The organism is Salinibacterium sp. GXW1014 (assembly GCF_044769865.1).
Classification (GTDB): domain Bacteria; phylum Actinomycetota; class Actinomycetes; order Actinomycetales; family Microbacteriaceae; genus Homoserinimonas.
On sequence record NZ_JBIZWA010000001.1, the window covers coordinates 1,568,450 to 1,682,263 of the forward strand.

Annotated in this window: 104 protein-coding genes, 3 tRNA genes, 1 other RNA gene and 1 pseudogene (2 of these 109 only partly in view); 71 read left to right on the top strand and 38 right to left on the bottom strand. The window is 67.9% G+C overall.

What is annotated here, in order from left to right:
- The 7 genes from alr to ACIQK7_RS07805 all read left to right on the top strand — a co-directional run.
- Positions 1-1,028 carry the 3' portion of an alanine racemase gene (alr, locus tag ACIQK7_RS07775; protein ID WP_403022960.1) on the top strand. It extends 76 nt beyond the left edge of the window, so 1,028 of the gene's 1,104 nt are visible here — the last part of the coding sequence; its start codon lies off the left edge, out of view; its stop codon occupies positions 1,026-1,028.
- Positions 1,016-1,504 (top strand): tRNA (adenosine(37)-N6)-threonylcarbamoyltransferase complex ATPase subunit type 1 TsaE, encoded by a 489-nt coding sequence (tsaE, locus tag ACIQK7_RS07780; protein WP_403022962.1) that lies wholly within the window; start codon positions 1,016-1,018, stop codon positions 1,502-1,504. Before alr ends, tsaE begins: the two co-directional genes overlap by 13 nt.
- On the top strand, positions 1,504-2,127 hold the full coding sequence (tsaB, locus tag ACIQK7_RS07785) for a tRNA (adenosine(37)-N6)-threonylcarbamoyltransferase complex dimerization subunit type 1 TsaB (RefSeq protein WP_403022965.1): 624 nt from the start codon (positions 1,504-1,506) through the stop codon (positions 2,125-2,127). Before tsaE ends, tsaB begins: the two co-directional genes overlap by 1 nt.
- A complete protein-coding gene (rimI, locus tag ACIQK7_RS07790) occupies positions 2,124-2,618 on the top strand; it encodes a ribosomal protein S18-alanine N-acetyltransferase (protein WP_403022968.1) in 495 nt (164 codons plus the stop codon). The genes tsaB and rimI overlap by 4 nt, the downstream gene beginning before the upstream one ends.
- Positions 2,615-3,661, top strand: coding sequence for a tRNA (adenosine(37)-N6)-threonylcarbamoyltransferase complex transferase subunit TsaD (gene tsaD, locus ACIQK7_RS07795; protein ID WP_325210764.1), 1,047 nt, complete (start codon positions 2,615-2,617; stop codon positions 3,659-3,661). Before rimI ends, tsaD begins: the two co-directional genes overlap by 4 nt.
- A gap of 94 nt (positions 3,662-3,755) precedes the next feature.
- Entirely contained in the window at positions 3,756-4,154 is a 399-nt protein-coding gene (locus ACIQK7_RS07800) for a DUF4190 domain-containing protein (RefSeq protein ID WP_325210763.1), read from the top strand.
- An 80-nt stretch (positions 4,155-4,234) separates the two neighbouring features.
- Entirely contained in the window at positions 4,235-4,852 is a 618-nt protein-coding gene (locus ACIQK7_RS07805; protein ID WP_403022972.1) for a DUF4190 domain-containing protein, read from the top strand.
- Here the strand turns inward: ACIQK7_RS07805 and ACIQK7_RS07810 are convergent.
- Positions 4,846-6,027 (bottom strand): SAM-dependent methyltransferase, encoded by a 1,182-nt coding sequence (locus tag ACIQK7_RS07810; protein ID WP_403022975.1) that lies wholly within the window; start codon positions 6,025-6,027, stop codon positions 4,846-4,848. The two genes, ACIQK7_RS07805 and ACIQK7_RS07810, sit on opposite strands and share 7 nt — an antisense overlap.
- 140 nt (positions 6,028-6,167) lie before the next feature.
- Here ACIQK7_RS07810 and groES point away from each other — a divergent pair, with 140 nt between their 5' ends.
- From groES to ACIQK7_RS07830, 4 genes are all read left to right on the top strand, one after another.
- Entirely contained in the window at positions 6,168-6,464 is a 297-nt protein-coding gene (gene groES / locus ACIQK7_RS07815; RefSeq protein ID WP_108517758.1) for a co-chaperone GroES, read from the top strand.
- A gap of 74 nt (positions 6,465-6,538) precedes the next feature.
- Positions 6,539-7,480 (top strand): EamA family transporter RarD, encoded by a 942-nt coding sequence (gene rarD / locus ACIQK7_RS07820; protein WP_325210760.1) that lies wholly within the window; start codon positions 6,539-6,541, stop codon positions 7,478-7,480.
- A 60-nt stretch (positions 7,481-7,540) separates the two neighbouring features.
- Positions 7,541-8,791 carry an ABC transporter substrate-binding protein gene (locus ACIQK7_RS07825; protein WP_403022979.1) on the top strand — a complete coding sequence of 417 codons (1,251 nt, stop codon included), beginning with the start codon at positions 7,541-7,543 and terminating at the stop codon, positions 8,789-8,791.
- A 130-nt stretch (positions 8,792-8,921) separates the two neighbouring features.
- Positions 8,922-10,190 (top strand): ABC transporter substrate-binding protein, encoded by a 1,269-nt coding sequence (locus tag ACIQK7_RS07830; RefSeq protein ID WP_403022981.1) that lies wholly within the window; start codon positions 8,922-8,924, stop codon positions 10,188-10,190.
- A 116-nt stretch (positions 10,191-10,306) separates the two neighbouring features.
- Here the strand turns inward: ACIQK7_RS07830 and ACIQK7_RS07835 are convergent, their stop codons facing one another.
- From ACIQK7_RS07835 to ACIQK7_RS07850, 4 genes are read right to left on the bottom strand one after another with little or no spacing between them, the layout of a single operon-like run.
- Positions 10,307-11,077 (bottom strand): ABC transporter ATP-binding protein, encoded by a 771-nt coding sequence (locus ACIQK7_RS07835; protein WP_325210757.1) that lies wholly within the window; start codon positions 11,075-11,077, stop codon positions 10,307-10,309.
- Complete coding sequence (locus ACIQK7_RS07840; RefSeq protein WP_403022983.1) at positions 11,074-12,072, bottom strand: ABC transporter ATP-binding protein; 999 nt, start codon at positions 12,070-12,072, stop codon at positions 11,074-11,076. The genes ACIQK7_RS07835 and ACIQK7_RS07840 overlap by 4 nt, the downstream gene beginning before the upstream one ends.
- On the bottom strand, positions 12,062-13,042 hold the full coding sequence (locus tag ACIQK7_RS07845) for a branched-chain amino acid ABC transporter permease (RefSeq protein WP_403022985.1): 981 nt from the start codon (positions 13,040-13,042) through the stop codon (positions 12,062-12,064). The genes ACIQK7_RS07840 and ACIQK7_RS07845 overlap by 11 nt, the downstream gene beginning before the upstream one ends.
- A 10-nt stretch (positions 13,043-13,052) precedes the next feature.
- Complete coding sequence (locus ACIQK7_RS07850; RefSeq protein WP_403022987.1) at positions 13,053-14,369, bottom strand: branched-chain amino acid ABC transporter permease; 1,317 nt, start codon at positions 14,367-14,369, stop codon at positions 13,053-13,055.
- A 248-nt stretch (positions 14,370-14,617) separates the two neighbouring features.
- Here ACIQK7_RS07850 and guaB point away from each other — a divergent pair, with 248 nt between their 5' ends.
- Complete coding sequence (gene guaB / locus ACIQK7_RS07855) at positions 14,618-16,120, top strand: IMP dehydrogenase (RefSeq protein ID WP_325210755.1); 1,503 nt, start codon at positions 14,618-14,620, stop codon at positions 16,118-16,120.
- Positions 16,121-16,127: 7 nt separating this feature from the next.
- Here guaB and ACIQK7_RS07860 read toward each other — a convergent pair whose 3' ends face one another.
- Entirely contained in the window at positions 16,128-16,427 is a 300-nt protein-coding gene (locus tag ACIQK7_RS07860) for a hypothetical protein (RefSeq protein WP_403022989.1), read from the bottom strand.
- The gene (locus ACIQK7_RS07865; protein ID WP_403022991.1) at positions 16,427-17,899 is read right to left on the bottom strand and encodes a PspC domain-containing protein; all 1,473 of its coding nucleotides are present in this window, start codon (positions 17,897-17,899) and stop codon (positions 16,427-16,429) included. Before ACIQK7_RS07865 ends, ACIQK7_RS07860 begins: the two co-directional genes overlap by 1 nt.
- Before the next feature lie 114 nt (positions 17,900-18,013).
- Here ACIQK7_RS07865 and ACIQK7_RS07870 point away from each other — a divergent pair, with 114 nt between their 5' ends.
- Together ACIQK7_RS07870 and ACIQK7_RS07875 are read left to right on the top strand one after the other, a co-directional pair.
- Positions 18,014-19,174, top strand: coding sequence for a PspC domain-containing protein (locus tag ACIQK7_RS07870; protein WP_403022993.1), 1,161 nt, complete (start codon positions 18,014-18,016; stop codon positions 19,172-19,174).
- Positions 19,175-19,200: 26 nt separating this feature from the next.
- Positions 19,201-19,848: a LuxR C-terminal-related transcriptional regulator gene (locus ACIQK7_RS07875; RefSeq protein WP_403022995.1), complete on the top strand. Its 648-nt coding sequence runs from the start codon at positions 19,201-19,203 to the stop codon at positions 19,846-19,848.
- On the opposite strand, the gene ACIQK7_RS07880 is transcribed toward ACIQK7_RS07875, so the two are convergent.
- Positions 19,845-20,588 carry a LysE/ArgO family amino acid transporter gene (locus ACIQK7_RS07880; protein ID WP_403022997.1) on the bottom strand — a complete coding sequence of 248 codons (744 nt, stop codon included), beginning with the start codon at positions 20,586-20,588 and terminating at the stop codon, positions 19,845-19,847. The two genes, ACIQK7_RS07875 and ACIQK7_RS07880, sit on opposite strands and share 4 nt — an antisense overlap.
- Positions 20,589-20,658: 70 nt before the next feature.
- On the opposite strand from ACIQK7_RS07880, the gene ACIQK7_RS07885 reads away from it, so the two are divergent.
- Positions 20,659-21,537: a LysR family transcriptional regulator ArgP gene (locus tag ACIQK7_RS07885; protein ID WP_403022999.1), complete on the top strand. Its 879-nt coding sequence runs from the start codon at positions 20,659-20,661 to the stop codon at positions 21,535-21,537.
- Here ACIQK7_RS07885 and ACIQK7_RS07890 read toward each other — a convergent pair.
- On the bottom strand, positions 21,534-22,736 hold the full coding sequence (locus tag ACIQK7_RS07890; protein WP_403023001.1) for a pyridoxal phosphate-dependent aminotransferase: 1,203 nt from the start codon (positions 22,734-22,736) through the stop codon (positions 21,534-21,536). The genes ACIQK7_RS07885 and ACIQK7_RS07890 overlap by 4 nt on opposite strands.
- Before the next feature lie 206 nt (positions 22,737-22,942).
- Between ACIQK7_RS07890 and ACIQK7_RS07895 the strand changes: the two genes are divergently transcribed.
- From ACIQK7_RS07895 to ACIQK7_RS07920, 6 genes are all read left to right on the top strand, one after another.
- Positions 22,943-23,015 (top strand) — tRNA-Trp (locus tag ACIQK7_RS07895).
- A gap of 87 nt (positions 23,016-23,102) precedes the next feature.
- Entirely contained in the window at positions 23,103-23,381 is a 279-nt protein-coding gene (secE, locus tag ACIQK7_RS07900; protein ID WP_403023003.1) for a preprotein translocase subunit SecE, read from the top strand.
- Positions 23,382-23,483: 102 nt separating this feature from the next.
- On the top strand, positions 23,484-24,263 hold the full coding sequence (gene nusG / locus ACIQK7_RS07905) for a transcription termination/antitermination protein NusG (protein ID WP_325210779.1): 780 nt from the start codon (positions 23,484-23,486) through the stop codon (positions 24,261-24,263).
- Between the two features lie 87 nt (positions 24,264-24,350).
- Positions 24,351-24,782 carry a 50S ribosomal protein L11 gene (gene rplK, locus ACIQK7_RS07910; protein ID WP_325210746.1) on the top strand — a complete coding sequence of 144 codons (432 nt, stop codon included), beginning with the start codon at positions 24,351-24,353 and terminating at the stop codon, positions 24,780-24,782.
- Positions 24,783-24,871: 89 nt separating this feature from the next.
- Positions 24,872-25,561, top strand: coding sequence for a 50S ribosomal protein L1 (gene rplA, locus ACIQK7_RS07915; protein WP_325210745.1), 690 nt, complete (start codon positions 24,872-24,874; stop codon positions 25,559-25,561).
- 90 nt (positions 25,562-25,651) lie between these two features.
- On the top strand, positions 25,652-26,530 hold the full coding sequence (locus ACIQK7_RS07920; RefSeq protein ID WP_403023007.1) for an EamA family transporter: 879 nt from the start codon (positions 25,652-25,654) through the stop codon (positions 26,528-26,530).
- Here ACIQK7_RS07920 and ACIQK7_RS07925 read toward each other — a convergent pair.
- Positions 26,511-27,257: an alpha/beta fold hydrolase gene (locus ACIQK7_RS07925; RefSeq protein WP_403023010.1), complete on the bottom strand. Its 747-nt coding sequence runs from the start codon at positions 27,255-27,257 to the stop codon at positions 26,511-26,513. The genes ACIQK7_RS07920 and ACIQK7_RS07925 overlap by 20 nt on opposite strands.
- Before the next feature lie 2 nt (positions 27,258-27,259).
- Positions 27,260-27,868, bottom strand: a complete 609-nt coding sequence (locus ACIQK7_RS07930; RefSeq protein ID WP_403024009.1) for a YqaJ viral recombinase family protein — start codon at positions 27,866-27,868, stop codon at positions 27,260-27,262.
- A 133-nt stretch (positions 27,869-28,001) separates the two neighbouring features.
- Here ACIQK7_RS07930 and ACIQK7_RS07935 point away from each other — a divergent pair, with 133 nt between their 5' ends.
- The 5 genes from ACIQK7_RS07935 (at position 28,002) to rplL (ending at position 32,215) form a co-directional block, all read left to right on the top strand.
- Positions 28,002-28,730 (top strand): response regulator transcription factor, encoded by a 729-nt coding sequence (locus ACIQK7_RS07935; protein ID WP_403023013.1) that lies wholly within the window; start codon positions 28,002-28,004, stop codon positions 28,728-28,730.
- On the top strand, positions 28,727-30,181 hold the full coding sequence (locus ACIQK7_RS07940; RefSeq protein WP_403023015.1) for an ATP-binding protein: 1,455 nt from the start codon (positions 28,727-28,729) through the stop codon (positions 30,179-30,181). Before ACIQK7_RS07935 ends, ACIQK7_RS07940 begins: the two co-directional genes overlap by 4 nt.
- A gap of 54 nt (positions 30,182-30,235) precedes the next feature.
- Positions 30,236-30,955, top strand: coding sequence for a hypothetical protein (locus ACIQK7_RS07945; RefSeq protein ID WP_403023018.1), 720 nt, complete (start codon positions 30,236-30,238; stop codon positions 30,953-30,955).
- A gap of 297 nt (positions 30,956-31,252) precedes the next feature.
- The gene (gene rplJ, locus ACIQK7_RS07950; RefSeq protein ID WP_403023021.1) at positions 31,253-31,768 is read left to right on the top strand and encodes a 50S ribosomal protein L10; all 516 of its coding nucleotides are present in this window, start codon (positions 31,253-31,255) and stop codon (positions 31,766-31,768) included.
- 57 nt (positions 31,769-31,825) lie between these two features.
- Positions 31,826-32,215 (top strand): 50S ribosomal protein L7/L12, encoded by a 390-nt coding sequence (gene rplL, locus ACIQK7_RS07955; protein WP_403023024.1) that lies wholly within the window; start codon positions 31,826-31,828, stop codon positions 32,213-32,215.
- A gap of 80 nt (positions 32,216-32,295) precedes the next feature.
- On the opposite strand, the gene ACIQK7_RS07960 is transcribed toward rplL, so the two are convergent.
- Positions 32,296-33,435 carry a hypothetical protein gene (locus tag ACIQK7_RS07960; RefSeq protein WP_403023027.1) on the bottom strand — a complete coding sequence of 380 codons (1,140 nt, stop codon included), beginning with the start codon at positions 33,433-33,435 and terminating at the stop codon, positions 32,296-32,298.
- Between the two features lie 432 nt (positions 33,436-33,867).
- Here ACIQK7_RS07960 and ACIQK7_RS07965 point away from each other — a divergent pair, with 432 nt between their 5' ends.
- The 5 genes from ACIQK7_RS07965 (at position 33,868) to ACIQK7_RS07985 (ending at position 39,710) form a co-directional block, all read left to right on the top strand.
- Complete coding sequence (locus tag ACIQK7_RS07965) at positions 33,868-35,220, top strand: ABC transporter substrate-binding protein (RefSeq protein WP_403023030.1); 1,353 nt, start codon at positions 33,868-33,870, stop codon at positions 35,218-35,220.
- Between the two features lie 118 nt (positions 35,221-35,338).
- Positions 35,339-36,382, top strand: a complete 1,044-nt coding sequence (locus ACIQK7_RS07970; RefSeq protein WP_403023033.1) for a carbohydrate ABC transporter permease — start codon at positions 35,339-35,341, stop codon at positions 36,380-36,382.
- Positions 36,379-37,332 (top strand): carbohydrate ABC transporter permease, encoded by a 954-nt coding sequence (locus tag ACIQK7_RS07975; RefSeq protein ID WP_403023036.1) that lies wholly within the window; start codon positions 36,379-36,381, stop codon positions 37,330-37,332. Before ACIQK7_RS07970 ends, ACIQK7_RS07975 begins: the two co-directional genes overlap by 4 nt.
- A 61-nt stretch (positions 37,333-37,393) precedes the next feature.
- Positions 37,394-39,259, top strand: a complete 1,866-nt coding sequence (locus ACIQK7_RS07980; RefSeq protein WP_403023039.1) for an ABC transporter ATP-binding protein — start codon at positions 37,394-37,396, stop codon at positions 39,257-39,259.
- A 187-nt stretch (positions 39,260-39,446) separates the two neighbouring features.
- Positions 39,447-39,710 carry a hypothetical protein gene (locus tag ACIQK7_RS07985; protein WP_403023040.1) on the top strand — a complete coding sequence of 88 codons (264 nt, stop codon included), beginning with the start codon at positions 39,447-39,449 and terminating at the stop codon, positions 39,708-39,710.
- Positions 39,711-39,732: 22 nt separating this feature from the next.
- Here the strand turns inward: ACIQK7_RS07985 and ACIQK7_RS07990 are convergent, their stop codons facing one another.
- Together ACIQK7_RS07990 and ACIQK7_RS07995 are read right to left on the bottom strand one after the other, a co-directional pair.
- A complete protein-coding gene (locus tag ACIQK7_RS07990; RefSeq protein WP_403023043.1) occupies positions 39,733-40,398 on the bottom strand; it encodes a DUF305 domain-containing protein in 666 nt (221 codons plus the stop codon).
- Positions 40,399-40,403: 5 nt separating this feature from the next.
- Positions 40,404-41,114 carry a DUF3105 domain-containing protein gene (locus ACIQK7_RS07995; protein WP_403023045.1) on the bottom strand — a complete coding sequence of 237 codons (711 nt, stop codon included), beginning with the start codon at positions 41,112-41,114 and terminating at the stop codon, positions 40,404-40,406.
- Positions 41,115-41,268: 154 nt separating this feature from the next.
- Here ACIQK7_RS07995 and ACIQK7_RS08000 point away from each other — a divergent pair, with 154 nt between their 5' ends.
- The 12 genes from ACIQK7_RS08000 (at position 41,269) to ACIQK7_RS08055 (ending at position 57,068) form a co-directional block, all read left to right on the top strand.
- On the top strand, positions 41,269-42,630 hold the full coding sequence (locus tag ACIQK7_RS08000) for a cystathionine beta-synthase (RefSeq protein WP_403023047.1): 1,362 nt from the start codon (positions 41,269-41,271) through the stop codon (positions 42,628-42,630).
- Between the two features lie 8 nt (positions 42,631-42,638).
- The gene (locus ACIQK7_RS08005; protein WP_403023050.1) at positions 42,639-43,784 is read left to right on the top strand and encodes a cystathionine gamma-synthase; all 1,146 of its coding nucleotides are present in this window, start codon (positions 42,639-42,641) and stop codon (positions 43,782-43,784) included.
- A 41-nt stretch (positions 43,785-43,825) separates the two neighbouring features.
- Positions 43,826-45,187: an MFS transporter gene (locus ACIQK7_RS08010; RefSeq protein ID WP_403023053.1), complete on the top strand. Its 1,362-nt coding sequence runs from the start codon at positions 43,826-43,828 to the stop codon at positions 45,185-45,187.
- 90 nt (positions 45,188-45,277) lie between these two features.
- Positions 45,278-46,285, top strand: coding sequence for a LacI family DNA-binding transcriptional regulator (locus tag ACIQK7_RS08015; RefSeq protein WP_403023055.1), 1,008 nt, complete (start codon positions 45,278-45,280; stop codon positions 46,283-46,285).
- 153 nt (positions 46,286-46,438) lie between these two features.
- Positions 46,439-48,172: a ribulokinase gene (gene araB, locus ACIQK7_RS08020; RefSeq protein WP_403023058.1), complete on the top strand. Its 1,734-nt coding sequence runs from the start codon at positions 46,439-46,441 to the stop codon at positions 48,170-48,172.
- Positions 48,169-48,876, top strand: a complete 708-nt coding sequence (locus ACIQK7_RS08025) for an L-ribulose-5-phosphate 4-epimerase (protein ID WP_403023061.1) — start codon at positions 48,169-48,171, stop codon at positions 48,874-48,876. The genes araB and ACIQK7_RS08025 overlap by 4 nt, the downstream gene beginning before the upstream one ends.
- A gap of 2 nt (positions 48,877-48,878) precedes the next feature.
- Positions 48,879-50,396: an L-arabinose isomerase gene (gene araA, locus ACIQK7_RS08030; RefSeq protein WP_403023064.1), complete on the top strand. Its 1,518-nt coding sequence runs from the start codon at positions 48,879-48,881 to the stop codon at positions 50,394-50,396.
- Positions 50,397-50,478: 82 nt separating this feature from the next.
- A complete protein-coding gene (gene chvE / locus ACIQK7_RS08035) occupies positions 50,479-51,585 on the top strand; it encodes a multiple monosaccharide ABC transporter substrate-binding protein (RefSeq protein ID WP_403023067.1) in 1,107 nt (368 codons plus the stop codon).
- Positions 51,586-51,661: 76 nt separating this feature from the next.
- Complete coding sequence (chvE, locus tag ACIQK7_RS08040; RefSeq protein WP_403023069.1) at positions 51,662-52,771, top strand: multiple monosaccharide ABC transporter substrate-binding protein; 1,110 nt, start codon at positions 51,662-51,664, stop codon at positions 52,769-52,771.
- Between the two features lie 76 nt (positions 52,772-52,847).
- Positions 52,848-54,380: a multiple monosaccharide ABC transporter ATP-binding protein gene (mmsA, locus tag ACIQK7_RS08045; protein WP_403023072.1), complete on the top strand. Its 1,533-nt coding sequence runs from the start codon at positions 52,848-52,850 to the stop codon at positions 54,378-54,380.
- Complete coding sequence (gene mmsB, locus ACIQK7_RS08050; RefSeq protein WP_403023074.1) at positions 54,381-55,691, top strand: multiple monosaccharide ABC transporter permease; 1,311 nt, start codon at positions 54,381-54,383, stop codon at positions 55,689-55,691. It abuts the gene before it with no gap.
- A 96-nt stretch (positions 55,692-55,787) separates the two neighbouring features.
- Positions 55,788-57,068, top strand: coding sequence for a multidrug effflux MFS transporter (locus tag ACIQK7_RS08055; protein WP_403023077.1), 1,281 nt, complete (start codon positions 55,788-55,790; stop codon positions 57,066-57,068).
- A 15-nt stretch (positions 57,069-57,083) separates the two neighbouring features.
- On the opposite strand, the gene ACIQK7_RS08060 is transcribed toward ACIQK7_RS08055, so the two are convergent.
- The 5 genes from ACIQK7_RS08060 to ACIQK7_RS08080 form a co-directional block, all read right to left on the bottom strand.
- Positions 57,084-58,103 carry a LacI family DNA-binding transcriptional regulator gene (locus ACIQK7_RS08060; RefSeq protein ID WP_403023080.1) on the bottom strand — a complete coding sequence of 340 codons (1,020 nt, stop codon included), beginning with the start codon at positions 58,101-58,103 and terminating at the stop codon, positions 57,084-57,086.
- A gap of 64 nt (positions 58,104-58,167) precedes the next feature.
- Positions 58,168-59,178 carry a galactofuranose ABC transporter, permease protein YjfF gene (gene yjfF, locus ACIQK7_RS08065; RefSeq protein ID WP_403023081.1) on the bottom strand — a complete coding sequence of 337 codons (1,011 nt, stop codon included), beginning with the start codon at positions 59,176-59,178 and terminating at the stop codon, positions 58,168-58,170.
- Positions 59,175-60,239: an ABC transporter permease gene (locus ACIQK7_RS08070; protein ID WP_403023083.1), complete on the bottom strand. Its 1,065-nt coding sequence runs from the start codon at positions 60,237-60,239 to the stop codon at positions 59,175-59,177. The genes yjfF and ACIQK7_RS08070 overlap by 4 nt, the downstream gene beginning before the upstream one ends.
- Positions 60,236-61,807, bottom strand: coding sequence for a sugar ABC transporter ATP-binding protein (locus ACIQK7_RS08075; RefSeq protein WP_403023085.1), 1,572 nt, complete (start codon positions 61,805-61,807; stop codon positions 60,236-60,238). The genes ACIQK7_RS08070 and ACIQK7_RS08075 overlap by 4 nt, the downstream gene beginning before the upstream one ends.
- Before the next feature lie 80 nt (positions 61,808-61,887).
- Complete coding sequence (locus tag ACIQK7_RS08080) at positions 61,888-62,865, bottom strand: ABC transporter substrate-binding protein (RefSeq protein ID WP_403024012.1); 978 nt, start codon at positions 62,863-62,865, stop codon at positions 61,888-61,890.
- 362 nt (positions 62,866-63,227) lie between these two features.
- On the opposite strand from ACIQK7_RS08080, the gene ACIQK7_RS08085 reads away from it, so the two are divergent.
- The 4 genes from ACIQK7_RS08085 (at position 63,228) to ACIQK7_RS08100 (ending at position 67,479) form a co-directional block, all read left to right on the top strand.
- Positions 63,228-63,947, top strand: a complete 720-nt coding sequence (locus tag ACIQK7_RS08085; RefSeq protein WP_403023087.1) for a hypothetical protein — start codon at positions 63,228-63,230, stop codon at positions 63,945-63,947.
- A gap of 223 nt (positions 63,948-64,170) precedes the next feature.
- Entirely contained in the window at positions 64,171-65,676 is a 1,506-nt protein-coding gene (locus tag ACIQK7_RS08090; RefSeq protein WP_403023090.1) for an alpha-N-arabinofuranosidase, read from the top strand.
- A gap of 79 nt (positions 65,677-65,755) precedes the next feature.
- A complete protein-coding gene (locus ACIQK7_RS08095; protein WP_403023093.1) occupies positions 65,756-66,244 on the top strand; it encodes a CinA family protein in 489 nt (162 codons plus the stop codon).
- Positions 66,241-67,479 carry a D-arabinono-1,4-lactone oxidase gene (locus ACIQK7_RS08100; RefSeq protein ID WP_403023096.1) on the top strand — a complete coding sequence of 413 codons (1,239 nt, stop codon included), beginning with the start codon at positions 66,241-66,243 and terminating at the stop codon, positions 67,477-67,479. Before ACIQK7_RS08095 ends, ACIQK7_RS08100 begins: the two co-directional genes overlap by 4 nt.
- Before the next feature lie 91 nt (positions 67,480-67,570).
- On the opposite strand, the gene ACIQK7_RS08105 is transcribed toward ACIQK7_RS08100, so the two are convergent.
- A complete protein-coding gene (locus tag ACIQK7_RS08105; RefSeq protein ID WP_403023099.1) occupies positions 67,571-68,995 on the bottom strand; it encodes a xylulokinase in 1,425 nt (474 codons plus the stop codon).
- A 110-nt stretch (positions 68,996-69,105) separates the two neighbouring features.
- A complete protein-coding gene (xylA, locus tag ACIQK7_RS08110; protein WP_403023102.1) occupies positions 69,106-70,296 on the bottom strand; it encodes a xylose isomerase in 1,191 nt (396 codons plus the stop codon).
- Positions 70,297-70,409: 113 nt separating this feature from the next.
- Here xylA and ACIQK7_RS08115 point away from each other — a divergent pair, with 113 nt between their 5' ends.
- Positions 70,410-71,429, top strand: a complete 1,020-nt coding sequence (locus ACIQK7_RS08115; protein WP_403023104.1) for a LacI family DNA-binding transcriptional regulator — start codon at positions 70,410-70,412, stop codon at positions 71,427-71,429.
- An 80-nt stretch (positions 71,430-71,509) separates the two neighbouring features.
- Here ACIQK7_RS08115 and ACIQK7_RS08120 read toward each other — a convergent pair whose 3' ends face one another.
- The 4 genes from ACIQK7_RS08120 to ACIQK7_RS08135 form a co-directional block, all read right to left on the bottom strand.
- Positions 71,510-73,864, bottom strand: a complete 2,355-nt coding sequence (locus ACIQK7_RS08120) for a beta-glucosidase (RefSeq protein WP_403023106.1) — start codon at positions 73,862-73,864, stop codon at positions 71,510-71,512.
- A 13-nt stretch (positions 73,865-73,877) separates the two neighbouring features.
- A complete protein-coding gene (locus ACIQK7_RS08125; RefSeq protein ID WP_403023109.1) occupies positions 73,878-74,780 on the bottom strand; it encodes a carbohydrate ABC transporter permease in 903 nt (300 codons plus the stop codon).
- A gap of 1 nt (position 74,781) precedes the next feature.
- Positions 74,782-75,765, bottom strand: a complete 984-nt coding sequence (locus tag ACIQK7_RS08130) for a carbohydrate ABC transporter permease (RefSeq protein ID WP_403023111.1) — start codon at positions 75,763-75,765, stop codon at positions 74,782-74,784.
- A gap of 103 nt (positions 75,766-75,868) precedes the next feature.
- Complete coding sequence (locus tag ACIQK7_RS08135; RefSeq protein WP_325210387.1) at positions 75,869-77,164, bottom strand: extracellular solute-binding protein; 1,296 nt, start codon at positions 77,162-77,164, stop codon at positions 75,869-75,871.
- Positions 77,165-77,298: 134 nt separating this feature from the next.
- On the opposite strand from ACIQK7_RS08135, the gene ACIQK7_RS08140 reads away from it, so the two are divergent.
- The 7 genes from ACIQK7_RS08140 (at position 77,299) to ACIQK7_RS08170 (ending at position 83,392) form a co-directional block, all read left to right on the top strand.
- Complete coding sequence (locus tag ACIQK7_RS08140) at positions 77,299-78,465, top strand: ROK family protein (RefSeq protein ID WP_403023114.1); 1,167 nt, start codon at positions 77,299-77,301, stop codon at positions 78,463-78,465.
- 54 nt (positions 78,466-78,519) lie between these two features.
- Positions 78,520-79,959: a GH1 family beta-glucosidase gene (locus ACIQK7_RS08145; protein ID WP_403023117.1), complete on the top strand. Its 1,440-nt coding sequence runs from the start codon at positions 78,520-78,522 to the stop codon at positions 79,957-79,959.
- A gap of 91 nt (positions 79,960-80,050) precedes the next feature.
- On the top strand, positions 80,051-80,725 hold the full coding sequence (locus ACIQK7_RS08150; protein WP_403023120.1) for a phosphatase PAP2 family protein: 675 nt from the start codon (positions 80,051-80,053) through the stop codon (positions 80,723-80,725).
- Positions 80,726-80,734: 9 nt separating this feature from the next.
- Positions 80,735-81,304, top strand: coding sequence for a TetR/AcrR family transcriptional regulator (locus ACIQK7_RS08155; RefSeq protein WP_403023122.1), 570 nt, complete (start codon positions 80,735-80,737; stop codon positions 81,302-81,304).
- A gap of 32 nt (positions 81,305-81,336) precedes the next feature.
- The gene (locus ACIQK7_RS08160) at positions 81,337-82,536 is read left to right on the top strand and encodes a macrolide family glycosyltransferase (protein ID WP_403023125.1); all 1,200 of its coding nucleotides are present in this window, start codon (positions 81,337-81,339) and stop codon (positions 82,534-82,536) included.
- 77 nt (positions 82,537-82,613) lie between these two features.
- The gene (locus ACIQK7_RS08165; protein WP_403023128.1) at positions 82,614-82,781 is read left to right on the top strand and encodes a hypothetical protein; all 168 of its coding nucleotides are present in this window, start codon (positions 82,614-82,616) and stop codon (positions 82,779-82,781) included.
- A gap of 26 nt (positions 82,782-82,807) precedes the next feature.
- The gene (locus ACIQK7_RS08170) at positions 82,808-83,392 is read left to right on the top strand and encodes a nitroreductase family protein (RefSeq protein ID WP_403023131.1); all 585 of its coding nucleotides are present in this window, start codon (positions 82,808-82,810) and stop codon (positions 83,390-83,392) included.
- A gap of 650 nt (positions 83,393-84,042) precedes the next feature.
- On the opposite strand, the gene ACIQK7_RS08175 is transcribed toward ACIQK7_RS08170, so the two are convergent.
- The 7 genes from ACIQK7_RS08175 to ACIQK7_RS08205 form a co-directional block, all read right to left on the bottom strand.
- Entirely contained in the window at positions 84,043-85,185 is a 1,143-nt protein-coding gene (locus ACIQK7_RS08175; protein ID WP_403023134.1) for a hypothetical protein, read from the bottom strand.
- An 89-nt stretch (positions 85,186-85,274) separates the two neighbouring features.
- Complete coding sequence (locus tag ACIQK7_RS08180; protein ID WP_403023137.1) at positions 85,275-85,949, bottom strand: hypothetical protein; 675 nt, start codon at positions 85,947-85,949, stop codon at positions 85,275-85,277.
- A gap of 4 nt (positions 85,950-85,953) precedes the next feature.
- Complete coding sequence (locus ACIQK7_RS08185) at positions 85,954-86,238, bottom strand: hypothetical protein (protein WP_403023140.1); 285 nt, start codon at positions 86,236-86,238, stop codon at positions 85,954-85,956.
- Entirely contained in the window at positions 86,235-87,368 is a 1,134-nt protein-coding gene (locus ACIQK7_RS08190; RefSeq protein ID WP_403023141.1) for a tyrosine-type recombinase/integrase, read from the bottom strand. Before ACIQK7_RS08190 ends, ACIQK7_RS08185 begins: the two co-directional genes overlap by 4 nt.
- Positions 87,368-88,951: a hypothetical protein gene (locus ACIQK7_RS08195; RefSeq protein ID WP_403023144.1), complete on the bottom strand. Its 1,584-nt coding sequence runs from the start codon at positions 88,949-88,951 to the stop codon at positions 87,368-87,370. The genes ACIQK7_RS08190 and ACIQK7_RS08195 overlap by 1 nt, the downstream gene beginning before the upstream one ends.
- 300 nt (positions 88,952-89,251) lie before the next feature.
- On the bottom strand, positions 89,252-89,590 hold the full coding sequence (locus ACIQK7_RS08200) for a hypothetical protein (RefSeq protein WP_403023146.1): 339 nt from the start codon (positions 89,588-89,590) through the stop codon (positions 89,252-89,254).
- Entirely contained in the window at positions 89,587-89,817 is a 231-nt protein-coding gene (locus tag ACIQK7_RS08205) for a helix-turn-helix domain-containing protein (protein WP_403023149.1), read from the bottom strand. The genes ACIQK7_RS08200 and ACIQK7_RS08205 overlap by 4 nt, the downstream gene beginning before the upstream one ends.
- Before the next feature lie 132 nt (positions 89,818-89,949).
- Here ACIQK7_RS08205 and ACIQK7_RS08210 point away from each other — a divergent pair, with 132 nt between their 5' ends.
- The 3 genes from ACIQK7_RS08210 to ACIQK7_RS08220 all read left to right on the top strand — a co-directional run bounded on the left by ACIQK7_RS08210 (position 89,950) and on the right by ACIQK7_RS08220 (position 92,706).
- Positions 89,950-90,699 carry a helix-turn-helix domain-containing protein gene (locus ACIQK7_RS08210; RefSeq protein WP_403023152.1) on the top strand — a complete coding sequence of 250 codons (750 nt, stop codon included), beginning with the start codon at positions 89,950-89,952 and terminating at the stop codon, positions 90,697-90,699.
- Positions 90,692-91,912, top strand: coding sequence for a tyrosine-type recombinase/integrase (locus ACIQK7_RS08215; RefSeq protein WP_403023155.1), 1,221 nt, complete (start codon positions 90,692-90,694; stop codon positions 91,910-91,912). Before ACIQK7_RS08210 ends, ACIQK7_RS08215 begins: the two co-directional genes overlap by 8 nt.
- Before the next feature lie 344 nt (positions 91,913-92,256).
- Positions 92,257-92,706, top strand: a complete 450-nt coding sequence (locus ACIQK7_RS08220) for a hypothetical protein (protein ID WP_403023158.1) — start codon at positions 92,257-92,259, stop codon at positions 92,704-92,706.
- A 92-nt stretch (positions 92,707-92,798) separates the two neighbouring features.
- On the opposite strand, the gene ACIQK7_RS08225 is transcribed toward ACIQK7_RS08220, so the two are convergent.
- A tRNA-Ser gene (locus ACIQK7_RS08225) sits at positions 92,799-92,886 on the bottom strand.
- A gap of 135 nt (positions 92,887-93,021) precedes the next feature.
- On the opposite strand from ACIQK7_RS08225, the gene ACIQK7_RS08230 reads away from it, so the two are divergent.
- The 4 genes from ACIQK7_RS08230 (at position 93,022) to ACIQK7_RS08245 (ending at position 98,098) form a co-directional block, all read left to right on the top strand.
- Positions 93,022-94,479: a benzaldehyde dehydrogenase gene (locus tag ACIQK7_RS08230; RefSeq protein ID WP_403023161.1), complete on the top strand. Its 1,458-nt coding sequence runs from the start codon at positions 93,022-93,024 to the stop codon at positions 94,477-94,479.
- Between the two features lie 199 nt (positions 94,480-94,678).
- Positions 94,679-94,775: signal recognition particle sRNA small type (gene ffs / locus ACIQK7_RS08235), an RNA gene on the top strand.
- 93 nt (positions 94,776-94,868) lie between these two features.
- A complete protein-coding gene (gene pta, locus ACIQK7_RS08240; protein WP_403023163.1) occupies positions 94,869-96,974 on the top strand; it encodes a phosphate acetyltransferase in 2,106 nt (701 codons plus the stop codon).
- Complete coding sequence (locus ACIQK7_RS08245; protein WP_403023166.1) at positions 96,971-98,098, top strand: acetate/propionate family kinase; 1,128 nt, start codon at positions 96,971-96,973, stop codon at positions 98,096-98,098. The genes pta and ACIQK7_RS08245 overlap by 4 nt, the downstream gene beginning before the upstream one ends.
- A 60-nt stretch (positions 98,099-98,158) precedes the next feature.
- Here the strand turns inward: ACIQK7_RS08245 and ACIQK7_RS08250 are convergent, their stop codons facing one another.
- Both ACIQK7_RS08250 and ACIQK7_RS08255 read right to left on the bottom strand, forming a co-directional pair.
- Positions 98,159-98,788, bottom strand: a complete 630-nt coding sequence (locus tag ACIQK7_RS08250) for a hypothetical protein (protein WP_403024049.1) — start codon at positions 98,786-98,788, stop codon at positions 98,159-98,161.
- A gap of 198 nt (positions 98,789-98,986) precedes the next feature.
- Positions 98,987-99,109, bottom strand: a pseudogene (locus ACIQK7_RS08255) (type IV toxin-antitoxin system AbiEi family antitoxin domain-containing protein); the annotation flags it as partial.
- A 322-nt stretch (positions 99,110-99,431) separates the two neighbouring features.
- Here ACIQK7_RS08255 and ACIQK7_RS08260 point away from each other — a divergent pair.
- From ACIQK7_RS08260 to ACIQK7_RS08300, 9 genes are all read left to right on the top strand, one after another.
- The gene (locus tag ACIQK7_RS08260; protein WP_403023169.1) at positions 99,432-101,831 is read left to right on the top strand and encodes a DNA polymerase III subunit gamma and tau; all 2,400 of its coding nucleotides are present in this window, start codon (positions 99,432-99,434) and stop codon (positions 101,829-101,831) included.
- A 1-nt stretch (position 101,832) separates the two neighbouring features.
- Positions 101,833-102,432: a recombination mediator RecR gene (gene recR / locus ACIQK7_RS08265; protein ID WP_403023172.1), complete on the top strand. Its 600-nt coding sequence runs from the start codon at positions 101,833-101,835 to the stop codon at positions 102,430-102,432.
- A gap of 84 nt (positions 102,433-102,516) precedes the next feature.
- Positions 102,517-103,782, top strand: a complete 1,266-nt coding sequence (locus ACIQK7_RS08270) for an aspartate kinase (RefSeq protein ID WP_403023175.1) — start codon at positions 102,517-102,519, stop codon at positions 103,780-103,782.
- On the top strand, positions 103,779-104,840 hold the full coding sequence (locus ACIQK7_RS08275; RefSeq protein WP_403023177.1) for an aspartate-semialdehyde dehydrogenase: 1,062 nt from the start codon (positions 103,779-103,781) through the stop codon (positions 104,838-104,840). The genes ACIQK7_RS08270 and ACIQK7_RS08275 overlap by 4 nt, the downstream gene beginning before the upstream one ends.
- 53 nt (positions 104,841-104,893) lie before the next feature.
- Positions 104,894-106,384, top strand: a complete 1,491-nt coding sequence (locus ACIQK7_RS08280; protein ID WP_403023183.1) for a malate:quinone oxidoreductase — start codon at positions 104,894-104,896, stop codon at positions 106,382-106,384.
- Between the two features lie 183 nt (positions 106,385-106,567).
- The gene (locus tag ACIQK7_RS08285; protein ID WP_403023186.1) at positions 106,568-107,818 is read left to right on the top strand and encodes a sensor histidine kinase; all 1,251 of its coding nucleotides are present in this window, start codon (positions 106,568-106,570) and stop codon (positions 107,816-107,818) included.
- Complete coding sequence (locus tag ACIQK7_RS08290) at positions 107,815-108,987, top strand: hypothetical protein (RefSeq protein ID WP_403023189.1); 1,173 nt, start codon at positions 107,815-107,817, stop codon at positions 108,985-108,987. The genes ACIQK7_RS08285 and ACIQK7_RS08290 overlap by 4 nt, the downstream gene beginning before the upstream one ends.
- Positions 108,974-109,681 (top strand): response regulator, encoded by a 708-nt coding sequence (locus ACIQK7_RS08295; RefSeq protein ID WP_403023192.1) that lies wholly within the window; start codon positions 108,974-108,976, stop codon positions 109,679-109,681. Before ACIQK7_RS08290 ends, ACIQK7_RS08295 begins: the two co-directional genes overlap by 14 nt.
- Positions 109,681-110,400, top strand: a complete 720-nt coding sequence (locus ACIQK7_RS08300; RefSeq protein WP_403023193.1) for a thymidine kinase — start codon at positions 109,681-109,683, stop codon at positions 110,398-110,400. Before ACIQK7_RS08295 ends, ACIQK7_RS08300 begins: the two co-directional genes overlap by 1 nt.
- Positions 110,401-110,456: 56 nt before the next feature.
- On the opposite strand, the gene ACIQK7_RS08305 is transcribed toward ACIQK7_RS08300, so the two are convergent.
- From ACIQK7_RS08305 to ACIQK7_RS08315, 3 genes are all read right to left on the bottom strand, one after another.
- A tRNA-Pro gene (locus tag ACIQK7_RS08305) sits at positions 110,457-110,530 on the bottom strand.
- A gap of 36 nt (positions 110,531-110,566) precedes the next feature.
- Positions 110,567-111,535, bottom strand: coding sequence for a metallophosphoesterase (locus ACIQK7_RS08310; protein ID WP_403023195.1), 969 nt, complete (start codon positions 111,533-111,535; stop codon positions 110,567-110,569).
- A protein-coding gene (locus tag ACIQK7_RS08315; protein ID WP_403023198.1) for a transglycosylase domain-containing protein crosses the window boundary here: on the bottom strand, positions 111,535-113,814 show its 3' portion. 252 nt of this gene lie beyond the right edge of the window; the window shows 2,280 of its 2,532 coding nt (coding positions 253-2,532); its start codon lies beyond the right edge, outside the window — the gene reads right to left on this strand; the stop codon is at positions 111,535-111,537. Before ACIQK7_RS08315 ends, ACIQK7_RS08310 begins: the two co-directional genes overlap by 1 nt.

Consider the following 113,814-nt stretch of genomic DNA (forward strand, 5'->3'; position numbering starts at 1 on the left):
CGGGCGGCACACCGGCCATGGCGGTCGTCAAGGCCGACGGCTACGGGCACGGAACCGCCGAGGTGGCGCGCGCCGCGCTCGAGGGCGGCGCGGAGCGGCTGGGGGTCGCCGACATCGGCGAGGCACTCGTGCTGCGCAAGTCCGGCATCTCGGCGTCGATCCTCGCGTGGTTGCACGCACCGGACGAGGACTTCGTGGCTGCGGCGGCTGCCGGCATCGAGCTCGGGCTGAGCCGCGTCGAACAGCTGGAGCGGGCAGCGGCGACGGATGCCACGCCCACTGTGCACCTCAAGGTCGACACGGGTCTCGGTCGCAACGGCGCCGAGCGTTCCTCCTGGCCCGCCTTCTTCGAGCGTGCCGCGACGTTGGAACAGCAGGGGCGCATCCGCGTCGAGGGGATCTTCTCGCACCTCGCGAACGCGGGCCGTGAGGAGGACCTTGCGCAGGTCGCAGCCTTCGAGGCGGCGACGGTAGCGGCTCACGACGCCGGCCTGCGCCCGCGATGGCGGCACCTGGCGGCCACGGCCGGCGCGATCGATGTGCCCGAGGCGCGCTTCGACCTCGTGCGGCTCGGCATCGGCATGTATGGGCTCTCTCCCTTCGACGACCGGGATTCTCGATCACTCGGGCTGCGGCCGGCGATGCGGCTCTCCGCGGAGGTGGCCTCCGTCAAGCGGGTGCCGGCCGGCTCGGGGGTCTCCTACGGGCTCACCTATCGCGCCCAGCGCGAGACGACGCTCGCCCTCGTGCCGCTCGGATACGCGGACGGCATTCCCCGCCAAGCCTCCGGCCTCGGCCCCGTCGCGATCAACGGCGGCACCTTCCGGGTCGCGGGTCGCATCGCCATGGACCAGTTCGTGGTCGACGTGGGCGACACGGAGGTCGCCGTCGGCGACCGCGCCGTGCTCTTCGGCGACCCAAGCGATGGTGCGCCCACGGTCGACGAGTGGGCGACGGCGGCGGGCACGATCAACTATGAGGTCGTGACACGGATCGGTCCGCGGGTGGAGAGGGCGTGGCATCCGTGATCGAGCGCATGATCGAGACGCCCGAGGCGATGGGCGAGCTGGGGGCGCGGATCGCGCGTCAGCTGCGCGCGGGCGACGTCGTCGCGCTCAACGGTGAGCTCGGGGCGGGCAAGACCACCTTCACACGCGGGCTCGGTGACGCGTTGGGCGTTCGCGGCCCCGTGACGAGTCCGACCTTCGTGCTGGCCCGCACGCATCCGAACCTGGGCGACGGCCCGCCTCTCGTGCACGTCGACGCCTACCGGCTCTCGCACCCCGCCGAGCTGGACGACCTCGACATCGACTTCGAGGCATCCGTCGTCGTCGTGGAGTGGGCGGCAGGCATGCTCGACGCGGTCGTCGATGAATGGCTCGAGATCGCGATCCATCGGCCCAAGGGCGCCGACACGGCGGTCGAGGGCGAGGAGCCGGTCGAACCCCGGCGGGTGACGATCGAGGGCCATGGCCCCCGCTGGCGCGAGATTAGGCTGGACTGATGCTCCTCTCCATCGACACCTCGGCGGGCACCTCGGTCGCCGTCGTCGACCGCGATCGGGGCATCATCGCCGAGCTGGCTGAGAGTGACACGCGTCGCCACGCCGAGGTCGTCGGCGAGCTCATCGCGCGCTGCCTCGAGCAGGCGGGGGTCAAGGTCGCCGATCTCTCCGGCGTCGCGGTCGGCATGGGGCCGGGCCCGTTCACGGGGCTTCGCGTCGGCATCGCGGCTGCGCAGGCCTTCGCGCTCGGCGCGGCCAAGCCGCTCGTGCGGGTCGTGAGCCACGACGCCATCGCCTTTCAGCACTACGCGGCGGGAAGTGCCGGGCCGCTTCTGGTGGTGACGGATGCCCGCCGCCGCGAGGTCTACTGGTCCGCCTACTCGGGCGTCGATGCTGAGGGGCTCCCTGTGCGTTCGGGCGAGCCGGCCCTCGCGGCTCCCGCGGAGTTGCCCACTGACGCAGGGGTGACCCGCATCGACGCCGCTGAGGTGTCGGCCGGTGCCGCCGGGATGCTCGCCGAGCTGCTGTACTTCCACGGGCGCGACTTCGCGGGCGCAGAGCCGCTCTACCTGCGGTCGCCTGACGTGACCCTCTCCGCTGGCCCGAAGCGTGTGACGGGATGACCTGGTTCCTCCGCCGCGCGGGCCTCGGCGACCTCGCCGACATCATGCGCATCGAGACGGCGACCTTCGCGAACGACGCCTGGTCGGAGAAGGCCATGGCGGGTGAGCTCGGCAGCGAGCACACCTACTATCTGGTGGCCGAGCGGAACGACACTGGCGAGGTGCAGGGCTACGCCGGCCTGCTTGCCCCCGCGGGGTCGCGACAGGGTGATATCCAGACGATCGCGGTCGATGAGGCCGCCCGCCGCGGAGGTCTCGGACGCGCCCTCATGCTGCAACTCATGGGGGAGGCGAGGCAGCGGGGAGCGCGTGAAATGTTCCTCGAGGTGCGGGCCGACAACCCGGGGGCGAAGCGACTCTACGAGGAGCTCGGATTCGAGATCCTCGGGGTGCGTCCCCGCTACTACCAGCCCGACGGGGTCGACGCCATCGTCATGAGGGCGACCCTGGAGCATCCGATCGCCGGCGTTGCCGAGGAGGGAGCATCATGACCCGCGAGCCACTCGTGCTGGGTATCGAGACCAGCTGCGATGAGACGGGCGTCGGCATCGTGCGCGGCACCGAGCTCCTCGCCAACGTCATCGCCTCCTCCATGGACGAGCACGCCCGCTACGGCGGCGTCGTGCCCGAGATCGCCGCGCGCGCCCACCTCGAGGCCATGAACCCGACGCTCGAAGAGGCACTGAAGCGGGCGGATGTCTCGCTCGCCGAGCTCGACGCCATCGCCGTCACGAGCGGCCCCGGACTCTCGGGCGCCCTCATGGTCGGGGTCGGCGCTGCCAAAGCGCTCGCCGTGGCGACAGGCAAGCCCCTCTACGCCGTCAACCATCTCGTGGGACACGTGGGGGCCGACGTGCTGACGGGTGAGGACGTCGAGTACCCGACGGTCGCGCTGCTCGTCTCCGGCGGCCACACCTCGCTGCTGCTCGTGCGCGACCTCGTGAGCGATGTCGAGATGCTGGGCGAGACGATCGACGATGCGGCGGGGGAGGCCTTCGACAAGGTCGCGCGACTGCTCGGCTTGCCCTACCCGGGCGGTCCCGAGATCGACAGGGCTGCGGCATCCGGTGATCCCAAGGCCATTCGTTTCCCGCGCGGGCTGAGTCTGCCCAAGGACATGGCGAAGCACCGCTACGACTTCTCGTTCTCGGGCCTCAAGACGGCCGTCGCGCGCTGGGTCGAGCAGAAGCGCGATGCCGGCGAGGAGGTGCCGGTGGCGGATGTCGCGGCGAGCTTCCGCGAGGCCGTCGCCGACGTGCTCATCACGAAGGCCGTCGCCGCCTGCCGCGACCTCGGTGTGCCGCGCCTGCTGCTCGGTGGCGGCGTCGTCGCGAACGCTCGCGTGCGTGCCCTCGCGGAGGAGCGGTGCGCGGAGGCCGGGATCGCGCTTCGCATTCCGCCCTTCTCGCTCTGCACCGACAATGGGGCCATGATCGCGGCCCTCGGGGCGCAGCTCGTCGCGGCGGGGCGGGAGCCCTCCGGGCTCGGCTTCGGCGCCGACTCGACCCTCCCCGTGACGAGCATCCAGGCGTAACGTCGAAGAAAGCGGGTGTCGTTCGTTGACACCCGTTCGGGGTGCTGTCACCATAGGCACCGCATCAATCCGACGTTTCATCAAGGAGACTCCCGTGTCTGAATCCATGCCGGCTGCCGCCCCGGAGCCCACCCCCTACTCCGCCGCACCCGCCGGTGGCGCGCCCAAGAAGGCGCCCGTGCTGAGCATCATCGCGCTCATCGCCGGAATCCTGGGCCTCCTCGGGTCGTGGATCGGCCTCTTCTCGCTCTTCGGCCTCATCGGCGTCATTCTGCCGATCGCCGCGATCATCCTCGGCTTCCTCGGCAAGTCGAAGGAGCCGCAGGCGTCGAAGGGCCTCTGGCTGACGGGCATCATCACGGGCTTCGTCGGCCTCGCGATCACGGTGCTCCTCGTCATCGTGAGCACCGCCTTCATCGGTGCGATCAGCGAGCAGTACAGCGACATGACGCCGTACGAGCTCGAGCAGCAGCTCGAGGAGCTCAACAACTAGTTGCAGTCACCGAAGGGCCCGAGTCGAACGACTCGGGCCCTTCGCTGTTGCCGGGGGCGGGCATCCGACAGAATGGCTGCATGAGCACTCACAACCCCGACGAGGTTCCGCCGGTCCCCACGCCCCCTGCCGAGCAGGTGCCCGCGCCCGAGCCGATGCCAGAGGTCGCCGCCTCCGAGGCGCCCTCACCCGGCGCGCCCGCGGCGGATGCTGCCCCGGCCGCCTCGCCCTATGGCCCCGCGGCCACGGCGAGCGACGCGACGGCGGCAGCGCAGCCCGAGCAGCCCTACGGGGTTCCGCAGCAGCCGCAGGGCTCGGCCCAGCAGCCCTACGGCGCCACCCAACAGCCTTACGGGGGAGCGCAGCAGCCCTACGGTGCAACACAGCAGCCCTACGGCGGAGCGCCCTACCAGTCGGCGCCGGCGGGTCCGCCCAAGGGGCTCAGCCTCACCTCGATGATCACGGGCATCGCGGGCGTCTTCCTGAGCCTCTTCGGCGGCCTCGGGTTCCTCCCCGCCCTCGCGGGTGTCATCTTCGGCCACATCGCGCAGCGCCGCGAGCCCCACGGCAAGCCCTTCTGGCTCACGGGCATCATCACGGGGTACTCAGGCCTGGCGATCAGCCTGCTCTGGGGCCTCATCTGGATCATCCCGGCCTTCTTCTTCCTCGTGGCGGGAGCCTCGGGCGGCTACTACTGAGTCGCCCGCTCTGCCAGTAGCGCAACGCGTCGGCCCGCCACCCTCGTCAACACGAGGGTGGCGGTGCCGTCTCCGCGGGGTGCGAGGCGGCGGCGGAACGCGGCGGGGTCGATGTCGACGCCGCGCTTCTTGATCTCTACCCGGCCGATGCCGCGCACCTGCAGTTCGCGCTTGAGGCGGCGCTCGTCGAGTGGGAGCTGCTCGATGATGCGGAACCGCGACGCGAAGGGCGTGTCGACGGCACGGTCACTCGTGATGTAGGCGATGTCCTGGCTCACCATTCGCCCGCCAAGTTGGCGCGCGAGGTCGCCGATGAGCCGTGCCCGGATCACCGCGCCGTCGGGCTCGTAGAGGTACTCGCCGAGCTCGCCCGCCTCCGCGTCCTCGCTGTCGGCCGCCGAGGTGAGTTCAGCGGCGCCCCGTTCCGTGATGACGAGGGCGGAGCGACGGATGCCCGGCCTCGCGACAGCGCCCAGCCAGACTCCCAGCTCCACCACGTCGTGGTCGACCGAGACCCACTGGGCCTCGGCGTCAGCGGGGATCACGTCGCGGTCGACGCCCGGTCCGAGCTTGACGCCCACGGGCATCTGCTCGGCCAGGCCGAAGGCGAAGTCGAGGCTGGGGGACCAGTCGGCGGGGTCGTGGAGCCGCCCGCGCTCGTTGCGTCGCGCGGGGTCGAGCCACGCGGCATCCGTCCCGGCCAGGTCAACGTCCTGCGCCGAGGCGTGCTCGACCGTGACGGACGCCCAGGGGGAGAGGTTGTACGCGGCGATCGCGGCGGTCACCTCATCGCGCTCGACCGCGAGCACGCCGAGGTCGAGCGCGGCCATCGCGAGTGAGTCGGCGCCGATGCCGCAGCCGAGGTCGGCGACGCGCGTAACGCCAGCGGTGCGAAAGCGCTCCGCATGCCTTGCCGCGACGCTCAGCCGGGTGGCCTGCTCGAGCCCCGCCTCGGTGAAGAGCATCCGCTCGGCGAAGGGGCCGAACTTGGCAAGCGCGCGATGCCGCAGCCTTGCCTGCGTGAGCACCGCGGCGACGAGGGCGGGCGGATGACCGGCACCCCGGAGCTCGCTCACCATGCGTACGACATCGCCCTTGCTGTCGTAGGGCGGCAGGGAGTCGAGAAGCCGCAAGCCCTCGGGCGTCAGCAGGTGGGTGAGCTCGGCGGAATCCATCCGGCCCATTATGGCTGCACGCGCCGTGATTGGCACTCGGATTGCGAGAGTGCCAATCACCCCGCTACAGTTGTTCTGGCACTCTCCCCGTGAGGGTGCTAACCCCAAGTTTCTTCACGCACTTCAGAAAGAGGTCAACCGTGTCGGTGTCCATCAAGCCGCTCGAAGATCGCATTGTCATCAAGCAGGTCGAGGCCGAGCAGACGACTGCATCCGGTCTTGTCATCCCTGACACTGCCAAGGAGAAGCCCCAGGAGGGCGAGGTCGTGGCGGTGGGCCCCGGCCGCATCGACGACAACGGCAACCGTATCCCGCTCGACGTTGCTGTCGGCGACAAGGTGATCTACTCCAAGTACGGCGGCACCGAGGTCAAGTACGGCGGCGACGACCTGCTCGTGCTCTCGGCCCGCGACGTGCTCGCGGTGGTCGTGCGCTAGTCGCATCCATTTCTCGAAGGCCCGTCCTGCTCCGGCAGGGCGGGCTTTTCGTTTCTCGGTTGTAGCATTCTCGAGTGAGCCGCCCAGCACCCGTACTCGAAGACGTGCGGATGCACCGGCGGGCCGGTCTCCTCTACGCGGTCGGTGCCTACGGCCTCTGGGGCTTCCTCCCCGGCTACTTCCTGCTCCTCGCGCCCTCGGGCCCCTTCGAGGTCGTCGCGGGACGCGTCATCCTGTCGCTCGCCTTCTGCGCCCTCCTCCTCACGATCACGCGCGGCTGGCGTTCGGTCGCCGATGTTCTGAGGTCGCCCAGGCTCGCGCTCATCATGGGGGTCGCCGCGGCCCTGATCTCGGTCAACTGGCTCGTCTTCGTCTTCGCGGCGCTCAACGGCCAGGTGCTTGCGTCATCCCTCGGGTACTTCATCAACCCGCTCTTCACGGTGCTGCTTGGTGTCGTGGTGCTGCGCGAATCCCTGCGGCCGCTCCAGTGGCTCGCAATGGGCTTCGGCGCCGTCGCGATCATCGTGCTGGCGATCGGCCTCGGTGAGATCCCCTGGATCTCACTCGCGCTCGCCGGCAGCTTCGGCCTCTACGGCCTCATCAAGAAGCAGGCGGGCCCGCGGGTGGGTGCCGTCTCGGGGCTCACGGTCGAGACGATGTGGCTGACGGTCCCCGCGGTCGTCGTGCTCCTTGTCCTCGCGTCGGGCCCGGGCATCGCGGCCGGGGCGAACGGGCCCGTGCACCTCGCGCTCTTCCTCATGTCCGGCGTGGCGACCGCCGTGCCCCTGCTGCTGTTCGCCGCGGGCGCCCGCCGCCTGCCGCTCGTGACTATCGGCCTCGTGCAGTACCTCGCGCCCATCCTGCAGTTCATCCTCGGCGCCTTCGTCTTGCATGAGGCCATGCCGCCGGAGCGCTGGGTGGGCTTCGGGCTCGTCTGGGTCGCCCTCGTCGTGCTCACGATCGACATGCTCGTCGAGGGGCGGATGTCGCGCCGCGCCTTGCCGGAACCGCTCTGATCTCTCGGTAGGGTTCCTGAGGCGTCGCCCGTCGGCGCCTCCCCGAATGAGAGGAACGCCATGGTGCGCCGTGCTCCCGTCACTGCCGTCGCGATCGCTGCAGCGCTTGTGCTGTCGGGCTGCACAGCCGAGGTGGAGGTCACTCCTTCCGCCTCACCGCGCCCCAGCGCTCCCGCCGCATCCGGGGACGGAGTCCTGCGCATCGGCACGCTGTTGCCGACCTCGGGGGAGACGGCCTTCCTCTCGCCGGCGCAGGTCGCGGGCGTCGAGCTTGCGGTGCGTGAGATCAACGAGGCCGGCGGCGTGCTCGGTGCCCCCGTCGAGGTGTTCCACCGCAATTCGGGCGACGCCTCGACTGAGACGCTCGAGGCCTCCTATGCCCAGCTCGTCGAGCACGGCGTCGACGTGATCGTCGGGCCCTCCTCATCCGTGCTCGCCGAGCGACTCCTCCCGCTCGCCGTCGCCGACGGTATCGCTGTCATCTCGCCGTCCGCGACGGCATCCGCCCTCTCCGACCTCGATGACTCCGGACTCCTGCTGCGCACCTCGCCGCCCGTGAGCCTGCAGGGTCGCGCCCTCGCCCAGCTGCTAGCCGATGACGACGCCGAGACGGTCGCCACCGTGACCTTCGACGACGCCGAATCGGCGGCCGTGACATCCGTGCTCTCCGAGGCGATGGGGGATGGCGCCGTCACCCTCGCCGAGACCTTCGCCGCCGACACGGATGCCGCTGCCCTCGCTGCCCAGATCGCCGACTCGGGCGTGGACGCCATCGTGCTGTCGAGCCCCTTCGCGCCCGAGGTGCCGACTGCCGCGCTGCTCGACGGCCTTGTGACATCGGGAGTCCCCGCCACCTCCCTCTGGGTGACCGCTGCCGGCCTCGCGGACTACTCGCAGGCGCTCCCGGCTGGCGCGCTCGAAGGCGTGCGCGGGGTGCTCGACGGGCGGGAGCCCTCGGAGGAGTTCGCGGCCAGGGTCAAGTCGATGGACCCGGGGATCACTGATGCGCGATATGCGGCCGAAGCCTACGACGCGACCGTGCTCGCGGCGCTCGCCGCGACCGTGGCGGAGGATGACGGCGGTCCGTCACTCGCCTACTCGGCCATCGACGTGTCCGGCGCCGGCATCAAGTGCATGAGCTTCGGGGAGTGCCTCGATGTGCTCGAGAGTCGCCCCGACATCGACTACGACGGCGTCTCGGGTCCGCTTGCGCTCGACAATTCGGGCGACCCGACGGTCGCCGTGTTCCGCGTGTTCACCTACGGTGCCGACAACCGGGCGGTGCCCGGGGGAGACGTACTCGTCGAGTAGACAGGGCCGTCGCGCATGTTACCGCCCCGTAACACGGAGGTATTGTGCGCGGGCGTGCCGGGCAATACCGTTGCAAGACGGCAGTGTCCTGCCGTGGTTTTTATCACATTTCATGAACGCAAGGAGCAACATGAGCGTATTCGCGAAGGCCAATGCCGGATCGCGCGGGCGCAAGGCCCTTTACGCAGGTGTCGCAGGTCTCGGAGCCGTCGCACTCGTGCTGAGCGGCTGCGCGGCGGACGACGGTGGCAATGGCGGCAATGGTGGCAACACGGGGGAGGACCTGACGCTCAAGATCGGTTCGCTGCTGCCGGCAACCGGCAACCTCGCCTTCCTCGGCCCGCCCGAGTTCGCGGGTGTCGACTACGCGATCTCCCAGATCAACGAGGCCGACCTGGGCATCACGGTCGAGCACGTGCGCGGTGACTCGGGTGACACCGACAACAAGGCCTACGAGACTGAGGTTCCCCGCGTGCTCGGTGAGGGCGTCTCCGCCATCATCGGTGCGGCGTCGTCCGGTGTCTCGCTGCAGTTCATCGACCAGGTCATCGCTGCCGACACGATCCTGTTCTCGCCGGCCAACACGTCCGACGCGTTCACGACCTACGACGACAACGGCCTCTACTTCCGTACGGCACCGTCCGACGTGCTGCAGGGCGAGGTGCTCGGCAACCTCATCGCAGAAGACGGCCACCAGACGCTCGGCATGATCGTGCTGAACGACTCCTACGGCACCGGCCTGCAGAAGTACGTCACGGAGGCCTTCGAGGCCGCTGGTGGCGAGGTTGTCGCTACGTCGTCGTACAACACGGGTGACACGAGCTTCAGTGCCCAGATCAGCGAGGTCCTCGCTGCCGCTCCCGACGCGATCGCCCTGATCACGTTCGAAGAGGTTAAGACGATGCTTCCGGACATCGTCTCGTCGTTCCCCGCCGAGAACCTCTACTTCGTTGATGGCAACCTTGCCAACTTCGGTGACGACGTTCCGCCGATCGAGGGCGCCAAGGGCACCTTCCCCGGCACCAACGTCGATGACCTCGCGGCATTCACCGAGGAACTCAACGAGTTCTGGGTCGGCGAGGGCGAGCCCGAGCTCACCGAGTTCACCTACGGTGCGGAGTCGTACGACGCCGTCATGCTGCTCGCACTGGCCGCACTCAAGGCCGGGTCGACGGATGCGGCGGACATCGCCGCTGCGCTGCAGGAAGTCTCGGGTGGTTCGGGTGACGGCGAGAAGTGCTCGACCTTCGCCGACTGCGCCGAGATCATCAACAACGGAGACGTCGCCGACTACGACGGCATCTCCGGCCCGATCACCTTCGACGAGGTCGGCGACCCGACCGAGGCCGTGATCGGCACCTACATCTTCGGCCCGGACAACACTTACTCCGCGTACTAAGCCGAACGACTGAGGGAGGGGCCCGGATGCCACGGCATCCGGGCCCCTTCGCGTCCCTCAATCCACAACAAAGGGGCTCGGCATCCGCGTGGATGCCGAGCCCCTTTGTTGGGCTTCTAGTCCTGCCCGAGCGTGCCCAGGTAGAGGCCGATGACCTTGGGGTCGTTGAGCAGCTCGCGGCCCGTGCCGGTGTAGGCATCGCGACCCTGGTCGAGCACGTAACCGCGGTCGCAGATCTGCAGGCAGCGGCGTGCGTTCTGCTCGACCATGATGGTCGTGACGCCCGCCTTGTTGATCTCGGAGACGCGGATGAAGGCCTCGTCCTGCCGCACGGGGGAGAGGCCAGCAGACGGCTCGTCGAGCAGCATGACGTGCGGGTCCATCATGAGGGCACGCGACATGGCGACCATTTGGCGCTCACCGCCCGAGAGTGAGCCAGCACGCTGCTTGAGGCGCTTGCCGAGTTCACCGAAGATGCCGACGACGAACTCGAGGCGCTCGTCGTAGATCTTGGGGTTTTGGAAGAGCCCCATCTTCAGGTTGTCCTCGATCGTCAGGCTCGGGAACACGTTGTTGTTCTGCGGCACGAAGCCGACGCCCTTGGCGACGAGCTTGTTGGCCTTGAGCCCCGTGATGTCCTCGCCGTTGAGCGAGATCGAGCCGCCACGGATCTTCACCTGTCCGAAGATGGCCTTGAGCAGGGTCGACTTGCCGGCGCCGTTGGGGCCGATGATACCGATCAGCTCGCCCTGTCGGGCCACGAGGTTGGCGTTGTTGAGGATGTTGACGCCGGGAAGGTATCCGGCGGTCAGGTCCTTGACCTCGACGACCGGCGTGCCCGTCGCGGCAGGCGTGGGACTGGACTGCTGTGTCGTGGGGGTGCTCATTCGCCGGCCTTTCGGTTCTCGAAGGCCGCGGCATCCGCTGCCTGTTCCTGCTCGATATCGGCGGCAAGGGCCTCGGCAGCCTCTGACGGCACCTCGCCAGCGATGCGTCCCGTGACGACACCGAGGTCGACGTCCTGGTGCGCGCCAAGGTAGGCGTCGATCACGGCGGGGTCCTTCATGACCGAGTCCGGCGGGCCCTCGGCGACGACCTTGCCCTCCGCCATCACGACGACCCAGTCGGCGATGTGCCGCACCATGTGCATGTCGTGCTCGACGAAGAGCACCGTCATGCCCTGGTCCTTGAGGTCGAGGATGTGCTCGAGGAGCGATTGCGTCAGCGCGGGGTTCACGCCGGCCATCGGCTCGTCGAGCATGACGAGGGTCGGGTCGCTCATGAGTGCCCGGGCCATCTCGAGGAGCTTGCGCTGGCCGCCCGAGAGGCTCGCCGCGAAGTCGTCCTTCTTCGTGTCGAGCTTGAAGCGGGCGAGCAACTCAAGTGCCTTGGCCTCGAACTCCTCCTCCTGCTTGCGCCAGAGGAAGGGGAAGAGGCCGGCCCAGAAGCTCTCACCGCGCTGGTGCTTGGCGCCGAGCTTCATGTTCTCGAGCACCGTGAGCAGGCCGAGCGACTTGGTCAGCTGGAAGGTGCGCACCTGCCCGCGCTGCGAGACCTTGAAGGCGGGGATGCCCGAGAGTGACTTGCCCTCGAAGGTCCAGGAGCCCTTGTCGGGCTTGTCGAAGCCCGTCAGGAGGTTGAAGAGGGTCGTCTTGCCGGCACCGTTCGGGCCGATGAGGGCCGTGATGGCGTTGCGCGGGATCTCGAGGTGATCCACGTCGACGGCCGTGAGCCCGCCGAAGGTGCGCGTGACCCCGTCGGCGATAACGATGGGGTCTACCTTCTCGACGCCGGGACGGATGTCGCCCTTGTGCAGGCCGGTCGACTTCTGTCGGGGCACGGGAGCGGATGTCGCTGCTGGCGTTGCTGCGTCACTTGACAAAGGTCAGCTCCTTCTTGTTTCCGAGGATGCCCTGCGGTCTGAAGATGACGAGGAGCATCAGGGCGACACCGACGAGGATGAATCGAAGCGTCTGGGCCTGGCTCGTCGACATGAAGGGCAGGATGCCCGCCGTCACGAGCGCGGGCAGGATATTGCTGAGGAGTGTCTGCACGACCCAGTAGAGCACCGCGCCGAGCACGGGACCGAAGATGGTCGCGGCACCACCCAGGAGGAGCGCCGTCCAGACGAAGAATGTGAGCGAGGTCACGTAGACGCCTGGGTTGACCGAGGACGGCAGCGCGTAGACGATGCCGCCGAGGGAGCCGAAGACACCACCGAGAATGAGCGCCTGCATCTTGTAGGAGAAGACGTTCTTGCCGAGCGAGCGCACGGCATCCTCGTCTTCGCGGATGCCGCGGAGCACGCGGCCCCACGGGCTGCGCATGATGGCCCACACGATCAGCAGCGCGAGGGCGACGAGCAGGATGCCGACGATGCGCACCCACCAGCCATTCGCGGTGTACTCCCACGGGCCGAAGCCGTAGGTGCCCTCGGGCAGCGGGTTCGACTCACGGAAGCTCGCGTGGTAGCCGCTGAGGCCATCCGCGGAGCCCGTGTACTCGTCGAAGGTCGTCGACAGGAAGAGCAGTCGCACGATTTCGGCTGCGGCGATCGTCACGATTGCGAGATAGTCACCGCGTAGACGCAGCGTCGGGATGCCCAGCACGAGTGAGAACAGCACGGAGCAGACCATGGCGATGAGCACGCCGGCCCACCAGGGCAGCCCAAAGGTGAGGATCGAGATGGCATAGCCGTAGGCGCCGATGGCCATGTAGGCGGCGATACCCATGTTGAGCAGGCCGGCGAAGCCGAAGTGCACGGCGAGGCCGATCGCCGCGAGAGCGTAGCCGAGGGTCGCCGGGGAGATGAGCGAGGAGGCAGTGTTGCCGAAGATAGTCAGCCAGTCCATGAGGGGCCCCTTAACCTATTCTCTCTCTGCGACCGAGGATGCCCTGTGGTCGGAAGAGCAGCACCAGGATCAGAATTCCGAGCGCGCCCACGTACTTGAGGTCCGAGGGAATCCAGAGTCCCGAAATCTCGACCATGACGCCCACGATGATCGCGCCGATGAGGGCGCCGAAGGCGGTGCCGAGGCCACCGAGCGTGACGGCGGCGAAGACGAGCAGCAGGATCTGGGCGCCCATGTCCCACTTGATGCCGGGACGGAAGTAGGCGTAAAGCACGCCGGAGAGGCCGGCCATTGCGGCAGCGACGATCCAGACGATGCGCACGACGCGGTCGACATCGATTCCGGATGCCGCGGCGAGCGAGGCGTTGTCGGAGACGGCGCGTGTGGCCTTGCCGATCTTGCTGAGCATGAGCCACGCGGCGAAGCCGATGATGACGAGGATGCTGATGCCCATGCTCGCGAGGTCGATCCACGACAACTGCACGCTGCCGAAGAGCTGGATCTGTGCCGCGTTGGAGCCCGGCAATTGCAGGGTGCCGCCGCCGATGAAGAACTGGAACACGTACCGCAGCGCGAGGGAGAGGCCGATGCTCACGATCATGAGCTGCACGATGCCGAGCCCGCGTCTTCGCAAGGGTTTCCAGAGGCCCGCATCAAGCGCCCAGCCGAAGGCCGCACTCACGACGACCGTGAGCGGGATGGCGATCCACATCGGCAGCGACATCGTCACCCCTAGGAGGAGTGCGATCACCGCGCCGAAGGTCACCATCTCGGCGTGGGCGAAGTTGGAGAGCCCGGTCGTGCCGAAGACCAGGGAGATGCCGACGGCGGCGAGGCCGAGCATGAGGCCGAAGTTGACGCCGTCGATCGAGCGCGAGACGAGCTGGTCGACGAAGCTGACGGTGTTGCGCTCGCCCTCGCCGATGAAGAAGTTCATCGTGACGCGGCCACCGGGCCCGATCTCGACCTCCTTCTCATTGGGGGTCTCATCCTCGCCCGTCTCGTCGACGACCGCGATGCCCTCGGGGAGGGTCTCCTCGTCGAGCGTGACGGTGTAGGTGTCTCGTTCGGGCACGCCAGCGCGCCACTGGCCAGCAGCATCCGTTTCGACCTCGAGGTCGACGCCGTTGCCGGTGACCGTGAGGCGCACATCCTCGAGAGCTTCGCCATCGAGTTTGACATTGCCACTGATCTTGAAGGGCTCGTCCTCCCCGACTTCATCGGCCATGGCGGGGGAGCCGAGCATCAGGAATGCACCGACCATCGCGACGAAGGTGACGGCGCGCCATCGGGATCGGCGCTGTCGAAGCCTGCTGGTGTTACTCATTGAACCTCCAAGGCAGTGCCCTCGGGGGATCGGGTCAATCCCCCCGCACGTACCGTCGACGCTGACGTTACTGGCCGATTGTGTCGCCGGTGTTACTCGGGTAAGCGATCGGTGTTGGGTAATTATGGTCGCGGAATAGCAGTCAGCGCCAACCGGTTAGCATGGAGCACCGGGAATCATCGCAGCTTCACCGGCACCCCTCGCCCGGATTTCCGGGCATTTTCGCCGACTCTCACAAAAGGGGAACAATGACCCAGCCGGATCCCTTCGGTTTCATCGGACTCACCTACGACGACGTGATGTTGCTGCCCGGGCACACGGATGTCATCCCGAGCGAGGTGGATACGTCGTCTCGTCTGACCCGCAACATCCGGGTCAACACCCCCCTCATCTCTGCCGCGATGGATACCGTCACCGAGGCGCGCATGGCGATCTCGATGGCGCGCCAGGGCGGTCTCGGCGTGCTGCACCGCAATCTCGCGATCGACGAGCAGGCCGCGTATGTCGACAAGGTCAAGCGCTCCGAGTCGGGCATGATCACGAACCCCGTGACGACGACTCCGGATGCCACGGTCGCTGAGGTCGACGCCGTCTGCGGGCAGTTCCGGGTCTCGGGCCTCCCCGTCATCGAGGCTGACGGAAAGCTCGTCGGCATCATCACCAACCGCGACATGCGCTTCGTCTCGCCCTTTGAGAAGGCGACGACGCTCGTGCGCGACGTCATGACCCGCATGCCGCTCATCACGGCGCCCGAGGGAATTGACCCCGACGGTGCGATCGCGATCTTCGCGGAGCACAAGATCGAGAAGCTCCCGCTCATCGATGCGAACGGTCGACTGACCGGCCTCATCACGGTCAAGGACTTCGACAAGACCGAGCAGTACCCCTACGCGACGAAGGATGAGGAGGGTCGTCTGCGGGTCGGCGCCGCAGTCGGATTCTTCGGCGACGCGTGGGAGCGGGCCGGTGCGCTCGCCGATGCGGGCGTCGATGTCATCGTCGTCGACACCGCGAACGGCGACTCGCGGGGCGAGATCGAGATCATCCGCCGGCTCAAGGGCGACAGCGCCTTCGCGGGCATCGACATCATCGGCGGCAACGTCGCGACCCGTTCGGGCGCCCAGGCGCTCGTGGACGCGGGAGCGGATGCCATCAAGGTCGGCGTCGGGCCGGGCTCGATCTGCACGACGCGCGTCGTCGCCGGCGTCGGCGTTCCCCAGGTCACGGCGGTCTACGAGGCATCCCTCGCGGCGCGCGAGGCGGGCGTTCCCGTCATCGCCGACGGCGGGCTGCAGTACTCGGGCGACATCGCCAAGGCGCTCGTTGCGGGAGCCGAGACGGTCATGCTCGGCTCGCTCCTCGCGGGCACCGACGAGAGCCCCGGCGACATGATCTTCGTCAACGGCAAGCAGTTCAAGACCTATCGCGGCATGGGTTCCCTCGGGGCCATGCAGACCCGCGGCAAGAAGACCTCCTACTCGCGCGACCGCTACTTCCAGGCGGATGTGCCGAGCGACGAGCAGCTCATCGCCGAGGGCATCGAGGGCAAGGTGGCCTACCGCGGCCCCGTCGCATCCGTCACCTACCAGCTGCTGGGCGGACTGCGGCAGTCGATGTTCTACGTCGGTGCTCGCACGATCGACGAGCTGCGCGAGAAGGGCAAGTTCGTTCGCATCACGGCGGCCGGGCTCAAGGAGTCGCACCCCCACGACATCCAGATGGTCGTGGAGGCGCCGAACTACCGCGGCTGACCCCGCCTCAGCGGCGGCGCGTGAGCGCTGCGGCCAGGCCGCCCACGACGAGGAGCCCGCCGAGGCCGAGCACGATCCAGGCGGGTGAGATGTCGATCCCGCCGATCGCGCCCAGATCGACCGCGACCTGCACGGCGTAGAGCGCCGCGATGATCACGAGGATGGTGCCCCAGACGATGGGGCCGCTGAGCGCCCGGCGCTCGGTGTCCTCGGTCGCGGGGCTGTCTCCGTGAAGCTGTTCGGTGTCGTTCGTTGCGTGCATCCGGTCCTCCTGGGGAACGTCGTGGTGCTTGTCTGTTGCGGCCATCAGTCGGCCTGCCGTACCGTCACGTCGCCCGCGATGACGAAGACGTCGACGATGACGCGGCTGTCGCTCGGCGAGTCGTATCGGGCGACCGAGGATGCGAAGCCACCAGAGTCGACGATGTCACCATCGACCTCAATGCGTCCGCTGATGGAGTCGACCTCGACCCGACCGTCAGCGTCGCCCGGCATGATGACCTCGACGTCGCCATTGACGACGAAGAGGTCGACGGTGCCGATGCGCGCGTTGCCAGTGGCGAAGTAGTCCTCCAGGTCGACGACCATGTTGCCGCGGACGACCATGCGGGAGTCACTGCGGTCACTCGCGCTCGGCTCCCAGCGGGTCGTGCCGTCAGAGATGAGCGGGCGAGGAAACCATCCGAGCACGCCCGTGAAGAGCAGGGCGATGATGACGAGTATCGCCAGCCCGCTCGAGCCGCCGCTGCGGCGCCCGCGGATGCCGTTGACGATAATCGCGAGGCCCAGGACGGCGAGTGTCACGGCGAGGGATGCTGCGGCGAGCGATGCGAATGACAGGTCGGTGTCGCTCAGGAGCAACGCCGTCGCAGCACCGGCCACGAGGGAGAGCCCAACCGCGACAAGGGTGAACGCCGTGTTGGGGCGCGTGCGGAGCTCCTTCTCGCGAGCGATGCGGGCACGTTCCGCCGCCTCCTCCTGGCGCTGGCGACGCGCCTCTGCCTGGCGGTGCTCGCGGGCGGCCCTCTCCGAAGCGGACTGCTGGGCGCGCCAGTTGTCGTGCTCGCGCTTCCACTCGGCCTGTCCCTCGCGCCAGGCGGCGAGCTCCGCATCGCCCGCGGTCGCCGGGGGTGCGGGCGGCGCGGTCGGCTCGGAGACGAGAGGCAGGGTCGGGGAGGTTGCGGCGGCCGGGGCATCCGTCGTGGTCGTGGCCGGGGCATCCGTCGTCGGTGCAGGTGCGTTGGTGGCCGGCATGGAAATCGCCGAGGGCGTGGTGCTCTGGCGGTTGGCAAGCCAGACGACGAACCAGATGACCGCGCCTGTCAGGATGACGGTCCAGATGAGGGCGCCAAGACCCGGGCCGGCCCAGCCGCCGCCCCACCAGTCGCCATCCCACCAGCCACCCGTGAACCACCAGCCGGTGCCGCCGCCGACCGGCAGCATTGCGAGCAGCAGGAGGACCGCGATGCCCGCGAGGGCACGATCGAAGGTGCCGCGGAAGAGCTCCTGCAGGTGGATGCGACCCGTCGTGTCGGGGAGGAGCAGCCAGGCTGCCGCGTAGAGGAAGAGCACGGGCGCGCCCAGGATGCCGATCACGACGAGGATGCCGCGCACGATCAGCGGGTCGATGCCGAGCCGCAGCGCGATGCCCGCGGCGACACCACCCAGCCACCCCGGCTCACGGGTGAGGCCGAGGCTGCGCAGCCACGGGAAGAAGCCCGAGTCGGCCGCCGTGCCGCCGCGCGGCGGAGTTGGTGAGGAAGGGGTGTCGTTGTCCATGGCATCCATGGTGGCGGGACGCGCTGACCACGGCCATTGGGGACGTCCCTGAGCGGACCCTGATTCGTGGCATCCGGGTCGCTCCGGGCCCCGCACCTCTGCTTGGATTCAAGAGTGAGCCAGACCGAGACCAGCGCCAGGCCGCCACTCGTGCGCCCTCGTCGCGCCGTCATCGGGGGTGTCTGCGCCGGGCTCAGCGAGCACCTCGGCTGGCCCGTACGGCGGGTGCGCCTGCTCCTCGTCGTGGCCTCGCTGCTCGGCGGGGCGGGCATCCTCTTCTACGGCTGGCTGTGGGCGCTCGTTCCCCTCGCCCCGGGGGAAACGGGGGATGCGGAGGAGACCCCGCGCAGGCGCGCACCAATTGCCGCCATCCTCCTTGTGCTGGGCGCCGTCGCGGCGATCGCCGCCATCGTGCAGGCCAACGTCGAGGGGTCCGCATCGACCGCCGTCAGCCTGAGCCTCGTGCTCACGGGCGGTGCCGTTGTGTGGAGCCTTGCCCTCGATGAGCACGACCCTGACCGCTCGCCGCGCTACCGCCTCGTGATCCGCAGCGCGGGCGCGACCGTGCTGCTCGCGACCGGGCTCCTGCTCCTCGCCTCGAACGACTGGCGCCCCGAGGCCATGACGGCCGTCGTCGCGGTCGGCATGATGGTGCTCGGCCTCGCGGTCGCGGTCGCGCCCTTCATCGTGCGCCTGTGGAACGAACTCATGCGGGAACGGTCGGGCCGCATCCGCGAGGAGCAGCGTGCCGAGATCGCGGCGCACCTCCACGACTCGGTGCTGCAGACCCTCGCACTGATCCAGAACCGCGCGGGTGCCTCGAGCGACGTCGCCCGCATCGCGAGGGCGCAGGAGCGCGAGCTGCGCGAATGGCTCTTCGCGGGCGACGGCGCGCCCGGCGCCGACCTCGTGAGCGAACTGAGCGAGGATGCCGCCACGATCGAGGTCGAATATCCCGCGCGCATCGACGTCGTCACGGTGGGGGAGTCGGTGCCCGCGCATCCCTCTGTCGTCGCGGCAGCGCGGGAGGCGATGCTGAACGCCGCACGGCACGGGGGCGGCGAGGTTTCCGTCTACGTCGAGGCCGCGGCATCCGCCGTCGACGTCTTCGTGCGCGACCGCGGACCCGGCATCGACCTGGACGCCCTGCCCGCCGACCGCCTCGGCGTGAGAGAGTCAATCATCGGCAGGATGCAGCGCGCCGGCGGCACCGCGACGGTGCAGCGCGGCGCGGGCGGTGTCGGCACCGAGGTGCACCTGCACCTCGACCTGTAAGCCCTCGAAGCCTCAGTGGAGAAACCATGACAAGCGTCGTGATCGTCGACGATCATTCGATCTTCCGGTCGGGCCTCAAGGCCTCGCTCGATGCTGCGGTCGAGGTGCTCGCTGAGGCTGCCGATGTCGATGCGGCCGTGGCGGCCGTCACGGAGCATCGGCCCGAGGTCGTGCTGCTCGACGTGCACCTGCCAGGCGGCGCGGGTGGTGGCGGGGCGGAGGTCATCCGGCGCTGTGCGGGGCTGCTCGACTCGGTGCGCTTCCTCGCCCTCAGCGTCTCCGACTCGGCCGAGGATGTCGTCGGCGTGATTCGTGCGGGTGCCCGCGGCTACATCACGAAGGGCAGCTCCGCCGACGACGTGAACTCGGCCATCCGCACGGTCGCGAGTGGTGACGCGGTCTTCTCGCCGCGCCTCGCGGGCTTCGTGCTCGACGCGTTCGGAGCGGCCGCGGGCGAGCAGGCGGTGGCCGACGACGAGCTCGACCGGCTGTCGGCTCGCGAGCGTGAGGTCATGCGGCTCATCGCGCGCGGCTACGCGTACAAGGAGGTCGCGACCGAGCTGTTCATCTCCATCAAGACCGTCGAGACGCACGTTTCGGCAGTGCTGAGAAAGCTGCAGCTGTCGTCCCGCCACGAGCTCACCGCCTGGGCGCTCGAGCGCAAGCTCCTCTAGTGGGAGAAGGCGAGGGATGCCGCGAGCGTCAGCATGATGACGGCGATCGAGGCGTCGAGGATGCGCCAGGCCTTGGGTGACGCGAGCTTCTTCGACAGAAGCTTGGCCCCGAAGCCGATGAGCGTGAACCAGGCGAAGCTCGCGAGGATCGCGCCCGTGCCGAAGATCCAGCGTGCCGGGTCGCCGTGCGTGTTCGCGACCGAGCCGAGCACGACGACGGCGTCGAGGTAGGCGTGCGGGTTCAGCCAGGTGAAGGCGAGCGCAGTCAGCACGGCCGTCGCGAGGGTGCTGCGCGTCGCCGTCTGCGTCTCGACGACGGGCACGGTGAGGGTCGCGGTGCCGCCGCCGCTCGGCGCTGGGGGAGCGTCGGATGCCTCAACGCTGCTCCATTCGCTCGGCGCCGGCTCCTCGATCGTGAGTCCCTGCCCTGACGGTCGCCACGCGCGCTTGGCAGCAAGCAGCCCGTAGGTCGTCAGGAACGCGACGCCGAACCAGCGCACCAGCGTGATGACCCAGGGGGCGTTCTCGAGCACGGCGCCCACCCCGGCGATGCCGCCGAAGATGAGCACGAGGTCGGATGCCGCGCACACGAGCACGACGGCGAGCAGGTGCTGCCCGCGCACGCCCTGGCGAAGGATGAAGGCGTTCTGGGCGCCGATCGCGGCGATCAGGCCGAAACCCAGCACGAAGCCGGAGAGAGCGATCGCAAGGGTCGGGTCGAAGGAGGCGGAGAACGTCACCCGTCCACGCTAGGGGAGGCCCGTATATTCACGGAAGCTAATGTTCCTTAGTCAGCATTAGCATTGCTTCATGCAGATCCCGCTCGACCTCGCGAAGACGGTTGCCGCCGTCGTCGATGAGGGAACCCTCGAGGGCGCCGCCCGCGCGCTCCACATCACGCCCTCCGCCGTGAGCCAACGCATCAAGGCGCTTGAGCAGCGGCTCGGGCGCGTGCTGCTCGTGCGGTCCAAGCCCGTGCAGGCAACGGATGCCGGCGCCGCGATCGTGCGCCTCGCCCGCCAGGCGACGCTACTCGAGCATGAGGCGCTCGCCGAGGTCGGGCTCGATGATGACGGGGAGCGGCTCACCTCCATCGGCATCGCCGTCAACGCCGACTCGCTTGCCACCTGGCTGCTGCCGGCGCTCGCCGAGGTCGCGCGCGAGCATCCGATCGTCTTCGAGCTGCACCGGGAAGACGAGGAGTACACGACGCGCCTACTCGAGTCCGGGCAGGTGATGGCGGCCGTGACCTCGCAGGCGACGAGCGTGCCCGGCTGCGTCGTGACCCCGCTCGGCACGGTGCGCTACCGGGCGGTCGCGAGCGCCGAGTACATCGAGCGCTGGATGCCAGAGGGTGTGACCGCGGGAGCCCTGGGTCGCTCCCCCCGCATCGATTTCGACCGTCGCGACGACATGCAGGCCGCGTTCCTCAGGTCGTTGCGCGTGCGGTCGACCCCGCCCATCCACTACGTGCCCGCGTCGACCGAGTTCGCGGCGGCCGTGCGGCTCGGCCTCGGCTGGGCCATGCTCCCCGCGGAGCAGACGCGCGGCACCGAACTGGTGGAGCTCATGCCCGAGCGCCCGCTCGACGTGCCGCTCTACTGGCAGCAGTGGAACCTGAGGTCGCCCCTGCTGCAGGCGGTGTCGGATGCGGTGGCCCGCGCAGCACGCACGGTCGCGCTCACCTAGCTGAAGAGGCGCTGGAGGCGCTGCACGCCCTCGAGGAGCGGCTCGTCGCCGAGCGCGTAGGAGAGGCGCACGTAGCCGCTCGGGCCGAAGGCCTCGCCGGGCACGACCGCGACCTCGGCCTGCTCGAGGATGAGATCGGCGAGCTCGAGCGAGGTGGTGGGGGTCACGCCGCCCCATTCGCGGTTCAGCAGCCCCGTGACATCCGGGTACACGTAGAAGGCGCCCTGCGGGGTCGGCGTGACGACGCCGGGGATCTTGTTGAGCTCGGCGACGATGAGCTGGCGGCGACGGTCGAAGGCGTCGCGCATCGCGAGCACGTCGTCCTGCGGGCCGGTGAGGGCCGCGATGGCGGCGTGCTGCGAGATGTTCGACACGTTCGACGAGAGGTGCGACTGCAGGTTGCCTGCCGCCTTGATCGCGCGCGCGGGGCCGACCATCCAGCCGAGGCGCCATCCGGTCATGGCGTAGCTCTTGGCGACGCCGTTGACGAGGATCGTCTGTTCGGCGAGCTCGGGCACGACCTCGACGATGGAGGGGGCGTGGGCCGAGCCGTCGTAGACGAGGTTCTGGTAGATCTCGTCGGTGATGACCCAGAGGCCATGCTCGAGGGCCCACTCGCCGATCGCCTTCGTCTCCTCGCGCGTGTAGACGGCGCCAGTCGGGTTGGAGGGCGAGACGAAGAGGAGCACCTTGGTGCGTTCGGTGCGGGCGGCCTCAAGCTGCTCGACTGTGACCTTGTACTCCTGCTCCGAACCGGCGAAGACCTCGACGGGCACGCCGCCGGCAAGCTTCGTCACCTCGGGGTAGGTCGTCCAGTAGGGCGCGGGCAGGATCACCTCGTCGCCCTCGCTGATGACGGTCGCGAAGGCTTGGTAGACGCCCTGCTTGCCGCCGTTCGTGACGATGACCTGGCTGGGGGCGACCTCGAGCCCGCTGTCGCGGCGGGTCTTCTCGGCGATCGCCTCACGCAGCGCCGGCAGGCCGGCGGCGGGCGTGTAGCGGTAGTTCTTGGGGTCGAGCACGGCGGCGGATGCTGCCTCCACGACGTGCTTTGGAGTGCTGAAGTCGGGCTCACCCGCCGCGTAGCTGATGACGGGTCTGCCCTCGGCTTGCAGCGCTTTGGCCTTGGTGTCGACCTTGAGCGTTGCGGACTCTGCGATGGCGGCGATTCGGCGGGAGATGCTGGGGAGTTCAGTCACCCTCTCAGGCTAGTGGAAGGTGTTTCGGGCAGGCTGGTTATTTCACCGGCACCACGATGGCCGCCGTGGGGCGCTCAACTTTACAGCCCTGTGGGCGTGACCTACACTGGAGCGTGGTGGTTGAAATCCGCCAAGCTTTTCTATGCCCATTTGAGGCGCTCATCCCGATCGGATCCGCAGGAGAGCTTGGTGTGTTCACACACCGAAGGGCGGTGGCTCAATTGGTAGAGCAGCGGTCTCCAAAACCGCAGGTTGCAGGTTCGAGTCCTGTCCGCCCTGCAGCGTGACCAGTGCACATGTGTGCGCTGGCAGGCACCTGCCGACGGCCCGATGGTCGTTCGGTCCATGTCCGGAAGGTAATCAGCTGTGGCGAGAAACGTGACCGACGACCCGAGTGAGGATGTCGTCGCCAGCGCCAAGGCGGAGCGCGCGACCCGTCGCGGCCCGTTCGGTCGCCTTGCGCTGTTCCTGCGCCAGGTGATCGCGGAGCTCAAGAAGGTCGTCACCCCGACCCGCAAGGAGCTCATCAGCTACACGGCTGTCGTGCTGGTCTTCGTCGTCATCATGATGGCGCTCGTCTCCGGCCTCGACTTCCTCTTCGGATTCGTCGTCGCGTATGTCTTCGGCAACGGACCCGTCGGCTGACGCCATCGCCCTCCTCGCCGGCACGTGCTGCCGGATCGCCTGAGAACAACGGAATGAGAATCAGTGTCTGACACAGAACGCGACGAGATCGAGCACTCCTCCATGAGGGAGTTCGCTGTCGACGAGTCCGACGCCGCGTCGGCCCTCGAGGCCGCGCTCGACGCGCAGGCCCCTGCCGCCGAGAACGAGACCCCCGGCGACGAGGCTGCAGCCGACGAGGCTCCCGCCGACGCCGCTGAAGAGACCGAAGAAGCTGAAGAGGCCGAGGTCGACCCCTACGAGGAGTTCCGTGCCGAGCTGCGCTCCCTCCCGGGCAAGTGGTACGTCGTGCACTCCTACGCGGGCTTCGAGAAGCGCGTCAAGCAGAACATCGAGAACCGTCGCGTGTCGATGACCATGGAGGACTACATCTTCCAGGTCGAGGTGCCGATGGAAGACGTAGTCGAGATCAAGAACGGCCAGCGCAAGCTCGTCACTCGCGTGCGCATCCCCAGCTACGTGCTCGTGCGCATGGACCTCAACGAGGACAGCTGGTCGGTCGTTCGCCACACCCCCGGCGTGACGGGCTTCGTGGGCAACGCCCACAACCCGACGCCGCTGCGCTTCGAGGAAGCCTTCAACATGTTGAAGAGCCTCGTGCAGGTCGTCGAGGCCCCCGCGAAGGCTGGTGCGAAGGGCGGCAAGGCCGTGCAGCGCAGCATCCCGCAGGAGGTCGACTTCGAGATCGGCGAGACCATCACGATCAAGGAGGGCTCGTTCGCGGGCCTGCCCGGTTCGATCAGCGAGATCAAGCCCGAGAGCGGCAAGCTCACGGTGCTCGTGTCGCTCTTCGAGCGCGAGACCCCCGTCGAGCTCAGCTTCGACCAGGTCACCAAGCTCTAACACTCCACAGTCCACCGCGGCTCGGATAGGCCGAGCAGGCGGAAGAACATCCGGTTCACGGATGCTCGAACACGAAAGAAGGAAACAATGGCACCGAAGAAGAAGGTCACGGGTCTGATCAAGCTGCAGATCCAGGCCGGCGCCGCCAACCCCGCCCCGCCCATCGGCCCGGCGCTCGGTCAGCACGGCGTCAACATCATGGAGTTCTGCAAGGCGTACAACGCCGCGACGGAGTCGCAGCGCGGCAACGTCATCCCCGTCGAGATCACGGTGTACGAGGACCGCTCGTTCACGTTCATCCTGAAGACTCCGCCCGCCGCCGAGCTCATCAAGAAGGCTGCTGGCGTTGGCAAGGGTTCGGGCACGCCCCACACCTCCAAGGTGGGCAAGCTCAGCAAGGACCAGGTTCGTGCGATCGCCGAGCAGAAGATGGCTGACCTCAACGCGAACGACATCGACGCCGCATCGAAGATCATCGAGGGCACCGCGCGCTCGATGGGCATCACGATCGACGCGTAAGTCACCCCAGTCTTTTGGCGACCACGGTCGCCGCAGTGGAAGAGCCCGCCTGGCTCGCTACCCACGAACTCATTCCTAGGAGAACAAGCATGGCAACCAAGTCCAAGGCCTACCGGGCCGCAGCAGAGAAGATCGAAGAGGGCAAGTTCTACGCGCCGGCCGACGCCGTCGCCCTTGCCCGCGAGACCGGCTCGAAGAAGTTCGACTCGACCGTTGAGGTCGCGCTCAAACTCAACGTCGACCCGCGTAAGGCCGACCAGATGGTTCGTGGCACCGTGAACCTGCCCCACGGCACCGGCAAGACGGCCCGCGTGGTCGTCTTCGCGACGGGCCCCGCGGCTGAGGCGGCCATCGCCGCTGGCGCCGACGAGGTCGGTGGCGACGAGCTCATCGAGCGCGTGGCAGGCGGATGGACTGACTTCGACTCGGCCGTCTCGACCCCCGAGTTCATGGGTAAGGTCGGTCGCCTCGGTAAGGTCCTCGGACCCCGTGGCCTCATGCCGAACCCCAAGACCGGCACGGTCACGCCCGACACGGCGAAGGCTGTCACCGAGATCAAGGGCGGCAAGATCGAGTTCCGCGTCGACAAGCACGCCAATGTGCACTTCATCGTGGGCAAGGCGTCGTTCGACACCGAGAAGCTGCAGGAGAACCTGCGCTCCGCCCTCGACGAGGTTGTGCGCCTCAAGCCGAGCTCGGCAAAGGGCCGCTACATCACCAAGGCCACGGTCACGACCACGTTCGGCCCCGGCATCCCCGTGGACGTCAACGCGATCTGACATCTGTCTCTTTGAGAAGGGGGTCCGCTTCGGCGGGCCCCCTTCTTGTATGTGTGCGCCGTGGGCGCTCGCGTGCGGCAGGATGGGCTGGTGAAGCCCCGCGATCGCCTCCTTGCAGCGCTCGTCGCGCTCATCTTGGGTCTCAACTTCGTCGTCATCGACTGGGGCATGGAGGACGTGCCGCCCCTGCTGTTCGTCGCCATCCGCTTCGTGGTGGTGCTGCTGCCCGCGATCTTCTTCGTGCGGCGGCCCCACGTGCCCTGGCGTTTCATCGTCGGGGTGGGGCTGTTCATGTCGCTCGGCCAGTTCGCCCTGCTCTACTCCTCGATGCACCTGGGGATGCCGCCGGGCCTCGCCGCGCTCGTGCTGCAGGCGCAGGTGGTCTTCACGATGCTCATCGCCGCGGGGGCGCTCCGCGAGATTCCGCGGCCGGCCCAGCTCGCGGGCGCGCTGATCGGTTCGCTCGGGCTCGCCGTCGTGGCGTTCGGGCGTGACGCGCAGGTGCCGCTCCTCGCGTTCCTGCTCTGCATTGGTGCGGCCCTCTCGTGGGGTGTCGGCAATGTCATCTCGCGGGCATCCGGCGCCAAGGGCGGTTTGTCGTTGACGGTGTGGTCGGCGGTGGTCGTGCCCGTGCCGCTCTTCGCGCTCTCGCTCCTGATCGAGGGACCACAGGAGGTCGCGACGGCGCTGTCAGGGCTCGGCATCGAGGCCATCCTCGCGACCCTCTACACGGCCGTCATCGCGAGCCTCGTCGCCTACGGCATCTTCAACTCGCTATTGTCGCGGCAACCGGCGGCGTCGGTCGTCCCGTGGATCCTGCTCGTGCCCGTCGTCGGCATCGTTGCGGCGTGGTTGTTGCTCGGGGAGGTTCCCAACACGGCGGAACTGCTCGGCGGCGCACTCATGCTCGCGGGGCTGCTGGTGGCGCAGCGCGCCGGTGCCGGGCCGTTCAGGCGAGTGCGGAGCTGACCGCCGCCCGCAGCGCGGCCAGGTGCGCGGCCATTCCGTCGTCGCGGGCGGGCAGCATGGTGAGCGTCGAACCGCGGATGCCCGCGTGCCACTGCTCCGCAATGGAGACCGGATGCACGGGGTCGCGGGGTGCCGCGATGATCGTTGCCGGCGCATCCAGGGTCGCGAGTTCCTTGACGTCGCGGAAGGCCCGGTTGCGCGGGACTTCGACGAGGCGGATGGCGCGAGCTGCGGCATCCGGGGCCCGGAACTGCTGCAGGGCGGCGTTCGCACCCGCATGCGTCACGAGGGTCATGGAGTGGTAGAGGCTCGAGGCCTTGAAGCGCTGCTCGGCCGCGGCGGCGCCGTGCCGCATGAGCAGTTCGCCCATGACGGGGAAGGCCCGCAGGTTGTGGGGGAGCGGCCGATCGGTGAAGGAGGGGCGGATGAACACGAGTCGGTCGATCTCGAACTCGCCCGTGAGTGCGAGGCGGAGGCCGAGCGCCGCCCCCATCGACACCCCGACGATCGAGAGCGCCTCCGACGTCGCGGAGGCGCGCACGGCGTCGGCGACCTCTGCCGTGAGCGCGGCGAAGGAGTAGTCAGCGGCGTCGCCGATGAGCGTCGATTCGCCGTGCGCGCGGATGTCGGGTGCGACGACCTCTGCGCCCTCAGGCAGTGCGGGCCCGAGCTGCTTGAGCAGGTGTGCGGCGCTCGTGCCGAGCCCGTGGAGCAGCAGCACGGCCACGGTCAGCCCCGGCTTCGCTCGGCGAGGGCGGCGACGACGCGGTCGGCGAGCTGCACGAGGATGTGGATCTCGTTCTCGTCGCGGTCGATCCAGCGGTGCTGCGGTTCGGCGTCGACGGGAACGAACTCGCTGTGCTGTTCCCAGACGAGGAGGGTGCGCTCGGCGCCGAGCACGTACTGCTGCCACCACACCTGGCGCAGGTAGCTGCGGGGGATCGAGCGCCACGGCGAGCTCGTCGTCTTGATCTCCGCGAGCTCGACGACACCGGACTTCGCGGCGATGCCATCTGGCGTCGCGAGGTGCAGACGATTGGCAGCGGCGTGGAAGAGCGCGTCGCTCGGCGCGATGCCGAAGTGCTGCTGCACCCAGGCGGCGATCTCGGGTTCCCGCCGGCGACCGTGGTCCGTGAAGGCGTTGCCCGAGAAGCGGCTGCCGTGCCACTTCTCGTCGACGACGGCCTGCACCGATCGCTCGGTCGCGAGCTTCGCGACATCCGTTGCCGTGATGCCGCGGCTGCGGGCGCGGAGCCAGGCGATGCGGTCGGATGACCGGGCCAGGATGCGTGAGGTGTGATCGGGTCGCGTCGGCGGCTCGTCCCAGAGGGGGAGCATGGGTTGGGCGATCGTCACCTGACCATTCTCGCCGATCGATGCGGCGAGCGGTTCCCGTGGGGCGGCGGGTCGCTTCGCCGCGCTCCCAGCCGCCTCATAGGCAATGCATAGGCTGCTGGGCAAGATGGTGTCTATGCCAGATGCTGCTGCGCCCCTCACCCATGCCGACGGTTCGCCCGTGCGGGCGGTCGTCGTCGACGACGAGGCCACCCTTGCCGAGCTCGTGACGATGGCGCTGCGCTATGAGGGCTGGGATGTGCGCTCGGCGGGCGACGGCCAGTCGGCGGTCAAGTTGATCCGCGAGTTCGACCCCGACGTGGTCGTGCTCGACATCATGCTGCCCGACATCGACGGCCTCGAGGTGCTGCGGCGGGCCCGCGCGGGCGGCAACGACGTGCCCATCCTGTTCCTGACGGCGAAGGATGCCCTCGACGAGCGCATCGCCGGCCTCACGGCGGGCGGGGATGACTATGTCACCAAGCCGTTCAGCCTCGAGGAGGTCATCGCGAGGCTTCGTGGGCTCATCCGTCGCTCGGCCCGTCTCGTCCCGAGTGCGGCCGACCCCATCGTGCGCGTCGGTGACCTCACGCTCAACGAGCTCAGTTATGAAGTGCACCGCGGAGACCGCGCGATCGACCTGACGGCCACGGAGTTCGAGCTCCTGCGCTATCTCATGCGCAACCCGCGCACCGTCATGAGCAAGGCGCAGATTCTCGACCGCGTCTGGAGCTACGACTTCGGGGGTCGCGCCAGCATCGTCGAGATCTACATCTCCTACCTTCGCAAGAAGATCGACGCGGGCGAGAAGCCGATGATCCATACGGTGCGCGGCGTCGGCTACATGATCAAGGCACCCGAGTGACCACGCCGGGTGGCTGGACGCTGCGACGACGCCTCATCCTCGGCATCGTCGCGCTCCTCGCCGCGGCGAGCATCATCATCGGCACCGTGAGTGTGCTCGCCCTGCGCGGATTCCTGCTCGACCGTGTGGATGCGCAACTCGCCTCCGCGACGGGCCGCACGCAGCTCGCCGCGAGCGGGCAGCTGGGCGACGCCCCCGTGCCGGAGCAGCCGGGCAGCGGCTTCACGACGCTCCGCTTCGGGGTGCAGGGGCCGCTCACGGTCACGGGCGTGGTCGTGGGGGACTCGGCGCGGGCCGGCATCGTGACGGAACACGGTCGCATCCGATTCCTCGACGCCGAGGCATCCGAAGCACTCCTGGAGGTGCCCGCGACGGGCGAGCCGGTCACGGTGAATCTGGGCGGTGACCTGGGCGACTACCGCGCCTCGGGTGACGAGTTCGCGGCCGGTGTCGTCGTCGTCACGGCACTGCCCCTCGCCGATGTCAACCAGACGGTCGGCCAACTGGTCGCCGTGATCGTGCTGGTCGCCCTGTTCGCCCTCACGGCGGCGGCGATCGCGGGCCGGACTGTCGTGCGGTTCGCCCTTCGTCCGCTCGAACGGGTTGCCGCGACCGCATCCGCCGTGGCCGACCTGCCCCTCGACCGCGGCGACGTGGACCTCGTCGAGCGGGTCGCGCTCGCCGACGCCGACCCGCAGACGGAGGTCGGCCGCGTCGGTGCTGCGTTCAACCGGATGCTTGACCACGTCGCCGCGGCATTCACGGCCCGGCAGGAGAGCGAGAACAAGGTGCGGCGCTTCGTGGCCGATGCGAGCCACGAACTCCGCACCCCGCTCGCGTCGATCCGCGGCTATGCGGAACTGACACGGCGCAGCGGGCACGAGCTGCCGCACGACGTCGTCCATTCGCTTGGCAGGGTCGAGTCAGAGGCGGTGCGCATGACCTCCCTCGTGGAGGACCTGCTGCTGCTCGCCCGACTCGACGAGGGTCGCGACCTCGAGCGCCGGCCGGTCGACCTCTCCCGCCTGCTCGCGGATGCCGTTGGCGACGCGGCCGTGACGGCGAGCGACCACGAATGGGCGCTCGAGATGCCCGACGAACCCATCACGGTGTCGGGGGACGACAGCCGCCTGCGCCAGGTCGTCGCGAACCTCCTGGCGAACGCCCGTGTGCACACGCCCGCGGGCACCGAGGTCGTGGCCCGCCTCGCGGTCGATGACGACGCCGTCGTGCTCACGGTCTCCGACAATGGGCCCGGCATCCCTCCCGAGCTCCTGCCCCGTCTCTTCGAGCGCTTCGCACGCGGCGACGGCTCGCGTTCACGGACGGCCGGCAGCACCGGCCTCGGTCTCGCCATCGTGCGCGCCGTCGTGGAGGGTCACGGCGGGCACGTCTCGGTGCGAAGTTCTGAGGACTCCACGACGTTCACGGTGCGCCTGCCCGCCGTGTGAGGGTTTCGGCTGCGACAATTGCCGCACCCGAAACACGAAGGACCGTTTGTGGTCATGGCACCATGGCGCCGACTCACCCGACTTGTCTGCGCACTCCTCCTGCTCGCCGTCGCGAGTGGTCTTGTCGTGTCCACGAGTCAGGCCACGTATGCCCTCGAGTCGGACGAGCGGATGCCCGACCAGGTCGCCCACTACTTCGAACACCGCCTGCTGCCCCGCCTCACGGAGCTGTATGCGCCGGGCGAGGATGCGACATCCGGAATCGACTTCGACGAGTCGGCCCGCGTGGGCACGGTCGTGCGACTGCGCGCATGGACGGCCGAGTTCGTGGCGGGGGCTGAGACCGAACCGCCAGCCGAGGTCGCGAACGAGTGGCTCGCCCCCGTGCTTGTGCGCGGGCTGGTCGTCGGCGCCGCCCTCGTGTGGATCAACCCGGGCTCGGGTCACGCCGAGCTCGCGGAGTTCTATCCCGGCTCGGCCTTCGCGACCGCGGTGCAGTCGCTCCCCGAGGGCGGGGTGCTCGTGCGCGACCAGCCCACCGGCTCCTGGTTCGTGCTCGCCGACGACACAGCGACCCCCATCGTGACGGGGACGACGGGGGTCTCCGGCTCCGTGTCGGTCGACGCCATGCCACCGGTACTCGAGCGGCCGAGCCAGGACGAACCGGATGCGGGCGTGACGCCCGTCCCCGCCGTGCTGCTGCTCGTCGCCTTCGCCGCTGCGGCAGGCCTGCTCCTGCGCTCGGCGCGAGTCAGGGCATCCGCCAACGCCTGACGGTGTTTGGCGGCCGGGTGCGCATTTGCCACAGTGGGGCGCGTGGCATATTCTTGTCGAAGCCAAAGACCGCTGGTTATCGGCGTGCGCGTGTTCACACGTGCGTGACGATCGAAGTCTTGCTCTCGAGCAGGTGCCCGCGCAGGTGTGTGAAGTTTGACATCCGGAACTCTTCTGGATTCTCCAGCTCCGTGCGCTTGCGCCGGGGCTTTTTTCGTGAGCGGGGTCGGGTCTCGACCCGGAGGTCTGGTGCGGTGCACATCGCACCGCAACGCATCAACGAAATTGAGGAGCCACATGGCGAACAAGGAAGCTTCGGTCGCCGAGCTTACGGAACTGTTCCGTAACTCGACCGCCGTACTGCTCACCGAGTACCGCGGCCTCACGGTGGCACAGCTCAAGGAGCTGCGCACCTCCATCCGTGAAGACGCGTCTTACGCCGTGGTGAAGAACACGCTGACCAAGATTGCAGCCAACGAGGCAGGCATCTCGTCGTTCGACGACGAGCTCGCCGGTCCGTCTGCCATCGCCTTCGTGCACGGTGACCCTGTCGCCGTCGCAAAGGGTCTGCGCGACTTCTCCAAGGCAAACCCTCAGCTGGTCATCAAGGGGGGTTACTTCGACGGTAACCCGCTGACCGCCGCCGAGGTCACCAAGCTGGCCGAACTCGAGTCGCGGGAGGTGCTGCTTGGCAAGCTTGCCGGCGCCTTCAAGGCTTCGCTGTTCGGTGCCGCCTACATGTTCAACGCGCCGCTCGCGCAGGCGGTTCGCACCGTCGACGCTCTGCGCGACAAGCAGGAGTCCGCGAGCTAGTCACCCTCACGGGTCCTGGCGAAACGGCATTCAGAAGTACACACAAGGAGAAAAACAATGGCAAAGCTTTCCAGCGACGAGCTGATCGAGGCGTTCAAGGAGCTCACGCTCATCGAGCTCAGCGACTTCGTCAAGAAGTTTGAAGAGGTCTTCGAGGTCACGGCTGCTGCCCCCGTCGCGGTTGCCGCGGCCGGTGCCGCCGGTGGCGGCGCAGCCGCCGAAGAGGCCGAGGAGAAGGACTCCTTCGACGTCGTCCTCACGGCTGCTGGTGACAAGAAGATCCAGGTCATCAAGGAGGTCCGTGCCCTCACGAGCCTCGGCCTCGGCGAGGCCAAGGCCGTCGTCGACGGTGCTCCCGCGAACGTCCTTGAGGGCGTCAACAAGGAGACCGCCGAGAAGGCAAAGGCTCAGCTCGAAGAGGCTGGCGCCACCGTCGAGCTCAAGTAGTCGCACGCGCGGGATTCCCGCGCAGGCTGCGTGAAGAAGCCCCCGGTCATTCGACCGGGGGCTTCTTTCATGCCTGCGGTTTAGGCGTCCTGCGCGAGCGCGGCGCGACGGCGCAGGCGCGTCGTCACGACGAATCCGCCAGCGGTCAGGAGCAGGGCCGCGAATGCTGCGAGTGCGGCAAACTCACCGGGACCGGTCACGGGGAGGGTCGGCAGCTGCTGGCTGGGCGTGGCCTCGGGCAGCGGCAGGGTCGGCAGGGTCACCGTCTCCGCAATGCAGGGCACGACGTTGGCGAGATCGACTGTCTCGCCGACGACCGAACCGCCCGGCTGCAGCTGCAGCACGGCCGCGTAGCTGGCGGGAGCCTCGAGGCCCTGGAAGATGACCTCGTCATTCGAGACGCCCGTGACGACCTGACTGGCGACGGATGCGCCAGCCTCGTCGAGCAGCACGACCTCATACTCCTCCGCGGCGTCGAGGCCCGTGACGGAGACCGACACCGTGGGGGTCGTCACGTCGCTCGAGCAGTCGACGGGCGTGATGACGAGGCGCGGGGTCGAGACCGGCGGGAGCGGCTCCTCGGGATCGATCGGCGGGGCCTGGGGCGCGCAGTCGACGGCCGTGACGGTCGAGGACGTTGCCGAGCTGCTGCCCGTGGCCTCGACCTCGGCGCGGTAGTCGCCGGGTGCGAGACCCGTGAAGGTCGCCGTCACCGTGCCGGGGCCGGCGGTGCCCGTTGCCGAGTCAACAACGGTGGGGCCGGAGAAGAGGCGGATGGTGTAGCTGGCACCGTTCGGGAGGCCGCTCACGGAGGCCGTGACATCCGTCGTCGAGGTGCCCGCATAGACACAGGGCTGCGCGCTCAGCGCGATCTCGGGCGTGACAGGGGGCGTCACTGGCGGCTGCGGGTCGACCGGGGGGTCGACCGGCGGGTAAACGGGCGGCTGTGCACACGTTCCCCGGAAGTCATTGGGCGTGATCGTCGCGGATCGCGGCTTGTCGGTGACCTTGCCCTTCGGCCAGTGGCCGACGACCGTGAGGGTCTTATAGGTCGGCCCCTCTACCGTCTCTGTGGCGACGAAGGTCTCGGCGGCGCCGATCTTCGTGCCGACGGGCACGATCGCCTGGTTGGACTTGATGATCGTCTCGCTCTTGTATCGCTCCGAGTTCGTGATCTTCCAGGTGATGGTCCAGGTGTTGTCGACACAGGCAGCAGACACCGACACGGTGTTGTGATGGGCAAGAGCTGCCCCCGCCGGGGAAAGAAGGGCGAGGCCAGCTGCGGACAGGAGAGTTGCGAGGGCAAGTGCAAGGGCACGCCGGAGTCGCATGAATTCGGGTTTCATGGTCGTTCCTATTCGGGGTAATCGCGTCACGCTCGCGGCATGGGGGATGCCGGCATATCGGGGTAGGCGAGACGCGTCTCAAATACTGCCACCCAAAAGGGGGGTGCGCAATGTATTGGCGAATTTCCCTCGTAACCGGCGTGTCGCCCTGCAGCGGTAACGGCTCGGTCGCATCGAGCGCAAACGCTTGCACAAGGACTGTTCCCTGACGTACGGTCAACATCGAGAGCGCTCCCGGACCGGGGGCGCAGCGGTCTGCGCGTGCCGCACTGCAAGGCGCGAGCGACCTCAACGAGGAGGATTCGAATGCACACAGCACATCGACGCCGCGGACTCACTGCCGTGGCACTGGCCGGCGCGGCCGGACTGGTTCTCGCCGGCTGTACGGGTGGTGGCGGAGGGGACGGCGGCGGAGACGCCGACTGCTCCGACTACGAGCAGTACGGCACCTTCGACAACGCGTCGGTCGAGGTCTATGCGACCATCATCGACGTCGAGGCCGACCAGCTTGTCGAGTCCTGGGCGGACTTCGAGGAGTGCACCGGCATCACGATCGACTACGTCGGCACACAGGAGGCTGAGACGCAGATCAACGTGCGCGTCGCTGCGGGTGACGCGCCCGACATCATGATTGTTCCGCAGCCGGGTCTGCTGCAGCGCCTCATCGGTGACGGTGCGGTCGTGCCGGCATCCGCCGAGGTTGAGGCGAACGTCGACGAGTTCTGGTCGGAGTCCTGGAAGGGCTACGGCTCGGTCGATGGCACCTTCTACGCCGCGCCGCTCATGGCGAGCGTCAAGGGCTACATCTGGTACTCCCCGGCGGACTTCGAGGAGAACGGATACGAGGTTCCCGAGACGTGGGACGACCTCGTCGCCCTCACCGAGGAGATGGCCGACAACAACGACTCGCAGACCTACCGCCCCTGGTGTGTCGGCTTCGGTTCCGGTGACGCGACCGGTTGGCCGGGCACCGACTGGATCGAGGACCTCGTGTTGCGCATGCACGGCCCGGAGGCCTACGACCAGTGGGTCGCGGGCGAGCTGCCCTTCTCCTCGCCGGAGATCCAGGAGGCATTCGATGCCGCCGGTGAGATCCTCCTCAACCCCGACTTCGTCAACGGTGGTTTCGGCGGCGTCGAGTCGATCAACTCGACGACCTTCCAGGACGCAGGCCTTGCGATCCTCGACGGCAACTGCTCGCTCCACCACCAGGCCTCGTTCTACGAGGCTCAGTGGGGCGAGGACGTCGAGGTCGCAGAAGACGGTGACGTCTGGGCCTTCATCACCCCCAAGGTCGACGCTGACGCTGGCGACTCGGTCACGGGTGGTGGCGAGTTCGTCGCTGCCTTCACTGACAGCGAAGAGACGGATGCTGTGCAGCAGTACCTCTCGAGCGACACCTGGGCAAACATCCGCGTCGGTCTCGGTGGCGTGATCAGCGCCAACAACGGCGTCGACCCCTCGGTCGCCGGCAGCGAGATCGGTGCGCAGTCGATGGAGATCCTGCAGGGCGAAGACACCGTCTTCCGCTTCGACGGCTCCGACCTGATGCCCGCCGCTGTCGGAACGAGCTCGTTCTGGACGGGAATCGTTGACTGGGTCGGTGGCGACAGCACCTCGTCGGTCACGTCCCGTATCGACGCCAGCTACCCGCGCTAGGCGGCACGTCATCACGGCCGTCGGCTCGCAGACACCGGTCTGCGGGCCGACGGCCTCCCGAAACGACATCCAATCCGCGCGGGCATCGACGCGGCACTGAAGAGATGAGGAGCGCACCATGGGCGTAGGTCCGGTGGTCGCACAGGTCGCTGAGGCGGTGCAGCACGTGCTGCCCGCAGCGCGACGCGGAGACTTCTGGGGGGCGACGATCGAGAAGTTCGGCGTGCTCTTCATCGGGCTCGCCGCGTTCGCCGCCGTCATCGGCCTCGTGCTGTTCTTTGCCGACCGCACGCCCAAGAAGATGCGCGACGTCGTGCAACTCACGGCGTTCGTGGCCCCCGCGCTCCTGCTGCTCCTCGTCGGCCTCGTCTACCCGGCGATCCAGACCGTCTACCTCGCGTTCACCAACCGCCAGGGCGAGTGGATCGGCTTCCAGAACTTCGTCTGGATGTTCACGCAGGACGAGATCCTCCAAGTGCTGCTCAACACCATCATCTGGGTGCTCCTCGTGCCGGCGCTCTCGACGACCATCGGTCTCGCCTACGCCGTCTTCATCGACAAGTCGGCGGGCGAGAAGGTGCTCAAGTCCCTTGTCTTCCTCCCCATGGCGATCTCCTTCGTCGGGGCCGGCATCATCTGGCGCTTCATCTACGAGTACCGCGCCGAGGGCTATGAGCAGATCGGCCTCCTCAACCAGATCATCGTCTGGTTCGGCGGCGAACCGAGGCAGTTCCTCATCGAGTCGCCCTGGAACACCTTCTTCCTCATCATCGTCATGATCTGGATCCAGACCGGTTTCGCGATGGTGCTGTTGTCGGCGGCCATCAAGGCGGTGCCGACCGAGATCATCGAGGCGTCCCGGCTCGACGGGGCAAACGCCTGGCAGCAGTTCTGGAACGTCACGGTGCCGGGCATCCGAAGCACCCTCGTGGTCGTCGTGACGACCATCACGATCGCGACACTCAAGGTCTTCGACATCGTGCGCACCATGACGGGCGGCAACTACGGCACGAGCGTCGTCGCGAACGAGATGTACACGCAGGCCTTCAACCGGGCCGAATGGGGCCAGGGCGCCGCCCTGGCCGTCGTGCTCTTCATCATGGTGCTGCCGATCATCATGTACAACGTGCGAGTCATGCGAAAGCAGAGGGAGATCCGATGAGCGCCACCGACGCCACGGCGCGGGCCGAGGCCACACTTGACACTCCCTTCAGCTCGAAGCGCCGCCGTCAGCGCCCCGACGGCAAGGCCGACCGCGCCAAGAAGGTGCTCACCTCCAAGTGGGCGACGGCGGGCGCGATCATCATCGCGGTCATCTGGACGATCCCCACGGCCGGACTCTTCATCACCTCCTTCCGCCCCGCTGACCAGATCAAGGGCTCCGGCTGGTGGACGATCTTCCAGAACTGGGGCTTCACCTTCGACAACTACGCCGAGGTGCTGACAGCCCAGGGCGCATCATCGGCGAACCTCTCCTCGTACTTCATCAACTCGATCGTCGTCGCGGTACCGGCCACGCTGTTCCCCCTCGTGCTCGCATCGCTCGCCGCCTATGCCTTCGCGTGGATCAAGTTTCGTTTCAGCGCAGCGATCTTCATCGGCGTCTTCGCGCTGCAGATCGTGCCGCTGCAGATGGCGCTCATCCCGCTGCTGCAGATCTTCTCGGGCGCGCTCGGCATCAGCGGCACCTTCCCCGCCGTGTGGATCGCCCACACGATCTTCGGCCTGCCCCTCGCGATCTTCCTGCTGCACAACTTCATCTCGGAGATCCCCGGCGATGTCATCGAGGCGGCTCGGGTCGACGGCGCCAACCACTTCCAGACCTTCTTCCGCATCGTGCTGCCGCTCGCGATGCCGGCCCTCGCGAGCTTCGCGATCTTCCAGTTCCTGTGGGTGTGGAACGACCTGCTCGTCGCGCTCGTCTTCTCGGGCGGTGGGGTGGATGTCGCACCCCTGACCCAGCGCCTCGCAGAACTTTCGGGGAACTACGGTCGCAACCTGCACAGGCTCCCGGCCGCCGCGTTCATCTCGATCATCGTTCCGCTCATCGTGTTCTTCAGCCTGCAGCGCTACTTCGTGCGCGGGCTCATGGCCGGGTCGACCAAGGGCTGACCGCGGCGGGGGAACGCGGCATCCGGAATATTCCCGCGCCCCGGGCGGTTGAAAGATCCTGATGAGCGCAGGCGGGCCCACGGGCAGATACGGGAAGCAGCGCACCCGTATATCTGCTGGGGACCCAGAGGCGCAGCGCCGGGAGAACGCCGAGGCGCCCAAGGTGCCCGATCTCCTGCCGCGCATCGGCCGTCTCTTCGCGCCCCACAAGCGCGCCCTCATCCTGACGATCACGCTTGTGCTGATCGGCGCCGGCCTCAGCGTCGCGCCGCCGCTGCTCACGCAGCAGGCCTTCGACCGGGGCCTGTTCCCGGGCGGCGGCGGGCCCGACGTGCCCGTGCTCGTCGAACTCGTGCTCATCATGATCGCCCTGTGGGTGGCATCCGCTGCCCTTGGCGTGTGGCAGACGTGGCTGACGGCATCCGTCGGCAACAAGGTCATGGCCGAACTGCGGGTGCGGCTCTTCGATCACCTGCAGCGCATGGAACTCGCCTTCTTCACACGCACCAAGACCGGAGTCATCCAGTCCCGCCTGCAGAACGACGTCGGCGGCGTCGCGGGCGTGCTCAGCAACACCGTCTCGAGCGTCATCGGCAACACCGTGACCGTCATCGCCGCCTTCGTCGCCATGCTGCTGCTCAGCTGGCAGATGACGCTCGCGACCGTAATCCTCATGCCGCTCATCGTCGTCGCGCAGCGACGCATCGGCATCGTGCGGGCGCGCATCGCGGCGCAGACGCAGGAGTCGCTCAGCAACCTGACCGCCATCACGCAGGAGTCGCTGAGCGTCAGCGGCATCCTGCTCGCCAAGAGCTTCACGCAGCAGCGCGCCGAGGTCGAGCGCTACACGCAGGAGAACCACAGCCAGGCGCGACTGCAGGTGCGGCAGACCATGAGCGGGCAGTGGTTCTTTGCCTCGGTGCAGGTGTTCCTCTCGATCATCCCGGCGATCATCTACCTCGTCGCGGCATGGCTCATCCTGCGCGATGTGCCCGTCACGGCGGGAACCGTCGTCGCCTTCACGACCGTGCAGGCCCGGCTCATGTGGCCACTCATGGGACTCATGCGGGTCGCGCTCGACCTGCAGACGTCATCCGCCCTCTTCGCCCGCATCTTCGAGTACCTCGATCTCAAGCCCTCGATCGAGGACGCTCCGGATGCTCGGCCTGTGCCGCGCGAACAGCTCGGCCGCATCGACTTCGAGGACGTCGTGTTCCGTTACCCGGACGCGCCCGAGTCGTCGCCCGCGACCCTCAAGCACGTCTCGTTCACGATCGAGCCTGGCCAGTACGCCGCCTTCGTCGGCCCGTCCGGCGCGGGCAAGACCACGGTCTCCTACCTCGTGCCCCGCCTGCACGACGCGACGAGCGGCACCGTGCGCTTCGGGGGCGTCGACGTGCGCGACCTGCAGCACGAAGACCTCATGCGCAACGTTGGCATCGTGAGCCAGGAGACCTACCTCTTCCACGCGACGATCGCCGAGAACCTGCGCTACGCGAGACCGGATGCGACGCAGGAACAGATCGAGGCGGCCGCCCGCAAGGCCAACATCCACGAGACGATCGTCTCCTTCCCTGACGGCTACGACACGGTCGTGGGGGAGCGCGGCTACCGCCTCAGCGGCGGCGAGAAGCAGCGGGTCGCGATCGCGCGCGTGCTGCTCAAGGACCCCGCCGTGCTCATCCTCGACGAGGCGACGAGCGCGCTCGACAGCGTCTCGGAGCGCATCGTGCAGTCGGCGCTCGATGAGGCGGCCCGAGGCCGCACAACCGTCGCGATCGCCCACCGCCTCTCGACCGTCGTGGGCGCCGACGTCATCTTCGTGATCGACGGCGGCCGCGTCGTGGAGCAGGGCACGCACGAGGAGCTGCTCGCCCTCGATGGCGTCTACGCGAACCTCTTCCAGCGGCAGGTGGCCGGCGCGTAGCATCCGTGCCCCCTGCTTAGGGGACTCGCCCGGCGCTCCCGGCAGGGACATCATGAGACTGCAGGGGAGTACCCGAAATGCTCCCGAGGTCCAGGCAGTTCCACCCGCACGATACCCGACCCGAACCGCTGCCGCGCGCCACCCGAAACGGTGCGAGGGAGCACGCTTACCCGAAATGAGCACTGTCATGCCTGTCGCGACCCTTCAGACCACCCTGCCGACGCACTACTCGGCCATCACGGCCGACGCCGACTCGGCACTCGAGTGCCCATCGTGCGGTTCGCGCATGACCGCGACGCCGAACCCGTATTACGGTGCGGGGCTCGCGCAGCATCGCACGATCGCACTCTGCAACGGATGCCAGCACATCGCATTCCTCGCCGAAGCCGAGCCTGAGCCAGCCATGGAGGGCATCGCGAAGCGGATGCGCGCCCTCTTCGCCCGCCGCTGAAGCCGGGTGACGCGGGGCACTCCTAGCGGCGCGCCTCGAGGAGCTCGTTCATGAAGACGATCTCCTTGTCCTGCACCGTCACCATGCCCTTTGCGAGCTTGGTGACGACGGGATTCGTGCTGCGCTCCAGCACGGCCTCGGCCATCTCGACGCCGCCGATGTGGTGCTCGATCATGAGCTCGAGGAAGTAGACCTCGGCCTCCAGCCCCTCGAGCGTCTCGAGCTTCGCCATCTGCTCCGCGGTCGCGAGACCCGGCATGGGCTCACCCGGCGTGTGGTTGTGCCCCGACTCGCCCTCGCCGCCGTGGTCGTGGTCGCCGCCGTCGAGCGTCGGCCGCGACATCCACGTCATCGACGGCTCGGGGGGAGCATGTGGCAGCCCCCACACCTCGAGCCAGCCGAACATCTGGCCGGCCTGCTGCTGCTGGGCCGTCGCGATGTCATAGGCGAGGGTCGTGATCTCGCGGTCGTCCGTCGCCTGCAGCACGATCATCGACATGCGCACGGCCTGGTTGTGGTGCTCCTGCATGTCGCGGGAGAAGCCCGCCTCAGCGCTCGTGTTCGAGGGCGTCGAGGCCGTCGGAACGCTCAGGCGGCCGATGCCGAACGCGAGGGCCGCGAGCAGCGCGCCACCGAGGATGATGGCGACGAGAGCCCTCGTCGAGAGGCGCGGTTCACGCTGTGCCAAAGGCCTCACGCAACCTTGCCGGGGCCATCCAGCACGCCGTCGCAGCGCGCGCCGGGCTCGGGCACGTCACCCGACTGCCAGTACTTCTCGACGAAGTCGCCGAGGCGCTCGTCGTCGACGCCGTCGAGCTTGACCTGGGCGCCCCACGCGGATGCGACGACAGGGGCGTCGAGGTCGGCGATGGGGGAGAGGATGACGTAGGTGCTGGGCAGCGAGTCGCGCAGCGCCTGCAGGTCGTCGCCCGCGACCTCGTCGGGGTTGTACGTGACCCAGACGGCACCGTGCTCGAGCGAGTGCACCGCGTTCTCAGCGGGCTGCTCCTCCTCGTAGATGCCGCAATTGAGCCAGTACTGGCTGTGGCTGCCACCCGCGGGCGGGTTCATGCCGTACTGCGCCTCATAGTCCACCCGCGTCTCGACGTGCTGGTAGTCGATGTCGGCCCAGGTCTGCACGCCGTCGACCGTGATGTCGTCGGGGTTGCGCTTGGGGGTGCCGCTCGTGACGACGATCGTGACGATGACGGCGATGACCGCGAGGGCGGCGACCGAGCTGAGGGTGACGGCGATGATGCGGTTGCGCTTGGCGCGCGCCTGCTGCTTCTTGAAGGCCTCGACCTTGGCGAGGCGGCGCTGCTCGCGTTCCTGCTTGACCGTGAGCTTCTTGGCGGCGGGCGGCACTGGGGCGTCGTCGGAGGGAGTGTTGTCGCGAGGTGACACGGCTGTGGTCCTGTCGGGTTGGTCGGCAAGGGCTGCAGGCATGAGCCTATCGAGGGCTCCCTATGCGCAACGTGAAGGCGGCGGCCGTATTCCCCGTCGCAGGTGGGAAGTTGCCCCGGATGCTGGCGGGTGACGCTGGTAGATTGGCCCGACCATGAAGTACGCAGAGACCGTCCTCGATCTGGTCGGAAACACGCCCCTCGTCAAGCTCAACAAGGTCACGGAGGGAATCTCGGCGACCGTGCTGGTCAAGGTCGAGTACCTGAATCCCGGCGGATCATCGAAGGATCGCATCGCGACCAAGATCATCGACGCGGCTGAGGCGTCCGGAGATCTCAAGCCCGGCGGCACGATCGTCGAGCCGACATCCGGCAACACGGGTGTTGGCCTCGCGCTCGTCGCCCAGCAGCGGGGCTACCGCTGCGTCTTCGTGTGCCCCGACAAGGTGGGCGAGGACAAGCGCAATGTGCTGCGCGCCTATGGTGCCGAGGTCGTCGTGACGCCGACGGCCGTCGCTCCCGATAGCCCGGAGTCGTACTACTCGGTCTCTGACCGTCTCGCGCGGGAGATCCCGGGGGCGTTCAAGCCCAACCAGTACGAGAACCAGAACGGCCCGCTCAGCCACTACGAGACCACGGGTCCTGAGATCTGGCGCAACACCGACGGGAGGGTCACGACCTTCGTTGCGGGCGTCGGCACGGGCGGCACCATCAGCGGCACCGGCCGCTACCTCAAGGAGGTCTCCGACGGAGCCGTGCGCATCGTCGGGTCCGACCCCGAGGGCTCTGTCTACTCCGGTGGCACGGGTCGGCCCTACCTGGTCGAGGGCGTCGGTGAAGACTTCTGGCCCGGCGCATACGACCCGAGCGTCGTCGACGAGGTGCACATGGTGACGGATGCCGAAGCCGTCGCCATGACGAGGCGCCTCGCCCTCGAAGAGGGGCTGCTGGTCGGCGGATCGAGCGGCATGGCGGTCGTGTCTGCGCTCGCGGTCGCCCGCGAACTCGGCCCAGACGATGTCGTCGTCGTGCTGCTGCCGGACGGCGGGCGCGGCTATCTCGGCAAGGTCTTCAACGACGGCTGGATCCACAGTCACGGCTTCGGTGACATGGAGGAGGGGGATGACCAGCGCGTTGCCGACGTGGTCGTCGGAAGCGCTGAGGACCTCCCGCACGTTCGCACCGACAGCACGGTGCGAGACGCGGTGCGCCTCCTCACCAAGTCGCCACACACCGCAATTCCGGTGCTCGCCGCCGCGCCTCCCGTCGTGCTCGGCGAGGTCGTCGGCAGTGTCTCGGAGGCTTCGCTCGTGGCCGCCCTGCTCAAGTCAGAGAATGGCCTCGACGACCTTGTGTCGAAGGTCATGAGCCCGCCACTCGCCCTCGTCGGCGCGTGCGAGACGCTCGACGACGCAGAGTCCCGGCTCGTCGACCACGGCACGCTCATGGTGATGAACCAGGGCAAGCCCGTCGGCCTCCTCGGGCGCCGCAGCCTTCTCGCCCACTTCACCGTCTAGGAGCAAGCATGCAGGATTTCAACACCCGCGCGATCCACGCCGGTCAGGACTTCGACCCCACGACGGGCGCCGTCGTGCCGCCCATCTACATGACGTCGACCTTCGTGCAAGACGGCATCGGCGGCTTCCGTGGCGGCTATGAGTATGCGCGCGGCGGCAACCCCACGCGCGACACCCTGCAGGAGCTCCTCGCCTCGCTCGAGGGCGGCGCGCACGCCTACAGCTTCGCCTCGGGGCTCGCGGCGGAAGACGCGCTGCTGCGCGCCATCCTGAAGCCGGGCGATCACGTGCTCATGGGTAACGACGTCTACGGCGGCACCCACCGTCTCGTCAACCGGCTCCACGTGCCGTGGGGTGTCGAGCTCAGCACGGTCGAGATGAGCGATGCGGATGCCGTGCGTGCGGCGATCAGGCCCGGCACGACCCGCGTGCTCTGGCTCGAGACGCCGAGCAACCCGCTCATGAAGATCACCGACATCGCGGCGCTCGCCGCGATCGGCCACGAGGCGGGCGCGCTCGTCGTCGTGGACAACACCTTCGCGACGCCGTACCTGCAGCAGCCCCTCGCCCTTGGCGCCGACATCGTCGTGCACTCGACGACGAAGTACCTCGGCGGGCACTCCGACGTGCTCGGCGGCGCGGTCATCCTGAACGACGACGAGCTCGCCGAGAAGGTCGGCTTCCTGCAGTTCGGCGCGGGCGGGGTCTCCTCTCCCATGGACGCATGGCTCACCGTGCGGGGTATCAAGACCCTCGGGGTGCGCATGGACCGCCACTCCTCCAACGCGCACACGATCGCAGCGACCCTCGAGCACCACCCGGCGATCGAGCGGGTCTACTACCCGGGTCTCGAATCCCACCCGGGCCACGAGATCGCGGCGCGGCAGATGTCGGACTTCGGCGGCATGCTCTCGCTCGCCCTCAAGGGCGGACCGGATGTTGCGCGCGCCGTCGCGGAGGGCACAAGCGTCTTCCAGCTCGCCGAGTCCCTCGGCGGCGTCGAGTCGCTCATCGGCTACCCGAGCGAGATGACGCACGCATCCGTCAAGGGGACCGAGCTTGCGGTGCCCGAGAACGTCATCCGTCTCTCGGTTGGCATCGAGGGCATCGATGACCTGCTCGCCGACATCACGGAGGCGCTCGACCGCGTGTAGTCTTCCGCTCGGGTCGCGCTGGAGCGGCCGCAGGAGGCGAAGTGACCGACGTGCGTGAGGGCATCTACAGTGCCCGCTACCGCTGGACCACCATCGGCGCGCTCTCGCTTGTCTTCCTGAACGCCTTCCAGACCCTTGCCGTCACGACCATCATGCCGCTCATCAGCGCCGAGCTTGATGGGCGGGAGCTCTATGCCCTCGCGTTCGCGGCGCCGCTCGCCGCGGGGGTCGTCGGCATGGTCATCGGCGGCAACTGGGCCGACCGCGTGGGGCCCGCGGCGCCCCTTTCCGTCTCGGCCGTGATCTTCACGCTCGGGCTCGTCATCGCAGGGGTCGCCCCGTCCATGGCGGTGCTCGTGCTGGGACGCCTCGTGCTCGGCTTCGGGGGTGGGGCCGTGACGGTGGCCCTGTATGTGCTCATCGCCCGGGTGTTCCCCGCCCCGATGCATCCGAAGGTCTTCGCCGGCTTCTCGACCGCGTGGGTCGTGCCAGCGCTCGTCGGGCCGGCCGCGGCGGGCTTCATCGCGGAGGGCATCGGGTGGCGCTGGGTGTTCCTGGCGGTCGTCGTGCTCGTCGTCGGGTCGACGGGGCTCATCCTGCCGAGCGTGCGGGCCCTCACTCCGGCCGAGGGCGAGGCCCCGCCGTGGGCGCTGCGACGCATCGCGTGGTCGGTGCTTGCCGCGGCCGCCGTGCTCGCGGTCAGCCTCTCGGGGCAGGCGGGGGAGGAGTCCGCCGGCGAATCGGCCGTGCCCATCGTGCTCGCCGTCGTCGCGGCCGCCGTCGCACTCTTCGCAGCGCGCACGCTCGTGCCGCGCGGAACCCTCCTCGCGAGGCGCGGCCTGCCATCGATCATCCTGCTGCGCGGGCTCGTCTCGGCGACCTTCTTCGGCGCGGAGGTCTACATCCCGTACCTGCTGCAGGCCGAGTATGGCTTCGACGCGGCCATCGCTGGGCTCGCCCTGACGGGCGGCACGCTCACCTGGGCAACCGCCGCGCAGCTGCAGGGCTCGGCACGCCTGAGTGACGCCGCCTGCCTGACAGGCGGCTCGCTCATGCTGCTCGCCTCGACCAGCGTCGTGATCGTCGCGACCGTCTTGATGCTGCACCCGGCCGTGCTCATGGTGGGCTGGGCGATCGGCGGGGCCGGCATGGGGCTCGCGTTCCCGCGGCTCAACACCATGACGCTCGCGCGCTCGGCGATCCGGGAGCAGGGCTTCAACTCCGCCGCGCTCACGATTGCGCAGTCGCTCGGGGCGGCGCTCGCGCTCGCGGTCACGGGCGTCGTGGTCGCATATTTCGCATCCTTTGGCGGCGCCGTCTCGTTCGTGGCCGTCTTCGTGCTCGCGGCACTCTTCGCGCTCGCCGCGGTCATTGTTTCGCCCCGCGTGCGCGAACTCCGCTGAGACGGAGGATGCGCGCAAGCGCACGGGCGGCATAATGGATGCGACTCGCAGCATGTGAACGTACACATCACGACAGGCCTGGTGAATCCCATGGAACCGGAGAAGGTTCGCGCCCCGAACATCCGGGATGTCGCGAGGCTTGCTGGAGTCTCGTACCAGACCGTCTCGCGCGTGCTCAACGAGTCGCCCAACATCCGCCCCAGCACCAAGGAGCGGGTGCTCGAGGTCATCGACGAACTCGGCTACAGGCCCAACCAGGCGGCGCGCACCCTCGTCACCAATCGCAGCCGCACGATCGGCGTGCTCTCGGGCGACACAGCTCACTACGGGCCCACCACGAGCGTGCATGCGATCGAGATCGCGGCGCGCCAGGCCGGGTACCGCGTCATGATCACCAACACGACGAGCGACTACGACTCGATTCGCGCGGGGCTCGACTTCCTTCGCCAGCAGGCGGTCGAGGCGATTGTGGTGATCGCCCCGCAGGTGCGGGTCTTCGACGCCATCGCAGACATGAACCTCGTGATCCCCTTCGTGACCCTCGACTCGACCCAGCGCGACTCGCACAGGAGTGTCTCGGTCGACCAGTTCAGGGGCGGGCGCCTCGCGACCCGCCACCTCATCGACCTTGGGCATCGCGAGATCGAACACATCGCCGGTCCGCAGGACTGGATTGAGGCGGATGCCCGCATGCGGGGCTTCCTGCATGAGATCAGTGAGGCGGACCTCTCGACGCGCCCGCCCATTCTCGGCGACTGGACTGCCGCGTTCGGGCATCATGCGGGGCGGGAGCTGCTGCGGCATCCGGATTTCTCGGCCGTCTTCTGTGCCAACGACCAGATGGCCCTCGGGCTCATCCATGCGCTGCACGAGGCTGGCGTGCGGGTGCCGCAGGACGTGAGCGTGGTCGGCTTCGATGACATCCCGGATGCCGCCCACTTCTGGCCGCCGCTGACGACCGTGCGGCAGGACTTTGCCGAGATAGGGCGGCGCTCGCTCGCGATCATCCTCGACGAGGTGCTGGGGTCGTCGGATGCGAGCCACGAGCAGGTCGTGCCCGAGCTCGTCGTGCGCGCCTCGACAGCGCCGCCGCAGTAGCCAAATCACGATTTGGCTCTGCGTTGACACCACGCCCTCAGATGGGGGTACCATTGCGGCTAATTGTGAACGGTCACACGAACGGTCACATTTCGTTCCACCCGTGCCCCGCCCGCTTTCTCCTCCGGAAGCGTTGACGAAGGAGTCGACCCGGTGAGTTTCCCAGAGACCCCGAGCCCTGCCGAGCGCTACGTGATCGGCGTGGACTTCGGCACCCTCAGCGGCCGCGCCGTGGTCGTCAGGGTCTCCGACGGCGAAGAGGTGGGTTCGGCGACGCTCGAGTACCCCCACGCCGTCATGGACACGACCCTCGCCGCGACGGGCGACCGGCTGCCGCCCGAGTGGGCCCTTCAGGTTCCCGCGGACTACGTCGACGTCATCAAGACGGCGATTCCGAGAGTGGTCCAGGCCGCAGGTATCGACCCCGCATCCGTCATCGGCATCGGCACCGACTTCACGGCGTCGACCCCCATGCCCGTGCTCGCCGACGGCACACCGCTCAACGAGGTCGCCGGCTTCGAGCACCGCCCGCACGCCTACATCAAGCTGTGGAAGCACCACGCGGCGCAGGGCCAGGCCGACCGCATCAACCGCATCGCGGCCGAGCGCGGCGAGTCATGGCTGCCCCGCTACGGCGGGCTCATCTCGAGCGAGTGGGAGTTCGCCAAGGCGCTCCAGCTGCTCGAAGAGGACCCCGAGATCTACCAGCGCATGGACCACTGGGTCGAGGCGGCCGATTGGATCGTCTGGCAGCTCACGGGCCGCTACGTGCGCAACGCCTGCACGGCCGGCTACAAGGGCATCTGGCAGGACGGCGAGTATCCCGACCGCGACTTCCTCACGGCGCTCAACCCCGACTTCGCGGGCTTCGTCGATGACAAGCTCGCCCACGAGATCGGCCAGCTGGGGGATGCCGCTGGCACGCTGAGCGCCGAGGCTGCGGCCTGGACGGGCCTGCCCGAGGGCATCGCGGTCGCGGTCGGCAACGTCGACGCCCACGTGACGGCGCCCGCCGCGAAGGCGGTCGAGCCGGGCCAGATGCTCGCCATCATGGGCACGAGCACCTGCCACGTCATGAACGCGGATGTGCTCGCCGAGGTCCCCGGCATGTGCGGTGTCGTCGACGGCGGCATCGTGAGCGGGCTCTACGGCTATGAGGCCGGGCAGTCGGGCGTTGGCGACATCTTCGCCTGGTACGTGAAGAACCAGGTGCCGGGGGAGTACCACGCGGCGGCGCGCGAGCGTGGCCTCAGCATCCACCAGTACCTCACCGAGCTCGCGCAGGAGCAGCCCGTCGGCGGCCACGGGCTCGTCGCCCTCGACTGGCACTCGGGTAACCGCTCGGTGCTCGTCGACCACGAACTCAGTGGCGTCGTGCTGGGCGCGACCCTCACGACGCGGCCGGAGGAGATCTACCGTGCGCTGCTCGAGGCGACCGCCTTCGGCACCCGCACAATCGTCGAGACCTTCAACGCGAGCGGCGTGCCCGTCACGGAGTTCATCGCGGCGGGCGGGCTCATCAAGAACCCCTTCCTCATGCAGACCTACAGCAACGTGCTCCGGATGCCCATCTCGACGATCGCGAGCGAGCAGGGCCCCGCGCTGGGTTCCGCCATCCACGCGGCGGTCGCGGCCGGCGCCTACCCCGACGTGCGTGCGGCGGGCGAGGCGATGGGACGCGTCAACCGCAACGTGTACACGCCCGATGAGGCCGCGGCGGACGCCTACGACGAGCTCTACGCCGAGTACACCCAGTTGCACGACTACTTCGGTCGCGGCGCCAACGACGTCATGAAGCGGCTGAAGGCGCGTCGGCGCGATGCGCTCGCAGGGTCGGACCTCGAGAACGCAAGCCACGACGACGCCGAGCGGGAGGCGCGAGTATGAACGACTTCACGCCCGAGATCCAGGCGGCGATCGACGGGGTGCGTGCGGATGTCGCATCCCTCCACTCCGAGCTCACCCGCTACGGACTCGTCGTCTGGACGGGCGGCAACGTGAGCGGCCGCGTGCCGGGCGCCGACCTCTTCGTCATCAAGCCCAGCGGGGTCGACTACGACGAGCTCGCACCCGAGAACATGATCCTCTGCGACCTCGACGGCACCGTCATCCCGGGCACGCCCGGCAGCGGCCGCAGCCCCTCGAGCGACACGGCGGCGCACGCCTACGTCTACCGCAACATGCCGGAGGTCGGGGGAGTCGTGCACACGCACTCGACCTACGCGACGGCGTGGGCCGCCCGCGGGGAGGCGATCCCCTGCGTCATCACGGCGATGGCCGACGAGTTCGGCGGCGAGATTCCCGTCGGACCCTTCGCGATCATCGGGGATGACTCGATCGGCCGCGGCATCGTCGCCACGCTGCAGGGTCACCGCTCGCGGGCCGTGCTGATGCAGAACCACGGCCCCTTCACGATCGGCAAGAACCCCCGCGACGCCGTCAAGGCGGCCGTCATGGTCGAGGATGTCGCGCGCACCGTGCACATCGCCCGCCAAGCGGGGGAGCTCATCCCTATCCCGCAGGAGGCGATCGACTCCCTGTTCGACCGCTACCAGAACGTCTACGGCCAGAAGCCCGAAGGAGCACTCTAGACATGCCCAAGCTCTCCACCTCGCTCGACCACTACGAGGTCTGGTTCGTCACGGGCAGCCAGAACCTCTACGGCGAGGAGACCCTGCAGCAGGTCGCCGAGCAGTCGCGCGCGATCGCGCAGGCCCTGGATGCGGCATCCGACGTGCCCGTCAAGGTCGTGTGGAAGCCCGTGCTCAAGGAGAGCGACTCGATCCGCCGCCTCGCCCTCGACGTGAATGCGGCCGACAACGTCATCGGCGTCATCGCCTGGATGCACACCTTCAGCCCCGCCAAGATGTGGATCGCCGGGCTCGACGCGCTGCGCAAGCCGCTGCTGCACCTGCACACGCAGGCCAACGTCGAGCTGCCGTGGGGCGAGATCGACTTCGACTTCATGAACCTCAACCAGGCCGCCCACGGCGACCGGGAGTTCGGCTACATCCAGACCCGCCTCGGCGTCGCCCGCAAGACCGTCGTCGGCCACGTCAGCAACCCGGATGTCACGGCGCAGGTCGCGACCTGGCAGCGGGCCGCCGCGGGCTGGGCCGCCACCCACTCGCTCAAGCTCGCCCGCTTCGGTGACAACATGCGCTATGTCGCCGTCACGGAGGGCGACAAGACCGAGGCGGAGCTGCGCTTCGGCGTGCAGGTCAACACGTGGGGCGTCAACGAGCTTGCGGAGGCCGTGCACGCGGCATCCGATGCCGACATCGACACGCTCGTCGCTGAGTACGAGGAGCTCTACGTGGTCGTGCCCGAGCTGCGCAAGGGCGGCGAGCGGCACGAGTCGCTGCGCTACGGCGCCGCGATCGAGCTCGGCCTGCGCAGCTTCCTCGAGGAGGGCGGCTTCGGCGCCTTCACGACGAGCTTCGAAGACCTGGGTGCGCTGCGCCAGCTGCCGGGCCTCGCCGTGCAGCGGCTCATGGCCGAGGGCTACGGCTTCGGCGCCGAGGGCGACTGGAAGACCGCGATCCTCGTGCGCACCTCCAACGTCATGGGCGCGGGCCTCCCCGGCGGCGCGAGCCTCATGGAGGACTACACCTACCACCTCACGCCGGGCGACGAGAAGATCCTCGGCGCCCACATGCTCGAGGTGAGCCCCTCGCTCACGACTGAGAAGCCGAGCCTCGAGATCCACCCGCTCGGCATCGGCGGCAAGGAGGACCCTGTGCGGCTCGTCTTCACGGCCGACCCCGGACCCGCCGTCGTCGTCGCGATGAGCGACATGCGCGACCGTTTCCGCCTCGTGGCGAACGTCGTGGAGAACGTGGCACTCGATGAACCGATGCCCAACCTTCCCGTGGGCCGCGCGCTGTGGAAGCCCGCGCCCGACTTCGCGACCTCTGCTGCCGCGTGGCTCACGGCCGGCGCCGCCCATCACACGGTCATGACGACCGCGGTCGGCGTCGATGTGTTCCGTGACTTCGCCGAGATCGCGGGCACCGAGCTCCTCGTGATCGACGAGCAGACCACCCTCAGGGACTTCCAGCGCGAGGTGCGTTGGAACGCCGCCTACTACCGGCTTGCGCAGGGGCTCTAACAGCCCCCTCGCAGCACGAACAAAGACCAGCACCACTACAGGCACCATCCCAGCACCATCAACCACACTGGAAGGAAGCACTGTGAACAAGAGAAAGTACCTCGTCGGCATCGCCGCCGCGAGTGCGCTCGCGCTCGGTCTCAGCGGATGCGCGGGCGACCGCTCAGGAGGCGACGGTGGCGATGACGCCTCGGGCGCCCTCGTGGGCGTCTCGATGCCGAGCCAGCAGCTCGAACGTTGGATCGCGGACGGCAACAATGTGCAGGCAGAACTCGAGGAGCTCGGCTACCAGGTCGACCTGCAGTACGCGGCGGATGACACGGCAACGCAGATCTCGCAGCTCGAGAACATGATCACGAGCGGAGCGAAGGCGCTCATCATCGCCTCAATCGACGGCACGACGCTCACGAGCGTGCTCGAGCAGGCGGCGGCGCAGGACATCCCCGTCATCGCCTATGACCGACTCATCCTGGGCTCGGAGAACGTGGATTACTACACGACCTTCGACAACTTCCAGGTCGGCGTGCAGCAGGCGACCTCGCTCCTCACCGGCCTCGGCGTGCTCGACGAGAGCGGCGAGGACACCGGTGAGGCGGGGCCGTTCAACATCGAGCTCTTCGCGGGCAGCCCCGACGACAACAACGCGACGTTCTTCTGGGATGGCGCACGCTCCGTGCTTGACCCCTACATCGAGAGCGGCGTGCTCACCGTGCCCTCCGGCCAGCTCGACTTCGAGCAGGCGGCGACACCCGGATGGCTCGCCGAGAACGCGCAGGACCGCATGGAGAACCTGCTCACGATCATCGGCGACACGAAGCTCGACGCGGTGCTCTCGCCCAACGACGGCCTCGCATCCGGCATCATCGCGGCGCTCAGCTCGGGCGGCTACGCGGGTGACATCCCCGTCATCACCGGCCAGGACGCCGACGTCGGTGGCGTCAAGGCGATCATCGCGGGCGAGCAGTACTCCACGATCTTCAAGGACACGCGCCTCCTCGGCGCGCAGGCCGTGGAGATGGTTGACGCGCTCCTCAACGGTGAAGAGCCTGAGGTCAACGACACGGAGACCTATGACAACGGCACGAAGGTCGTGCCGTCGTTCCTGCTCGAGTCGCAGGTCGTGACGATCGACAACTACGAAGAGGTACTCATCGACGGCGGCTACTACGAGCCGTCCGACCTGGAGTAACCACGCACCACCCCTTCGGTCGGGGAACGCTCCTGGAGCGTTCCCCGACCGGGATCCAAGAGAAAAGGAAGACACAGTGAAGACCAACAAGTTGCTCACCGGCGTCGCCGCCGCGAGCGCGCTCGTGCTCACGCTCGCGGGCTGCTCCGGCGACCGCACCGGCGGTGGCGGAGACGGTGACACCGAAGGCGCCATCGTCGGCGTCTCGATGCCCACCCAGACCTCGGAGCGCTGGATCGCCGATGGTGACAACGTCGAGGCCGAACTCGAGGAGCTCGGCTACCAGGTCGACCTCCAGTACGCCAACGACGACATCCCAACGCAGCTCTCGCAGATCGAGAACATGATCTCGGGTGGCGCTGAGGCGCTCATCATCGCGGCCATCGACGGCACCGCGCTGACCGAGGTGCTCGAGCAGGCTGCGGCCCAGGAGATCCCCGTGATCTCCTACGACCGCCTCATCCTCGGCTCCGAGAACGTCGACTACTACACGACCTTCGACAACTTCGAGGTCGGCGTGCAGCAGGCGACCTCGCTCGTCACGGGCCTCGGACTGCTTGACGAGAACGGCGAGGAGACCGGCGAGACCGGCCCCTTCAACGTCGAGCTCTTCGCCGGCAGCCCCGACGACAACAACGCCACCTTCTTCTGGGACGGCGCCATGTCGGTGCTGGAGCCCTACATGGAGAGCGGCGTCATCACGGTTCCTTCGGGCCAGACCGAGTTCGAGCAGGCCGCCATCCTGCGCTGGGAGGCCTCGCGCGCCCAGGCCCGCATGGATGACCTGCTCACGATCATCGGCGGCACCAAGCTCGACGGTGTGCTCTCGCCCTACGACGGCCTCTCGATCGGCATCATCTCGGCGCTCACGGCCGGTGGCTACTCGGCCAGCGACCTGCCGATCGTGACCGGACAGGACGCTGAAGAGGGCTCGATCAAGTCGATCATCGCGGGCGAGCAGTACTCGACCATCTTCAAGGACACGCGCCTCCTGGGTGCGCAGGCCGTCGAGATGGTGGATGCTGTGCTCAATGACGAGGAGCCTGAGGTCAACGACACCGAGACCTACGACAACGGCGAAAGGGTCGTGCCGTCGTACCTGCTCGAGTCGCAGATCGTCACCGCCGACAACTACGTCGAGGTACTGATCGACAGCGGATACTACGACGAAGGCACCTTCGAGTAAGACACGCACCAGCCGGTGGGGCGCAGGGATGCGCCCCACCGGCATCCGTCACAACCACAACGAATAGAGGCAGGGAATGGTCGCCAACATTCTCGAGATGCGCAGCATCACCAAGACGTTCCCGGGCGTGAAAGCGCTGCAGGACGTCAACCTCTCCGTCGCCCGCGGTGAGATCCATGCGATCTGCGGCGAGAACGGGGCGGGCAAGTCCACCCTCATGAAGGTGCTCTCGGGTGTCTACCCGCACGGCACCTATGAGGGCGAGATTCTCTTCGAGGGCGAGCCGGTCAGCTTTCGCGACATCCGTGACAGCGAGAAGAGCGGCATCGTCATCATCCACCAGGAGCTCGCCCTGAGCCCCTACCTCTCGATCGCCGAGAATATCTTCCTCGGCAACGAGATCCAGCGCGGCGGCTTCATCGACTGGAACAAGACCAACCTCGAGGCCGCGAAACTGCTCGCGCGCGTCGGACTGAGCGACAATCCCACGACCAAGATCACCGACATCGGCGTCGGCAAACAGCAGCTCGTGGAGATCGCGAAGGCCCTGTCGAAGGAGGTCAAGCTCCTCATCCTCGATGAGCCCACGGCGGCGCTCAACGACGAGGACTCGGCCCACCTGCTCAGCCTCATCACGCACCTTCAGCAGCAGGGCATCACGTCGATCATCATCAGCCACAAGCTCAACGAGATCAAGGCGATCGCCGACAAGGTCACGATCATCCGTGACGGCCGCGCGATCGAGACGCTCGACATGAACAGCGACGAGATCTCTGAGAACCGCATCATCAAGGGGATGGTCGGCCGCGACCTCGAGCACCGCTACCCCGACCGCACCCCCAAGATCGGCGAGGAGATCTTCCGCGTCGAGGACTGGACCGTGCACCACCCGACCGAGCACGACCGCGTCGTGATCCACGGCGCCAACCTCACGGCGCGGGCCGGCGAGGTGGTCGGCATCGCGGGCCTCATGGGTGCCGGCCGCACGGAGCTCGCCATGAGCATCTTCGGCCGCTCTTACGGCTCCGGCATCTCGGGTCGCGTCTTCGTGCGCGGCAAGGAGGTCAAGGTGCGCACGGTCTCCGACGCGATCGACGCCGGCATCGCCTACGCAACCGAGGACCGAAAGCGTTACGGGCTCAACCTCATCGAGGACATCAAGCGCAACATCTCCGCGGCGGCGCTCGGCAAGCTCTCCAAGGGCGGCTGGGTCGACGACAACAAGGAGTACCTCGTCGCATCCGACTACCGCAAGAGCATGAACATCAAGGCGCCCTCCGTGGCATCCGTCACGGGTCAGCTGTCGGGTGGAAACCAGCAGAAGGTCGTGCTTTCGAAGTGGATGTTCTCCGACCCCGACGTGCTGATTCTCGACGAGCCGACGCGCGGCATCGACGTCGGCGCGAAGTACGAGATCTACACGATCATCAACAGGCTCGCGGCTGAGGGCAAGGCGGTCATCGTGATCTCCTCCGAGCTGCCGGAACTGCTGGGCATCTCCGACCGCATCTACGCGCTGTCGGAGGGGCACATCACGGGTGAGATGACGATCGCGGATGCCACACCAGAGGCACTCATGCAGTACATGACCAAAGAGAAGGAAAAGTAGATGAGCGTGCTCAAGGAATCGCTGGGCTTCCTCGCCAGCCGAATGCGCCAGATCGGTATCTTCATCGCGCTCATCGTGATCGTGGTGCTGTTCCAGATCCTCACGGATGGACGCCTGCTGACGGCCGGCAACGTGTCGAACATCATCGTGCAGAACAGCTACATCCTGATCCTCGCGATCGGCATGGTCATGGTCATCATCGCCGGCCACATCGACCTCTCCGTCGGTTCGGTCGCGGCGTTCGTCGGCGCCATGTCGGGCATCATGATCCAGGACTGGGGCGCGCCCTGGTGGGTCGCGATCATCGCCTCACTCGTGATCGGCGCGCTGGTCGGCGCATGGCAGGGCTTCTGGATCGCCTTCGTCGGCATCCCCGCCTTCATCGTGACGCTCGCGGGCATGCTGATCTTCCGAGGCCTCACGCAGATCGTGCTCGGCAATCAGCGCATCACGCCGTTCCCGAATGAGTACCGCCAGCTCGGTGGTGGCTACGTGTTCCCGCAGTTGTTCCCCGCGAGCTCCTCGCCCGCCGAGTGGATCACGGTCGGCCTCGGCATTCTCGCCCTCATCATGCTCATCGCATCGCAGGTCAAGGGGCGGATGTCGCGCGTCAAGCACGGCCTCGAGAGCGAGCCGCTCAGCTGGTTCGTCGCCAAGCTCGCGTTCACTGGCGTGCTCGTGATCGGCCTCACCTACCTGCTCGGCATCGCGCCCGGCTCGCGTGGAACCCCGATCGTGCTGATCGTGCTCGGCGCCCTCGTGGTGATCTACACGGCCGTCATGAACCGCAGCGTCTTCGGTCGCCACGTCTACGCTCGCGGTGGCAACCTGCACGCGGCGCAGCTCTCGGGCATCAAGACGCAGAAGGTCGACTTCTACCTGTTCGTCAACATGGGTGTGTTGGCGGCCCTCGCGGGGCTCGTCTTCACGGGTCGCCTCAACTCGGCCGGCCCCGGCGCGGGCAACCTGTTCGAGCTCGACGCCATCGCGGCAGCCTTCATCGGTGGTGCCGCCGTCACGGGTGGTATCGGTACCGTCACGGGCGCCATCACGGGTGGCCTCATCATGGGTGTGCTCAACAACGGCATGTCGCTCATGGGCGTCAGCACCGACTACCAGCAGTTCATCAAGGGCATGGTGCTCCTGCTCGCCGTCGCGTTCGACGTCTTCAACAAGCGTCGTTCGGGTGGCCGCCGTGCCGCCCCGAAGAACAAGACGGTGCTCGACCGGACCACGGGTGTGGCCACCGTCGAATCCGGCACACCGGATGCCATGAAGGCCGATACCAAGGCGGGCCCCGCGGGCGACTGACCCGCTGCTCGTCGCGATGCCGGCCGTCCCTCGGGGCGGCCGGCATCGTTGCTCCCGGGCGTTAGGCTTCTCCTCTGCCATCGATCAAGGAACCGTGTGAGCCAGACCAATTCCATCCCCGTCATCACGCCGGAAGACCTGCAAGACAAGCGTCCACATCCCGGTGACGCGCTCACCTCCCGCCAACGGCTGGTCTACGTGCTCGTGCTCGGCACGCTCACGGCCCTGGGCCCCTTCACGATCGACCTGTACCTGCCGGCGTTCCCGGCGCTCGAACGCGACCTGGGGGTCGGCGCGGCCGCCATCCAGCTCACGCTCACCGGCACGACCGTTGGCTTCGCCCTCGGCCAGCTCCTGGTGGGGCCGTGGAGCGACAAGGTCGGCCGCAGGCTTCCCCTCATCCTCGCGACGGCCGTGCACATCGCCGCGAGCGTCGGCGCGGCGCTCGCCCCCGACATCGCGTGGCTCGGCGTCTTCCGTGTGCTGCAGGGCTTCGGCGCGGCCGCCGGTGGGGTCGTCGCGATGGCGATGGTGCGCGACCTCTTCGGCGGCAAGCGGCTCGTCACGATGCTGTCGCGCCTCGCGCTCGTGAACGGCCTTGCCCCGATTCTCGCGCCCGTGATCGGTTCGCAGCTGCTGCTCATCACCGACTGGCGCGGCATCTTCTGGGTGCTGGCCGGCTACGCCGTGCTCGTTGTCGGCGCGGTGCTCCTGCTCATCACCGAGACACTGCCCGCATCCGCCCGCCGCGTGCCCGGTCACAGCACGATGCGATCCCGCTACCGCGCCCTCTTCACAGACCGGGTCTTCGTCGGGGCGGCGATCGTCGGAGCGATGAGCTTCACGGGCCTCTTTGCCTACCTCTCGAGCTCATCGTTCCTGTTCCAGGGCGTCTACGGTTTCAGCCCGCAACAGTATGGGCTGCTGTTCGGCATCAACTCGGTGGGCGTCGTGCTCGGCGTGCAGACGAGCTCACGCCTCATGGCCCGCCTCGGCGTCGGCCCGCAGTGGGTGCTCGTCGGCGTCACCAGCGTGCAGCTCGCGATGGCGATCACGATCATGTCGCTCGACCAGGCGGGTGCCGGGCTTTGGGGCACGCTCATCCCGCTGTGGTTCTACATCACGGCCTGCGGGTTCGGCTTTCCCGCCGTGCAGGTGCTCGCGCTTGCGCACCACGGCAGGGAGGCCGGCACCGCGGCATCCCTCCTCGGCGCCCTCAACTTCGGCACCGCGGGGCTCATCTCGCCACTCGTCGGCCTCATGGGGGTCGCGACGGCGACGCCCATGGCCGTCGTCATGGGTGGCGCGGCGGTGCTCGGCGTCGTGGTCGTGTGGGCTGTCGTGCGACCACGCTCGGTGCCGCCGCTCGAGGACTGAGCGAGCCGCCGCGGCTCAGGCGTGCAGTGGCGCGGTGGAATGACGCAGCACGAGGCCCGGCACGTGGGGAGCCTGCGCATCCGGGAGGTCGCCGTCGTCGAGCAGCTCGAGCAGCCTCGTCATGATGTCGCCCCCAAGGCCCGCGAAATCCTGGTGCATGGTCGTGAGCGGGGGAGTGAAGAAGGCAGCCTCGGGGATGTCGTCAAAGCCGATCACGCTGACATCCTCGGGAACACGGATGCCTCGCTCCTTGAGCGCGAACATCGCGCCCAGTGCCATCTGATCGTTGCCGCCCACGATCGCCGTGAAGCCCCGGGATGCCGCAAGCTGGAGCCCGATCTCGTAGCCGCTTCGCGGGGTCCAGTCGCCCTCGAGCGGCGCGTGGGCAACGAGGCCGGCGTGCGAGAGTGCGGCGCGCCAGCCGCGCTCACGCTCCGTGGCATCCATCGAATGCTGTGGCCCCGCGAGATGCACGATCTCCCGATGGCCGAGGTCGATGAGGTGCTGCGTCGCGAGACGGGCGCCCTCGAACTGGTCGATCGACACACTGTGAAAGCCGGGGCGGGCGCTGCTGTCGACCGCCACGAGCGGCACACCGAGGTCGAGGCCCTGGATCGCGTCGAGCGCGCCGCGATGGGCGGCGATGAGCACCATGGCCTCGATGCTCTGCGAGAGCAGTGTCTCGACGGCGGCGCGCATCGAGACGGGGTCGGCCTGCAGCATGCTCGTGATGCTGATGGTGTAGCGCGCGCTGCGGGAAGCCTCCGTGAGGGCCTGCAGCGTCGCGGATGGCCCATAGTCGGGGCTGCCCGTCGTGATGACCCCGATCGTGCGGGAACGGCGGGTGACGAGAGCGCGCGCATTCGTGCTCGGACGGTAGCGCAGCTGCCGGATCGCATCTTCGACCCGCTTGCGCGTCGCGGGGCGCACGCTCGGGTGGTCGTTCACGACGCGGGAGACGGTCTGGTGCGACACCCCCGCGAGCCGAGCGACGTCGAAGATATTGGCGGCCCGCGCCTTGTCTTCACCGCTCACTCGTGCACGCCCCCAGCATCCGCCCTTCTTGAATTATGCCCGTCCATTGCGCCGATGACCGTTCTCAGCGTCGGCGGGCGGTGAGGATGCGCTGCAGGATGATGAAGAGCAGCAGCAGGCCGCCGATCACGATCTTTGTCCACCACGAGCTGAGCGTGCCGTCGAAGCTGATGATGGTCTGGATCGTGCCGAGCACGAGCACGCCGAGAAGCGAGCCCAGCACGAAGCCGTAGCCGCCCGTGAGCAGCGTGCCGCCGATGACGACGGCGGCGATCGCCTCGAGTTCCATGCCGACGGCCGTCAGGCTGTACCCGGAGAGCGTGTAGAGGCTGAAGAGGATGCCGGCGATGCCCGAGCAGAAGCCGCTGATGACGTAGACGAGCACCTTGGTGCGCACGACCGGGAGCCCCATGAGGTGCGCTGAGGCACCGCCATCGCCGATCGCGTAGACCGTGCGGCCCGTGCGCGTGAAGTGCAGCACGATGAAGGCGATCACGACGACCGCGACCGCGATGATGACGGTCGGCGTGATGCTGAGGCGGTCGGCGAGCGGGATGCGGGTCTGCGCGAGCCCGACGAAGAACGGGTCGGTGATCGAGATGGAGTCGAGGCTGATGACGTAGCAGAGCCCCCTCGCGAGGAACATCGCGGCGAGCGTCGCGATGAAGGGTTGGATATCGAAGTAGTGGATGACGAGGCCCACCAGCAGGCCGAGGGTCGAGGTCGCGAGCAGCACGACCACGATGACGGCGACCGGGCTCCAGCCGTCGCGCAACAGGGTCGCCGTGATCATGGTCGAGAGTGCCACGACCGCGCCCACTGACAGGTCGATGCCGCCCGTGAGGATCACGAAGGTCATGCCGACCGCGAGCACGATGAGGAAGGCGTTGTCGATGAAGAGGTTCATGACGACCTGGCCCGAGGCGAAGCCGCGGTATCGGCTGGCTCCCACGGCGAACATCGCGACCAGCAACACGAGCGTCACGAGCACCGAGGTGTAGCGCGACGACGGGATGAGGCGCGCCAGGCGACTGCGGGTCGAGAACGCCTTCACGGGAGGGAGGGTCGTGGTCATGACGCCACCGCCTTTGCTGTCGCTGGGGTCGTGATCCTCGTGCGTCGGCGCATCCGTTCCCGCATTGCGGGGGATTGCAGCAGGCAGACGGCAATCACGACGAGGGCCTTGAACACGAGCGTGATCTCGGGGGCGATGCCGACCGTGTAGACCGTTGTCGTGAGGGTCTGGATGATGAAGGCGCCCACGAGCGTGCCCGTGAGCGAGTACCGACCGCCCATGAGCGAGGTGCCGCCGATCACGACCGCGAGGATCGCATCCATCTCGATCCAGAGGCCCGCGTTGTTGGCGTCGGCCGCCGTGACGTTGGAACTGATCATGAGGCCAGCGACACCAGCGCAGAGGCCGCTGAAGACGTAGACGGTCCAGGTGATGCTGCGGGCACGCACCCCCGCGAGCCGGCTTGCCGCCGGGTTGATGCCGACCGACTCGATGAGAAGGCCGAGCGCGGTGCGACGGGTGAGGAGCGCCGCAACGAGGAACATGCCGCCCGCGATGATGATGGAGGCCGGCAGGCCGAGCCAGTAGCCGCCGCCGATGACCTTGTAGGCGGGGCTCGAGACCGTAATGATCTGGCCCTCTGTGATGAGCATCGCAATGCCGCGGCCCGCCGTCATGAGGATGAGCGTGGCGATGATGGGCTGGATGCCAAGGGCTGCCACCAGCAGGCCGTTCCACGCCCCGAGCAGCAGGGAGAAGCCGAGGGCGATGGCGACGGCGGTCACGACCGACGCTACGCTGCCGGGGTCTGGCGAGTCGGCGATGATCGTGCAGGCGAGGGCGCCGGCGATCGCCACGACCGCGCCGACCGAGAGGTCGATGCCCCGGGTCGCGATCACGACCGTCATGCCGAGCGCGACGAGCAGCGTGGGTGCGCCATTGCGAAGGATGTCGATGAGGCTGCCGAAGAGGTGCCCGTCGTGCACTCGGATGGCGAGGAACGACGGCGACACGATGACGTTGAGGGCGAAGAGCGCGAGCAGGGTCACGACCGGCCAGAAGAGGCGGCTGTGCAGTGCTCGGCTCGCGAGGCCCTGGCCGCCGGGCTGCGCGCCGCTCATGCCCCGGCTCCCACGGTCGTGGCGACGGCATCCGTGTCGTCTTCGGAACCACTCGCGATGAGGGTCATGATCTCGCCGACCGTCACGTCTTCATTCACGAAGTCGGCGACCTTGCGGCGGTCGCGCATGACGGCGACGCGGTGGCTGAGGCGCAGCACCTCCTCGAGCTCTGCCGAGATGAAGACGACCGACATGCCCTCCTCGGCGAGGTTGGCGACGAGTCGCTGGATCTCGGCCTTCGCGCCCACGTCGATCCCTCGCGTCGGCTCGTCGAGGATCAGGAGCCGCGGCGCGACCGCGAGCCATCTCGCGAGGAGCACCTTCTGCTGGTTGCCCCCGCTCAGGTTGCGCACGAGCGCGTCGGGATCGGCCGGGCGGATGCCGAGGGCCGAGATGTAGCTCGTCGCCAGTTCGTCTCGCCTGCGCTTCGGGATCGGGCGGAACCAGCCGCGGTCGCTCTGCAGCGCCAGGACGATGTTGTCGCGCACCGTCAGGTCGTCGACGATGCCCTCACGCTTGCGGTCTTCGCTCGAGTAGGCGATGCGCCGCTTGAGGGCTGCTCGGGGGGAGCGGAAGCGGCGTTGGCTGCCTGCGACCGTCAGGGTTCCCGTCTCGGCGCGGTCGGCACCCGTGAGGAGTCGCGCGAGTTCGGTGCGGCCGGAGCCGAGGAGGCCCGCGAGACCGACGACCTCTCCCTGCTGGATTGCGAGTGAGGTGGGCTCGATCGAACCCTTGCGGCCGATCTCGTGCGCCGCGAGGTATGGCGCACTCCCCGCGGAGTCAGTGCTGTCGAGCGATTTCGAACGGGTCTCGAGTCGCTCCAGCAACTCGATGTCCTTGCCGATCATCTTGTGCACAAGCTCGATGCGAAGGATCTCCTCGGTGCGGTATTCGCCGACGAGCGCTCCATTGCGCAGCACCGTGAGCCGGTCGGCGATCTCGTAGACCTGGTCGAGGAAGTGGCTCACGAAGAGGATTGCGACGCCGTCGTCCTTGAGTCGGCGGATGACCCGGAAGAGCTCAGCCACCTCATCCGCATCGAGGCTTGAGGTTGGTTCATCGAGGATCAGCACCTTGGCGCGGATGTCGATGGCCCGAGCGATCGCGACGAGCTGCTGCACCGCGAGCGAGTGCGAGCTGAGGGGGGAGGCGGGGTCGATGTCGAGGTTGAGCCCCGCGAGCACCTCCGCCGCGCGTTGCCGCGTCGCCGACCAGTCGATCAGGCCGAAGCGGCGGGGTTCCCGCCCGAGCATGATGTTCTCGGCGACCGAGAGGTTGGAGAGCAGGTTGACCTCTTGGTAGACCGTGCTGATTCCGGCATCCTGCGCCTGCGCCGGGCCGTTCACGCTGAGCGGCTCGCCCGCGAGCACGATGGTGCCGGAATCGATGGGGTAGACGCCGGTCAGCGCCTTGATGAGGGTGGACTTGCCCGCGCCGTTCTCGCCCATGAGCGAATGGACCTCGCCGGGGAACATGCGAAAGCTCACCGAATCGAGCGCCTTCACGCCGGGGAAGCTGATCGAGATGTCTCGCATCTCCACGACGGGGGCAGTGCTGGTCTCGCTCATGTCTCTCCTCATTGAGAAAACTCGGGCGTCCTTTCAGAATTCAGGAAGGCAGGCCTTCCTGAATTCTGAAAGGATCGCGCTTAGTACTGCCGGTTGGGCAGGGCCTCGGCGGCCTGCTCCTGCGTGAACGTCGTCTCCTCCGTCACGATGCGCTTCTCGACATCCTCGCCCGCGACGACCTTCTGCACGATCTCGACCAACTGGTCGCCGAGGAGCGGCGAGCACTCCACGATGAAGTTGATCTTGCCATCGACGAGGGCCTGCATGCCGTCCTTGACCGCGTCGACCGTGACGATCTTGATGTCCTCGCCCGGAACCAGTCCGGCCGCCTCGATCGCCTCGATCGCGCCGAGGCCCATGTCATCGTTGTGGGCGTAGACGAGGTCGATGTCGGGGTTCGACTTGAGGAAGGCCTCCATGACCTGCTTTCCGCCGGCCCTCGTGAAGTCGCCCGTCTGCGAGGCGACGACCTCGAACTTCGGGTCCGTCACGACGTTGCGGAATCCCTCGGCGCGGTCATTGGCGGGAGCCGCACCCGTCGTGCCCTGCAGCTCGACAATGTTGACCTGGTCGGCGTCGGCGAACTCGCTGTTGACCCACTCGCCAGCCCGCTCGCCCTCGAGGACGAAGTCTGAGCCGAGGAACGAGACAAAGAGCGACTCATCCTCCGAGTCGACCGCGCGGTCGGTCAGCACGACGGGGATGCCGGCGTCCTTGGCCTCCTTGAGCACGGTGTCCCAGCCGGACTCGACGACGGGGGAGAACGCGATCACGTCGACCTGCTGCTGGATGTAGCTGCGGATCGCCTTGATCTGGTTCTCCTGCTTCTGCTGGGCGTCGGAGAACTTGAGCTCGATGCCCGCCTCCTCGAAGGCGCGCTTGATGTCGGTCGTGTTGGCGGTGCGCCATCCGCTCTCGGCGCCGACCTGCGCGAAGCCGACGACGATGTCCTCGCTGCCGCCCTCCCCGCCCTGTGCGCCCGAGCCGCCGTCTCCGGCGCAGCCGGTGAGTGCAATGAGCATGGCGGCAGTGGCGGCCACACCCGTGAATTTCTTGATCAACCCAAACTCCCTTGTTCAGTGATCCCGCGGTGTCGAGTGGTGCGGGCGACATCCGGGTGTCCAGCTCGTTCTGGATGACAGAATGTTAGCGTTCACATTGCGGGGCGGCAATGGTCAGTTGTCACGGATCGATAACGGGCAGAAAGCGCGGCGAGCGGGAGGGTTGGAGCGCACCGTCGCCCGATGTGAGGGTTCTCATAGCGTGTGTCATGGCCCGTGGAGCCGGTGCGCCTGCGATGCGGGTGGCGCAGGCGGCTTGCGCAGCCCGGGGCATCCGTCCGCAGGTGATTTCGGCCGACACGCCGTCCACCTGCCCCGTCGCCCGGCCCGCCTGCCCGATTCTCCTCTTGACTGTCAGCATGAGCATCCCTCGCGAGCACTCACTTGACCATCCGCGCCTCGGCGGCACGCTCATCCTGAGCGCGGGCGTCGCGCTCTTCGGATGCTGGTTCACCGGGCTGTACGCCATCACCGGCACCGCGTGGGTCGGCGCAGGGATCGCTATTGTCGCGCTCATTGCGGCGGTCGTCGGAGTGGCGCTGCTCTTCAGCCGGAGGCCGCGGGCTGCTGGGGTGCAGGTGGATGAGCGGATGCTCGGGCGCGGGCAGCGCGTCGTGCTCGGTGCCGTGGCATCCGCTGCCCTCCTCGTGGTGGTCGCCCTCGGTTTCCTTGACGGCTACGTGTGGATGCCCGAGGCGCTCATGCCGGGGATGACGGCCGCTGAGATCCGAGCGTGCATGGGGTACGCGGGGGAGCTCAATGGAGCGCTCATGATGTTGCGGATCTGGACGGTGTGCTGGGGCCTCGCGGCGCTTGCCCCGTTGGTGCTCGGCCTGATCGGGCCGGCATGGCTCACCGCCCGACGGATGCTCCTGGTCACGTTGGGAATCGTCGCCGCTGCGATCTTCTTCCAGTGGATGGGCACCTTCGCGATGGGCATGGGCGTCGCCGACACCTTCGGCACGAGCGGCGGCCAGTCGCCGTTCTGGGTGTTCTACTCGCTACTGGGGCAGGCGTCGCTCATCGCCGCCATCGCCCTGTGGCTGCGGCCCTGGACTGGCGGCCCGGGGGTCCCGTAGCGGAACGGCGTCAGCCGTTATGCGTGCACGGATGCCGCGTAACTTCGGAGATTCGGCGACACGCCGCCCGCGGCATCCGCTCGTCGCGGTGTGTCGCCGAATCTCCGAAGTTGCACCGGTTCCCGGCGGGGAGCGCCATGCGGATCGCGACTCGCCCGAGGTGCGCCGCGACAGCGGTGGTGTGTGACACAACACTGGGTACAGGAGACAGAAGGAGCGGATATTGGCCAAGGCAACACTCGTCATTGACCGATCGGCGTTCGTCACCCGCATCAACCGGCGCATCTTCGGCTCCTTCGTCGAGCATCTCGGCCGCTGCGTCTACGACGGCATCTATGAGCCGGACCACGCAACCGCGAACGAAGATGGCTTCCGAGCCGATGTCATCGAGCTGGTCAAGGAACTCGGCACCACGACCATCCGTTATCCCGGCGGCAACTTCGTCTCGGGATACCGCTGGGAAGACGGCATCGGTCCGCGCGACCAGCGGCCGGTGCGCCGCGACCTCGCCTGGCACTCGCTTGAGACCAACCAGGTCGGCATCGACGAGTTCGCGCGCTGGGCCAAACTCACCGGCAGCGAGATCATGATGGCCGTCAACCTCGGCACTCGGGGCGTGCTCGAGGCCCTCGACCTGCTTGAGTACGCCAACCACCCCTCGGGCACTCGTCTGAGCGACCTGCGCATCGCCAACGGGGCAGAGGATCCCTACGACATCCGCATGTGGTGCCTCGGCAACGAGATGGACGGCCCCTGGCAGGTCGGCGCCATGAGCGCCGACGACTACGGCAAGCTCGCTGCGCGAACCGCCGCGGCCATGAAGATGGCCCAGAAAGACCTCGAGTTGGTCGTCTGTGGCAGCTCCGGTTCGATGATGCCGACCTTCGGCGAATGGGAGCGGGTCGTGCTCGAGCATGCCTACGACCACGTCGACTACGTCTCGTGCCACGCCTACTACCAGGAGCGAGGCGGCGACCTCGGCAGCTACCTCGCTAGTTCGCTCGACATGGAGTACTTCATCTCGACCGTCGTCGCGACCGCCGACCACGTCAAGCACAAGAAGCGCTCCGACAAGACCATCCAGCTCAGCTTCGACGAGTGGAACATCTGGTACCTCGACGAGCACCGCGAGAGCGACGAGGTCAGCGAGACCGAGTGGCCCATCGCGCCACGCCAGCTCGAGGACGTCTATTCGGTCGCCGACGCTGTCGTGCTCGGCAACCTGTTGATCACCCTGCTGAAGCACCACGACCGCGTCACGAGCGCATCCCTCGCCCAGCTTGTCAACGTGATCGCCCCCATCATGACCGAGCCGGGCGGAGACGTCTGGCGGCAGACCACCTTCTTCCCCTTCTCGGTGACATCACGGATGGCGCGGGGCAGCGTCATCCGGCCCTCCATCGACTCCGACCGCTACGACACCGCCTTCTACGGAGAAGCGGATGTCGTCGACTCGGTCGCGACGGTCGATGACGACGGCACGGCATCCGTCTTCCTCGTGAACCGCAGCACGAGCGAACCGGCCACCATCACGATCGACGTGCGCGACCTCGGCGTGAACCGGGTGACCGAGACGCAGCTCTTGCACGACGACGACGTCTATGCGAAGAACACGCTCGCCCAGCAGCAGCGTGTCAGGCTCAGGTCGATCGAGGACGTGACCCTCGACGGCGGCATCCTCACCGTCACCCTCCCGCCCGTGTCGTGGGCTGCGGTCGGCCTGGAGTGATCAGGCCCATCACATGGGCCGAGGGATGGCCGAGCGTTGGCTGGGAACCTGACGCGGGCGGGCAGTGAAGACTGGGGTCATGCCGATGGATCATGACGACGAGATCAAGGGACTTGTGCGCCGCGTGGGAGAGGCGGTGGGATCCCGCACGGTCGCATGCGCCGAATCGCTGACGGCGGGACAGATCGCGACCGCGCTCGGCGCGGGGGAGTCGTCGTCGGAGTGGTTCCGCGGCGGTGTCGTCGCCTACCAGCGTGAGACCAAATACCGGGTGCTCGGCGTGACGCCGGGGCCCGTCGTGAGCGAGAGCGCGGCGGCCGAGATGGCGCGCGGGGTGGCCGAGGCGACCGGCGCCGACCTGGCGGTCGCCGTGACGGGCGTTGGCGGGCCAGACGAGCAGGACGGCCAGCCCGTCGGCACCGTCTTCATCGGCATCTTCGGGCCGGATGGCGAGCGCGTCGAGCCATACCTTTTCGAAGGCCAACCCGTCGAGATTGTGCGGGCGACCGTTGTGCAGGCACTCCTCCTGCTCGCGGAGACGATCGACGCAGGCTCGCGCCCCACATGAGCCACAACTGGGCGGGCAACCTGCGCTACGCGGCGACGCGGCTGCACGAACCTTCGACCGTCGACGAGGTGAGGCGCCTCGTTGACGGGTCCGAGCGCATCCGTGCCCTCGGCACACGCCACTCCTTCAACACCGTGGCCGACACGCGGCACGAGCTCCTCTCGACCGCATCACTCGTGGGCCCGGTCACGATGGATGCCGACGCGCGCACCGTCACCGTGCCCGCGGGCATGCGCTACGGCGACCTTGCGCAGGCCCTCGAGGCATCCGGGTGGGCCCTCGCGAATCTTGCCTCGCTCCCGCACATCTCGGTCGGGGGTGCGGTCGCAACGGGTACGCATGGCTCCGGTGACCGCACCGGCAGCCTTGCCTCCGCCGTCGCCGCGCTCGACCTCGTGACGGCCGATGGCTCACTCCTCACGCTTCGCCGCGGCGAGCCCGACTTCGACGGCGCCGTCGTGTCGCTCGGGGCGCTCGGCATCGTGACCGCCGTCACCCTCGACATCGAGCCCAGCTACGCGATCGAACAGCACGTCATCGAACGGATGCCGCTGGCCGCCGCCCTCGACGACCTCGACGCCGTGACATCCGCCGCCTACAGCGTGAGCCTCTTCACGACCTGGCAGGACCCCGACACGATCGGCCAGGCATGGTTCAAGCGCAGGCCCGAACGTGACGCGCCCCTGCCCGCCTTCGGTGGGGTGCCGGCCGACGGGGAACGGCATCCGCTGCCCGGAATCTCACCCGTGAACTGCACCCCGCAACTTGGTGCGCCGGGACGCTGGCTCGACCGGCTGCCGCACTTCAGGCTCGCGTTCACGCCCTCCAACGGCGACGAGCTGCAGAGCGAATACCTCGTGCCCCGCGTGCACGCCGCCGACGCGATCCGAGCCATCCGCAACCTCGATTCGCGTATCGCGCCGCTCCTGCAGGTCGCCGAGATGCGCACGGTTGCCGCCGACGAGCTGTGGCTGAGCCCGGCCTACGGATGCGACGTGCTCGGCCTGCACTTCACGTGGCAGCCGCGCCAGATCGAGGTTGAGGCGCTGCTGCCGACGCTCGAGGATGCCCTCGCGCCCTACGCTCCGCGCCCGCACTGGGGCAAGCTCTTCTCGGCGGGCGACGTGTCGTCGCGCTACCCCCGCGCGGCCGACTTCGCGGCGCTGCGGGCCAGGCTCGACCCCTCCGGCAAGTTCGGCAACAAGTTCCTCGAGCGGCACCTGCCCCGCGACTGACGCCTCCCCAACCCGATGAGAGGCCAAACTTTCGGCTTCCCGGGGCGCGTTGGCCGAAAGTTTGGCCACTCGGGGCCGGGGCGCTCGTGCCTCAGACTGCGTGCGCCGCGGCATCCCGCGCCCGCGCGTAGCGCTCGCGGATCTCGGGGCGATGGTCGACCTCAAGCTCGCTCGCCATCGCGACGGGCCACTCGGGACGTGCACCGGTCAGCGCCCACGCGGCCTGCCGCGCCATGCCGTCGGCGACGTACTCGCCCGCGACGGGCACCGTGACCGGCACCCCGAAGACCTGCGCCGCGACCGCCTGCACGGCCGGGTTGCCGGCCGCGCCGCCGATGAGCAGCACGCGCTCCGCCGTGACGCCCTGCGCGAGCACGGCGTCGAGCCCGTCGGCGAGGCCGCACAGCATGCCCTCGATGGCCGCGCGGGCGAGAGCGGGCCGTGTTGTCGTGGCAAGCGTGAGGCCGCTCAGCGTCGCTGTCGCATTCGGCAGGTTGGGGGTGCGCTCGCCCTCGAACCAGGGCACGAGCACGGGCCCGGATGCCGCATCCGCCTGCAGCGCGAGGGCCCCGAGTTCCGCGTGGTCGACGCCGAGCAGCCCGGCGATCGCGTCGAGCACGCGCGCGGCGTTGAGGGTGGCGACGAGGGGGAGGAACTCGCCCGTGGCATCCGCGAAGCCCGCCACCGTGCCGGTCTCGTCGGCGACGGCCGTGGGGGAGACGGCGAAGACCGTGCCGCTCGTGCCGAGCGAGACGACGACGTCGCCGGGGCGTGCGTCGAGGCCGAGCGCAGCGGCGGCGTTGTCGCCAGCGCCGGCACCCAGCAGGAGCGACTCGGGCAACGGAAACCCCGGAACCTGCGCCGCCACCGGCCGCGATTCGTGCGCGGCGAGCACGGTGGGGAGCGTGATTCCTGAGTTTCCGAGAGCCGCCGCCAGCAGCTCGCGGTCGTAGTCGCCGCGTGCCGTATCGAAGTAGCCCGTGCCACTCGCGTCGGAGCGGTCGGTCACGAGCTCGTGGAGCTCCGGGTTGTCGGGCCCGAAACCGCGCAGGCGCCACGTCAGCCAGTCGTGCGGGAGCGCCACCGCCGCGACCCGCGCCGCGTTCTCCGGCTCGGCATCCCGCAGCCAGCGCAGCTTGGTCGACGTGAAGGAGGCGACCGGCACACTGCCCGTGCGCGCCGCGAGTTCGGCATCGCCGAGTTCCGAGCGCAGGGCGAGGGCGGCGTCGGCGCTGCGGGTGTCGTTCCAGAGCAGGGCGGGGCGGATGACGCGGCCCCCGGCGTCGAGCGCCACGAGGCCGTGCTGCTGGCCGCCGATCGAGATTGCCGCGACATCCGCGAGGCCACCGGCCGCCGTGATGGCCTGCCGCAGGGCAAGCCACCAGGCTTCAGGATCGACCTCTGTGCCGTCGGGGTGTGGCGCGCGCCCGTAGCGTTTCAGCGCCCCCGTCTCGGCGTCACGGATGACGACCTTGCAGCTCTGGGTCGACGAGTCGACTCCTGCGACGAGTGGCATGTCCGCCCTTTCTGCACTTCGGATGCCTGAGGTGTGCCAAATGGTTGTCCCCCGCCTCTGGGAACAGCCATTTGGCCACTCTCACGGCTGGATCACTGGTGGAGGAACCGTTAGCGCGCGCCCATGAGGTGCTCGGTCGCGAGCTGCTGGAGGCGCACGAAGCCGAACCCGCGGCCGTTGAAGTAAGCCTCGGCGTCGAAGTCCTCGAAGGCGCTGCGGTCGGCGATGAGGTCGTCATAGCTCTCGCCCGAACCAAGGGTCGGCTGCGCGAGCTCGGTCACGCGTGCGGCCTCGAGTGCCTCCTGCACCTCGGGGTCGGCGCGGAACGCAGCCGCGCGCTCCTTGAGCAGGAGGTAGGTGCGCATGTTGGCCGCGGCGGACTCCCAGACGCCCGTCTCGTCTTCGGTGCGGGAGGGCTTGTAGTCGAAATGGCGGGGGCCGTCATAGGCAGGGCCGCCGCCCGGACCACCGTTCTCCAGCAGGTCGACGAGAGCGAAGGCGTTGTGCAGGTCGCCGTGGCCGAAGACGAGGTCCTGGTCGTACTTGATGCCGCGCTGGCCGTTGAGATCGATGTGGAAGAGCTTGCCGCAGTCGAGCGCCTGGGCGATGCCGGCCGCGAAGTTGAGGCCGGCCATCTGCTCGTGCCCGACCTCGGGGTTGACGCCGACGAGCTCTGGCCGCTCGAGCGTGTTGATGAACGCGATCGCGTGCCCGACGGTGGGCAGCAGGATGTCGCCGCGGGGCTCGTTGGGCTTCGGCTCGATCGCGAAGCGGATGTCGTAGCCCTTGTCGGTCACGTAGTCGCCGAGCAGGTTGACGGCCTCGCGATACCGCGACAGTGCGGCATGGATGTCCTTGGCGGAGTCGTACTCGGCTCCCTCGCGGCCACCCCACATGACGAAGGTCTTGGCGCCGAGCTCGGCGGCGAGGTCGACGTTGCGCAGCACCTTGCGGAGGGCGAAGCGGCGCACGGCGCGGTCGTTGGAGGTGAAGCCGCCGTCCTTGAAGACGGGGGCGGAGAAGAGGTTGGTCGTGACCATGGGCACGATGATCCCCGTGTCGGCGAGCACCTGCTTGAGGCGGTCGATCTGGGTCTGGCGCTCGGCATCCGTCGATCCGAAGGCGAAGAGGTCGTCGTCGTGGAAGGTGAGGCCGTAGGCGCCGAGTTCCTTGAGCTTCTCGACGACGTGCACGACGTCGAGCGGGGCGCGGGTGGGGCCGCCGAAGGGGTCTGCCCCGTTGTAGCCGACGGTCCAGAGGCCGAAGGAGAACTTGTCCGCGGGGGTGGGCGTCGTTGCCATTGCTGCTCCTCAGTCGAGAATTGTTGTGCTTCCAAACTTATCGCACGGCGCGCGGAGTTTCCACTGGATCGAGACTTTCGAAGAATTCGCCGAAACTCCAGTATCGTGTCGACATGTCAACACCCTCCGCGGCGCGCGTCACGCTCGCCGAGCTCGCGGCCGAGGCCGGGGTCTCCATTGCGACCGCCTCGAAAGTGCTCAACGGACGAGCGGATGTCGCGGCCTCCACCAGGCGCCGCGTCGAGACGCTCCTCGACCAGCACGGCTATCAACGCCGCCAGGGCGCGCAGTCGTCGTCGCGGCTCGTGGAGCTCGTCTTTCACGAGCTGGAGTCCGCGTGGTCGATGGAGGTCATCCGCGGGGTCGAGGATGTCGCGAGCCAGCATGGCATGAGCGTCGTGCTCACCGAGAGCGGCACCCGGCACGCGCCCGGCGATGACTGGCTGGAGGGCGTGCTGGGCCGGCGCCCCGTCGCGGTCGTGCTCGTGTTCTCCGACCTGCCTGAGGCGATGCGGGCCGCGCTGCGCACCCGCTCGATCCCCTTCGTGATCGTCGACCCGGCGGGCGACCCCTCACCGGAGGTGCCGGCCGTCGGCAGTGCGAACTGGGCCGGGGGCCTCGCCGCGGTGCGTCACCTGATTGACCTGGGACACAAGCGGATCGCGGCGATCACGGGCCCCGAGGACATGATGTGTTCACTCGCCCGCATCGACGGCTATCGCTCGGCCATGAACGCGGCCGGCCTGCCGGTGAAGGAGGAGTGGATCCGCTTCGGCGACTTCCACCGCTCAGGCGGTGCGCGTCACGCGGCCGACCTGTTGGCGCTGCCTGAGCCGCCGACCGCCATCTTCGCCGGGAGCGACCTCCAGGCGCTCGGCGTGCTCGAGACGGCCCGGTCGCTCGGCCTCCGGGTGCCCGACGACCTCTCGCTCGTCGGCTACGACGACATCCCGCTCGCCAACTGGGTGAGCCCACGCCTGACCACCGTGCACCAGCCTCTCCGCCAGATGGGCAGCGAGGCGACGCGTCTCGCGATCAGGCTGGCCGAGGGTCCCATCGTCGGTGGTACCCCGCGCATGGACCTGGCGACGAGTCTCGTCGTGCGCGAGAGCACGGCTCCGCTGCTCGACTGACAGGCCTGTGCGGGCCCGGCAGCGCCAGTGTGCTCTCGGGTGCACACCGCTCTACCAGGCCCGCATTGGCCCGCCCGGTGTCATCGGGTGCCGGGCGGGCTCACCTCCACCCGCGGCTGGAGTGCGCGGGTGTGGTCGACGACCCGCACGGCGCCCGTGAGGGTCACGCGCTGGGTCAGGGGGATGTCGCCAGCCGAGCGTCCGAAGCCGAGTTCGATCGCGCCCGGCTCGACGATGCGTGCGCCGTCCCGTCCGGGGAAGGAGGCGAGGTCGGCCGGCACAGTGAAGGCGACGCGGGCGGTCTGGCCCGCATCCAGCTCCACTCGGGCGTAGCCGATGAGTCGCTGCACGGGCCGCACGACGCTCGCGACGGGGTCGTGCAGGTACAGCTGCACGACGTCGGCGCCGGCTCGGGCCCCGGTGTTGGTGACGTCGATCGACACCGTGACCGAGGCATCCGTCGCAATTGAAGCAGCGGATGCCTCAAGTGCGCTCCATTCGAAGCTCGAGTAGCCGAGGCCGTGCCCGAACCAGAAGGCGGGGGTGGGGTCGATGTTGGAGACCCCGCTGGGCCGGGCGAGGGGCGAGGCGAGGTAGGTCGTCGGCTGCGCGCCCGGCTGGGCGGGCACACTGACGGGGAGTCGACCGCTGGGGTTGATGCGCCCGCTGAGCACGCCGGCGATGGCGGGGGTGCCCTCCTCACCGGGGAAGAACGACTGCACGATCGCGGCCGCTCGCGACACGGCTGAGCCGAGCGCATAGGGGCGACCCGCGAGCAGCGTCACGACGGTGGGCGTGCCGCTGTCGAGCACGGCGTCGACGAGCGCCTGCTGTGCTCCCGGCAGCTCGAGCGAGGGGGCGTCGCAGCCCTCGCCGCTCGTGCCCCGGCCGAAGAGGCCGGCCCTGTCGCCCAGGGCAAGGATCACGATGTCGGCGTTGCGCGCGGCCTCGACCGCGGCGGCGATGCCATCGGTCTCGCCGCCGTCAACGCTCGTGCCCTCCGCGTGCTCGATCTCGGCATCCGGGAACTCTGCCCGCAGGGAGTCGAGCAGGGTCGGCAACTCGATGCCGATGGGGAACTCCGGATGCCGAACGCCCACGTGGCTCGGGAAGGAATAGCAGCCGAGCACCGCGTAGGGGTCGTGCGCGTTCGGCCCGATGACGGCGATGCGCTTCGGGGCGGCGAGGGGCAGCACGCCGTCGTTGCGGAGGAGCACGATGGCCCGCTCCGCGAGGTCCCGCGCGAGCGCGCGGTTCTCGCTTGAGTCGAGGTCGACGCTGCCGCGCTGCACCCCGTCGGATGCCTGCAGCGCGGGAGGAACGGGGTTCCAGTCGGCGTCGAGCATGCCGAGCTCGAGCTTCTGCAGCAGCACACGCCGCAGCGCGCGATCGACGAGCGCCTCGGGCACGGTGCCCTCACGCACGGCCTCGACGAGCGGTGCGCCGAAGGTCTTGACGGTGGGGAGCTCGACGTCGATGCCGGCCTCGAGCGCCTGGGCCGCGGCATCCGCCCAGCCCTCGGCATGGCCGTGCAGGGTCGCAAGGAATGCGATCGCGAAGTAGTCGGCGACGACGGTGCCCTCGAAGCCCCAGGTGTCGCGCAGGAGCTCCGTGAGAAGGCTGCGGTCGGCGGCCGAGGCGACGCCGTCGATGTCGGTGTACGCGTTCATGACGCTGCGCACCCCGCTCTCACGGATCGCCATCTCGAACGGTGGCAGCAACACCTCGGCAAGCTCGCGCTGCCCCACCGAGACGGGGGCGAGGTTGCGGCCCGCGCGCGAGGCCGAATAGCCGACGAAGTGCTTGAGCGTCGCGACGACGCCGGTCGACTCGATGCCCTGCACGTAGGCGGTCGCGATCGTGCCGACCAGGTAGGGGTCTTCGCCGATCGTCTCCTCGACTCGGCCCCAGCGGGCGTCGCGCACGACATCGAGCACGGGGGCGAGGCCCTGGTGGATGCCGACCGAGCGCATGTCCGCCCCGATGCGCGCGGCCATGCGACGCACGAGGTCGGGGTCGAAGCTCGCGCCCCACGAGAGCGGCACGGGGTAGGCGGTCGCGCCCCACGCCGCGAAGCCCGCGAGGCACTCCTCGTGCGCGAGGGCCGGGATGCCGAGGCGGCTCGCGGAGACGATGCGCTCCTGCGTGCGCTGCAGCGAGAGGGCGCCGAGTGCGGGGTCGACGGGGGCCGTGCCGAAGGGTCGCGTGAGCTGGCCGAGCCCGAGCGGGAGCAGCGCATCCAGGTCGACGTCGCCGTCGGACATGTCGTGCTGGTGGGGAGCGACCTCGCCACCCTCATCCGAGGCCCCCACCCACACGCCGTAGAGCTGCGCGATCTTCTCCTCGAGCGTCATCTCGGCCATGAGCGCTGCGACGCGCTCCGCGGGGTCGACAGTGGTGTCGCGCCACAGGGGCACAGTCGTGGTGTCAGTCATTGCGGTGGTTCCTTTATCCCTTGACAGCGCCCGTGAGGCCGCCGACGATGCGCTTCTCCGCGAAGAGGAAGAACGCGAGTGCTGGCAGCATCGAGAGCGAGGTGTATGCGAGCACGGCGCCCGTGTCGGCCGAGTACTGGGTCGAGTACTGCTGCACGCCGAGTGGCAGCGTCCAGAGGTCCTGTGGCATGCCGCCGGCGGCCATGAGGAGGAGCGGCAGCAGGTAGGCGTTCCAGCTGTTCACGAAGGCGAGCACCCCAACCGTGATGAGTCCGGGGCCGGCGAGGGGCAGCATGATGCGCCAGAAGAAGCCGATGCGGCTCGCCCCGTCGATCGCCGCGGCCTCCTCCAGCTCATTGGGGATCGCTCGCAGGAAGGGTACGAGGATGATGATGGTCGTCGGCAGGGCGAAGGCGACCTGCGGAATGATCAGGCCGGGGAAGGTGCCGTGCAGGCCGATGTCGCGCAGCATGATGCTGAGCGGCAGCGCGGCCACCGTGACGGGGAACATCAGGCCAGCCGCGAACAGGGCGTAGAGGCCGCCGCGGCCGCGGAAGGTGTAGCGGGCGATGACGAACGCCGCCATGACGCCGAGGATCACGACGCCCGCGGTCGTGCCGATCGCGACCAGGCTCGACGAGAACACGGAGCCCCAGAACCGGTTCGAGGTCAGCACGTTGAGGTAGCTGTCGATGGTCCACGGGTCGGGCCAGCCAGCGGGGTTCGCGTTGATGTCGGCCGTGCGCCGGAAGCCGCCGATCCATACATAGGCGACGGGACCGACGGATGCCGCGATCACCGTGAGTGCGACGACGTAGACCCACACCTGGCCGAGGTTGAAGGGCTTCTTCTTGGCGTTGAGGGGTGCAGCGGGAGCCGGCCGGGGTTGCGTGCTTGTCTGCGTGAGGGTTGTCATGTCAGCGCACTCCGCTCGTGATGGCGCCGGCGAGATCGCGGCGCATGGCGAATCGTTGGTAGACGAGGGCCACGATGAGTGAGATGACGAAGAGGATCACGGCGATTGCGCTGCCGTAGCCGTACTGGCCCTGGCCGTACTGGATCATGTAGACGGCCATCGTGTTGGTCGCTCCGACGGGCCCACCCTTGGTCGTGACCCAGACCATGTCGAAGAGCTGCAGCGAGCCGATCATCGAGAGGAAGATCCAGATGCGGATCGTGGGCCCGAGCAGGGGGAGCGTGATGCGCCACTGCGTCTGCCACCAGCTGGCGCCGTCGATCGCGGCGGCCTCGTGCAGTTCCTCCGGCACGCCCTGGAGCCCCGCGAGCATGAGCAGGATTGCGAAGCCCAGGTACTTCCAGGTCAGGATGCCGAACATCACCCAGAGGGCGGTATCAGGGTCGGCGAGCCAGGGCTTGGCGAGGTGGCCGAGCCCGATGCCCTCGAGCATGGCGTTGATCCCGCCGCGGGGTGAGAGCAGCAGCTTCCACGAAAGACCGGCGACGACCTCTGCGAGCACGTAGGGAACGAAGATGAGGGCGCGGATGAGCCCGCGCCCGCGCATGTGGCGGTTGAGGAGCAGGGCGACCGCGATTGCGAGTGGCCCCTGCACGAGGATCGAGGCGATGACGATGGTCGCGTTGTTGCCGATCGCCTTGACGAAGAGGGGATCGGAGAAGGCCCGCACGTAGTTGTCGAGGCCGATGAAGCGGTCGAGTGGCCCGAGGCCGTTCCAGTTGTAGAGGCTGTAGACCGCCGCGAGCGCGACGGGCACGATCACGAAGGAGATGAAGACGAGCAGTGCTGGGCCGGCGAAGAGGGCGATCTCGAGCCATTTGCGGCCGTTGTTCCCTCCCGGCTTGCGGCGTGGTGCCCGAGTCTGGGTCTTGGCGGGCCCCGTGTCACTCGCGACGGGCGGGGGAGCAGCTTGCGTTACGGTCATCTCTCACTCCGTTGGGAGAAACGGCGGGGCCTGCCGGAGGACTGGCAGGCCCCGCCGAGGTGGGTTTCGGCGTGAACGCGCGGGCTCGCCGCGCGGGGCCGAGTTACTGCGAGGCGGCCGTCTGCTCCAGCGCGGTCACCACGTCTTGCGGGGTGCCCGAGCCGGCGAAGATGTTCACGACTGCCTGGTTGAGCGGTGCGCCGAAGGCCGGACCGAGCGCGCTGTCGATCCAGAGCTGCACGTAGGTGGCCTCGCTGAGTGCGGCCGCGCTGGCCTGGAGGTTGGGGTCGGTCAGCGCGTCAGCAGCGGCAGGGTGCGTGGGAACGCCGGCACCGGACTCCGCGAAGCGACGCTGCACGTCCTCGCTCACGATGTACTTCAGCAGGTCAACCGCCTCATCGGGTGCGTCGGCGCTCAGGCCGAAGCCGTCGCCGCCGCCCATGATGGCGCCGGGGTCGCCGCTGGCTCCGTCAACGCTGGGGAAGGGGAACCAGCCGAGCCACTCGGGCACTTCACCGTCTTCTGTGAGGCTGCCGATCGTTCCGGCGTTCCAGGGGCCCATGAACTCCATCGCCGCCGTCTGGTTGGCGATGAGGCCGTTGGAGCTGTCGGCGCCGGTCTGGGCCGGTGTCGCGAGGAAGCCGTTGTTGAACGGCTCCACTGCGATCCACTCCTGCAGGCGCTCGCCGGCTTCGATCCAGCACGGGTCGGTGAAGTCGTGCTCCGGGATCGCGGTCTCGAGCACGTCGGCGGGGCACGACGCGACGGCGAACTGGTACCACCAGTGGCCAGCGGGCCAGAGGTCACCCGCGCCGACCGCGATGGGCTCGACGTCGATCGCCTTGAGTGCCGCAACGGCGTCCTCGAGCTCCGAGAGGGTCTCGGGGGTGCCCTCGATGCCGGCCTCGTCGAAGAGCTCCTGGTTGTACCAGATGCCCGCTGCGCCAAAGGCGTAGGGGATCGCGTACACCTTGCCCTCGACGGTCCAGGGGGCGACGGATGCGCCCATCGCCTCGATCGACTCGGATGCGACCTCAGTGAGGTCCATCAGGTGCCCGGCCTCTGCCTGGGAGCGTACCTCGCCGCCCGGCCAGACCATGAAGATGTCGGGCGCGTCACCCGACTGCAGCGCGTTCGGGATGAGCGTGCGCTGCAGGTCTTCGTTCTGGTAGCCGGTCACCTCGACCTTGACGCCGGGGTTCTCTGCCTCGAACTCCGCCGCGACCTCCTCATAGATGCCCTGGAGCGGGTCGGAGGTCGCGTTGTGCCACCAGGTGATGGTGACCGAGTCACCGTTGTCGTTGTCGCCGCCGCCGTCGCTGCTGCACGCGGCGAGCCCGAGCGCAAGGGCGCTCGCGGCGCCAACCGCGGCGACCCGTGTGATGCGGGATCTGTTCATCGTTGAACACCTCTCGAAAGTTTCGACGGCTCCGTCGAAAGTGATTGGGATGTCGGCATACTATGGTCTCCAGCATTTGGGGTCAAGGACAACAAATCACTTCCCTCGATCACCCTGACGGATAAGGTGGGCCCGTGGTCACGCGTGGAGACAAGCTCGAGAGCGTACGGCGTCGAAACCTCTCGACCGTGCTGGGCCTCGTGCACCGCGGAGGCGACCTCTCCCGTGCCGAGCTGACAGTGCAGACGGGCCTCAATCGCTCGACGATCGCCGCGCTCGTCGCCGAACTCGAGGGCCTCGGCCTCGTCGTCGAGACGACGCCCTCGGCGAGCAAGCGGGTCGGGCGGCCGTCGCCGCGGGTGCTCCCTGATCCCCGCCCCGTCGCGATCGCCGTCAACCCCGAGGTCGACGCCATCACGGTCGGCGTCGTCGGCCTCTGCGCCCGGGTTGAGCACCGCATCCGCCACGAGGTGGACCACATCGTCACGCCCGAGGAGGCGGTCGAGATCATCGCGCGGCTCGTCGCGGACCTCCAGGAGCGCATCGGCGCGGAGCGTCGCATCCGGGGCATCGGCCTCGCCATCCCTGGCCTCGTTCGAGCGGCCGACGGCGTCGTGCGCTGGGCGCCCCACCTGGGCTGGCGGGAGACGCCCATCACCCGCATGATCGAGGATGCTCTCGGCATGCCTGCGACGGCCGAGAACGATGCGACCCTTGCCGCGATCGCCGAGCGCGAGTTCGGCGTCGGCAGGGATGTCGACGACCTCGTGTACCTCAATGGCGGTGCGAGTGGCATCGGCGGTGGCGTGATCGTGCGGGGGCTCCCGCTCGGCGGTGTCGCCGGCTACGCGGGGGAGTTCGGCCAGAACCGGCCGGGGCTCGCCAACCTCGACGACAGGGCGACGGAGCACGGCACTCTCGAAGACGAGGTGAGCAGGGCGCGCCTGCTGCGGGTGCTGGGCATGTCGACGGCCGACGAGTCAACGCTCGAGGCCTCCCTCCTGGCCTCGACTGACGAAACAGTCCTGGCCGAGATCGCGCGCCAGCATCGCGTCCTGACCGTCGCCCTGAGCAATGCCATCAATGTGCTCAACCCCGAACTTGTCGTGCTCGGTGGCTTCCTCGCGAGCCTCCACGCCTGTGCCCCCGAGCGGTTCGATGCGCTCGTCGAGCGGTCGACCGTCCCCGCCGCTTGGGAGGGTGTACGCATCGAACGCGCCGGCCTCGCGCAGGACGGTCTCCTCATCGGTGCCGCCGAGCTCGCCCTGGCGCCGCTGTTGCAGGACCCCGCGGGCGCCTAAGCAACCTCTGGGAGCGCTCCCAGGTCGCCGGATGTCTCAGGTAGAGTCCGACGCATGATCTCTGGTTCCCCCGACTACCGCGACCACGGCCTCGAGTTCCCCGAAACCTTCCTCTTCGGCTCGGCGACGGCGTCGTACCAGATCGAGGGCGCCTACGACGAGGATGGCCGCGGCCCCTCGATCTGGGACACCTTCAGCCGGGAGCCCGGCCGCATCGTCAACGGCGACACGGGAGATGTCGCCGACGACCACTACCACCGCCTGGATGAGGACCTCGACCTCATGCAGCGCCTCGGCCTCGAGTCCTACCGCTTCTCCATCGCCTGGCCGCGCATCATGCCGACGGGCAGCGGCAGTGTCAACGAGAAGGGCGTCGCGTTCTACTCGCGCCTCGTCGATGGACTGCTGGCCCGTGGCATCCGCCCCATCGCGACCCTCTATCACTGGGACCTGCCGCAGCCCCTCGAAGATGCCGGGGGGTGGCCCCAGCGCGACACAGCCTCCCGCTTCGCGGACTACGCCGAGGCCATCGGCGCCAGGCTCGGCGATCGCGTGCACACGTGGACGACCCTCAACGAGCCGTGGTGCTCCGCCTACCTCGGCTACGGCTCGGGCGCCCACGCGCCGGGCGTGACGAGCGGGCGGGCGGCGCTCGCCGCCGTGCACCACCTCAACCTCGCGCACGGGCTCGGCGTGCAGGCGCTGCGGTCGGTCGTGAGCAACGACGCCCAGTACTCGGCGACGCTCAACTTCCACGTGCTGCGGCCGGGTGACGACACCGCCGATGACGCCATGCGCCGCATCGACGCGCTCGCCAACCGGGCCTTCACGGGCCCGATGCTGCGCGGCGAGTACCCGGCCGACCTGTTGGAGGACACCTCGAAGGTCACGGACTGGCAGTTCGTGCGCCCCGGCGACCTTGAACAGATCCACCAGCCGATCGACTTCCTCGGCGTCAACTACTACTCGACCGCGACCGTGCGCACGTGGGACGGCCGTCGCCCCCGCCAGACGGCCGACGGCCACAAGGATGCGGGCGGCTCGCCATGGCCGGGCAGCGAGATGGTGGAGTTCGTGCAGCAGGCTGGCCCCTACACGGCGATGGGCTGGAACATCGCGCCCGACGGCCTCGAGGAGCTCCTCGTCTCGCTGCACGAGCAGTTCCCCGAGCTGCCGCTCATGGTCACTGAGAACGGGGCCGCCTTCGACGACCAGGTGACCGACGGTGCCGTGCACGACGTCGAGCGCACCGACTACCTGCAGCGCCACTTCACGGCGGCCCACCGGGCGCTGCAGCGCGGCGTCGACCTTCGCGGTTACCAGGTGTGGTCGCTGCTCGACAACTTCGAGTGGGCCTACGGCTACACCAAGCGATTCGGCATCGTGCACGTCGACTACCGCACGCTCGAGCGCACCATCAAGGACTCCGGCCACTGGTATGCGGAGCTCATCCGCACGAGGGCGATCCCGCGGGGGCCAAAGAGCCAGCGCTGATACCAGGCCCCAGCGCTGATACCAGACCGCAGTGCTGAAACCTGCGGGCGCACTGGATGCCGCGGCCGCGCGCTGCGCATACCCTCAGGCCATGCCATCCCGCGAAGCTCACAAGGTCACCCGCCGTTGGCCCGTCATCAGCGCCGCCGTTGCGGTGGCGCTCGCTGCAGCGCTCGGCGCGCTCATCGCATTCGGTGTCGGCAACGCCGCGCTCGAGCCGGACAACGAGTGGCTCGAGGATCTCGCTGAACAGAGGACGATCTGGCTCGACGCACCCGCACTCCTCCTCGACTGGCTCGGGGGCGGCATCGTGGGCATCTACGTCATCCCGATCGGCACGGTCGTCGTGCTCTGCCTCCTCCGCCGATTCTGGGCAGCCCTCTACTACGCGCTCGCGGCGCTCATCAGCGTGGGAGTCGTGCAACTCCTCAAGGGCACCTTCGATCGCCCGCGGCCCGAGGAGATGATGGTGCTCTCGGATGCAGGTTCCTTCCCCTCGGGGCATGTCGCGAATGCCGCCACGATCGCCGTCACGCTCGGCATCATCCTGTCGCGCACCTGGGTATGGATCGCGGGGGTGATCTACACCATCCTCATGCTGCTCTCCCGCACCTACCTCGGGGTGCACTGGCTCACCGACACGATCGGCGGCATGCTGATCGGCGCCGGCGTCGCGATCATTGTGTGGGCACCCTTCGCCGTGCGGCTGGAACGCGAACGACAACGGAGGCGTGCCGAGGCGGCCAGCAAGCTGGCCGCCCACTAGTCTGACCGCATGATCCTGGAGACCCCCGCTCCAAAGGTGTCGCGAAGGCAGCAGCTCGTGCAGATCGCCCTTGAGGTGCTCGAGCGCGATGGCTTCGCCCACCTGAGCATCGGCGAGGTCGCCCGCCTCGCCGGCATCAAACCGCCCTCCCTCTACAAGCAGTTCGAGAGCAAGGCCGACATCGAGGTCCGCCTGGTCGAACATGGCCTCCAGATGTTGGCTGACGGTTTCGAACGTTGCCTCGCGCAGATGCCGAGCGACACGGAGCCCAAGGAGCGGGTGCGGCTGCTGCTCGGTGCGTTCCGTGACTTCGGCCTCGCGCATCCGCAGCTCTATTTGCTCATGAACAGCAAACCGTTCGCTGAGGAGCAGGCAGCCGTGCAGATCAGTCATCCCGCCGCGTCGATGTTCAGGGATGCCATGACGACGCTCCTGGGGGCTGACGAGGGCGGGTCAAAGACCGCCGCCGTCTGGACGTGGGCGCACGGCATCCTGAGCCAGGAGGTCGTCGGCAGGGTGCGCCAGCCGGATGAGACGTGGCACATCATGGTGGAGACGGTGGCTTCCCTGCGTCGCTAGACTGCTGGGCACTCGCAACGATGGGAGCCCCGATGCCGCACGTCCTCATGGTCGCCTCGACTGCGCCGAGCCACATCTACCCGTCGCTCGCGCTCATGCGCGAACTGGTCGACCGGGGGCACCGCGTCAGCTATGTGGTGGGTGACGAACTCGTGCCGCTGGTGGCCCCCACGGGGGTGGAGGTTGTGGCGCATCCGTCGATCCTTCCCCAGGGCGATGAGGACTGGCCGCACGACATGGGGGAGTCCATGCGGGTCTTCCTCGATGAGGGCATCGCCGTGCTGCCCATGCTCATCGAGCGCTTCGACGATGACCGGCCCGACCTTGTGCTCTATGACATCGGCGGGCATCCGGGGCCCATTCTTGCCGCGCGCTACGGGGTGCCGGCCGTGCAGCTCTCACCGGCCTTCGTCGCGTGGGACACCTTCGAGCAAGACAACGGCGAGTTCTATGAGGCGCTCAAGACCTCCGTCTCGGGTCGCGCCTACTTTGACACCTTCACCGCGTGGTTCCGCGAGAACGGCCTCGACTGGGATGCCGAGACGAAGCAGCCGGACCACATCCTCGCGCTCCTGCCGAAGGCCATGCAGCCCTTCGCCGACCGCGTGCCCGACACGGTGCGCTTCGTCGGCCCGTGCCTCGACCCCGTCAGGCTCGCGGATGACTCGTGGACCCCGCCCCCCGCCGGCCGCCGTGTGCTCCTCGTCTCCTTCGGCACCGCCTACACCGACCAGTTGCACGTCTACCGCAGCGTCATCGAGGCCTTCGGTCTTGCGGGGGAGCAGGGGGACGTGCTCGGCCCCGAGGCGGACGACGCCTGGCACGTCGTCTTGGCGATCGGCCGTCGGGTGGATCCCGACGAGCTCGGCCCCCTGCCCGTCAACGTCGAGGTGCATGAGCAGGTGCCGCAACTCACGGTGCTGGCATCCGCTGACGCCTTCATCACGCACGCGGGGATGGGCGGATGCACGGAGGCGCTGTGGTTCGGAGTGCCGACCGTCGCCATCCCGCAGGCTGTCGACCAGTTCGCGAACGCCGACAAGCTCGCCGAGCTGGGCATCGGCATCCACCTGCCCACCGCCGAGGTCAGCGCGGAATCGATCCGTCTCTCGGTCGACTCGGTCGCCAACTCGCGCGAGGTGCGGGAGCGGCTCGCCGTGCTGAGTGCCGAGACACGAGCGAACGGCGGCGTGGAGAATGCGGCCGACGCGGTCGAGTCATTCCTGGGTTGAGCCTGTCGCGGGTTGAGCCTGTCGAAACCGCGGGTTGAGCCTGTCGAAACTCCTCCCGACGGCGTACCGTGTGCGGCATGTCTGACCCCAAGAACGCACAGGACCCAGCCGAGCAGGACGGCGCGGTGCACGACGTCGACGACCCCAAGGTCGAGGCCGACACCGACTCAGGCGGAGCACCGGAGGATCCCGATACCGACCCGACCGTGTACGACGGGGGAGCCTCGCACAACTCAGGGAGCTGAGCCGACGCCGGGTTAGCCTTGGACGTATGCCCACGTCTGTTGCCGCCCCCTCCCGTCTCGCCGATTCGTCAGTCCCCCTCAGCGATGCGCATGCGCAGCGGTGGAGCACGCGGGCCTTCGACCCCGACGCGACGGTCACCGAGCAGCAGCTGACGACCGTGCTCGAGGCGGCGCGCTGGGCGCCCTCCGCGAGCAACACGCAGCCGTGGCGCTTCATCGTCGGCCATCGAGGTACGCCAACGCATGACGCGATCCTCACCGGCCTGATCGAGTTCAACGAGGTGTGGGCACGGTCGGCATCCGTGCTCATCGTCAATGTCGCGACGACGACGGATGCCTCGGGCTCGACCCTTCGCTGGGCCGAATACGATCTCGGGCAGTCCGTCGCCCACCTCTCGCTGCAGGCGCAGTTGCTCGGCCTACACACGCACCAGATGGGCGGCATCTATCCCGATACTCTGCGGGACTCCTTCGGTCTCGCGCCAGGCCTCGTGCCCGTCTCGGTGACGGCACTCGGCGTGCTCGGCTCGGCGGATGCGCTCTCCGAGAAGCTGCAGGCCCGCGAGCTGGCGCCGCGCACACGGCTGTCCCTCGCCGATCTCGTCCTCTGATCGGGGGTTTCGTCGCACGTCTCGAACGTAGGCAATTGGCGGAGAATGGGGGATTCGAACTCCCTCGGCAGGGGATGCAGCACGATGCAGCGAAGTGCCTCCTCGCCCGGAAATACGGGGCAGTATGGGCATCGCGAAAGAGCCGAGCAACATCTAGAAGCACGGCTATGCAACAGCGGTGTTGCATGGACTGTTGCATAGCCGTGCACCGTTCGGACGGAAGGCAGTAGGGACGTGGATACATCTCGGATGTGAGTCGTATCCGTTAGCACAACCGTCACAACGGACATAAAGCCTGATCAGAGGCATATTTGAGGCGTGCTGACGCTGTGACGGTTGGCTAGACCGTCACAGCAACCGTCACTTAACCGAGGCGAACGCAAAGAGGCGGCCCACCCTTCGCGGGTGAGCCGCCTCTTCTTGGCTCCTACTTCAGACAGTGGAGATGAGTGCTATCTCTACCTCTGCTTTCGCTCCACATTCGCCGCACGTCGCCGCTTCCGGAATTGAACTAACGCCCATGGCGTGCGCGGCACAGAAGGGGCCCTGACCAGCACAGCTCCGGCAGCGGGCGACGAATGCGGCAGGACGGCCGCACACTTCCTCGTCATCGCTGCTCACAGCTATGCACGAGCCGTCCAGTGGATCCATCAATCGATCCGCCTTCCAAACTTCTGCTGTATCTCAAGGACGGCAGGCGGAAGCATCGGAGGGCGCCAGTTCTTCACTGCCGAGTCATCAACGCTGAGCCTCACGGTCTTGGTCGACACGTCGGGAATCTTGGCTACCTCGTCGGCAACCTTCGTCGCTTCCTTCTGCGCCTCCGTCATCGAGCCCTTGAAGAGATCAGTGGCAGCACGGGCATTCTTCACACCCTGGACGACATCCTGCTCCGTAGCGTCGAGATCGCGCATCTTCTCCGCGATCTCACGGTAGTTCTCCACGATGTCGGTCTGTGCCTCTAGCTGCGGCTCGTAGTAGTCAGCCCAGACCGGATCCTTCGCCTTCTCCTGTAACTCCTCGAGAGCGCGCTTCTCCGCTTCATACTTCGCCATCGCGGTCGAGTGCACTTCGTCTCGCTTCTGACCCGAAGTCACCCATGCGACGCCGACCTCCTCGATGCTCAGCCCGGTGTCTTTCGCGATGCGAGTCACCTCCTCCAGAGCGCGCTTCCCGGCATCGTCGGTCGGATTGAAGAGGTCATTCAGCCCTTGCGTCACCGCCTCCTCAGACAGGAAGTCGAGCCCGGACTGGAGCATGTCGTCGTACATCGAAGCGATGCGCGCTTCGGTATCCTCGGCAGCGGTGCGCCACTGGTTGTAGAACATGCCGCCGACAGCACCGAGGCCGGCCAAACCGAGGCCGATACCTGGGATAGCCGTTGCGAGCCCGCCGAGCGTCGACTGCGCCATATCCGCGATCGAATCCATCGACCCGTCAAAGCTCGAGGCCGTCTCGGCGAAGTTCTGCACCGCTTCATCCTTGAACGCGCCCGCGGCCTGCTCCGCACGGTCGAAGCCGCGCTCAGTGTTGCGAGCTACGTCATCTGCGCCTCGCTTGGTCTGCCTGTCCATCTCGCGGGCGAGGGGCGAGAATTCGCGGCCGTACTTCTCGGTCTGTTTCTGGGCGTCCTTGAACGACCGCTCCAGCTTGTCTCCGGCCTTGTCGCCGTCGCGGGCCACGTCGTCGAGCGCATCCTGCGCATCCTCGAGAGGGTCGATGACGCCCTTGCTGACTGCCTTCGAGAAGTCACGGGTGTCGGCACCGACGCCGATGCTGATTCCTTTAGCCATGGGTAAGGCTTCCTTTCTTGGTGGGGGTGAGGGGCCTTGGGGCTGCCTAGAGGACTAGTCGCGGCAACCCCAAGGGGTCGGGTGATCTTCTAGGGAGTGGGCGCGTACTTCGCGGGGAGGTGCGGCTGCAACGCGGCGAGAACGGCATCGCGGCGCGTAGGCGCGCGCCAGTCCTCGAGGGGCTCAGACGCAAGAGCATTCTTGTACGCGTCGACGAGGAGCACGTAGCAAGCAACGCACGACCGAATGGAAGGGTGCGGGTTAGGCTGCACGCGCGCACGAGCGACCGTCTCAGGAAGCACGCTCCGTGTCTGCACCCCGCCATTGCGTACCGGGTCACACTGGCCGCACACCGGGCACGTGGTCGTGCGGCGGTTCCGCTCGAGAATCTCTTTGTTCTGCTCCGCATGGGCGTGCGCTGCGTGAGCCGCGGCGAGGAGCTGGTCATGCAAGGCGCGATCGGTCAGCTCGCGATAGTCCTCGCGAAGCATCCGATGAGCCGTCGCGGCCACCTCATCGAGGTACTCCTGCGTGGGGAAGCGCTCAGCAGACGCAGCCGACAGCCCAAGGCGCTCCTGCACCGTCTGGCGGGCGAACGCCCAGGCGAGCGACCTCGCAGCATCATCGACGCCGTTCGGCTGCCGGTTCTTCCGCGAGTAGTGCGGACGAAGCGGCTCGGGCACGAAATGCGGAGAACTTGGGTCATCGAAACCGCGGGGCAGATCGGAACTCGTCGAGGACGGGGCAGTGGTAGCGATTGACATAGGGTCAGCCTTCTTTCTTGGTTGGGTTCGAGTTGGGCGAGTGCTGACGAGTACCGGCGTCAGCGGGCCGGGTCTGGGGGCCATAGGTGGCAAGGACAATCTGGGATAGATGCACAATGGCTTTGTCCATCTGCGTCGGGTCGGCCGGAAACCACGAGCGCCAGTGCCGGGCCTGCGCCTCTAAGACGCCCGCAACGGCTTTCGGCAGCGGGCTCGCGCCGGGAGCAGAGGCAAGGAGCTGCGCGGCCTGCTTGAGTTGAGCGACAGCCGCCTCAGAGCGGTCGCTCATGACGCCACCGCCTCGACCAGACGGCGCATGCTCGACTCCTCGATACGCACATACACTTGCGTCGTCGCGGGGGAGGCGTGCCCGAGTAGCTGCTGCACGGCGAACACGTCACGGTCTACCGCATAGACCCTCGTGGCGAACCGGTGCCGCAGCGCGTGCATGGTGACTCCGGCTGGCAGTAGGCGCGAAATGAGCTTGCCTAAGTAGGCGGGCGAGATATGCCCATGGTCGTTACCGGGGAACACGTACCCCTCGGGCAGCGACCGAAGCATGCTCACGTGGTTCGGAGCCAGGGGAAGCGAGCGCTGGTGTGCTCCCTTGCCGTGCACCGTCAGCGTCCAGATGCCGTCACGCTGCATCAAGTCCTTGGAGTGCACCTGTGCGACCTCAGCGCGGCGCATGCCCAGCTCCGCGGCGAGCACCAACGCGAGACGCTCCCGCGGTGACGCGAACGCAAGCGCCTTCCGGTACTCCTCTTCAAGAGCCGGGCGCGGGAGGTGTGTGCCGCGCCTGACAACGGGGAGCTTCTCCGCCGGGGAGGTCTCCATCCGCCCGGACTGGACAGCCCAGGCATAGAACACGCGGAGGACAGAGCGATGAGCGCGGCGCGTCTCCGGCTTCCAACGCTTCTCGCTCAGCCAGTCGACGAGGTCATCGAAGCCAACATCGAACGGGTCAAGGTTGGTGTGATCACGAGCGAAGCGGGATAGCTGCGCCATGCGCACGCTTACCGAAGTGCGGGGCTGCCCGTTGGCGCGCAGATACGAGCGGAACGCATCAAGGGCCGGGCGCCACTTCTCCGGCACTGGGGCCTTCTTCGTGACGTAGCTGGGCTCCTCGCTCGGGTCATCGGCCATGCGGCCACTCGCAGCCGCCCAACGGTAGAAGGCACGGATGGAGGTTCGCAGCGAAAGACGGGTGTGCTTGTTGCTCGACTCCCGGTCGAGCCATGCGCGGATGTCCTCATAGGTCACGCGCCACGGGCTCAGTCCGATACCGTCAGCGAATCGGCGCACGTGCTTGAGCCTCGTCTCGATTGTCGAATCTGCATAACGTGCGGCACGCTGCGCGGCCTCGAAAGCGGTGACCGCATCGCCCCAACGCAATTCGGGCGTGTATGTCGTGGGCATCAGTTAGCCTCCTCAGTGGTTGATTCATCGCAGGTTGGGTGTGTGGTTGCGCCTGCCGTTGCAAGCGCTTCGTGCAGCGGCAGGCTGCACCGCGAGCACAGTCGTGATGATGCTGACGCGGTGTTGGACAGGGTGTATGCCTGCCCCCGGTTAGTCCGCGCATGATGCCGGTAAACCTCAACGTCGGACGCGGCCAGCGCAGGGGTGAGGCGCTGCAAGAGTGCGGTCACGCCTCGCGCTGTCTTGGGCCAGTCAGCAGGGTGCCTCTCGCCATCGTCGAGCGCGCTCAATAGATCAGCGCACGTGCCCTCCCATCGCCCCGTCGATCGCACAAGAGTGACAATCGCCGACGCGAAGGAGTTGCCGTCGACCACGTCTTGAGCCGCCGACGTCGTTGCTGCCTGGTAGTCGGCGAGCGTGCTCCAGCCGGTGACCTCGTCGAGTGCTGCGAGCACGCGCGCGAAGTCCGCCATGCGGGGCAGCTCGGGCACGTGAACAGTCGGAAGCGCGCCCAGCACCTTCACGAGCGTGTCGAGCAAGGCACCGAGCGTCTCGGGCCGGCCGTCCGCGGCTTCCGCCATTACCTCGGCGTCGGTACGTCGCTGTCGTCGAGTGATTGGCTGCAACTCGATCGGAAGCAGACGGTCGGCAACATCGCCCTGGAGAGCACCCGGGTCGATCGTCGTGATGACGATCGGCCGGCGGAACCGCAGCACGCTAATCGAGTCATCGCTGTACCGTTCCCGTCTCACGAGGGCCGCGCCGGTCACCGCCTTGCACAGTGCGTCCTGGAACCACGGCGCCATCCGCGAGATGTTGTCGAGACCGATGCCATAGGCATTGAACGCGGCAACAGCCCAGTTCTCCTCGTCGCGCGGCTGCGACTGCATCGAGGCGGCAGATGGGTCGATCAGAGACAGCACGAGCGTCGCGGCGGTCGTCTTGGCCGTGCCCTGTTGCCCTGTCAGCGCCAAGATCGGCTGAGGACTGCCGTCGAGGAGCGCACCCACGAGCCACCCCACGACCAGCCGGAAGCCGGATTCGTCGACGTTCAGCAACGCACGCAGCCGGTCGAAGGAGCCACCGGCGACGGGCTCGGGGAGTGCCAGCATCGCTTTAGTGCGGCGGAACAAGATCGGGGCGTGCTTGACGACAGCCCATCGCTCCGCCGTCGCCACGACCGCGCGGGCGTCGGGCGTGCCAAGGTCGAGCACCACACCATCCCCATGAGCGCCAACGCGGATGGCGACGCGCGTCTCCGGCGAGTGGCGAGCGTCACCCTCAAGCACCGCAAGCGCATCGGTGAGCGCGCCGCCCGAAGCCACACGGCCTTTGTCGTCGTAGTAGGCCGCTGCGAGCTGCTGCCTGAGCCCGCCATCCTCGCGCAGCTTGTATGCGATACCCGGGAGCGAATGGGCGACGGCATAAATCTTGCTGTCATCGCCGCGCACCACGTCATAGCGCGACCGAGCCAACTGCACCAGCTCCGTAGCCTGATTCGGGCCGGTACGCCCTCGTTCCTCAGCGGCACGCTCGGGCTTGGGCGGATCGGTGTATAGATCGGGATTGAACTCATCGGGCACGGGGGAGCCTTCCTGGGCCGGGTCAACGTTCAACAGGCCGTCCCATCCGGACACAGGACTAGCCATCACCGAAGCTCCGCCTCGCTCGCTGCAAGTCCTCGGCACGCAGGACACGCGAGCGCGCGGCCCGGTCAGCGGCGGCGCGCGAGTCAGCTTCGAGAGCCGCCCGCTCCGTGCTGCTGGACGGGAGAGCGACCGCGCGAACCCGTAGCGCCTCAGCGCGGGCCCGATGGAGAGCCTTGGACTCCTCCGGCCGAGGCGTGAACCGTGCAGCGAATAGCGTGTCGCCCTCGCCGCCACTCACTGCCGAGCCTCCAGCGCAGAGCCCGCTACAGTCGCGAGCTCGTCGAGAGCACGGGCAAGCCTCGAGGCCACCGATGGAAGAAGGGTGGCGTGTGGCGCGTTCGTGTTGAGCACGAGCTTGGGAGCGCTGAACGACTGCCCATCGGCATCGCGATACTCATAGACAGCAAGCCAAAGGCTCACGGACTGACCCTCCTCGCCCACAAGCTCCTCGTGCGTATCAAGCACGTGCTCGCACTCGATACGCCCGTCGTCAAGCTCCTCCCAACTGCCCCGGCGCACATGGTCTGTCTGGCACCACGTGAACGTGCGGCAAGGGCCGACCTCGGCGGTCATCGAGCACTCGCCATCTGTGGCTCGAACAAAGCGAGGAATGGCTCTCGCGGAATCAGCACTCGTCGTCCGATGCGAACAGACGGGAGCTCCCCAGCCGCTGCACTCGCGCTCACGGTTCGTGGGTCAACGCCGAGCACGCGCGCGGCTTCTGCGATCGTCAATGCAGCGGTGTCGGCGCTACGCGCATCCGCCAGGGTGACTATGGGGCGGGCTTGTGTCTTGCTCATGACTTCCTCCTTGTGGGTACAACGTCAAGTACGAGTACATCTACGCATGTTTGCGTGTGTCCCGTCAAGCGCCACGCCGTGTTTTTTGGGGGCAGGATGTCAATTTGCCCGGCTTTGCCCTAATCTGTGACGGTGAGCACGCATCCGGAAAGCGAGAGCTGGGCCAAGCGACAGACGGTCGAGATTGGTGCGCGCGTGCGCGCTGCTCGGCGAGATCAGGGGCTCAGCGCTCAGGACGTTGCCGACCGCACGCTGACCCTCGGTCATTACGTAAGGCGCTCGGTAATCGCCGACCTTGAGAACGGGCGACGGCCAGTCCTGCCAGTCGCTGACCTCTTCGCGATCGCCCTGGCGCTCAACGTGCCGCCCCTTCTGCTCCTCTTTTCTGTCGACAGCCATGGCGAGTACGAGGTGTGGGATCGGCAAGCGCTCCCGGTGTGGGAGGTCATCGAATGGTTCACCGGGGCCAGGCCAATTGAGTCGGCTGGCCTGCCATGGTCGGCTGATCCCGAATCCGACCGCGAGGACTGGTTGGCAGTCACGGATGTCCTCGCGCAGAGCCGCGAGTACAAGCGACTCGTCGGGAACGCTGTTGCGGCGAACCGCGATCTCGCCCACACACTTCACCGGGCAGAGCGACTTGACGGCGCCGAGCGACTCTGGCTCAACGGGAAGCTCGAAGAGCAACTAGGCATCGCAGATGATGCGATGCGGGACCTCGTGCGCTTCAAGGAGAAGGCGCTCAACGCCGGCCTAGTCCTGCCTGAGGTCGACGAGCCCTCGGCCGATTCCAGCGTGTGGAGTCGTGCTCGTGTCCACCTTGCAAGTGATCGAGATGCTGGCGCCGTCTCGCTCGGTGACGAAGCGCGGAAACATGGCTAACCGCGGGCGACGGCGCGGCGTCGGCTCGATCACGAGCTACACGACGAAGGCCGGCACCCGCTGGCGCTGGCAACTCCGAGTGCCACTCGACCCCGAGCACCCCGACGCAGGCACACGGCAGGCAGGTAAGGGCGGTTACTCCACCGCACAGGAAGCCGACGCCGCACTACAGGAAGCACGGCGCAAAGCACGCGCCCTGGGCACCCTCGCCAAAGGCGGGCCTCCCACTGTCGCGACCTTCGCTGCCGAGTGGCTCGACGGTCTCACCCTCGCGCCCTCGACCATCTACGGCTACCGCAAGATCATCCGCCACCACGTCAACCCGCAACTAGGTCGACTGCGCCTCGACCAGCTCACCGCCACGCGGCTCGCCCGCCACTATCGCGAACTCCTCGAACACGGACGCGCCGACGATAAAGACAAGGGTGGGCCGCTCTCGGCCAACTCCGTCAACAAGGTTCACGTCGTCATCGGTGCCATGCTCGACGCCGCGATCGACGACGGCCACATCGCCGCGAACCCGGCCCGCAAGTCGCGCACTGTGAAAGCGCCCACCGGCAAAGCAATCCGTGCCCAGCGCCCCGAGCTGGAAACGTGGACGGCCACAGAGCTACGCACATTCCTCGACTGGAACAGGGACGAGCTGCACGATGAGGCCTTCCCCATCTGGCAAGTGCTCGCCCACACCGGCATGCGGCGCGGCGAAGTCCTCGGACTCCGATGGGGCGACATCGACCTAACAAACCAGCGCATCAGCATCCGGCGCGCCGTCGACACCGTGCAGCGCAACACCGTCAAGAGCACCAAGACCGGCAGCGCCCGCGTCGTCGACATCGACGACGACACCACCGCAGTCCTCCGCTCGTGGAAGGCAGCACGAGGCGCGCTATCGCTCGACCTCGCCCGACCCTCCTCGCCCGTATTCGGGCACCTCGACGGACGCCTCCGCGACCCCAACGCGGTAACCGCGCTCTGGACCAGGCGCGTCCAATGGGCGCGCGAGCAACTCGGCGACCACGCACTCAAGCCACTCACCATCAAGGGACTCCGACACACTCACGCGACCCTGCTGCTCGAGCTTGGCGTGCACCCCAAGGTCGTCCAGGAGCGCCTCGGCCACAGCAACATCAGCACGACGATGAACATCTACTCGCACGTGACTCCCACCATGCAGCGCGACGCCGTCGCCCGCCTGGCGCAAATGCTGTCCTAACACAATCGTTGGTACATACCTGCGCCGTCCCTGCTCCGTCGCTCGCAGCAAGGACTAAGCGAGTGCCCGAGCTGCGAGGGCGGCGACCGTCAGGGAGCCGCCCGGATTGCTAAGAAGTCTGGCCGGGTGCTAGAGTCCAGCGAAAGGCGGCCAAGGGCCGCAGCTTTGTGCTGCCCAGAAGAAGAAAAAGAAGAAGAGCAGCAAACTCGAAAAGCCTAGCTCGACCTAACCTCGCCCGCTCGAGTTTTGTACCAAGATTTGTATTAGAGAGAGAATTTCGTGCTGCCCCCAGGCGGAGGTACGGACGCTGTCTCAAAAAGCGGGGCACCGATACAGTTCCGACTGTGGATAGCGGATGGGCAGTGCTGCTCGGATCACTCATTGGATTCGTAACGTCGATGATTGGTGCGGTGATCGTGCCGTTCGTGCTGGAGGGAAAGCGCGTGCGCGAACAGGAGCGGCATGCACGGGCCGAGTCCCTGCGGCGCCTTGTGCCCTCCATCATCGAGTTCGGGTTGAAGTCGAGTCGTCTTTCAGATGATGTGATGCTCGCTTCAAGCATGAGGTGCGTGGGCGAGCTCGAGACATGGCTCAAGCCAAATGAATGGCAGATCGGCCGGATGGCGGTGCATACGGTCATCGTGGCGGACCGGGATGAAGACCATGCGGAGGTTGTGGCGGCATTCGCGCAGCTCGCGCCTGCGTGGTTGCGGGGTGACCTATCGGCTGCCGAAGCTGCTGATCGGTTTACTCGATTGACCGGCATAGCGGTCGAGCGGTGGGCGCTCAACTGAGCCCACATGGTCATGTTGCATAAGTCGTTGCATGAAGGTGCCGGGTAGAGCGTCGAAGGCCCGCGCATCCCAATGATGGCGGGCCTCGACCGTGGCGGAGAATGGGGGATTCGAACCCCCGAGGGCGTTAACCCAACACGCTTTCCAAGCGTGCGCCATAGGCCACTAGGCGAATTCTCCTGACGGCTGAGTGCGGTCTCCCGCATCGGCCTCACAAGATCTTACGCGATTTCGTGAGGCGTGCTTGCCAGCGCACGTCCCGCTCAGGATGTCGGGGGAGAATCGTTGTTGATCTCGATCAACGAAGGAGCACTCATGACTTTGCTGGATGACGCCAACTGGGCGGGGCGGATTTATGTCGACGGTTGGACGAGCGGCGGCGCTGGTTCGATCCCGGTGGTGGAGCCGGCGACGGGCCGTGAGCTCAGTTCTGTTGGCGCTGCATCCGTCGATGACGTGCTGAAGGCATCCACCTCGGCGGCCCGTGCGCAGCGCGATTGGGCGCAGCGTCGACCTGAGGAGCGCGCGGCCGTGCTTCGTCGGGCTGGCCAGCTTTTCGAGGAGTACGGGGAGGAGATCCAGGGCTGGAACATCCGCGAGACGGGGGCGATCCCGCCGAAGGCTCAGCTCGAGACTCACACTGCCGCGAACGAGTGCTACGAGGCATCCGCCCTTCCCGGCCACCCGCACGGTGAGGTGCTCACGAGCAATGAGGACCGCTGGTCGTTCGCCCGCCGCCGCCCCGCCGGTGTCGTCAGCGTGATCGCGCCCTTCAACTTTCCGCTGATCCTGTCGATCCGTTCGGTCGCGCCGGCGATCGCGCTCGGCAACAGCGTGCTCCTCAAGCCGGACCCCCGCACCGCGGTCTCGGGCGGTGTCGTGCTCATGCGCATCTTCGAGGAGGCGGGGCTGCCCTCCGGAGTGCTTCAGCTGCTCCCGGGCGGGGCGGATGTCGGTGCCGCGGTCTGCGAGGCGCCTGAGGTTCGGGTCATCGCCTTCACGGGCTCCACGCCTGCAGGCCGCAAGGTCGGCGAGTCGGCGGCTCGCAACCTCAAGCGCGCACACCTGGAGCTGGGCGGCAACAACGCCCTCATCGTGCTGCCCGGCGCCGACCTCGAAAAGGCCGTCTCGGCGGGCGCCTTCGGTTCCTTCATGCACCAGGGCCAGATCTGCATGACGACGGGGCGTCACCTCGTGCACGAGAGCATGTACGACGAGTACGTGCGCCTGCTTTCTGAGAAGGCGGAGGGCCTGCCCGTCGGCGACCCCGCCTCGGGCCAGGTCGCGCTCGGACCGATCATTGACGAGAAGCAGTGGGACCGCATCGACGGCCTCGTCAAGCAGTCTGTCGAGGCGGGTGCAACGGTGTCGGCTGGTGGTGGTGGCGAGGCCTTGTTCTACCGCCCGACCGTGCTCTCGGGCATCGACCGCACCAACCCGGGCTGGACGGAGGAGATCTTCGGGCCTGTCGCCCCCGTCATGAAGTTCAGCACGATCGACGAGGCCGTCGAGCTGGCCAACGCGAGCGAGTACGGCCTCTCGGTCGGCATCCTGGGCGACGTGGGGGAGGCGATGAAGGTCGCCGACCGCATCAATTCGGGCAAGATCCACATCAACGAGCAGACCGTCTCTGACGAGGCCAACTCGCCCTTCGGTGGCGTGGGCGCATCCGGCACCGGCTCGCGTGTTGGCGGCGCGACCGCCAACATCGAGGCCTACACCGAGACCCAGTGGCTCACGATGCGGCCGGAGATCGCGATCTACCCGTTCTGAGGCTGACCGCAGCTCCCGGCGTCGGTGGCGCTACAGTTCTTGGCCTTGCGCGGCTGAAAAAGCAGGCGCGCAAGGCCAGAACGTGTAGCGCCATCGTGCGTTGCAGGGGGTTGCTTGCGAGCCGGCGCACTGCCCGGTTCCGGATGCCGCGGCTCGGCGCCCACGAAGGACCCGCGGCCGAGCATCCGCTAGACTTGTTCACGGCTCCTCGCGTGGCGCCATCCAGGCCAACTCCCCCAGGGCAGAAATGCAGCAAGGGTAACCGGGCTCTGGCGGGTGCGCGAGGGGTCCTTTCTTTTTTGCGGGGTGATCTCCCGAGTCGCACCAGCAGGGTGGATGCGGCGGATGCCCGGGGGCAGATGTTTCGAACGCGAGCGTAGGGTGTCATCGTGGCTCGAAACATCTACATCACGTCCGTCGAAGGACACGCAGGCAAGTCGACCATCGCCCTCGGACTGCTCGACACCCTCACCCACGAGGCCTCGCGGGTGGGCGTGTTCCGACCGGTCGCGCGCTCCATCAGTGAGCGGGACTACGTGCTCGAGCTGCTGCTCAGCCACGACGGCGTCGACCTCGACTATGAGCAGTGCCTCGGCGTCACCTACGACGATGTGCACGCCGATCCGGATGCCGCCCTCTCACGCATCGTCGAGCGCTTCAAAGCGGTCGAGGCCCAGTGTGACGTCGTCGTCGTGCTCGGCTCCGACTACACCGATGTGGGGAGCCCCACCGAGCTTTCCTACAACGCTCGGATCGCCGCCAACCTGGGCGCGCCGGTGCTGCTCGTGCTCGGCGGCCAATCGGCCGAGACTGGGCCCCGGAGCGGGGATGAGCTGGCCCAGGTGTTCGGCCTCGCCACACAGGAGCTCGACTCCGCCCACGCCCACCTGCTCGGGGTCATCGCCAACAGGGCCGAGCCGCAGCTGACGGAGGAGATCCGATCGGCGCTCGCCGAGGAATCCGGTGACGTGCCCGTCTGGGTGATTCCCGACGACCCGTTCCTCATCGCGCCCACGATGGCGCACCTCCTCGAGGCCGTCGACGGCACCCTCATCAAGGGCGATGCCGCGCTCCTCCAGCGGGAAGCCCTCGGCGTCGTCATGACGGGTATGTCGATGGAGAACTGCCTCACCCGCCTCATCGAGGGTGCCGTCGTCGTCGTTGCCGGAGACCGCTCCGACGTGCTGCTCGGCATGCTGATGGCGCACACCTCCGACACCTTCCCGTCCCTCTCGGGCATCATCCTCAACGGCGGCTTCGACCTGCTGCCGCAGATCGAGCGACTCATCGACGGGCTCGCGCCGACGCTGCCGATCATCCGCACCGAGCTCGGCACCTACGACACCGCACAGCGTGTCACCCGCACGCGAGGGCGGATGGCGGCGGATTCCCCGCGCAAGCGGGAGACCGCGATCGCCCTCTTCGAGGAGCACGTCGACGCGGCCGACCTGCTGGGGCGCCTGCAGGTCTCCCGATCCGAGACGATCACCCCCCTCATGTTCGAGTACGACCTCCTCGCCCGCGCGCGGCAGGCCGGCCGCCACATCGTGCTCCCGGAGGGGAGCGACGACCGCATCCTGCAGGCGGCGAGCACCCTCCTGCGGCGCAACGTGGCAAAGCTCACGATCCTCGGCGACGAGTCGGAGGTGCGCTCCCGGGCGGCCGGGCTCGGCCTCGACATCGCGGATGCGAGCATCCTGAGCCCCTTCGATGAGGAGCTGCGCCAACGCTTCGCTGAGGAGTACGCCCGACTCCGCGCCCACAAGGGCATGACGGTGGATGTCGCGCGCGAGACGGTGACGGATGTCTCCTACTTCGGCACCATGATGGTGCACCTGGGCCTCGCCGACGGCATGGTCTCCGGCGCCGCGCACACGACCGCGCACACCATCCGACCGGGCTTCGAGATCATCAAGACCCGGCCAGACACCTCCGTAGTCTCCAGCATCTTCCTCATGTGCCTCGAAGACCGGGTGCTGGCGTACGGCGACTGCGCCGTCATCCCCGACCCGGATGCGGGCCAGCTCGCCGACATCGCCATCTCCTCTGCCGAGACGGCACAGCAGTTCGGCATCGACCCCCGCGTCGCGATGCTGTCGTACTCGACGGGGGAGTCTGGCAGCGGCGCCGACGTCGACAAGGTGCGCGAGGCGACCGCCCTCGTGCGCGAGAGGCGCCCCGAGCTGCCTGTTGCCGGCCCGATCCAGTACGACGCCGCGGTGGATGCCGCGGTCGGCAGGTCCAAGATGCCCGATTCGGATGTCGCGGGGCGAGCAACGGTCTTCGTGTTCCCCGACCTCAACACCGGCAACAACACCTACAAGGCGGTGCAGCGCAGCGCGGGAGCTGTCGCGATCGGCCCCGTCCTCCAGGGACTCAACAAACCCATCAACGACCTCTCCAGGGGAGCCCTCGTGCAGGACATCGTCAACACCGTCGCGATCACGGCCATCCAGGCTGCCTCGCCTGTCGACGTTCAGGAGCGCCGCGCGTGAGCCTCGTCTTCGTCGTCAACTCCGGCTCCTCCTCCATCAAATACCAGCTCGTCGACGTCGACACAGGCGAGTCCCTCGTCGGCGGACTCATCGAACGCATCGGTGAAGCAGGCTCCCCGATCCCAGACCACGAGTTCGGCATGAGCATCGTGCTGGCGAAGCTCGGCGACCGCGGCGATGACATCGTCGCTGTCGGGCATCGGGTCGTCCACGGGGGGCCGAACTTCAGCTCAGCGACCCTCATCGACGACGCCGTCGAGGAGGAGATCGACCAGCTCTCGGTGCTCGCACCGCTGCACAACCCGGGCAGCGTGCGCGGAATCCGGGCCGCTCGCGCCGCCCTGCCGAACATTCCCCATGTCGCGATCTTCGACACGGCCTTCCACGCGACGCTCCCGCCGGAGGCATTTACCTACGCGATCGACACCAGCATCGCCAGTGAGTACAAGATCCGTCGCTACGGGTTCCACGGCACCTCCCACCAGTACGTCTCGCGCCGTGCCGCCGAGTTTCTGGGCCGCCCACTCGAGTCGCTACGCACGATCGTGCTGCACCTCGGCAACGGCGCATCCGTCACGGCGGTCGACGGGGGCCGATCGGTCGATACGTCGATGGGTCTCACCCCGCTGGAGGGTCTCGTCATGGGAACCCGCTCCGGCGACATCGACGCGGGCGTCGTCTTCCACCTCGCAAGGGAGGCAGGCCTCTCGATCGATGAGATCGACGTGCTGCTCAACCGTCGCAGCGGGCTGCTCGGCCTCACCGGCACGGGAGACATGCGCGACGTGCAGGAGGCCGCCTCGGGCGGTGACGGGGTCGCGTCGGCGGCCCTCGCGATCTGGCGCCACCGCATCCGTCACTACATCGGGGCCTACGTCGCCGGGCTCGGTGGCCTCGACGCCCTCGTCTTCACGGCGGGCATCGGCGAGAACAACGCGTTGCTGCGGCGGCGAGCGCTCGCGGGGCTTGAGTTCCTCGGCATCCACGTCGACGACGACCGCAACGAACTCCAGTCGCGCGCGGAGCGCTACATCTCGCCGGAAGGCGCCCCCGTCGCGGTGCTCGTGATCCCCACCAACGAGGAACTCGAGATCGCACGGCAGGCGGCGGCCCTCGTGGCGTGACCCCACCGGCGCGCGTGGCGTGACACACCGCAGCATCGCCGCGCCGGCTGCATCTTCCCTTCATCCTTCTGGCTGCGCTCCAACGCAACTCCGGAGAACTGGCGACACGCCGCCTGTCACGACCGCTTCCGCCGGAGTGTCGCCGTTCTTCCGAAGTTGCGTTGCCCCGTTTCGCCACGATCGCAGCCTTCGCAGTGTCTTCGCATCCGACACCGCGCGCTCAATCGCGATAAGCGTCTGCGGCCAGGTCTCGAAGATGTGCGCTGGCCGCAGGCGCAACACATGTCTCCCCAGCGATTCAGAATGGATGTCTCGGTCCCGGTCTAACGCGAACCTATCCTCGCCATGCCACTTGCGACCGTCGATCTCCAGCCCGATGCAGCCTTCGACCACGAGATCCTGATGGCCGAGACCCGGTACGTATCCCTGTGGTTCGACTTGGAATCCGACGTGTTGCAGTCGCAAGCGGACGATCGTCTCGTTGCCTGAGCCGCTCTCGAAGTGGAGCGTGGTCGTCTCCCGCTGCACTCTCCGCGGTGCGCTGCGGAACACCCGCCAGACCTCGTCTGGCTGGAGCAGTTCTTCATGGCCCGCAGATTCGAGCGCGGCGACCGCATTCTCGGAGTCAAGGCAGTGCATTGCTTGCCGGAGCGCTTCGGCCGGCCCGGCGACAAACCGTGTCTCCATCACGAGGCGTGGCTCGACCCAGTGAAGGCGAGCTCCTCGGGCTGGCGTGACTGCACTACCGGGCATGACCTGCACGTGCGTGTCACGGTCGTGTCCCGCCCACACCTCGGCCCGGCGCAACACCGTCACGCAGGTGATGGCGCCGCCCAGCTCGGCGGCGCGGAGGATGTTGAGGTCTACGTGAGTGCAGGCATAGGTTCCGCGCCGCGGTCGAGTCACTCGCCCGTCCGCGACTCCCCGGTGGAGTTGCCACGGCGTGACGCCGTGTGCGCGTAGTTCGCGAGTTGTGGCCACGTGTCCCAGCGTGCAAAGAAGAGTCGGCATGTGCCGATCGTGGGAAGACTGCGGCCCCGTCGTGTCGGGATGCAAACGGTAGCGGGGAAGACCCCGCAGGGGCGCGTCTGTGGAGGAACCGACTTGCTTTGGACGAGTTTGACTGCACCAACGCAACTTCGGATTTCTGGCGACTCGCCGAATCTGCCGGCGCGTTTTCTCGGCGTGGCGCCATATCTCCGTAGATCGGTTGGCGTCCGGGGACCAGGAAGGACGCGACCAGCGGCCCGCCGCGGTCCCGCCCGTGGCCGTCGCGGGACTGGCTCACGCCGCCCGGCGCCCGCTGTCAGTGGCCCCGACTACGATTGAGCCCGTGGTTACCGCCCTCTATCGCCGCTACCGGCCCGAGACCTTTGCCGAGCTCATCGGGCAGTCGCAGGTGACCGATCCGCTCACCACCGCGTTGCGCACCGATCGGGTCAACCACGCCTACCTCTTCAGTGGTCCGAGGGGCTGCGGCAAGACGACATCCGCCCGCATCTTGGCGCGCTGCCTCAATTGTGCCGAGGGTCCCACCGACACCCCATGTGGTGTGTGCCCCAGCTGCGTCGAGTTGAGCCGCGACGGTGGCGGCTCCCTCGATGTCGTCGAGATCGACGCCGCCAGCCACAACGGTGTCGACGACGCGCGCGACCTCCGCGAGCGGGCCGTCTTCGCGCCCGCGCGTGACCGGTTCAAGATCTTCATCCTCGACGAGGCCCACATGGTCACGCCGCAGGGCTTCAACGCGCTCCTCAAGATCGTCGAAGAACCGCCGGAGCACATCAAGTTCATCTTCGCCACGACCGAGCCAGACAAGGTCATCGGCACGATTCGCTCGCGCACGCATCACTATCCGTTCCGCCTGGTGCCGCCCGCCCAGATGCTCGACTACGTCGGTCACCTCTGCGAGAGCGAGGGCGTCGCCGTCGAGGCGGGCGTGCTTCCGCTCGTCGTGCGGGCCGGTGGCGGGTCTGTGCGTGACACGCTCTCCCTGCTCGACCAGCTCATCGCGGGCTCGGAGGGCGACACGGTCGTCTACGAGCGGGCCGTCGCCCTCCTCGGCTACACGCACGGCGCGCTGCTGGGCGAGGTCATCGACGCCCTGGGCGCGAAGGATGCCTCGGCCGCGTTCGAGACGGTCGATCGCGTCATCCAGACGGGGCAAGACCCGCGCCGCTTCGTCGAAGACCTGCTCGAGAAACTTCGCGATCTGATCGTCGTGAGCGCGTTCCCGCTCGGCAACCACCAGGGCGCCGCGGCCGTGCTGCGGGGCGTGCAGCCCGACGAGCTCGACCACATGGCGCAGCAGGCGGCCCGCTTCGGCCAGGCCGAACTGAGCCGCACGGCAGACATCGTCGCCTCCGCGCTCACCGAGATGACGGGCGCCACGTCACCGCGACTCCACCTCGAACTCATGGTCGCGCGCGTGCTCGTGCCCGCATCCGACGACACCGAGCGCGGAGCGCTCGCCCGCGTCGAGCGTCTCGAGCGCCGGGTCGGGGTGGCGGCGGCGGATGTTGCGCCCGCCGCACAGTCGCAGGCGAGCGTCTCCGCGGAGGTGCACTCCCGCGTCGCGCCCGCTCCCGCATCGATCCCGGCAACGTCCCCTGCCGCATCCGCGTCGCCGGTCGAGCCCGCGCCGACTCCGGCCGCCGCTGCGCAGCCCGCCGCGGAGGAACGCACCGCACCTGCAGGCGCGCCGAGAGGCCCCGCGAGTGCGGTCGCACCAGGCGGTACCGGCGCGCCCGGGGCGGATCGTGGCACGGAAGCCGCCGCCGCGCCGACAGAGAGTGCCACGCCGTCCGAGCAGGTCCCCCCGCCCCAGCAGCCGGTCGGCCCCGTCACAGTGCAGCAGGTGCGGGATGCCTGGCCGCAGATCCTCGACGCGGTGCAGCAGGCGAAGCGCACCGCCTGGATGGTGCTGTTCACGGCGCAGGTGCGTGAGCTGCGCGACGGTGACGTGCTCGTGCTCGAGTTCCCGAGCCAGAAAGATGTCGAGTCACTCAAGGCACCGTCCGCGCCGGGCGAGGGCGTGGGCGACTACCTCAAGCGCGGCGTCGCATCCGTGCTCGGCATCACTCCGAAGCTCATCGCCCGCGTCGCCGCGACGGGGGCAGCCGTAGCGCCCGCCGCCGCCGCGCCGACCTCCGCCGCGCCGACACAGGCACGCCCGCCGCAGTCCCCGTCGAACGCGCCGTCCCGCCCGGCCCCCTCGGCCAACTCCAGCGCGCCGGCCCGGCGAAACGACGGCGGCCCTTCGGCCTCGCAGCCCAGCGCGACCGTCTCCGACTGGGCAACCGTCGCGATCCCCGGTGCTGAGACCAGTGCGCCCGCGGAGTCGTCCGCAACAAGCGCAGCACCCGCATCGCCCGGCGGCGCGCGAGCCAACGTGGCGCCCGACAGCCGTGCGGCGGCCGCTGCCAGCCGCGACGACGAGCCGCCGTTCGACGACGAGCCGCCATTCGACCCCGACTACGACAGGGTGCCGCCGCCCGGCGAGCCCGGTGCGCCGTCGGGGGCTCGTCGTCCGTCGCAGGGTGCATCCGGCGCCCAGCAGAGACCGGCCAAGGCACCGAACAGCGGGCGCCCGCAGGCGAGCGCACCAGCGCGGCAGGGCGCTCCTCACAACGGCCCACAGAAGTACGGCGAGGCCGTCGTGCGGCAGGTCCTCGGTGCAACCTTCATCGAGGAGCAGCCGCACACTCCGCGCGTGACCCCAGGGATGAACTGACATGTATGAGGGAGTCGTCCAAGAGCTGATCGACGAGTTCGGTCGCCTGCCGGGAATCGGGCCGAAGTCCGCCCAGCGCATCGCGTTCCACATCCTCCAGACGGAGTCCTACGATGCCGGTCGCCTGGCCGAGCTCCTGACGATCGTGCGCGAGAAGGTGCGCTTCTGCGACATCTGCGGCAACGTGACGGAGCACGAGACGTGCAGCATCTGCCGCGACCCGCGCCGCTCACAGGCCACCATCTGTGTCGTCGAGGAGGCGAAGGATGTCGTCGCGATCGAACGTACGCGCGAGTTCCGCGGCCTCTACCACGTGCTCGGCGGTGCGATCAGCCCGATCGATGGCGTCGGCCCAGACGACCTGCGCATCCGCCAGCTCATGCGGCGGCTCGCCGACGGCACCGTCACCGAGGTCATCATCGCGACCGACCCGAACCTTGAGGGTGAGGCGACGGCGACCTACCTCTCGCGGCTCCTCAACCAGCCGGGACTCTCCGTCTCACGTCTCGCCTCGGGCCTTCCCGTCGGGGGAGACCTCGAGTACGCCGACGAGGTGACGCTCGGTCGTGCCTTCGAGGGGCGCCGCCTGGTCGAGAACTAGGCGCCCGAGCAGCCACTACACTTGGGTGCTTGGTGCTTCACCCCGATTGCGCCCAACCCCCTCACGACCCCGGGAGATTTTCGCGTGGCCTTGATTGTGCAGAAGTACGGCGGCTCATCCGTTGCGGATGCCGAGGGCATCAAGCGCGTCGCGTCCCGCATCGTCGCAACCCGCCGCGCGGGCAACGACGTCGTCGTGGTCGTCTCGGCGATGGGTGACACGACCGATGAGCTCCTCGACCTCTCGGCGGCAGTGTCTGAGGCCCCGGCCGGCCGCGAGCTCGACATGCTCCTGACGGCGGGGGAGCGCATCTCGATGGCGCTCCTTGCGATGGCCATTCGCGACCTCGGTGAGGAGGCGCGCTCCTACACGGGTAGCCAGGCCGGCATGATCACCGACGAGAAGCACGGCGCGGCTCGCATCGTCGAGGTCTCCCCTCGCCGCGTTCAGGATGCACTTGACCACGGCTACATCGCGATCGTTGCCGGCTTCCAAGGCTTCAACCGCGACTCGGGCGACATCACGACCCTCGGTCGCGGCGGTTCCGACACGACGGCGGTCGCCCTCGCGGCGGCCCTCGACGCTGAGGTCTGCGAAATCTACACCGACGTCGATGGCGTCTTCACGACCGACCCCCGCATGGTCCCTGCCGCGCAGAAGATCGACCGCATCACCACGGAGGAGATGCTCGAGCTCGCGGCCGCGGGGGCGAAAGTTCTTTATATCCGCGCAGTGGAATATGCGCGCAGGCACGGCGTCACACTGCACGTCCGTTCCTCGTTTAGTGACAAGCCCGGCACCATCGTGGTGAATTCAACAGAGGGAGAGACCGTGGAAGAACCGATCATCACGGGCGTCGCTGCCGACCTCAGCGAAGACAAGATCACGGTCGCGGGAGTTCCGGATGTCCCGGGCACCGCCGCGCGCATCTTCACGATCGCGGCCAGCGCCGGCGCCAACATCGACCTGATCGTGCAGAACTCCTCCACGGTCGACACTGGCCTTGCCGACATCTCCTTCACGCTCCCGAAGTCGCAGGTCGCCGCGACCCTTGCGGCACTCGAGGCGGGGCGCAGTGAGGTCGGTTTCGCGGGCCTGCAGCACGACGACGGCATCGGCAAGATCGCGGTGGTCGGCACCGGCATGCGCACCAACACGGGCGTCTCGGCCAAGCTCTTTGCCGCGCTCTCCGAGGCCGGGATCAACATCGAGATGATCTCGACGAGCGAGATCCGCATCAGCGTTGTCACCCGCGCGGAGATCGTGCCCGACGCCGTCCGCATCATCCACACCGCCTTCGAGCTTGATGCCGACGGCGAAGCAATCGTCTACGGAGGCACCGGCCGATGAGCACTGCAGCAGGAATCAACATCGGCGTCGTCGGCGCCACCGGCCAGGTCGGCACGGTCGTGCGCCGCCTCCTGGAGGAGCGCGACTTCCCCGTCGCGAGCATCCGTTTCTTCGCCTCTGCGCGTTCGGCGGGCACAACGCTTCCCTTCAAGGGCGAAGACATCGTGGTGGAAGACGCAGCGACGGCCGACCCTTCCGGCCTCGATGTCGCAATCTTCTCGGCGGGCGCGACGCTCTCCAAGGCGCAGGCTCCTCGCTTCGCCGCCGCGGGCGTGACGGTTGTCGACAACTCCTCCGGCTGGCGCCTCGACCCCGAGGTGCCGCTCGTGGTGAGTGAGGTCAACCCGCAGGCGATCGACCAGGCGGCCAAGGGCATCATCGCGAACCCCAACTGCACGACCATGGCGGCCATGCCCGTGCTCAAGGTCCTGCACGAGGAGGCGGGGCTCGAGCGTCTCATCGTCAGCACCTACCAGGCGGTCTCGGGTGCGGGGCTCAAGGGCGGCACCGAGCTGCTCGAGCAGACCCGCGCGGCGGTCGAGCAAGACACCATGGGGCTCATCAACGATGGTTCCGCCGTCACGATGCCCGCGCCGAGCGCCTTCCCGAAGAACATCGCCTTCGACGTCATTCCCCTCGCGGGCAGCATCGTCGACGACGGGCTTGAGGAGACCGACGAGGAGAAGAAGCTCCGCAACGAGAGCCGCAAGATCCTCGAGCTGCCCGAGCTCCTCGTGAGCGGCACGTGCGTACGCGTGCCCGTCTTCACGGGCCACTCGCTGTCGATCAACGCCGAGTTCGCTCGCGCCATCAGCCCTGAGCGGGCGCGTGAACTGCTGGCGGATGCCCCTGGGGTCGAGCTTTCCGACGTGCCGACGCCGCTCGAGGCTGCCGGCAAGGACCCGAGCTTCGTGGGACGCATCCGACAGGACGAGGGCGTGCCCGGTGGCCGCGGCCTCGCGCTGTTCATCAGCAACGACAACCTCCGCAAGGGTGCAGCGCTCAACGCGGTGCAGATCGCGGAGCTCGTTGCCGCACGGAGGCTCGCGGCAGCGTGAGCAAGGGCGGTGGTGGAGATTTGACGTCCTCGGCGAGTCGTAAACTGGAGGGTGTGAGTGCCTCCGCAGATTCCGCCACCCAGCCCCTTGATGTCGCCCTTATCGGTGGTGGCATCATGAGCGCCACACTCGGTGCGCTCATCAAGCGGCTCCAGCCGGACTGGTCGATCGAGATCTTCGAGAGCCTCTCCGAGACGGCCCTCGAGAGCTCCAACCCGTGGAACAACGCCGGCACGGGCCACGCGGCATTCTGCGAGCTGAACTACGGCAAGGAGCAGGCCGACGGCACCTTCGAGATCCAGACGGCCGTCACGGTCAACGAGCAGTTCCAGGTGTCGCGCCAGTTCTGGTCGTTCATGGTGCGGGAGGGCTCGCTGCCCGACCCGAAGTCGTTCATCAACCCCGTGCCGCACATCAGCTTCGTGTGGGGCGAGGAGAACGTCGACTACCTGCGCCGTCGCTTCGACGCGCTCAAGACCAACCCCCTCTTCGATGACATGGAATTCACGGATGACCCTGCCGTCATCCGCTCCTGGACGCCGCTCCTCCTTCCTGGCCGGGCGAAGTCGCAGCCGATCGCGGCGACCCGTGTCGTCGGTGGTACGGATGTCGACTTCGGTGCCCTGACGCGGGCGCTGCTCTCCTACCTGACTGACAACGGCGCCAAGCTGACCCTTGAGCGCAAGGTCACAGGCCTCAAGCGCGGCCGCGACGGCCTGTGGACCATCCGTTCGCGCCACACGGTCGGCGGCACTCCCGCCGTGACCCGCGCGCGCTTCGTCTTCGTCGGTGCCGGCGGTGGAGCACTCTCGCTCCTGCAGAAGTCGGGCATCAAGGAGATCAAGGGCTATGGTGGCTTCCCCATCAGCGGCCAGTTCCTCCGCACCGACAACCCCGCAATCGTGGCCCGTCACACGGCCAAGGTCTATGGCAAGGCGGCGGTCGGCGCACCTCCCATGTCGGTGCCCCACCTCGACACGCGCGTCGTGGACGGCAAGGGCAGCCTGATGTTCGGCCCCTATGCGGGCTTCTCACCCAAGTTCCTGAAGACGGGCTCCTGGTTCGATCTTCCCTTCTCGCTGCGCCCGAGCAACATCATCCCCATGCTCGCGGTGGCGAAAGACAACTTCGACCTCGTGAAGTACCTCGTGACGGAGCTGCTCGCATCCCGAGCCAAGAAGCTCGACTCGCTCCGCCAGTTCATGCCGGAGGCGAAGGACGAGGACTGGGAGCTCATCACGGCCGGCCAGCGCGTCCAGGTGATGAAGAAGGATGCCAAGAAGGGCGGCGTGCTCCAGTTCGGCACCGAGGTGGTGGCGGCGGAGGATGGCTCGATCGCGGGCCTCCTCGGCGCTTCTCCGGGCGCGTCAACGGCCGTGCCGATCATGATCTCGCTGCTCGAGCGGTGCTTCCCCGACCGCTTCGAGTCGTGGAAGCCGTCGATCGCCGAGATGGTGCCGAGTCTCGGGCGTCGCCTTTCAGATGACCCGGAACTCGCGCAGCAGCTGATCGAGTCGACCTCGCGCGATTTGTCGCTCGTCTAACACTCAGCAGGCTTTGAGGCGACCGGGGCACAAGGGTCGCAACAACACAATGGAGAACTCGTTCTCCCCCCGCTAAACGGGGTACAGCGCAGGTGCCGTATGCTGCCATACTCGGACGACTGAGCAGTGGGAGGGACGATCGCTGTGACCATGGGCTTGCCGTCGCATGTGGCGCTTCGCGCCATGAGCCTTGCCCTGTCACGCGCGGCCCACGGCATGTCGCTTGCGGTGCTCTGTTGTGGTCTCGTCGTCGCTCTCGGCTTCGCCGCCGCCTATCCCGACCGAGTCCTGTGGCCCGCCCTGCTCGCGCTCGCGGTGATGTTTCCCATGGTCTGGTTCGTGCAGCGTCACCGCACCCTACGGGCGGGCCTTGCGTACCTCGCGATCGGCGCGGGTGCCACCTACGTTCACACGATCACCTACGCCCTCGCGGTGCCGCACGTGCTCGACGACCTCACCCTCTGGCTTGCCCCGCCCAAGATCGTGCTCGTGCTGGTCGCGGCCGGGGGAGTCGGACTCGGGCGAGCGGTCGTCTGGCTGCTCGCCGGGTACGTCGTCGCGGAGGTCTCGGCATCCGTTGCCCTCGTGCTCGCGGGCGTGCCATACGTATTCGACCTCCTGACCCTCGCCCTCCTGCTGGAGGCGATCGGCGTGTGCCTGCTCGCCTTCCTCTCGGTGCGGGGCGCGGTCCGCGCGCATCCGCGCCTGCAGCACGCCGCCCGCGAGGAGTTGCTCGATGACCTGCGGTCACGCATGGAGGTGCGCGCGGCCGCACTCATGCACGACACGATCCTGAGCCACCTCGCCGCGATCGCCTCCTCCTCGGGTGCCGAGCTCGATGACCGGCAGAAGGAGCAGATCGATCGCGACCTGCAGATCCTTTCCGGGCAGGAGTGGATCAATTCGGCCTCGGATACCACGGCCGCGGCAGACTCGCTCGACCGCGCGTCTCCTCTCCGCGACGCCATCGCGCAGGTGCGGGACGAGGGGCTCGAGGTGACCGGCACGGGAGACTTCGGCTCCGTGCTGCGCCTGAGTCCGGAGCAGGCGCAGGCGCTCGGCCTCGCGGCCAAGCAGTGCCTCGTCAACGTCATCAAGCACTCGGGCGTCATGACGGCGGAGGTGGCCGTGTACGCCTCGGACGACGAGGTGTCGGTCATGATCATCGACGCGGGGCGCGGGTTCTCTGAGGCATCCGTCGGCTCTGACCGCCTTGGGTTGCGGGCCTCTGTCCAGAGTCGCATCGAGTCGGTGGGCGGCCTCGTGCAGGTGTGGTCGACTCCGGGTGCCGGCACCTCGGTGCTCATCCAGTTCCCGGTGGGGGAGACGGCTCAGGTGCCGCCCCAGACGGGTCCAAGCAGGCTCGTGTCTGGCCCACTTCCCACGATCACCCTGGGCGACCGGGGACCGGGCGACGCTGGACCGGCGTCGTGAGGCCCCCGGAGCGCACGCGGCAGGAACTCGACCCGGTCGGCGCGTTTGCGTCAAGGGCGATCACGATCGGCAGCGCCCTCGTCGCCTTCGCCTTCGCCGCGGCGATGGTCGTCAGTTACATCGACTGGATCAAGAATCCCGCGCTTGCCCTCATGGGCCTGCTCTCACTCGGTGTCGCAAGCATCATCGTCACGTCGGCGACCGACCCCTATCGCGGCCCCTTCCACCGCGGGCCGCACGGTTGGGTCGTCGCCCTGTCGATCCTCGCGGGAGCGTTCATCACGGCGGGAGCCTGGGACACGGATGCGCTCTTCGCGCTCGGTTGGGTCGGTCCAGCGAGCCTCGGCCTCTACTCGATCGGCATGGCCGCCTATCGCCCCGTGCGGGAGATCGTTGCCTACGGAGCGCTTGCGAGCGTCTTCATGGGCTTCACCTCGATGCTGCAGGCGCAGGCGAACCCTCTGCCGAACGTTCCCGACGCGGCCATCGTCGGCATCCACCTGCTGCCCCTGCTCGCGCTCAACTTCAGCGCGGCCGCGTTCACGCACAGCATCATCCAGTCGATCGAGCGGATGCGCGCCGAGGCCCGGGCGGCGGAGCGCCTCTCGGCAGAGCAGGAGACCGGCGTCGCCCGTTCCGTGCAGCAGGACCGGGTCACGATCCTCAACCGCGAGGTGGTGCCCTTCTTCACCGAGGTGCTCGGCGGGAGGGAGATCACGCCAGACGTGCGCGAGCATGCGCGCTCAATCGCCGACGCCATCCGGGCGGTCATGGTGGCTGAGGTGGATCGCACCTGGCTCGAGAACCTCGTCGAGCACCTGCGGGCGCGGGCGCGCCGACACGGCGAGGCACCCGACGGTGCGCGCGTCGTGTTCGACGACGACAACGTCGCGAATCTCATGACCTACGACCAGCGCACCGCCCTGCGGGCCCTCCTCGTGGCCATCTTCGACCTGACGGATGACCGCCCGCAGAACCTCGAGATCGTCATCGCCCGCGTGGGGGAGCGCTGCCAGGGTTTCGTCGCCGTGGACATCGACATGGTCGATCCACTCGTGAAGTCCAAGTTCGGGCCATACCTCGCCGTCATGCGGGTCGTGTTCCGCCGCCTGCGCGCCGAGCACCTGCAATCGGTGCTGACAGTAAGATTCTCCTATGACCAGCGATAGCCAAGGGGGGTCGGACGTCGTGGGTGTGGCTGCCCCGCGTCCGCAGGCCGACGCGCGACGCATCCGACTCGCGCTGCTCGACGACCATGAGGTGCTGCTCGACAGCCTGTCGAGTTGGATCAGCACGAACGCGACGGACTTCGAGCTCGTGCTCAGTGCGCACACGTGGCTCGAGCTCGTGCACAGCGAGAACTTTCCCACCGACCTCGTCTTCCTCGACTTCCAGCTGAAGGAGTCGGTGTCGATCGAGGCACGCGTGCGCACCTGCCGCGCCGCGGGTGCGAAGGTGATCGTGCTGACGAGTCTCGACACCCGTGATGCCCGCGACCGCGCCCTCAGCGCGGGGGCTGCCGCGTTCCTCTCGAAGTCACTGCCCATGAACGAGGTGATGGATGTCGCGCGTCGCGTCATGGGCCTCGACCGCGGTGTCGTGCAGCAGCAGAGCTGGCGACCCCTCCCAACGGGCGCGATCAACCAGGCGCGGCCCAAGCTGAGCCAGGGTGAGATCGACGCACTCAAGCTCTATGTGACGGGTCACAGCACGACCGAGGTCGCCCGTCAGATGAACGTGCAGTACGAGACGGCCAAGACCTATCTGCGGCGCGTGCGTGAGAAGTACGCCAAGGTCAACCGGCCGGCGAGCAAGAAGGCGGAACTCATCCGCCGCGCAGCAGAGGATGGGTTCCTGCAGTAATGGCCAAGCTCTACTTCCGGTACGGCGCCATGAACAGTGGCAAGAGCACGGCCCTCCTCCAGGCCGCCTACAACTACGAGGAGCGCGGGCAGGAGGTGCTGCTCGCGAAGCCCCAGGTCGACACCAAGGGCGACGACCAGATCGTCTCGCGCCTCGGCGTGACGCGCACGGTCGACTTCGTGATCGAGCCTCGCGACGATGCCTACAGCGTCTTTGCGGAGGAGCGCGCGAAGGTGCGCTCGCGCACGGGCGTCGACGTGAGCTGCCTGCTCGTCGACGAGGCCCAGTTCCTCACCGAGCGGCAGGTCGACGACCTCCTGCGCATTGCGATCCTAGAGAACGTGCCCGTGCTGGCGTACGGCATCCGCACCGACTTCCAGACGGTCGCCTTCCCCGGCAGCCGTCGCCTGCTCGAGGTGGCGCACTCCCTCGAGGAGCTCAAGACCATCTGCCGCTGCGGCCGCAAGGCGGTCTTCAACGCCCGCAAGGTCGGCGACACCTTCACCTTTGCGGGCGACCAGGTCGCAATCGATCAGTCGACGGATGCCGCGGGCCCAGCTGCCGGCAGCGCGCTCGGTGCGACGGGGCGCTTCAGCGTCAGCTACGAGTCCCTCTGCGGCGAGTGCTACCTGGAGGAGAGCGGCGGCACCCTCAGCAGCGGACGCGAACCCCTCGTGGACTTCGTCTACGACTCGGCGCCAGACCCAGATTTCACCTAAGCCACGGCTGCGGAAACAGAAGACCCCCTCGCATGCGCGAGGGGGTCTTCACTGTGTCGGGGTAACAGGATTTGAACCTGCGACCTCTTCGTCCCGAACGAAGCGCGCTACCAAGCTGCGCCATACCCCGATCCGTTACCGCGAGCATCCGCTCACGGGCAACTCATCAAGAATAGCCGATATCTGAGCCGACGAGTGTCACCAGCACAGCCTCTGGCGGGCATGCGAAGCGGACGGGCGCGTAGATGGAGGTGCCAAGCCCGGCGGAGACCTCGAGGAACGCCGTGCCGAGGGCGTGGTGCCACAGGCTGACGCCGCTCGCCTTCTCGCGTGGCAGGTCACAGTTGGTCACGAGAGCGCCGACGCCCGGCACGCAGACCTGGCCGCCGTGCGTGTGGCCCGCGAAGATGACCTCGGCCCCGTGGGTCACGAAGGAGTCGAGCACGCGCTGGTAGGGGGCGTGCGTGACGCCGATCATGACGGCCTCGCGGTCGGCGGGGCCGTCGTCGGGTTCCACCTGCTCGCGCAGCTCGTCGATCGCCCCGGGGAGCACGTCGAGCCTGTCCCAGTTGCGGTGCGCATCCGCGGTGCCGATGAACTCGAGCGGCGAGGATCGCACCGTCATCCAGTGCGCGGCGTTGTTGAGGTCAACCCAGCCGAGCGACGCGAAGAACTCCTCGAGCGCGCTCGTGTCAAGGCGCTCCGCGGCGACCGACTTGCCCGAGGGGCCCGCGAGGTAACTCAGCGGATTCTTGCCCGTCGGGCCGAAGTAGTCGTTGGAGCCGTGCACGAAGACGCCAGGGACATCCTTGAACGGCGCAAGGGCATAGCGCACGCCCTCGATGCCGTCACGGTGCCCCAGGTTGTCGCCCGTGTTGATCACGAGGTCGGGCTCGAGATCGGCGAGGCTGCGCACCCACTCCTGCTTCTCGCGCTGCCAGGGCGCCATGTGCAGATCGCTGATGTGCAGTACGCGAATTGGGTCGGCACCGGCGTCGAGCACGGGCAGCGTCTCACGGCGCACGCGATAGTTGCGCCGTTCGACGAGCGAACCCCACGCGAGGGCGCCCGCCCCGAGCGCGGTCGCGGTCGCGAGTGCGGCGCCGATCGCGCGCCCGGGTGAGCGGGATGTCATCAGCACTTCAGCCGGGTGACCGAGAGCGTGATGGTGGCGCCGGGGAAGATCTCGCCGCCCGCGGCGGGATCCGTCGCCGTCACCTTGCCGATGGCATCGCTGTCGGGGTCGGTGTTCTCGGGGAGCACCTTGCAGTCCTCTACCAGCGTGTATCCGCGGCCGATCTCCGACTTCGCCTCGCCGAGCGACTTACCGATCACGTTCGGCATCTCTGCAGCGTTGTCGAGGCTGCCGTAGACGGTCACGGTCGTGCCGCGGGGCACGGTTGCACCCGGGGCCGGTTCAAGGGATGCGATGCGTCCGACCTCAACCGACGAACTCACCTCTCCGCCGTAGGCGTAGGTGAAGCCGAGGCTCTCGATGAGCGCCTTGGCCTGCTCCTGCGTCTGGCCGACCACGTTGGGCACGACAGCGCCACGGCCGTTGAGCAGTGAGGAAGGCGGATCCGCGAATGCACCGCCGCCATACTGACCGTTGAGTGCTGCCATGACGGGACGGAAGATGCGGTGACGTGCCTGCGCGCCGTTGCCACCAGGCAGGTAGATGCGGTTCATGTTGGTCTTGCCGTTGATGTTGCCCACCCAGACCGCGAGGGCGTTGGTCGTGGTCGTGCCGATCATCCAGGTGTCTTCCGAGTTGTCGGTCGTTCCCGTCTTGCCGGCGATCTGGATGCCGTCACGCGTGTTCGAGGCCGTCGCGGTACCCCCCGTGACGACGCGCTTGAGGGCGTATGCCATCGCCGCTGAAACCTCTGGGCTCACGGCCTGCGAGCACTCGCGCGCCTGGCCACCGAGCTCGGTGCCATCCGCCGCGACGACGTTGTCGATCGCCGTCGGCTTGCAGTAGAGGCCGCCTGCACCGACGGCAGCGATTGCCGCCGCCATGGTGAGCGGCGCCATCTCGTTGGTGCCGAGGACCGTCGCGGGGTTGTACTGCAGGTCGGCCCCATCGGCGCGGTGGGCGCCGAGCGCGGCCGCCGTGTCGCGGATCGAGCAGAGGTCGAGTTTCTGCGCCATCGCGACGTAGGAGATGTTGTAGGAGTTGATGGTCGACTGCAGCACCGTCGTGGACGAGGAGCCGCTCGCGCCGCCGTAGTTCGGTGGGGTCCACGCGGGGCCGCCGAGTCCGGCGTCGCCACAGGAGTCGGTGAACGACCCCATCGGGAAAGGACGCTTCGCGCCGTTGACGACCTCGTTGAGGCCGTGGCCGGCGTTGAGCCATGCCGCGAGGGTGAAGATCTTGTAGGTCGATCCGGTCTGGAATCCGCTCGAGCCGCCGTAGGGGCGGTCGGTGCTGAAGTTCACGGCCGTGTAGGCGGGACCCTGGCCCGCCTCGGTGTTGTCGAAGTACTTGTTCTGCGCCATCACGCGGATGCGGCCCGTGCCGGGCTCCACCACGTTGGCAACAGCGCCCAACTCCATCCTTGCTTCCTCAGCGGGCGCTTCAGCATTGACGATGCCCTGGGCATGGTTCTGCTGGTTCAGCTGGAGTGAGGTGTAGACGTGGTAGCCGCCGCGGTCCCAGTTGGCCTGACGTTCCTCGGCGCTCGCGCCGAGCATTTCGAGCTCCGGCACGAGCTTGGTGACGTAGTCGCAGAAGTAGGGAGCGCTGGCCGCATACATGCACCCGTTCTGCGGCGCACTGTAGGCAACCTCGACGGGCGTCGCGACGGCCGCATCGTGCTCTTCCTGCGTGATCGAGCCGAGCTCGAGCATGTTGCCGAGGATGAAGTCTCGGCGCTGCTTGTTCGCCTCGATGTTGTCTTCCCAGATGAGACTGTGCGAAGCCGGGGTCTGCACGATCGCAATCAGGCTGGCGGCCTGGGGGAGCGTCACATCCGAGGCGGGCACCGAGAAGAACTGCTTCGCTGCCGACTGCACGCCGTAGGTGCTGCCACCGAATCCCGCAATGTTGAGGTAGGCGAGCATGATCTCGTCTTTGCTGTACTTCTTCTCGAGGCCGATCGCGAGCTTTGCCTCCTGCAGCTTGCGCTCGATCGTCTGCTCTTCCGCCTCGGCGCGCTTCGCTTTCTGCAGCGCCTCCGAGGGCTCCTCGAGGGCTGCCTGGATGCGGATGTTCTTGACCAGCTGCATCGTCAGGGTTGAAGCGCCACTGCCGATCTCGCCGCCCGCCACGTTGCCGACGGCCGCACGGATGACGGATGCCACGTCGACACCACCGTGCTCATAGAAGCGGCGGTCCTCTCCAGCGACCACCGCATCCTTCAGGTACTGCGACACCTGGTCCCACTCGACCTCTTCGCGGTTCTGCTTGTAGAG

Coding starts and splice junctions, on each gene's coding strand:
- tsaB (WP_403022965.1), top strand. CDS start 1,504: ATGCTCCTCTCCATCGACACCTCGGCGGGCACCTCGGTCGCCGTCGTC.
- rimI (WP_403022968.1), top strand. CDS start 2,124: ATGACCTGGTTCCTCCGCCGCGCGGGCCTCGGCGACCTCGCCGACATC.
- tsaD (WP_325210764.1), top strand. CDS start 2,615: ATGACCCGCGAGCCACTCGTGCTGGGTATCGAGACCAGCTGCGATGAG.
- ACIQK7_RS07805 (WP_403022972.1), top strand. CDS start 4,235: ATGAGCACTCACAACCCCGACGAGGTTCCGCCGGTCCCCACGCCCCCT.
- ACIQK7_RS07810 (WP_403022975.1), bottom strand. CDS start 6,027: ATGGATTCCGCCGAGCTCACCCACCTGCTGACGCCCGAGGGCTTGCGG.
- ACIQK7_RS07825 (WP_403022979.1), top strand. CDS start 7,541: ATGGTGCGCCGTGCTCCCGTCACTGCCGTCGCGATCGCTGCAGCGCTT.
- ACIQK7_RS07830 (WP_403022981.1), top strand. CDS start 8,922: ATGAGCGTATTCGCGAAGGCCAATGCCGGATCGCGCGGGCGCAAGGCC.
- ACIQK7_RS07835 (WP_325210757.1), bottom strand. CDS start 11,077: ATGAGCACCCCCACGACACAGCAGTCCAGTCCCACGCCTGCCGCGACG.
- ACIQK7_RS07845 (WP_403022985.1), bottom strand. CDS start 13,042: ATGGACTGGCTGACTATCTTCGGCAACACTGCCTCCTCGCTCATCTCC.
- ACIQK7_RS07850 (WP_403022987.1), bottom strand. CDS start 14,369: ATGAGTAACACCAGCAGGCTTCGACAGCGCCGATCCCGATGGCGCGCC.
- guaB (WP_325210755.1), top strand. CDS start 14,618: ATGACCCAGCCGGATCCCTTCGGTTTCATCGGACTCACCTACGACGAC.
- ACIQK7_RS07860 (WP_403022989.1), bottom strand. CDS start 16,427: ATGGCCGCAACAGACAAGCACCACGACGTTCCCCAGGAGGACCGGATG.
- ACIQK7_RS07865 (WP_403022991.1), bottom strand. CDS start 17,899: ATGGACAACGACACCCCTTCCTCACCAACTCCGCCGCGCGGCGGCACG.
- ACIQK7_RS07875 (WP_403022995.1), top strand. CDS start 19,201: ATGACAAGCGTCGTGATCGTCGACGATCATTCGATCTTCCGGTCGGGC.
- ACIQK7_RS07885 (WP_403022999.1), top strand. CDS start 20,659: ATGCAGATCCCGCTCGACCTCGCGAAGACGGTTGCCGCCGTCGTCGAT.
- nusG (WP_325210779.1), top strand. CDS start 23,484: ATGAGGGAGTTCGCTGTCGACGAGTCCGACGCCGCGTCGGCCCTCGAG.
- rplK (WP_325210746.1), top strand. CDS start 24,351: ATGGCACCGAAGAAGAAGGTCACGGGTCTGATCAAGCTGCAGATCCAG.
- rplA (WP_325210745.1), top strand. CDS start 24,872: ATGGCAACCAAGTCCAAGGCCTACCGGGCCGCAGCAGAGAAGATCGAA.
- ACIQK7_RS07930 (WP_403024009.1), bottom strand. CDS start 27,868: ATGCTCCCCCTCTGGGACGAGCCGCCGACGCGACCCGATCACACCTCA.
- ACIQK7_RS07935 (WP_403023013.1), top strand. CDS start 28,002: ATGCCAGATGCTGCTGCGCCCCTCACCCATGCCGACGGTTCGCCCGTG.
- ACIQK7_RS07945 (WP_403023018.1), top strand. CDS start 30,236: ATGGCACCATGGCGCCGACTCACCCGACTTGTCTGCGCACTCCTCCTG.
- rplJ (WP_403023021.1), top strand. CDS start 31,253: ATGGCGAACAAGGAAGCTTCGGTCGCCGAGCTTACGGAACTGTTCCGT.
- rplL (WP_403023024.1), top strand. CDS start 31,826: ATGGCAAAGCTTTCCAGCGACGAGCTGATCGAGGCGTTCAAGGAGCTC.
- ACIQK7_RS07965 (WP_403023030.1), top strand. CDS start 33,868: ATGCACACAGCACATCGACGCCGCGGACTCACTGCCGTGGCACTGGCC.
- ACIQK7_RS07970 (WP_403023033.1), top strand. CDS start 35,339: ATGGGCGTAGGTCCGGTGGTCGCACAGGTCGCTGAGGCGGTGCAGCAC.
- ACIQK7_RS07975 (WP_403023036.1), top strand. CDS start 36,379: ATGAGCGCCACCGACGCCACGGCGCGGGCCGAGGCCACACTTGACACT.
- ACIQK7_RS07980 (WP_403023039.1), top strand. CDS start 37,394: ATGAGCGCAGGCGGGCCCACGGGCAGATACGGGAAGCAGCGCACCCGT.
- ACIQK7_RS07985 (WP_403023040.1), top strand. CDS start 39,447: ATGCCTGTCGCGACCCTTCAGACCACCCTGCCGACGCACTACTCGGCC.
- ACIQK7_RS08000 (WP_403023047.1), top strand. CDS start 41,269: ATGAAGTACGCAGAGACCGTCCTCGATCTGGTCGGAAACACGCCCCTC.
- ACIQK7_RS08005 (WP_403023050.1), top strand. CDS start 42,639: ATGCAGGATTTCAACACCCGCGCGATCCACGCCGGTCAGGACTTCGAC.
- ACIQK7_RS08015 (WP_403023055.1), top strand. CDS start 45,278: ATGGAACCGGAGAAGGTTCGCGCCCCGAACATCCGGGATGTCGCGAGG.
- ACIQK7_RS08025 (WP_403023061.1), top strand. CDS start 48,169: ATGAACGACTTCACGCCCGAGATCCAGGCGGCGATCGACGGGGTGCGT.
- araA (WP_403023064.1), top strand. CDS start 48,879: ATGCCCAAGCTCTCCACCTCGCTCGACCACTACGAGGTCTGGTTCGTC.
- mmsA (WP_403023072.1), top strand. CDS start 52,848: ATGGTCGCCAACATTCTCGAGATGCGCAGCATCACCAAGACGTTCCCG.
- mmsB (WP_403023074.1), top strand. CDS start 54,381: ATGAGCGTGCTCAAGGAATCGCTGGGCTTCCTCGCCAGCCGAATGCGC.
- yjfF (WP_403023081.1), bottom strand. CDS start 59,178: ATGACCACGACCCTCCCTCCCGTGAAGGCGTTCTCGACCCGCAGTCGC.
- ACIQK7_RS08070 (WP_403023083.1), bottom strand. CDS start 60,239: ATGAGCGGCGCGCAGCCCGGCGGCCAGGGCCTCGCGAGCCGAGCACTG.
- ACIQK7_RS08075 (WP_403023085.1), bottom strand. CDS start 61,807: ATGAGCGAGACCAGCACTGCCCCCGTCGTGGAGATGCGAGACATCTCG.
- ACIQK7_RS08085 (WP_403023087.1), top strand. CDS start 63,228: ATGAGCATCCCTCGCGAGCACTCACTTGACCATCCGCGCCTCGGCGGC.
- ACIQK7_RS08095 (WP_403023093.1), top strand. CDS start 65,756: ATGCCGATGGATCATGACGACGAGATCAAGGGACTTGTGCGCCGCGTG.
- ACIQK7_RS08100 (WP_403023096.1), top strand. CDS start 66,241: ATGAGCCACAACTGGGCGGGCAACCTGCGCTACGCGGCGACGCGGCTG.
- ACIQK7_RS08105 (WP_403023099.1), bottom strand. CDS start 68,995: ATGCCACTCGTCGCAGGAGTCGACTCGTCGACCCAGAGCTGCAAGGTC.
- xylA (WP_403023102.1), bottom strand. CDS start 70,296: ATGGCAACGACGCCCACCCCCGCGGACAAGTTCTCCTTCGGCCTCTGG.
- ACIQK7_RS08115 (WP_403023104.1), top strand. CDS start 70,410: ATGTCAACACCCTCCGCGGCGCGCGTCACGCTCGCCGAGCTCGCGGCC.
- ACIQK7_RS08120 (WP_403023106.1), bottom strand. CDS start 73,864: ATGACTGACACCACGACTGTGCCCCTGTGGCGCGACACCACTGTCGAC.
- ACIQK7_RS08125 (WP_403023109.1), bottom strand. CDS start 74,780: ATGACAACCCTCACGCAGACAAGCACGCAACCCCGGCCGGCTCCCGCT.
- ACIQK7_RS08130 (WP_403023111.1), bottom strand. CDS start 75,765: ATGACCGTAACGCAAGCTGCTCCCCCGCCCGTCGCGAGTGACACGGGG.
- ACIQK7_RS08135 (WP_325210387.1), bottom strand. CDS start 77,164: ATGAACAGATCCCGCATCACACGGGTCGCCGCGGTTGGCGCCGCGAGC.
- ACIQK7_RS08145 (WP_403023117.1), top strand. CDS start 78,520: ATGATCTCTGGTTCCCCCGACTACCGCGACCACGGCCTCGAGTTCCCC.
- ACIQK7_RS08150 (WP_403023120.1), top strand. CDS start 80,051: ATGCCATCCCGCGAAGCTCACAAGGTCACCCGCCGTTGGCCCGTCATC.
- ACIQK7_RS08155 (WP_403023122.1), top strand. CDS start 80,735: ATGATCCTGGAGACCCCCGCTCCAAAGGTGTCGCGAAGGCAGCAGCTC.
- ACIQK7_RS08160 (WP_403023125.1), top strand. CDS start 81,337: ATGCCGCACGTCCTCATGGTCGCCTCGACTGCGCCGAGCCACATCTAC.
- ACIQK7_RS08165 (WP_403023128.1), top strand. CDS start 82,614: ATGTCTGACCCCAAGAACGCACAGGACCCAGCCGAGCAGGACGGCGCG.
- ACIQK7_RS08170 (WP_403023131.1), top strand. CDS start 82,808: ATGCCCACGTCTGTTGCCGCCCCCTCCCGTCTCGCCGATTCGTCAGTC.
- ACIQK7_RS08175 (WP_403023134.1), bottom strand. CDS start 85,185: ATGGCTAAAGGAATCAGCATCGGCGTCGGTGCCGACACCCGTGACTTC.
- ACIQK7_RS08180 (WP_403023137.1), bottom strand. CDS start 85,949: ATGTCAATCGCTACCACTGCCCCGTCCTCGACGAGTTCCGATCTGCCC.
- ACIQK7_RS08185 (WP_403023140.1), bottom strand. CDS start 86,238: ATGAGCGACCGCTCTGAGGCGGCTGTCGCTCAACTCAAGCAGGCCGCG.
- ACIQK7_RS08190 (WP_403023141.1), bottom strand. CDS start 87,368: ATGCCCACGACATACACGCCCGAATTGCGTTGGGGCGATGCGGTCACC.
- ACIQK7_RS08200 (WP_403023146.1), bottom strand. CDS start 89,590: ATGACCGCCGAGGTCGGCCCTTGCCGCACGTTCACGTGGTGCCAGACA.
- ACIQK7_RS08205 (WP_403023149.1), bottom strand. CDS start 89,817: ATGAGCAAGACACAAGCCCGCCCCATAGTCACCCTGGCGGATGCGCGT.
- ACIQK7_RS08215 (WP_403023155.1), top strand. CDS start 90,692: ATGGCTAACCGCGGGCGACGGCGCGGCGTCGGCTCGATCACGAGCTAC.
- ACIQK7_RS08230 (WP_403023161.1), top strand. CDS start 93,022: ATGACTTTGCTGGATGACGCCAACTGGGCGGGGCGGATTTATGTCGAC.
- recR (WP_403023172.1), top strand. CDS start 101,833: ATGTATGAGGGAGTCGTCCAAGAGCTGATCGACGAGTTCGGTCGCCTG.
- ACIQK7_RS08275 (WP_403023177.1), top strand. CDS start 103,779: ATGAGCACTGCAGCAGGAATCAACATCGGCGTCGTCGGCGCCACCGGC.
- ACIQK7_RS08285 (WP_403023186.1), top strand. CDS start 106,568: ATGAGCCTTGCCCTGTCACGCGCGGCCCACGGCATGTCGCTTGCGGTG.
- ACIQK7_RS08295 (WP_403023192.1), top strand. CDS start 108,974: ATGACCAGCGATAGCCAAGGGGGGTCGGACGTCGTGGGTGTGGCTGCC.
- ACIQK7_RS08300 (WP_403023193.1), top strand. CDS start 109,681: ATGGCCAAGCTCTACTTCCGGTACGGCGCCATGAACAGTGGCAAGAGC.
- ACIQK7_RS08310 (WP_403023195.1), bottom strand. CDS start 111,535: ATGACATCCCGCTCACCCGGGCGCGCGATCGGCGCCGCACTCGCGACC.